A 94,158-nucleotide genomic window follows, 5' to 3' on the forward strand; every position below is an offset into this window, starting at 1 on the left:
GTCACTGCTGGCGAGCACCGATGATCGAGCGGATGGCCCGCGCCGAGGCGATGGCCGCTGAACAAATGCGTAAGTATCAGGCAAAATTGGCCGAGACGAAGAAGGCAGGTTCACGATGATCGCGTCGGTACGCGGCGAGGTACTCGATATTGCGCTCGATCACGCGGTCATCGAAGCGTCAGGTGTCGGCTATCGGGTCAATGCCACCCCGGTGACTCTCGGTGCGCTGCACCGGGGAAGCGAAGCGCGACTGTTCACGACGATGATCGTTCGCGAAGACTCGATGACGCTGTACGGTTTTTCCGATACCGAGTCGAAGGACCTGTTCAGCCTCCTGCAGACGGTTTCCGGAGTCGGACCGCGCCTGGCGATGGCAACTCTCGCAGTTCTCGAACCGGACGCGCTGCGGCGGGCGCTCTCGGAAGGCAACCTGACGGCGTTGACGAGGGTGCCCGGTATCGGAAAACGCGGCGCCGAGCGCATGGTTGTCGAACTGCGTGACAAGGTCGACGCCGTCGCGACGACGGCCGGCGCGGCGTCCGGCGTCGTCGTCGGCAGCTCGATCCGTGATCAGATCGTCGAGGCTCTCGAAGGTCTGGGCTTCCCGATCAAGCAGGCTGAGCAGGCCACGGATTCGGTTCTGGCGGAATCGCCCGAGGCCACCACGTCGGTCGCACTGCGTTCCGCTCTGTCGCTGCTCGGTAAGACTCGATGAACTTCGACCCGATCGACGATTTCGACGACGAGTCGCAGGTCTCTGCCGAATTGGTGGCGGGAGACGGTGATGTCGAAGCGAGTCTGCGCCCCAAGAGTCTCGACGACTTCATCGGTCAACCTCGTGTTCGCGAACAACTGCAGCTCGTGCTCACCGGAGCAAAACTTCGTGGCAGCACGCCTGATCACATCCTGATGTCCGGTCCCCCCGGGCTCGGCAAGACGTCGATGGCGATGATCATCGCGGGGGAGTTGGGCTCTTCTCTGCGGTTGACGTCCGGACCGGCGCTCGAACGCGCCGGAGACCTGGCTGCGATGCTGAGCAACCTCGTCGAGGGCGACGTGTTGTTCATCGACGAGATTCACCGAATCGCTCGTCCGGCCGAGGAGATGTTGTACCTGGCCATGGAAGACTTCCGTGTCGACGTCGTCGTCGGTAAGGGGCCGGGCGCCACGTCGATTCCTCTGGAGGTTGCACCGTTCACGCTGGTCGGTGCGACTACGCGGTCGGGTGCGCTGACCGGTCCGTTGCGCGACCGCTTCGGGTTCACCGCTCACATGGATTTCTACGAACCCGAAGAGCTGCAACAGATTCTGATGCGTTCGGCCGGAATTCTGGGCGTCGATCTCGAAGTCGATGCCGGTGCCGAAATCGCACGACGCTCGCGGGGGACACCGCGTATCGCGAACCGATTGCTGCGCCGGGTTCGCGACTTCGCCGAGGTGCGCGCCGACGGAATCGTCACCATGGACGTCGCTCAGGCGGCCTTGGCCGTCTACGACGTGGACCAGTTGGGCTTGGACCGTCTCGACCGTTCGGTACTGAGTGCTTTGGTGCGTTCGTTCGGCGGCGGGCCCGTCGGCGTGTCGACGCTTGCGGTGGCCGTCGGCGAGGAACCGTCGACGGTGGAAGAAGTGTGCGAGCCGTTCCTGGTCCGGGCCGGAATGATCGCCCGGACGCCGCGAGGACGTGTGGCTACCGCCGCTGCTTGGACTCAACTCGGAATGACACCGCCGCCGGATGCCGCAGCGGGCGGTATCGAGGTTCGTGTCAACGAACCGCAGGCCACGTTGTTCGATCCGAACGGCGAGTGAATTTCGACTGGAAAGGCCTACTTGAACGGCCGATCTGTCAGGAATCCTCAGCAACTAATGGCACACTGGTGTATTGCGTAGGTCCATCCGGGACCATCGCGGCGTAAAACGTGCAACACAACCGAGGTTGATCAACACATGTCGAGTTTGCTTTTCCCCCTCTTGATCCTCGCACTGCTGGTGCCCATGTTCCTGGGCATGCGCAAGCAGAAGAAGGCCTTGGCCGCGACTTCCGAGATGCAGGACTCGCTGCAGGTCGGCGATCGGGTGCAGACCACGGCCGGGCTCTACGCCACGATCGCTTCCCTGGACGACGACACCGTGGACCTCGAGATCGCGGACGGTGTCATCACCACCTGGTCGCGTTTGGTCATCCGTGAGCGCGTCGTCGAGACGACCGAGACCGACGAGTACGACGACGACTCGATTTCCGAGATCGAAGAGTCTGCTGCCGACACCGAAATCCGGCTCACCAAGGAGTCCTGACTTCGTCGAACTGGTACGTGTTCTAGAGTTGTGAACTCGGACACACGTCCAGATCGGTTTGTCCGCTCTTACACCAGCAGCTCAGTTCACCCCGTTGATCAATCGTTGCAGTTCGAACGCCGCAGCTCGGGTGGTCGTCGACCACCCGAGCCGTGCACTTACTGAAGCTCTGCACCTACCGAGGAGACTTAAAGATCGTGGCACCTTCCACCGGAACGGTGCATCCGGTCCGCTACCTGGCCCTTTTCGGGGTCCTGGTAGTGGCACTGTATGCCCTGGTGTTCTTCACTGGAGACAAGTCGGCCACGCCGAAACTCGGCATCGACCTGCAGGGTGGAACGCGCGTCACGTTGACCGCTCGTACCCCGGACGGCAGCGCTCCCAGTCAGGACAGTCTCAAGCAGGCTCAGGAAATCATCGAGACCCGCGTCAACGGTCTCGGCGTTTCCGGTTCCGAGGTCGTTGTCGACGGTGACAACCTCGTCATCACCGTTCCCGGCGACGACAGTGCGCAGGCTCGCTCGCTCGGCCAGACCGCTCGTCTGTACATCCGCCCGGTGACGGGTTCGATCGACGTCGCCACCCGTGACGCGAATCGGACAGCTACGCCTGAGGCGCCGGCGGCCGAAACTCCGGCCACTGATGCACCGGCCCCCGAAGCACCCGCTGACGGGACGCAGACGCCGCAGAACCGTCCGTTCCTGGCTCAGGACCCGACTACTCCCGAGGCAACGCCCGCGCCGCAGACAACGACTCCGGCCCCCACCGGGGACGCTCCGAGCGACGGCACCGACGAAGGCGACGCAGCAGCAGCGGAAATCGCCGCAGCGCGCGCCCTCCGGCAGAGCAGCGATCCGACAGTGCAGCAGCAAGCAGTGGCGAACCTCGACTGCTCCGTCGCGGATCCGCTCCGTGGAAACGACGACCCGACCCTGCCGCTGGTCGCCTGCTCGCAAGACGGACTGAACATCTATCTCCTCGGTCCTTCGATCATCGACGGACAGGAGATTGCCGACGCGTCTTCGGTCTTCAACTCGCAGCAGTCGCGCCATGAGATCAGCCTCTCGTTCAAGACGACCGGCAGCAACACCTGGGCCGAGTTCACCTCAGCCAACATCGGCAAGCAGGCAGCGTTCACGCTCGACTCGAAGGTCGTCAGCGCTCCCACGATTCAAGGTGCAACGCCTGCGGGTAGCGCCACCTCGATCACGGGCAGTTTCACTGCCGAGAGTGCCAAAGAACTTGCCAACACACTGAAGTACGGTTCGCTTCCGCTCTCGTTCGCAGCCTCTGAGGCCGAGACGGTCTCGGCCACGCTCGGCCTGGCCTCACTGCAGGCGGCATTGATCGCCGGCGCGGTCGGTCTCGTTCTCGTTCTGCTGTACTGCCTCGTCTACTACCGCATGCTAGGCGTCCTGACGGCGTTGTCGCTGATTCTCTCCGGAGTCATGGTCTACGCGATCATGGTTCTGCTCGGCAGATACATCGGCTTCACGCTCGACTTGGCCGGCATGGCTGGTCTGATCATCGGTATCGGTATGACCGCCGACTCGTTCGTCGTGTTCTTCGAACGCATCAAGGACGAAATGCGTGAGGGCCGTAGCTTCCGCTCGGCGGTGCCACGCGGTTGGGCAAGAGCACGCCGAACAATTCTTTCCGGCAACGCGGTGAGCTTCATCGCCGCCGCAGTTCTGTACGTGCTTGCGGTCGGACAGGTGCGCGGCTTCGCCTTCACCTTGGGTCTGACGACCATTCTCGACGTGATTGTCGTGTTCCTCGTGACGTGGCCACTGGTCAGCATGGCGTCCCGTTCGGCGTTCTGGTCCAAGCCCAGCGTCAACGGTCTCGGCGCAGTGCAAGAGGTTGCCCGCGAACGTAAGGTTGCCGCCGCTGCGTCGGCTAAGGAGACACGAGCATGAGCGAGTCCAACAACTCCCCGGTGGGGTCCACCAACAGTTCCGCCGCCGAGTCCGCCGATGCGGCGGCCCGGTCGGAGATCACCGACTCAGGCGTCGATCAGGGCGCGATGCCCAAGCACAGCTGGCTCTCGCGGTTGTACACCGGAACGGGTGCGTTCGAGGTCGTCGGCAAGCGTCGCTTCTACTACGGACTGACCGGCGCTCTGGTCGCCATTGCGCTGCTGAGCATCATTCTGCGCGGCTTCACCTTCGGTATCGATTTCGAAGGCGGATCACGCATTCAGTTCCCGGCCGAGGGCGGAGTCGAGACGTCGGCGGTGGAAACCGTCTACTCCGACACACTCGGGTTCGAACCGGTCAGCGTGCAGACAGTCGGCTCGGGTGCCAGCGCAACCGTGCAGATCCGGTCGGAGACGTTGAACGCGACGCAGATCAACGATCTTCAGTCGGCTCTCTTCGACGAGTTCCAGCCCAAGGACAAGAACGGGAACCCGTCGGCGCAAGCCATCAGTTTTGCGGACGTGAGTGAAACCTGGGGTGGCCAGATCACCAAGAAGGCGCTGATCGCGCTGATTGTGTTCCTGGTGATCGTGAGTATCTACATCGCCATCCGCTTCGAGCGAGACATGGCGGTAGCTGCGATCGTTGCGTTGTTCTTCGACATCATCGTCACTGCCGGCGTCTACTCGCTCGTCGGTTTCGAGGTGACGCCCGCGACGGTGATCGGTTTGCTCACCATTCTCGGTTTCTCGCTGTACGACACCGTGGTGGTGTTCGACAAGGTCGAAGAGAACACCCGCGGTGTTCTGCATCTGACGCGCCGGACGTACGGCGAGCAGGCCAACCTCGCGGTGAATCAGACCTTGATGCGATCGATCAACACGACCGTCATCAGCGTGCTCCCGGTGATCGCTCTGATGGTTGTCGCGGTCTGGATGCTCGGCGTCGGCACACTCAAGGACCTTGCGCTCGTTCAGCTCGTCGGCATCATCGTGGGTGCGTACTCCTCGATTTTCTTCGCGACGCCGCTCCTGGTGTCGATGAAGGAACGCTGGGGACCCGTTGCCGCGCACACTCGTAAGGTGCTCTCGCGCCGGGCTACGCTGGCCGAGAAGGGTACGCAGACGGTAGCCGTCGGCGCACCAGTTGCACGCCGTGCGCCGGTTGCTCCGCAGCCGGGTGCGCGGCCGACCGGAAAGCGAAACAAGAAGGGGCACTGAACATGCTCCCAAGAACACGCACACTGGTTCGATCGATGACGTTCGTTGCGGCCACCGTTGTGGCTGCGGGTTCGTTGGCGGCCTGCTCGGAAAGCGCCGAGCAGGTTCCGTCCATCGGATATGCCATCGACAACTCCATCTCCACGTACAACGCCAACACGACAGCTGGATCGGTGTCCGGGGCGATGGCCGCGTTCGGCCGGGTGCTTCCCGGCTTCACGTTCACCGGCCCGGCCGGAGCACCCGTCTCCGACACCGACATCGGAACGGCGTCGGAGTTGCCCGGTGACGTGCTCACGGTCTCGTACAAGCTCAATCCGGCGTCCGTGTACTCCGACGGGATTCCGATGTCCTGTGACGATCTCGTCCTCACCTGGGCGGCGTCGAGTGGCAAGTTCACCGAAGACGTCGATGGTGCCGTGAAGCCCATGTTCGACACGGCGAACAATCTCGGATACGCGGACATCGACCGGATCGACTGCCAGAGCGGGGCGAAGGACGCGACGGTGTTCTTCAAACCCGGGCGATCGTTCACCGATTGGCGGTCGTTGTTCGGTGCGACTGCGCTGATGCCTTCACACATCGTGACGCAGCGCGCCGGAGTGGGCGACGTGGTGAGCGCGGTGAATGCCGGTGACACCGAAGCGTTGTCGAAGATCGCGGACTTCTGGAACACCGGGTGGAACCTGACTCCAGGTCAGGTGGACACCTCCGTACTGCCCTCCGCTGGTCCGTATCGAATCGACTCGTACAGTGCCGACGACGGCCTGGTGCTGGTCGCGAACGAGCGGTGGTGGGGCAACAAGCCGGCGACCGATCGCATCGTCGTCTGGCCACGTGGTGTGAATCTGACCGAGGATCTCGACAAGAACTCGATCGAGGTAGTCGACGTCGCTTCCGGCTCGGCTGGCGAACTCGGTACTCCGTCCGGGTTCGACGTCCAACAGATTCCGTCGCGGTCGATCGAGCAGTTCGTTCTCGCGACCTCTGGTTCGCTGGGCGACGAAGCCGCCCGTCGAGCGTTCGCGCATTGTGTTCCGCGGACGACCCTGTTCGAGAAGTTCGGGCAGACGGAGAATGCGCCGCAGGCGGGTCTGGGTTCCGGCGTGGTCGATTCGCGACTGATGGCGCCGGATTCACTCGTTTACAGCGACGCCGCTGCGGTCGACGGTGATCGGTACGCCAATGCCGACATCGAGGCTGCGAAGACGTCGTTGTCGGAAGCCGACCTCGACCAGTTGACCGTCCGGGTCGGGTACCTCGCACCGGACCCGGTGCGGGCGCAGATCGTCTCCGAAGCGAAAGCCGCGTGTGCTCCGGCGGGAATCACGGTCGAGGACGCAAGTAGCGACAGCTTCGATCCTGCGAGTCTGCAGACTGGGGGAGTCGACGCCGTGCTTTCCGGCATGGCAGGCAAAGTCGGCGCAGGCGGAACAGCGAGCATGATCGACGCGCGTGGAGCGCTGCGATCGGGCAACGGCGCAAACCTCGGTACGTACGGAAATGCCAGGATCGATCAGATCATCGATCAGTTGAACGTGGATGCGAGCACGAGTGCGCAATTGGGACTCTCGGTGGAGGCGGAGAACATCCTGTGGACCCAGGTGCCTACGATTCCACTGTTCAATCAACTACGAACTGTCGCTGTAGCTCCAGGCATGTCGGCAGTGTTGGTCAATCCGACTCGGGCCGCTACCGGCTGGAACATGGACAGATGGGTACTACGCAGATGAGCGTCTCGAATGGTGTTGCCTTGCACACGACTGAAGAATTGATCGCAATCCACCGGGCTGCCGGGGACGCCGTTGTTCGGCTGACCCGCTGGGCGGACAACTTTCCCGGTCCCGGTGTTCGGTTCGCCGATCTGACTCCGGTGTTCGCCGACGCCGAGGGGTTCGGGGCCGTGCTCGATGCCCTTGTCGCCTGTGCTCCGGACGCCGACACGATCGCCGCCGTCGATGCTCGTGGATTCCTGCTCGGTGCCGGTGCGGCCGCGAAGATGGGTGCGGGAGTCGTTGCCGTGCGGAAGGTCGGCAAACTGCCGCCGCCGGTGCTCTCTCGTTCGTACAGCCTCGAGTACGGATCCTCGACTCTCGAGATTCCCGCAAACGGCTTCGATCTCACGGGGCGGAATGTTCTGGTGATCGACGACGTTCTGGCTACCGGAGGGACACTCGAGGCGGCTGTACAGTTGGTCGAGTTGGGTGGAGCGAACGTCGTCGGCGTCGCAGTGGTGCTCGAGATCGAGGAACTGCGCGGTCGAGATCGCTTCTTGAAGTACCCACTGACATCACTGGTGAAGGTCTGAGTATTAAAGTTGTCTCCTGGGGGTCGAGTTAGACCTCCAGGGCAATTACCCGATGCAGGGCGGTTGCCTCAACCAACTCGGTGGTAGGAGGTGGCGACATGACGTCGAATCTTGATCGATCACAGAACTCGGGTGCAGTGTCGCAGGAGACGGGTGCAGTTCCGGCTCCGGAGACGACACCATCGAAGTCCGCGGTGCCCGACGATTCGGGATCTGCGCAAACTACCGGCAATCGGGGTGGGCAGAATCTGGCCGTGCCCGCTTCCGCCTCCCGTAGGGTGCGCGCTCGGCTTGCTCGGCGCATCACCGGTCAGCGCAACGCCACCATCCGCCCGGTGCTCGAGCCGTTGGTCAGCCTCCACCGTGAGCTGTATCCGAAGGCCGACCTCGCGCTGCTCCAGCGTGCGTACGACGTCGCCGAGGACAGACATTCGAGCCAGCGGCGCAAGTCCGGCGATCCGTACATCACGCATCCGTTGGCCGTCGCAAGCATTGTGGCCGAGTTGGGTATGGACACCACCACCCTCGTCGCAGCCCTTCTGCACGACACCGTCGAGGACACCGGGTACTCACTCGAAGAGTTGACCAAGGACTTCGGTGACGAGGTTGCTCACCTCGTCGACGGCGTCACCAAACTCGACAAGGTCGTTCTGGGCACCGCGGCCGAGGGCGAAACCATCCGCAAGATGATCATCGCGATGGCGCGGGACCCGCGCGTGCTCGTGATCAAGGTTGCGGATCGTCTGCACAACATGCGCACGATGCGATTCCTGCCGCCCGAAAAGCAAGCACGTAAGGCGCGAGAGACTCTCGAAGTCATTGCGCCACTTGCACATCGACTTGGAATGGCGACCGTCAAGTGGGAACTCGAGGACCTCTCGTTCGCTATCCTGCACCCGAAGAAGTACGACGAGATCGTTCGACTGGTCGCCGATCGCGCGCCCTCTCGAGACACTTATCTGGCCAAGGTTCGCGCCGAGATCAACTCGACTCTGTCCGCCTCGCGGATCAATGCCATCGTAGAAGGCCGGCCCAAGCATTACTGGTCGATCTACCAGAAGATGATCGTCAAGGGCCGCGATTTCGACGACATCCACGATCTGGTCGGCGTGCGCATTCTGTGCGAAGAGGTGCGTGACTGTTACGCCGCGGTCGGCGTTGTCCACTCACTGTGGCAGCCGATGGCCGGACGCTTCAAGGACTACATCGCACAGCCGCGCTACGGCGTCTACCAGTCACTGCACACCACCGTCGTGGGACCGGAAGGTAAGCCCCTGGAGGTCCAGATCCGGACCCAGGACATGCACCGGACCGCCGAGTTCGGTATCGCCGCGCACTGGCGGTACAAGGAGACCAAGGGCAAGCACGCGGGCGACATCGCCGAGGTCGACGACATGGCGTGGATGCGTCAGCTACTCGACTGGCAACGTGAAGCGGCCGATCCGGGGGAGTTCCTCGAATCGTTGCGTTACGACCTCGCGGTCAAGGAGATCTTCGTCTTCACGCCGAAGGGCGACGTCATCACGTTGCCTGCCGGATCGACCCCCGTCGATTTCGCGTATGCGGTGCACACCGAGGTCGGGCACCGATGCATCGGTGCCAGGGTCAACGGCCGACTGGTCGCGCTGGAACGAACTCTCGAAAACGGCGAAGTGGTGGAGGTCTTCACGTCGAAGGCTGCCACCGCCGGGCCGAGCCGTGATTGGCAGACGTTTGTCGTCTCGCCGCGTGCCAAGGCGAAGATCCGTCAGTGGTTCGCGAAGGAACGCCGCGAGGAGGCGCTCGAGTCCGGCAAGGATCAGATCGCGAAGGAAGTCCGCCGTGTGGGACTTCCGTTGCAGCGGTTGATGAATGCCGAATCGATGAGCACGATCGCGCACGAACTTCGCTATCCCGACGTCTCGGCGTTGTACACGGCCGTAGGCGAGAGTCAGGTGTCGGCGCACCACGTCGTGCAGCGACTGGTTGCTCATCTGGGCGGCGTCGGCGCCGTCGAGGAGGAACTGGCCGAGCGTTCGACGCCGTCGACCATGCCGGTGCGCACCCGCAGTACGGGTGACTCCGGAATTCTGGTTCCCGGAGCACCCGGCACGGTGGCAAAACTTGCGAAGTGTTGCACGCCGGTTCCGGGCGATTCGATTCTGGGCTTCGTCACGCGTGGTGGGGCGGTCAGCGTGCACCGTACCGACTGCACCAACGCCAACTCGCTCCACGATCAGTCCGAGCGAATCATCGACGTCGAATGGGCACCGTCAGCGACGTCGGTGTTCCTGGTCGCGATCCAGATCGAGGCGCTCGATCGTCATCGGTTGCTTTCCGACGTCACCAAGGCGTTGGCCGACGAGAAGGTGAACATCCTGTCGGCCTCGGTCACCACGTCCGGCGACCGCGTGGCGATCAGCAAGTTCACCTTCGAGATGGGCGACCCGAAGCACTTGGGTCATGTTCTCAACGTGGTTCGTAACGTGGAAGGCGTCTACGACGTCTACCGCGTGACCTCTGCCTCGTAAACTGCTGTGCGCCTTTATTAACCGCGGGCGGTTAATAAAGGCGCACAGGGGGTCAGGCGACTATTGCAGTCTCGATGGTGATCGGGGTGTTGGGTGCACCGCCGCCGGTTGCTCCCATGCCACCGTCGTCGCCGTCGGCCGCGATCTTCTCGATCGTCGCCAGGCCGGCGTCGTCGATCTTTCCGAAGACCGTGTAGTTGGGCGGCAAGACCGAATCCTCGTAGACGAGGAAGAACTGACTGCCGTTGCTGCCCGGTTTACCCGAGTTGGCCATTGCCAGCGTGCCGCGGGGGTAGACGGCAGGCAAGGAGAGTGCCGGATCGTTAGCCGGGTAGGCAGTGGTCGGGTACTCGTTGTCGAAGCCATAGCCTGGTCCGCCCGTGCCCTTGCCCGAGGGATCGCCGCACTGCAGGATCTGTAGACCGGGTGTGGTGACGAGTCGATGGCACGGGGTGTCGTCGAAGTACTTCTGCTCGGTCAAGCTCACGATGCTGTTGACCGTGCAGGGGGCTTCCGCCCGGTTCAGTTCCATCCCGATCGGGCCGGCCGTAGTCGTGAGCGCGACGTTGACGGTTCCCTCGGTGGACACACCCGTGGAGTTCGGCGGATTGACGGTTTTTGCTGCACCCGCCGCGCTCGGGTACGAGCAGTCGACGGTCGCCGAGGCCGGAGTCGGGACAGGCGGGAGTGCGTCGAACTGTGACATGTCGAGCGGCGGCATGGCAGCCGTTGTCGTCTTCGCCTTGGAGGTGCTGGACGGCGAGTCCGAGCTACCGGAATCACTGGAACAACCAGCCAGAAGCAGCGCCGCGGTGCTTGCGGCGGCAATGACTACAGGAAAGCGCATCACAGGATTACGTCGCATCAGTCGAGCCTTACTGTCTTGATGTCGGTGGTCAGATTCGGCTTGCCGTCACCCTCTGGCGTCGATCCGCCGGCCGCGACCTTGTCCAAAGTGGCGAGCCCGGTTTCGTCGATCGTGCCGAAAACCGTGTACTGCGGGGGGAGTTGTGAGTCGCCGTAGACGAGGAAGAACTGGCTGCCGTTGCTACCGGGTGCCCCGGTGTTGGCCATCGCAACCGTGCCGCGCGCGTAGGTGACGGGCTCCTGCGCTGCCGGGTCGGTGGTGGAATACGCCGTGGTGGGGAATTCGTTGTCGAAGCCGTAGCCCGGTCCGCCGGTGCCGGTGCCCGACGGGTCACCGCACTGCAGCACCTGGAGCGAGGGGCTCGTCGTCATGCGGTGGCAGGTGGTGTCGTTGAAGTAGTCCTGCTGCGCCAAGCTCACGAAGCTGTTGACCGTGCACGGAGACTTCGTTCCGTCGAGTGTGAGCCCGATGTTTCCCTGCGAGGTCTCGACGCTGATGCTCGGCGTCGCGTCCGGCGCGGTGGTGGGAATCCCGTCGGTACGAGGAGGGTTGTTGGCCTTGGACGCGGTAGCGCCGTCGGCTGGATACGAGCAGGAGACCGTGTCGGCCAGTGGCGTCGACAGACCGGCCGGCATTGCACCCGCGGTCTGTGGCGTGAGGCTCGAGTCGTCGGCAGCAGTGTTGGTGGTGTTCGCGTCGTCGTCACTGCGATTGCTCAGCCAGATGAGTCCACCGACGACGCCGACTACGACGACCACGCCGAGCGCAGTTCCGGCTATCGTCATCTGCTTGCGCTTGCGGGCACGTTCTGCGCGACGTTCGAGCTGACGCTCGAGCTTGCGTTTCGCCGCCTCGCGGCGTTGCTCGTTACTCGGCACTGCTGTAGTCCTCCGTATCGCGGGTGGATCGTGGTCGGCCGGCCGAGCAACACCCTGGGGGGTCGGCTTCGGCAAGCGGCTCTACTCGTCGTCAGAGTCTCCCATTGCAACCTGAGAACTTACTGGCGGGGCAGCAGCTTAGGCTGTAACCGACAGCGTGTTGTTCGTTTCCACCCTTCGAAGAGGAGTTGCCCCCGTGCTCGTCACTGGTTTTCCGGCCGGGATGTTCCAAACCAACTGCTACATACTCGCTCAGGACGACGCGTGCGAGTGCGTAGTCGTAGATCCGGGTCAGGATGCAGCTGAGCCGCTCTTCGAATATCTGGACTCCAAGGACATGTCGGTCACGGCGGTCCTCCTGACGCACGGTCATCTCGATCACGTGTGGTCGGCCCGCGAGGTCTGTGAGCGGTATTCCGTACCCGCGTACATCCATCCCGAGGATCGCTACATGCTCAGCGATCCGGCACGGGGGATCGGCCCGACGATGAAGGAATTCATTCAAGGCATGACGTTCGTGGAGCCGGACGAGGTGATCGAACTGGCCGACGGAGACAAGATCACCGAGGCCGGAATGACGTTCGTCGTGGACCACACACCCGGGCACACGCAGGGATCGGTGGTGTTCCGCACCCAGGCGAATACCGAGAGCGGGCCCGTGGATTTGGCGTTCACCGGTGACACCCTGTTCCAGGGTTCCATCGGGCGCAGCGACCTGCCCGGCGGAAATCACGAGCAGTTGCTCGCTTCGATCGCCCGCAAGCTATTGGTACTCGGTGACGAGACAGTGGTCCTGCCCGGGCACGGCGGCAACAGTTCGATCGGCGCCGAGCGAAGCTCGAATCCGTTTCTCGTTGGACTCAGCGCACAAGAATAAGGAAAAGTACCTCTCGTGAGTAAAGCCAGCACCTTCTCTGCACCCAAGGGCATTCCGGACTACGTTCCGCCGCAGTCAGCCGAATTCGTCGCCGTTCGTGACGGTTTGACGCGCGCCGCGAGGTTGGCCGGATACGGCCACATCGAATTGCCGATCTTCGAGGACACCGGCCTGTTCGCTCGCGGTGTCGGTGAGTCGACCGACGTCGTCAGCAAAGAGATGTACACATTCGCCGACCGCGGTGACCGTTCGGTGACGTTGCGTCCCGAGGGAACCGCCGGAGTCATGCGTGCGGTCATCGAGCACAGCCTCGATCGTGGACAGTTGCCGGTCAAGGTCAGCTACGCGGGCCCGTTCTTCCGCTACGAGCGCCCGCAGGCCGGTCGCTACCGCCAGTTGCAGCAGGTCGGCGTCGAAGCCATCGGGATCGACGACCCCGCGCTCGACGCTGAGGTCATCGCGATCGCCGACGCCGGATTCCGGTCGTTGGGGCTCGACGGCTTCCGCCTCGAAATCACCTCTCTCGGTGACGACACCTGCCGGCCGCAGTATCGCGAACTGCTGCAGGAGTTTCTCTTTGCACTCCCACTCGACGAGGACACGCGTCGACGCGCCGAGATCAACCCGCTCCGCGTGCTCGACGACAAGCGCCCAGATGTACGCGAGATGACGGCCGGCGCACCGCTCATGCTCGATCACCTGTCCGAGAGCTGCAAGGCGCACTTCGACGAGGTGCTAGCGCACCTGGACGCATTGGGCGTTCCGTACGTCGTCAACCCGCGCATGGTCCGCGGCCTCGACTACTACACCAAGACAACCTTCGAATTCGTGCACGACGGACTGGGTGCGCAGTCCGGAATCGGTGGTGGTGGTCGTTACGACGGTCTGATGGAACAGCTGGGTGGACAGCCGCTCTCGGGCATCGGGTTCGGAATCGGCGTCGACCGCACGGTTCTCGCGCTCGAGGCCGAGGGCAAGTCCGTTGCGCCACCGGCGCGTGTCGACGTCTTCTGTGTACCGATGGGTGCCGAGGCGAAGGCTGCACTGGTGAAGATCGCACATCAGTTGCGTGCCAATGGGATTCGCGTCGACCTGGCGTACGGAAACCGTGGCGTGAAGGGCTCGATGAAGGCAGCTGATCGTTCGGGTGCCGCGATCGCTTTGGTTCTCGGCGAGCGTGAACTCGAAGAGGGCGTTGTCGTTGTCAAACAGTTGGCAACAGGTGAGCAGGAGACAGTGGCGCTCGACCAGGTTGTCGACAAGCTCGGGGAACTCGTTGAGCACTGAGGCCGAACCGGTTTCGCTCGATCTGGTTCCCGTGGCGTTGATCGCGCCGCGGCTGAAGAAATTCGCCGTTGTTGTCGTGGTGTTCGGCGTGGTCGTCGGGTTGATCGTCAGTGTGTTCTCGACGGCGACCGTTGGAGTGATCGTCGGCGCCGTCATCGCGGTGCCGACGTCACTGGCGATCCTGATGACGCTGCGCCGGCACATCACGTTGTACGGCAACAGAGTTCGTGCGCAAGCTGGTTTTCGAACCAACGTCGTCGACGTGGCCGAGGTACTCACGGCGGCATTGACGGTGAGATCCGGCCGGATCAGCGAAGTCAGCTTGACGCTCGGCGACGGACGGTCCACCGTGCGGATCCCGCTCGCGCTGTATACCGCGGGGGGTGGGCGCGAGTTGGAGATCCTTGCACTCCGCAAGCTCGCGGACGCGCTGGCGGCCAGCGAGTTGGTACCGGCTGCCGCGTTGTCCTCGGTGCTGATCGAACAGTTGCGTGCCGAAGCCCGCGGCGCCGGACTCGCCGAGCGTCCGCTCTACCGCGCCGTCGAACTCGTGACGGCGGAGGGACGAGTGCCGAGAACCACACTGACAGACCACGAAGTGGCCGGTTTACTCGACTAGCGTGGAAACCGTTCTTACAGCGTTGTAGAACGGACAGTCGTGAAAACGGCAGGTGAGGAGTCGGCAATGAGTATTGCGCCCGTAACCGTCACGGTAACCGGAGCGTCGGGTCAGATCGCATACGGAATGCTTTTCCGCATAGCTGCGGGGGAGATGCTCGGCGCTGACGTCCCGATCAAACTTCGACTGCTCGAGATTCCTGCCGCCGTGTCCGCTGCCGAAGGCGTTGCGATGGAACTCGAAGACGGCGCATTTCCGTTGCTGAGCTCCATCGACATCACCGACGATCCCGATGTCGCCTTCTCCGGCGCGAACGTCGGGATGCTGGTCGGCGCACGTCCGCGGAGCAAGGGGATGGAGCGTGCCGACTTGCTGAGTGCGAACGGCGCGATTTTCACAGCGCACGGGAAGGCGATCAACAACAACGCAGCCTCGGACGTCAAGGTGCTGGTCGTGGGAAATCCGGCCAACACCAACGCGCTGATCGCGATGAACAATGCACCGGATGTACCCGATACTCGGTTCAGTGCGCTGACACGTCTCGACCACAACCGAGCGATCGCGCAGGTCGTGAAGAAGACCGGGGTTCGTGCGTCGTCGGTGCGCAAGGTGTCCGTCTGGGGAAACCATTCGGCGACGCAGTACCCGGACCTGTCCCACGCGACTGTCGCAGGTGAGCCTGCACTCGCGGTGATCGACGACCGCGACTGGGTGGAGAACGATTTCATCCCGACTGTGCAGGTGCGAGGCACCGCCATCATCGCTGCGCGGGGATCGTCCTCTGCGGCGAGTGCGGCCAGCGCGTCGATCGACCACGTCCGCGACTGGGTGATCGGTACCGCCGAGGACGACTGGGTATCCATGGCCGTCTGTTCGGACGGTTCCTACGGAGTGCCCGAAGGATTGATCTCTTCCTTCCCGGTGACCTGTGCCGATGGCGAGTTCGCTATCGTTCCCGACCTCGCGATCGACGACTTCTCACGCGAACGGATCGACCTGTCCGTCAGCGAACTGGAGCAGGAGCGTGCGGCGGTGCGGGAGTTGGGCTTCGTCTGAGGTTTGTCTTGATCAGAGATCTCGGAACAGGTACTGATCGGGATCGTCAGCCCCGAGCACGGGCGGCGACACCATCGGCAGATCGTCGACCATCGAATTCTCGTCGCCGACAGTGACGAGATACCTCGGGGTAGTGCGTGACGACTCGTCGTCCCGAGATCCGCGGGGTCCACCGCCCGGCGACATGCCGCTACTGCCGACTGCCGACGATGGTGCACCCAGGCCGGGCGGTGTTACCGGAACCGGTTGAACTGCAGCAACTCCCGCTGCACCCCTCACCATTCCGCCGGTAGTGCCACCGCTTCCGCTCACCCATGCTCCGCCTGAACTTGCCGTCGCACTGGGTGACGGCGACGCGCCGGCTGCGAGTGACGTCGACGGATTGCCTGCGCCCCACAGCTTGTCGACGCCGGTCGGAAGCCCGGCGCCGGCCCGTGCAGCCGAAGTTCGAACAGCCTCTGTGCCTGGCTGAGTGGAGTCCGGGTGGGTGGAGTACGGCGCATCACCGGCATCGGTTGAGGCAGAAAGAGGTTGGGCGATCTGACGGGCGGCGTTGTTGATTGCCTCCGCAGTGACCAGGTTGGAGAGTGCCTCACTGGTCGGTGGGGTCGGCACGGGGATCGGTCCGGCAAGGGCGTTCATGGCTGCGGTGTGCCCGAGCATCTCCCCACGCGTCCGAGTCACCGCCGCGACGGCTGCCTGCATGTGTTCAGCTGCCGAGGCAAGCAACATCGCCTGTCCTGGTGGTGTCCACGCGATGGGCGCGGCAGCTGCAACCGTGGTGGCGAAGGACTGCGCGATTGCCGCGAGATTCGCGTTGCCTCGCTGCACCGATTCCGCGGCGGCGGCAGCAGTTTTCGATATCGCGGTTCCGCGTTCGCTCAATTCTGCGCCGCTGTTCTGGGCGGATCGCGACAGTTCGGTCGCGGCGTCACTGCCGGTGCTGTTCCAGGTCTGGCCTACCTCGGCGACCGCGCTTCGGGAAAGTCCCATGGCGTGGTCGATGAGAGTGGACGCCTGATCGAAGATGCCGACGGGATCGATGCCCGCAAAAGTGCCTGTGCCGAGACTCTTCCCGAGTTCGATCAAGGGCGCGAACAGATCTTCGATTCCGAGGAGTGCCGGTACCGGTATGCCGGCGAGCATCGATTCGACCACATTGTTCGGCAGTACCGGGGCAGGAGCGCCACCGTGAGGGAATTCGATGACGGTCGTCGAGTCGTCTTCGGTGCTCACGCGGTCGCGCCCGTCGATCCGGCCGCAGCGGTCAGATCTGTTGCGATTGCATGATCTGTGGTGTCGTAGGCCTGCGCGGCTGCACCGGCCGTCGCGGCGTTGCCGGCGTAGAACGTGGCGAGTGCTGCAACATCTTTGGTGTGTGTGGCCTGAGCGCGCGCGAATGCTTCGAGAAATTCGATCCCGACGGGGCCCACGGCCGGTGCGACTGCTGCGATGTTTGCACCCAGATCGACGGCGGCGGCCTGCGCGATGCGTCCTGCCGCTTCGGTCGACGTCGAGCCGTACTTTCGGATGCCGTCTGTGGCGACAGTCAATTCGCTCATCATTACCCCCCAGTTGGTAAGCGTCGTGAGAACTGTATCGGACCACAGTCCGCCCTTGCAGGGAGAGAACGCGAGTTCGCCAGCGGTTCCGGACAACCTGGACGAAGTGGCAGAGATTACATTCGGCTCCGGTGTTGGTATTGCGAGTGCGATCGATTTGGCACACTCGAACCATGCGAACCGCTTCGGACGTCATCCTCCGACTCACGTCCGATCCAGCTCGCTGTGGACTGGTGATGGATTTCGACGGCGTGCTTGCACCCATCGTCGACGATCCGTCGGCGAGTGCGCTACTGCCCGGCGCGGAAGACGTGCTTGCGACCCTGGCCGAGCATCTCGGTGTTGTCGGCTTGCTCTCGGGACGGCCTGTGTCGTTCTTGCGAGAGCGACTCAGCTTGAATTCCGTTGTGCTCATGGGTTCCTACGGCGTCGAGACCTGGACGGACGACGGCATCCACGTGCTTCCGGCCGTCGCGGCGTTCAGTGATGCTGTCGCCGAAGCAGAAGCCGAATTGCGACGCTTGTTCGACTCTCCGGCAGTTCCTGGCATCCATGTCGAGAGCAAAGGCCTTGCGGTGGCCGTGCATTGGCGTCGGGCCGCGGATCGTGCGGTCGCGCAGCGTCTGGTGGAAGCAGCGACGACAGAAATCGCGAGCCGGACCGGGTTGCGGCGTGAGCCCGGCAAGTTGGTCGAGGAATTGCGCCCACCAGTTGAGGAGGACAAGGGGACAGGCCTCCTTCGCGCGATCGCGGCCGCAGGGGTCGACGTCGTCGCGTACGCGGGCGACGACCGGGGTGACCTACCGGCCTTTGCCGCTGTCCTTGCCTCGGGTGGAGAAGCGTTGGTGGTCAAGGGCGACGACATCGCACCGGAAGTGGCTGCTGTCGACGGCGTCCAGTTCGACGGCCCGCAGGCATTCCTCGATTGGATGAAAGAGCTTGCCGCGCAACTGGAACGCTGACGCGTAAGGTCAGTCTGCCAGGAACTCGACCAGGTCTTATTTCGAGGTGCCGCGTCCGCGGGGCAGAGTGACGCGAACCCGCGGGTGCCCTGTTCCTTGGCGTGATCGACAAGCGCTGCGGGTTCTGTCAACGCGAAACTGGCCGCACCGGAAGGGCTCCGGTGCGGCCAGTTTTGGTCTTGGTCGGTTTGCGACTCGTCAGGCGTCGCGCTTGTTGACGACGGCGATGCTGATTCCGAATATCACCAGCACAAACGCTGCGAAGTAGAACAAGCTTCCCCAAGGGCCCCAATGGAAATTGGTGCTCGAACCCGAAGAGAGGAAGTGGTCGGCGTTGGCGAACGGGAGGAACGGTGTGACGTTTCTGCCGAAGGATCCGAACATGCCGAACAGGCTCTCGATGAGCAGTGGCCACAGCAGCAGTAGTGCAATGGCGCCGGCGGACTGACGAAGGAGTGCTCCGACGGCGATGGCAAGGGCAACGCAGAGGAACGCGAAGATCGGTACGCCGTAAACGGCGCGCCAGGCGTCGGCGTTGTCCAGTGCCAGATTGGTGGAGCCTTCAGAGCCTGCCGCAGCTTTGGTGATGAATACCGCGCCGAGCATGAGAACGAAGGACAGCACCGCGCCGAAAGCCCCGATCAGGCCGGCTTTGGCGATCAGAACCGAAGCCCGACTCGGGATGGCCTGGAAGGTGGTACGGATGATGCCGAAGCGGTACTCGCTGGTGATCGCGAGCGCTGCCATGATCATCAGGACCATGACGCCGAATCCGGATACTCCTAGCCCCGCGTCGTTGAACGTGGGGAGGAATTTCTCGAAATCAGGAGTTCCTGATGCGGCTTCGTCGTTGTACGCCTGAATGCTCGAACTCGACGAACGCCCGATCATCCAGGCGACGCCCAACCCTAGGACGATGATTGTGATCGTGCACCACAGCGGCGACTTGGTCGTGGTGATCTTGATACGTTCAGCACTGAGAACAGCCATTACAGTGCACCTCCCATAGCGTGCTGTGTGTTTGCGTGGTGGGCTCCGGCGCCCGGATCGATACCGGATGCGTGGTACTGGACATCGTCCCCGGTCAACTTCATGAACGCATCCTCGAGCGATCCCTGCACAGAAGCCAACTCGTGCAACACGATTCCCTGCGAACCAGCCAAACCACCGATCACATCGGTGGTCGAATCCACGACCACCAACACCGGCTCCGATCCTGAATGTTCCTCGCGGACAGTCAGTCCCTGGGCAGTCAATGCGGCATGGAGAGCGTCCAATTGTGGGCTGCGCACGCGCACCGTCGACTCCGACGAACGATCCACGAACTCCGCGACCGTCGAATCCGAAATCAACCGACCCCGACCGATCACCACCAACTGCTCCGCCGTGAGCGCCATCTCCGACAGGAGGTGACTCGACACGAGCACCGTGCGGCCCTCGGCCGCCAACCGCTGCATGAACTTACGAATCCAGACGATGCCCTCCGGATCGAGCCAAACACCACCCCCTCCGCCCCCCCAAACACCCCCCCCGCCAATCCGAGACGCTGCGACATTCCCAACGAGAACCCGCCGGCCTTCTTGCCCGCCACCTCGGACAACCCGACCAACCCGAGCACCTCGTCGACCCGGGACTTCGGGATCCCGTTCGAAGCAGCCATCCACTGCAGATGCGCACGCGCACTGCGATTGGGGTGCACCCACTTCGCATCCAACAACGCACCCACCGTCCGCAACGGCGTCTTGAGCTCCCGGTACGGCTTGCCCTCGATCAACGCCGCACCCCACGGCGGCTGATCCAAACCCAGGATCATCCGCATCGTAGTCGACTTACCAGCACCGTTCGGGCCCAGAAAGCCCGTCACGATGCCCGGCTTGACCGTGAACGACAAATCGTCCACCGCTTTCGTCGGTCCGTAAACCTTGGTCAATCCCCTCAGTTCAATCATGAGGAGAACTGTGCCCTACCGGCACTGACCAGCACATCGGTCCCGAGGATGACATGAACCCTGAGATGTGAATACGGCAGTTCAGGGAAAACCCTGTGCTCGACCGGAAGTCGGAACTGGCGCGGCATGCGGGTAGGGCGCATCGAAGTCGCCGTCGAACAATCGCCAGTAGAAGTCGTTCATCCTCGCAGCGACGGGCGCGTGCCGTGTCACGATCGCGGCCACCTCTGGTGTCACATCACCTGGAATATGACCTGTGGCGCATCGTCGTACGTACTGGTTGCGGGCGACTGGTCCGCCGCTCGTCGGCCTCGGTACCCCGCAGACCTCGGTCACCAGCCAGTTGACCAGAAGCATGGCGGCGTAGTCGGCGTCATGAGTGGCGTGGCGCCGGACGAAGTCGTGCTCGGCAGTCGACAGGTCGAAGTGTGGGGATGTGGCCAGTCCGAAGTCGGTGAGATAGATCCGCTCCATGTCGGTGCGCATGTTGCCGAAATGTCCGTCCATGTGCAGCAACTGTCGATCGCGCAAGAATGCCACGATCTCCGAAAACTGTCGCTCGACTTCGGCAGCTTTGGCGGACGGGTTGTCTTCCAGCCAATTCGAGATCGGGTGTTCGATGTACTCGCAGAACAGTACGAGGCTGCACGGCGCAGCGGCAAGCGCTTCGAGACGGGTCCGCACTTCACGGCTGGCGCCGGCGGTGTGAACGGAATCGATGTCGGCGTGTTCGGCCGCAACGGGCGAACGTCCGGGAAGTATCCGCCAGTGGTAAAGCATTGGGAACGACTGTGTTTCGCCGGCCAGAACGGCATCGGTGACCACGATGTTCGCGGCCAGTTCTCGCCAGGCGTTGAAGCTTGGGCCACCAATGCCGTACTGGCAGAACGTCGGCAGATCGAAATGGTTGGAAGTAGAGCCCACCTCGGCGATTTCCCGCACGCTCAGTGGGATGCGTTTGGTGAATACCGGAACGCCGTTGAGCCTGTTGTCATAGACCCTGATCACTCCTGCGGCGCCACCTACGCCGGCACTCGAGATTTGAACGGTGTCGACCAGTCGGGCCAGTTCGACATCGTTCTGGGAAGACAGGAACGCCGACAGCATTCGGTGGCGGTCAATCCTGACGTCTGTCATTCCACGACTGTGCCACAGGCTCGTCCGGCTTCGATTTCGCGGAGCCGCCTGTCGAAGTCACCGATTCTGGCGGTGTCCTCGTAGTAGTCCTCTTGCTCGATGATCTTTCCCACTTGGTCCGAACGAGAAGCACTGTTCGATTTCGATAGATGACGGCGCCGTCGGGGCCGAGGGCTCGGTCGTCGAAACGGGCGAGCAGGGTCATGCGCCAGAGTGGACCACCGAAATACGCTTCGGTGACCGCGCCTTGAAGCCCCGCATCGACAAATTCTTGGAGAAACGTCTCGATTCGGTCCCCATCGTTTCATCTTCGAAGCTTGTCGTGGCATCGAATGCCCTGTCAACGAAATGCCCGGGTCTGCTGATATCTGACAGAGAATTGGATATTGACAGTGACTGTCACAATAGGTGAGACTCGCATTATCGAGAACGGCCGGATCTCGGCCGAGGCGGGAGGACGTTGCTGATGTCACTACGGGAGAGACAGCGGTTGCAGGTGCGAGCAGACATTCAACGTGCGGCATTCGATCTGTTCGCGCGTGACGGTTTCGAGGACGTGACCACCGAGCAGATTGCGGCGGCAGCGGGGGTGTCGGCGAGTACGTACTTTCGGCACGTTCGTAACAAGGAGGATCTGCTGTTGGATCCGGTCAGGCAGGGCGGTGCCGGAATCGTGACGTTGCTCGAGGATCGCCCACCGACCGAGTCGGCTGATCTTGCGATATCACGGGCAATCCTCGAGCGTTCCAATGCTTTCGAGTCCGCGGAGATCGATCAGTGGCGATCGGCGTTCCGTACCGCGCCGCACCTGATGGATCGTGTCGCTCTGATCGCGCCCGAGCATCGTGATCGGTTGGTCGAGTTGGTGGCGCAACGTATGCAACTCGATCCGGAAAACGACAGCCGCCCAGGACTTCTCGTTCATTTGATGTTGGCGGCGGCGGAGTTCGGTTATCGGCAATGGATACGTAACCCTCACAAGCGCGGGGCATCACTTCCCGTGTGCGTCGAGGGGGCGCTCGACGCTGTTCGAGGATCCCGGTGGCACACGCAGGACGAAGATGACACGAAAGGTCGTGACCAGTGATGAACGAGAACCCTCAGGGCGCCGTGCCGCCCGTAGTAGATGTGCCCGTAGTGGATGTCGTTGTTGTCGGATCGGGGGCTGCCGGCATGTCTGCAGCCATCACCGCAGCCCGCAACGGACTCTCGACGATACTCGTGGAGAAGTCCGAATACTGGGGCGGTTCGTCGTCCCGGTCCGGGGGCGGCGTGTGGATTCCGGGAAACTCGATACTTCGCCGCGAGGCACCGACAGATGATATCGACTCTGCGCGAACATATCTGAAGAGCATTGTCGGAGAGGATGCAGACAGCGACCGAATCGACACGTATCTCGATCGAGGTCCGGAAGCCCTCGATTTCCTGATTCGTCACTCTGCACTCGAGCTCGAATGGGTGAAGGGTTACTCCGACTACTTTCCCGAGGCACCTGGCGGACGTGCAAGCGGCCGCTCGTGCGAGCCGCGCCCGTTCGACGCGCGAGCTCTGGGCGACGATCTTGCGACACTTCATCCGCCGTACATGAAGGTTCCGCTCAACATGGTTGTCCAACAATCTGATTACCGTTGGCTGAGCACGGGGATCCGGCATTGGCGGGGTCCGGTGCGGATGCTTCGGGTAGGAATGAGATCCCTGGCCGCAAGAGCTCGGAAGAAGAAGCTGATCGGGCTCGGGCCGGCGCTCATGGCCGAACTGATGCTCGGAGTTCGGGACGCCGGAGTGACGGTGGAGCTCGGGACGAGGCTTGTGGATTTGGTGACCGACAGTGATCGTGTCGTGGGTGTGCGACTCGAGTCCGGGGGAGTGCAGACCACCATGCACGCTCGATGCGGTGTCATCCTCGCGTGTGGCGGGTTCGACAACAACGACGACATGCGAGGCGAGTACCAGCGACGGCCGAGTAGCGCGCAGTGGACTCTCGGGGCACCGACCAATACCGGGGATGGCATCCGTGCAGCTCTACGCGTCGACGCCGCAATTTCGTACATGGACGACGCGTGGTGGGCCCCGTCGATTCCACTGCCCAAAGGCCCGTGGTTCGCCTTGGCGGAACGCTCGTTGCCTCGCAGCCTCATGGTCAACGCCAGCGGTCAGCGCTTCATGAACGAGTCACTTCCCTATGTCGAAGCGGCACACGCCATGTTCGGCGGAAAGTACGGCCGAGGTGAAGGACCCGCTGAGAACATCCCGGCTTGGCTGATCTTCGATCAGACGTACCGTGACCGTTACCTGTTCGCGGGGGTTCCGGCGCGCAGGCCCATACCTCGGTCATGGATCGAATCGGGTGCGATCGTGCGAGCTGGATCGATTGCCGAACTCGCTGCCGAGATCGGAGTGCCGGGCGATGCGCTGTCCGCGACCATCACACGATTCAACAGTCACGCGCGCGACGGAGTCGATCGCGACTTCGGCCGTGGGACAAGCAGATACGACCACTACTACGGCGACTGCACCAACAAGCCCAACCCCAGCCTCGGAGAACTCACGAAGGGTCCGTTCTATGCCGCGAAGATGGTGCCTGGAGACCTGGGGACCAAAGGCGGCATCAACACGGACGCTCGCGCGCGAGCGTTGCGCGCCGACGGTTCGGTCATCGACGGGCTCTATGCAGCAGGTAACACCAGCTCACCGGTGATGGGTCATACCTATGCCGGTCCAGGTGCAACTATCGGTCCCGCAATGGTTTTCGGATATCTGGCGGCGCTCGATGCGGTCGGACGATCCCACGACGGTAGTGAGCTCGAGACCGAAGGCAGGAATAATGGTTTGGCAGATCGCCGTGGGTAGGGTTCTCTTGACAGCGTGACCCACCTCAACATCGCCGACGTCGACTACTTTCTCCCTGATGGTCGGCAACTGCTCAGCGGTGTCAGCTTTCGGGTCGGCAACGGTGCAAAAACTGCACTGATAGGCCCCAACGGGACTGGTAAGACGACGTTGCTCCGCATTATCGCCGGAGACGTCGTCGCCGACGAGGGCGCTGTCACTCGATCCGGAACACTGGGCGTGATGCGGCAATTCGTCGGCCAGGTTCGCGACGAGTCCACCGTGCGCGATCTTCTGTTGTCCGTCTCGCCGGCACGGATCCGGGACGCAGCACTGGCGCTCGATACGGCAGAAAACGCGATGATCGAGCGCGACGAGGAATCAACTCAAATGAAGTATTCGCATGCGCTGGCCGATTGGGCCGACGTGGGCGGCTACGAGACCGAAGACTTCTGGGACAAGGTCACTACCGCGGCTCTCGGTGTTCCCTATGACCGTGCGAAGTGGCGCGCGGCCAACTCCCTCAGTGGTGGCGAGCAGAAACGGTTGGTTCTCGAAGCACTGTTCGCTGGGCCCGACGACGCACTCCTGCTGGACGAGCCGGACAACTACCTCGATGTTCCGGGCAAGCGATGGCTGGAAAAGACGATCTCGGAATCGTCGAAAGTGGTTTTGTTCGTCAGCCACGACCGCGAACTGATCGCCAACGCGGCCACCCACATCGTGACGCTCGAGCCCGGAATCAGCGGCGCAACGTCGTGGACCCACGGTGCTGGGCTGGCCAGCTACCACCAAGCCCGCGAGGATCGCAACGCTCGATTCGAAGAACTGCGCCGACGCTGGGACGAGGAGCACGCGAAACTGCGTGCCCTGGTTCTGCGATTGCGTGAAAAGGCCAAGTTCAACGACGGCGTCGCTGCGCGTTATCACGCCTCGCAAACCAGGTTGGCGAAGTTCGAGGAGGCAGGGCCACCCGAAGCGATTCCACTTCAGCAGAAGGTGACGGTTCGGCTGGCGGGCGGGCGAACCGCCAAGCGCGCGTTGGTATGTCAAGATCTCGAGCTGACCGGATTGATGAAGCCTTTCGACACCGAGATCTGGTACGGAGATCGGGTTGCCGTGCTGGGCTCCAATGGATCCGGAAAGTCGCATTTCCTTCGGCTCTTGGCGGGTGGGGGGACCGATCCGGGGAGCGAGCATCTGCCTGTCGAGGCGCTCGACATCGCGCCGGTCGAGCACGGGGGTACTGCGACGCTGGGTGCTCGGGTACGTCCCGGATTGTTTGCGCAGACACACTCCAGACCCGATCTGACCGGAAACACGCTGCTCGAGATCCTGCACATGGGCGACGAACACCGCAGCGGAATGGGACGCGAAGCGGCGAGCCGCGCGCTGGACCGTTACGGATTGTCCCAGGCTGCGGAACAGAAGTACGACGACCTGTCCGGCGGTCAGCAGGCACGATTGCAGATCCTGCTCCTCGAGCTCTCCGGCGCCACGATGTTGTTGCTCGACGAACCGACCGACAACCTCGACCTTCATTCGGCTGACGCGCTCGAGCAAGGCATTGCTCAGTTTGCCGGCACGGTCATCTCGGTCACGCACGATCGCTGGTTCGCGCGCGGGTTCGACAGGTTCCTCGTCTTCGGATCGGATGGGAACGTGTACGAGAGCGAGTCGCCGGTGTGGGACGAGGCCAGGGTCGAACGAGCGCGCTGAGATCGAGCAGCCACTCCCTACCTGGGGAGAGGCGGCAGCTCGTTGATCATCGCGCGAAGGAGGCCCGGATCGCTGCGATCCGATCGAGGCGGGGGACAGCGCGAAATATCGAGCTGTGTCGGAAAGCGCCACACAACGCGACCTGGATCTACCCTGTTCACCGCCGAGTACCAGTGGGTGAGGGGCTCGGCGAGCGCCGCGTGAAGCTCGAAATGCCGTCGGCGGCGGCTGGGGTCGCCTTCGCGCTGAAGTAGAAGCTGCTCCGGTGACGGTATCGAGATGACGGTCAGATCCGCGAAACCCAGTTCGAGGTGCTCGAAAGCTGTCTCGACTGCCGCGAGCTCGTACTCGAATCGCTCCCGAGGTGCTGCGCCCACCGCAGCGAGACACCAGCTGTAGTGCAGTTTCAGCGGGTCGCTGTCGCAGAGCGCGATACCGGTTCTCGCTTCGAGATCTTCCGCTTGCGACCATCGCTTCGAATTGACCGTTGTCCAGTAACTTGCCTGAAGGTCGAGATCCGTACCGTCCGGCTCGAACCCGGTGGGCTGATACTCGGCGACGAATCTCTCCGCCGCGGATTCGCCACCGAGTTGGGTTCGGCACCAGGTGGTCTTGCCGGCGGCGCTGGGTCCTTCTACTGCGATGATCACCAGTCCATTCTCCATAATGATTGGGGCGGTTGGTTTTTCCCGTTGCCAGGAATCTCTTAACATCCCCAGGATCCTCGTTGGCGGTCCGACACGGCCTGTTTCGGTGTGGTGGGTCACAAAATCACCGTGACGGTTGCCACATAACGGACGGATAACGATCGGTATGGTTGAAGCTCGAATCAATTAGTTGACCTGTGGTTATTGCTCGAGTTTCGACTGAGTCTGGTACAGCAGTGCCGGAAAACTGCCCCGTGACCAATCCGTGACCATCACCTACGGTCGTTGACAGCCCGAAACTACCGGGCAAACACCGACCCGCAACTGCGTGCTTCTGCCCCGCGGGTCCGGTACTCCCGAAACCTTCGCGGGGCAGGAGTGAAACAGACGAGTCGATCGACGAGACGTGAAAGCGTCCGGGCCGACCTCGTCCGCGGTAGCGGAGAGGATTTACCCAATGACCAGCATCACCTTCAAGCGCGCCCTCGGCGCAGTTGCAACCGCAGGCGCAGTCGTCGCGATCCCGCTCGCCATGAGCACCGGCACCGCTTCGGCAGCCGGCCACGACTGGTCCGGAGTCGCAAACTGCGAGTCCTCCGGTAACTGGGCCGCCAACACCGGAAACGGCTTCTACGGTGGTCTGCAGTTCACGCAGAGCACCTGGAACGCATTCGGTGGATCGGGCAACGCTGCCAACGCCAGCCAGGCCGAGCAGATCCGTGTCGCCGAGAACGTTCTCGCAGGCCAGGGCGTCGGCGCATGGCCCGTCTGCGGTCAGTACCTGACCACCGGCACCACCGCAGGCAACTACGAGGCCGCAGCCGCCCCCGTCACCGCTGAGGCTTCCGTCGAGTCGGCTCCGGCAGCAAGCACCGGAAGCGGCAACTACGTGGTCAAGGCAGGCGACACCCTGTCGAAGATCGCTGCTGCACACGGCATCTCGCTCGAGAACCTCGCCAGCCAGGTTCCGAACATCAACCTGATCTTCCCGGGACAGTCCCTCTCGGTCTAGTCTCGTGGCCGTTTAGGTCCTCAATGCGTCGAAATTGTCCGGAGCTGATGCAGCCCCGGACAGTTTCGGCGTTTCTGCGTTCGCAATGATCGTTGCCGCTTCCGTATGGATGGGGTCAAGATCCTGGCGCCACCCAAGAATGTGCAGCGCCGACCCGGCGATGACAGCGGCGTCGGGAATCGGGGTGCCTTCGAGCGCGTCGGCTCGCGCGCTGATCACACTTTCTACCAGGCGAAACGGAAGCTCGGCCAGGTGCGTTGATGATGGATCGTCAATCGCGTCGAGCACATCCTGGGCGAGTGCCCGGTATTGCTCGCGAAGCCGATCGCGATCGGCTCGGAACGACATGAACCTGTCACTTCTCAGTTCCGGTAAGAGATAAAGGACGCCGAGGTTCCACCGTCCGGTGATCAGTTGTGCCGCGTCGATGTACGAAAGTGCGTACAGCTTGACCTCGGGTGCGGTGTCGAGTGGCCTGAGATTCTCCGCGAAGTCGAGCGCCGGCGTCACGGTGTCGGCGAGAAGTGCAACCAGAATGTCGTCCTTGGTGGCGAAATGGTTGTACAGCGACGCCTGACGCATTCCGACTGCTTCGGCGATGTGGCGTGTGGACGTCGCGGCGAAGCCTCGGGTGGTGAACAGTTCAGCGGCTGCATCCAAGATCTCCGCCCGGGCAGTGCCACCCGGGCGTCGGCGAGCGGTCAGGCGGGGTCGTCCGGGGCCGGCGTTGGTCACGCCTTCCATAGTGGCAGGCTGCGGCCTTACGTGCGGGATGGCCGCCGCTGTGAGCATTCGGTCACGTGCTCGAAACGTACTCAACGAGCCTGTTACAGAATCAGGCGAATCGTATACGCGGGCGTCACCTGCGGCGAGTGGATTTCGCGAAAACTATCAATCGACAGTTATTCGCCTCTGAATCGCTTCGCCGAAGGAGTACGCCGTTGAGTGCAACCACCCCGGCTGCGCAGCCCACCACCGCATCCGCACTCGCCTCTTCGCCTCACGACGACGGTGACCTCGCGGAGTTCGGCTACGAGCAGCAGCTGCATCGATCGCTGGGAAAGTTCGCGTCTTTCGCCGCGGGCTTCTCCTTCGTCTCCATCCTCACCACGATCTTCCAATTGTTCGGCCTCGGTTTCGGTTTCGCGGGTCCGGCATTCTTCTGGACGTGGCCGGTCGTCTTCATCGGTCAGTTCATGGTCGCTCTCAACTTCGCGGAACTTGCTGCCAGATATCCGATTTCGGGTGCCATCTACCAGTGGTCGCGGCGGATGGGTGGTGAGATCGTCGGCTGGTTCGCCGGTTGGTTCATGATTCTCGCTCAGATCGTCACTGCATCGGCCGCCGCGATCGCCTTGCAGGTCGTGCTCCCCAATGTGTGGAGCGGGTTCCAGATCATCGGCGAGGACAGCGCACTCACCTCATCGAGTGGTGCCGCCAACGCCGTGCTGCTCGGATCGGTACTTCTGGTTCTGACCACCTTCATCAACTGCATCGGCGTCAATTGGATGTCGCGTATCAACAACATCGGCGTGACCTGCGAAATCGTCGGTGTCATCGCGGTGATCGGGATGTTCTTCACCCACGCTCAGCGCGGACCGGACGTCGTCTTCGACACCGGCAGTGCCGGCGGTCAGCCCGGATACGCCTGGGCGTGGATCATGTCCGGACTGATGGCTGCTTACGTCATGGTCGGCTTCGGTTCGGCAGGCGAACTGGCCGAGGAGACCCGCAACCCCCGACGCGTCGCACCTCGTACGATCCGGCTTGCACTGTCCGCTTCCGCGCTCGGCGGCGGCTTGATGATCCTCGGCGCGTTGATGGCAGCGCCCTCACTCACCGACGGACGCCTGGCCACGGAAGGTTTGCCGTACGTACTGACATCGATTCTCAGTTCGCCGTGGGGCACGGTCTTGTTGATCGACGTCTCGATCGCAGTGTTCGTGTGCACCTTGGCCATTCAGACTGCTGCTTCACGGCTGATGTTCTCGATGGCCCGCGACGGGCGGCTTCCTGCCTCGCAGGTACTGGCAAAGGTCAACCCCCGCACCGGAACACCTATCGCGCCGTCCGTCCTCATCGGTCTGGTCTGCATTGCCGTCCTGGCCGTCAACGTGGGCAACTCGGCAATTTTTGCAACCCTGTCCAGCGTATGCATCATCTTGATCTACTTGGCCTACCTCATGGTGACCGTGCCGCTGCTGGTTCAGCGTCTCAAGGGATGGCCTCGCACGGCAGTCGGCCCCAAGTTCGACGCCGAAGGCAAAAAGCTTTTCTCCCTGGGCATCTGGGGAGTTCCGGTCAACATCGCCGCGGTTGTGTACGGCGCGCTGATGGTGATCAACCTGTCCTGGCCACGAGCCGAGATCTTCAACCCCACCGGGGAGTACCCCATTCTGCAGTGGGCCGCGCCCATCACGGTAGCGCTGGTCGTGGGGCTGGGAGTCGCTTGCTTCCCACGTGGCCGCGCCACCCCGAATCCCGTCACGATCGGAGCCTGACCATGAGTACTCAGACCACCGCCGGAGCGCGCGAGCATGCCCGGTCCCAAGCTGGAACGATCACCGATTCCATGCCCGTATTGCCGGCAACGCGTTGGCCGAACCCACCCGAAGACGTCGCGCCCGAACGTCTGACCTGGGCTGAGACCGTGCCGGGTGGGCGGTACACGACCAAGGTTCTCGCACGTGGAACCCGATTGCGACTTCGCGACATCGCTGGCAGCGCCTGCGCAAACATCTTGCTCTATCGCGCCGACGCCCCCTGGGAGCGTCTCAACGTCGCCGATACCGTCAAGGTGCCATGGCAGGCCTATCTCGGCGTCGGGCACCCGTTGCTCTCCGATCAGGGGCGAGTACTTGCGACCGTGGTCGCAGACACGTCGGGTCACCACGACGCGTTCTGCGGAACGACGTCACGCGCCACCAACGAGGCGAAGTACGGGCAGGGTTCGCTGCACAGTGCCTCACCCGCCGGTCGTGAACTGTTCACCGTCGCTGCCGCGAAGAACGGACTCGGGCCGCAGGACATAGCGCCGCCGTTGTCCTTCTTCCATGGTGTCCGCGTCGAGGCGGACGGCGCTCTCACCAGTACGGGGTCCGCCGGCTCAGGCGCAACGGTCGACCTTCTGATTCACCTGCCCGTCATCGTGATGATCGCCAACACCGCGCACCCACTCGATCCGGCGCCGCAGTTTCCCACCACGTCCCTCGAAGTGCTCGCGTGGAAGGCCGCCGACGAACTCGGCAGCCTTGACGATCTCGGGCCGGAATACCAACGCGCAGTGCTCAATACCGAAGATGCCTGGACGGCTTCGAACCTGGAGGAGATCGCATGACCACCACCTTGGATGTCCCCGCCCTCGTTCCCGGAACGGTGATCCTCGACGAGATTGCTGACGCATTCGGGCCGTGGTCCGCAGTTGTCCGTGCCGGTGACGTTCTGACCATCGTCGATCTACACGGAAATCAAGCCGTCGACACCCTCGTCTACGCTGGTGACGATCACAGCGTTCGGTACTCGGCAGCAGCGACGGTCACAGCCCAGAAGAACCTGTTTCTGTCCACAGGCTCCGTGCTCCGCAGTGACGACGGAACTCCACTCATGACCCTGGTCGCAGACGAGGTCGGAAACCACGACACCGTCGGCGGCGCGTGCTCACAGGAATCGAACACCCTGCGATACGGCCACCACACCAAGCATCAGCACGCGTGCGTCGAGAACTTCCTCGTCGAGGGCGCAAAATGGGGGCTCGGTAAGCGGGACCTGGTGTCCAACATCAACTTCTTCATGAACGTCCCGGTCGACCCCGACGGCACACTCGGAATCGTCGACGGACTGTCGGCACCAGGCAAGCGGCTCGCGTTGCGTGCCGAACGTGACGTGCTCGTCCTCGTGTCCAACTGCCCGCAGATCAACAACCCGTGCAACGGCTTCGATCCCACGGCCGTCCGCATGATCGTCACACGGCCGGGAGCAGACGAATGAACGCAAAACTGACCATCGTGCGTCCCGGAATGCTGACGACGGTTCAGGACTATCCAGGACGCGTCGGATACTGGCAGATCGGAGTCCCACCATCGGGCCCGATGGACGACCTGTCGTTTCGGTTGGGAAACACCGCACTCGGAAACCCCGAAGGCGCCCCCGGCATCGAATGCGCGATGGCCGGACCTGCCATGACGTTCGACGAAGACACCACGGTCTGCATCACAGGTGCCCCGGTGTCGGTGACCGTCGACGGCGTCGTACACGGTCAGTGGCGACCAGTTTTCGTCCCCGCTGGATCGGTGCTCGACGTCGGAACGGTCAGCGGCCCGGGCCTGCGCATCTACGTACTCGTACAGGGCGGAATCGAGACCGACGACTATCTCGGCAGTGCGTCGACCTTCACCCTGGGCAGGTTCGGGGGACACGAAGGTAGGACTCTGCGGGCAGGAGACGTTCTCAAACTCGGACAGGCGACCGGGGTCGCGGGAGCTGTTCCCGCCGAGCATGTTCCGGCGATACACACGTGCTGGGAACTTGCGGTGACCGAGGGCCCGCACGGGGCGCCGGAGTTCTTCACCCGCTCCGACATCGACACGCTGTACGCGACCGAGTACGAGGTCCACTTCAACTCCGACCGCACCGGTGTCCGGTTGATAGGTCCGAAACCAGACTGGGCCAGAACCACCGGCGGCGAAGCCGGACTTCACCCTTCGAACATCCACGACAACGCGTATTCGATCGGTGCACTCGACTTCACCGGCGACACGCCCATCCTCCTCGGACCCGACGGACCGAGCCTCGGCGGCTTCGTCTGCCCGATCACAGTGGTGTCCGCTGATCGCTGGAAGCTCGGACAGTTGGCTCCCGGGAACAAGATTCGCTTCGTGCCGGTCCGCGCCGAACGGGCAGCCTCCCGGCGTGACCTCGGAGTATCGCGTCGAGCGTCCAATTCGGTTGTTCATTCCTCCGGTGGTGACGGCGACGACGGCGTCATAGCCCGCCGTGACGGCGACACCGCGGTCACGTACCGGCGCTCAGGCGATGACAACGTGTTGGTCGAATACGGCGACATGAATCTCGACCTGGCGTTACGTGCGCGTGCTCATGCACTGCATCAGCGACTCGACGCCGAGAAGCCGGCCGGACTACTCGATCTCACCCCGGGAATCCGCAGCCTGCAGGTCCGCGTCGACCCGGACGTGCTGCCCGTCGGCAAGCTGATGGGAATGCTCGCCGAGGCGGAGGACACCTTGCCGGCGGCCAACGAACTCGTTGTGCCCAGTCGCACTGTGCGGATGCCACTGTCGTGGGACGACCCGGCTACGCGCGAAGCGATCCAGCGGTACATGCACGGGGTTCGCGCCGACGCGCCGTGGTGCCCGTGGAACATCGAGTTCATCCGCCGGATGAACGGTCTCGAATCCGTGAACGACGTGTTCGACACCGTCTTCGGCGCCGAATACATGGTGCTCGGACTCGGTGACGTCTACCTCGGAGCGCCGGTCGCGACGCCGCTCGATCCGCGTCATCGTCTGGTCACGACCAAGTACAACCCCGCCCGCACCTGGACCCCCGAAAACGCCGTCGGGATCGGTGGGGCGTACCTCTGCATCTACGGCATGGAAGGCCCGGGCGGGTACCAGTTCGTCGGACGTACGACGCAGGTGTGGAATCACCGCCACCCCGCGAAGTCCGGGCCGTTCGAGGAGGGCACTCCGTGGTTGCTGCGATTCTTCGACCGGATCTCCTGGTACCCCGTCGAGCCGGAAGAGTTGATGGATCTGCGCGCGGACACCGCCGCCGGCCGCGGCGGGGGCGTCGAGATCGAGGACGGCAGCTTCTCGCTGGCCGAGCATCAGGAGTTCCTCGCGTCGAACTCGCGCTCGATCGAGGAGTTCCGTGCGATGCAGTCCGTCGCGTTCGGGGCCGAGCGTCAGCGCTGGTCCGCCGCAGGGGAGTTCGCGCTGCCCGGTTGATGGTCGAGTGAGCACCCTTTTCCTCGAGTGAGCACCGCTTCCAGAGTGTCGGAAGCGGTGCTCACTCAGCAGTAACGGTGTTCAGTCCGCCTGGAACGGGCAGCAGATGTTTGCGTCAGCGAGTCAGCGCGCGATTGAACAGATCGATGAACGGGCGAGGCGACGGGGTTCCGGTGGGCCGGAAAGGCGCAGAATCCCTCGACGCGGATACCCACTCGGTTCTGCTCACCCGCGACAAGTCGAGCTGATACCGGGTGTCCGCGGCGAGTCGGTGCAGGAAGAGGGTTCCGGTTCGCCCGTTTCCTTCCCGAAACGGGTGGGCATGATTGAGCGTCGAGTACACCGATGCGAGCGCGAACGACGCAGCGCCGTGATCGAGCGCTACCCAATCGACGGCGGCGATGATCTCTTCCACCTCGGACAGGTAGTTCCGAATCGCCGAGACCGGAGCAAACGTTGCCGCACCTTTCCTGATGTCGACGGTTCTGATGTGGCCGGCCCACTGGTACAGATCTTGGAAAACGTGCTGGTGAAGCAGGAGAAGTTCGGCTGTGTCTCGCGTGTGCTGTACGAGGTCGCTGCCGAGATGCGCCTCACCCAGGCGAAGCGCGGTCGCCGCGAACTCGAGTGATTGCAGTGCGGCGGGATCTCGTACGTCGAAATTGTTCTCGAGAACCGATGTACCGCGATAGACGTACGGCGCTGATCGTCGCCAGCGGATCCGCGGGGGAATCGCAGACGAGAGGCCGACGGCTCGCGCCAATTCCTGCTCGAAATACTCACGCCGAGAAAGCATCCCGATCATCACGGCCTCGAGTTCCGCGATCTGTTCATCGCTCGGATCCCAGCCTTCGAGGCGCTCCGCCGCCAGAACCTGTTCGAGCGCAGTGCGATTCACGGGTCGATGTCGGGTAGCGCCGACGCGGACGCGGCATATTCGAGTCGTCGTTGCACACCTGCGACCTCGCGCACTGCATTGCTCAGCAAGCTCCGCGAGAGCGGAGTGAGTTCGGAGATCACCACTTCGTCGGTCGGTGGCCGACCTGCCGCGAACTGATCGGTCTGGTGGCGGACACGAATCTGCTGCAACACCTCGAAAGATTCGATCAGTACCTGGGCGTCGTCGTCGAGTAGGAAACCGCTTCCCGCTGCAGCCTTGAGGCGTTCGAGTGTCGAACTCGTGCGGGCGCCCACGGAAATCCCCGCCCAACGAGCGATGTTCACGATCGGTTGGACGGCGCTGGCTTTGAGGTCGACGGTTCCGGTCCGACGCGTCATCACGTCCTTGAACGAATGGAGCTTTGCCTTGCCTCCGACGGCTTCGCGAAGGAGCAGTCGCATGACGGCCGGGTGCAGTCGCAGTTGATCCAACGCCGCAGGGCGAGGATCCAACGCCGGATCGCCCGCGACGACGCGGGCATCCGCCAGCATCGACAACATGACCAGGGCCTGGTCCTGGTACGGATTGGATACCCATTTCCGCAGCGCAGTGCGCCATTGTGGGAGCGTCCGAGCAAACCTGGCCTGGGTCGCGACGGCGTTCTTGGTGTCGCGAGGGAACCCGCAGAGATCGAGGATGTCGTGGATGGTCTTCGCGGCGTCGGCTCCCTCGTGATGAGATTCGCCGCCCCACACCAGCGCACTGTCGATATCCGAAGAGGGGAGCGCTTCACGCCTGGCGACGCTGCCGAGCGACAGCCACGCGAAATCCGGTCGCTCGTCTCCGCCCACCACCAATTCGATGGCTCGCCTGACCGTCACGTCGATCAGCACGGCCAGCGTCGCGCCGATGTCGAGCGGAGAGACCCGTGACGCCACCAATTCCGTCACCAGAACAGGGACCGCGCGGGCTGTTTCGACGAGGTGGGCGTCATCCTGTGCTGTGGCGAGCGCTGCGCGCAGTTCGAAACCCTGATTGGTGGCCGAAGTCAGGAGGTCGCTGAGTTCGAGCACACCCATCAGTGCGCCTGCCTCGGTCACGACCGGGAGATGGCGCAATCCGTACTCGAGCATGTCGGTCACGGCGTCGGCGCCCAATCGATCCGGATCGACTGTCACTGCTGACGGCGTCATCACCGTTGATACCGGCTGATTGCTGTCGATACCACCAACTACCACACGAGCACGTAGGTCACCTTCGGTGAAGATTCCGAAACCGGTTGTCTCCGTCGGGATCACAACAGCGCGGCGGCCCGCGTCGGTCATCAACTTCGCGGCCTCGCGGATGGTTGCTCGGCCATCGCAGACAATTGCGGGCCCGCGCAACAGGTCTCGCACCCGGCGCATGGCGGGACTCTGCATGCCTTGCCCCGTCGAGTGCCCCGTCATGGGGTCATTGTCGCAGGTGTGTCCGGTTCAGGCAGCGGAGGGTGAGATGTCAGAGACCACCGAGTCGCGAGAGTACGTCGAGAGCGGAATCTGTAGTACGCCAGAGTGCGTCGATCTCCTGTTCTGCGCCCGGACGTGTCTGCGGATTCTGGAGGGCGAATCCGTTGGCCAGCGTGATGGTGTTGTATCCGCTGTCGGCGGCGCGGAGCAGCAGTTCCGAGGGCTGCGAGTTTCCGGCCAATCGGTCGAGTCCTTCGCCGACGAAGTAGAACCGCCAGAGCGGCCCCAGATCGGCGTCGTACTCGGCCTTGGTGAGGGTCACGATCGAACCACCCTTGACGGCAATGGAATCGACGATCTTGTAAAAATCGGGGACATCCTCCGCAGTGGTTCCGGACGTGGCGACGGCGTGAGCGAGGTCGACGGTGAGATGCGCGTTGTAGCCGGCCATGGCGACCCGTGCTGGACTGGCGTCGCACTGACGTGTCAGGGCGAAGTAGTTGCTCCACGCCGGATCGGTGGGAGTACCGGTGAACTCCGCATGGACGTTCACCAGGTACCTGCGCAGCAATTCGAAGCTGACGGAATGGGCCCACTCGTCATCGGCGAAGGCCGCAGGGTCTCGCTGCAGCGGCATCACCGCCTCGTGTTCGACAGCGTCGAGGCCGATGGAGAACAAGCCTCGCCAATCGTGGTGTGAGACGAGGATCGACGTGATCTCACGATGACGTTCGACAGCGGTCTCGAGCCGAGGCAGTCCGGCACCGTTCAGGGTCGTGACGTCGCTGAGTTCGGCAATCCGGCCCACCTCGGCATTGCTCAACTGGCTGCCGCAAGCCGTCGAAAGACTCTCGCCCGGTTCTGCGAGTGCAGAACCGGGCGAGAGGAAAGCGGCGGTGATGCCGAGCGCGAGCGTCAACGGATACAGCCGCATCGGTTTCATCGGCTCAGACTAGGCGCCCATTTCACAAATGTCCGGATTGGCGATCAGCTGAGAACCGCGTCGGCCTCGATCTCGATGAGCAGAGCGGGGTCGATCAGCGAGCTGACCTCGAGGATCGTCGTGGCGGGACGAATCTCGCCGAACACTTCACCGTGCGCGAGAGCGGCCTGCTCCCACTGCGTCATGTCGCGCAGGTACATGCGAGTGCGGATGACGTCGTCGAGCGAGGCGCCGGCCTCGGCAAGTGCTGCCTTGATAGTTTCGAGCGCTGCGCGGGTCTGATCTGTGAGGGTCTCACCAGGAGCGGTGGTGCCGGAGACTGCGATCTGGTTACCGATGCGCACGGCACGGGAGTAACCGATCTTGGGTTCCCATTCGGAACCGGACGAAATATTGATTCTGTTCGACATGCACCGAATTCTGCCAACAACTTCCCGGCCGTGGTGAGGCACGGTCAGGTATTCGCTCCATCTTGACATACCTTAGAACAAGTGTTCGACTTGGGGCCATGAGGTGGTCGGGTCAGGCATTGGATGCAGATGACGGAGCGCTACCCGGACTCGAACGAGCCGGGTTGGTTCGCTCCGTGCAGACTCCCGAGTTCGAGGGAATCACGTTTCACGAGGTGCTCTGCAAGAGCGCGCTCAACAAGATGCCCGAAGAGTCGACGTTGCCGTTCAGCTTCACCGTCAACGCTTTTCGTGGTTGCTCGCACGCATGCCGATATTGTTTCGCGAGACCGAGTCACGAGTATCTCGACCTCGACGCCGGCGCGGATTTCGATTCCCAAGTGGTCGTGAAGACGAACATTGCCGCGGTGCTCCGCAAAGAGTTGGCGCGAAAGTCCTGGAAACGGGAGGCGGTGGCACTGGGTACCAACACCGATCCCTATCAGCGAGCCGAGGGCCGATACCGCTTGATGCCCGGCATTATTCGCGCGTTGACCGAATCCGGAACTCCCTTCTCGATCCTGACGAAGGGAACTCTGCTCCGACGGGACCTGCCGCTGTTGAAAATGGCGGCAGCGCAGGTCGACGTCGGAATCGGTGTGTCGTTGGCGATCAACGACGCTGCACTTCAGAAGCAGATCGAGCCTGGTACCCCGTCGCCGCGGGCGCGTCTCGAGATGATCCGCGCCATCACCGACGCGGGATTCTCGTGCAATGTCATGGTGGCGCCGGTCATTCCGTTCCTCACCGACTCCACCAGTCATCTCGACGGGCTGTTCGAGGCACTGTCCGAAGCCGGTGCGACGAGTGTGACGGTCTTCCCGATGCACCTGCGGGGGAGTACTCGGGGTTGGTTCATGAATTGGCTTGCTCAGGAACATCCGGCGCTCATCCGTCGCTACCGCGAGCTGTACGGGCGGGGCGCGTATGTCACTCCCGAATACAAGCGTTGGCTCGCAAGCCGTGTCGAGCCACTGGTCGAGCGCCATGGGTTGGGTGGTCGTTCGGAGCATCGAGACGTCAGCGCAGCTGGCAGTGAGCCGCGTGAGGCGCCCCGGGAACTGGTGGGTGCGGGAGCAGCTCTCACTTTGTTCTGACGGCCGCGGGCGCGTAAATCGGAGGCGCCCCGGACGTTTGCCGGGCTACATTCGCCTGGTGCTACTCACACTGACGTCCACCCCGACCCCGCAGACTCCTGATGCGACCGCGTTGAGCTACCTGCTGCACAAACATCCCGACCGCGTGCAAAGCTTCGACTTGGCGATCGGCACCGCCACGGTTCTGTACCCGGAGGCCTCGGCCGAAAAGACCACGGTGGCAGTGATTGTGGACGTCGACCCCATCGAACTTGTGCAGAGTAGGTATCGACGCGGCAAGAGTGGCGACAACTTTTCGCTGGGTGAGTATGTCAACGATCGGCCGTATGCGGCGTCGTCCATACTCTCGGTTGCTCTGTCGAAGCTGTTTCGCACCGCGTTGACGGGAACGTGCAAGTCGCACCCGGAACTCGTCGGAACCGAACTCGCGTTGACCGTCTCGATTCCGGTGGTTCCGTGCGGCGGCGATGCGGAATTGCCTCGTCGGTTGTTCGAGCCGCTGGGCTGGGATGTGACCGCGATACCGGTGCAGCTTGATCCGCACCTGCCGACGTGGGGAAACTCCGACTTCGTGTCGTTGACGCTCACCGGGGAACACACGGTGCAGAGTGCCCTTCGGCACCTCTACGTGCTGTTGCCGGTCCTCGACGACGTGAAGCACTACTGGGTGGGATCCGACGAGGCAGACAAGTTGATCCGCGTCGCTGGAGAGTGGTTGGCGTCGCATCCGGATTCCGCGCTGATCATGTCCCGCTACCTGGCGCGTCGCCGCGACCTGGTCGAATCGGTGGTCGATCGACTGATTCCCGAACAAGCCGAGGCGCAGATCGAAGTACCGCGACCGGATCCGCCGCTGGCACGGCTTCGCGTCGACGCAGTTTTGGCGACGCTTCAGCGACTGCACGTCAGAACGATTGTCGACATCGGTTGCGGCGAAGGCAAACTGATCGAGGTGCTGATGCCGCACGCTCAATTCGACAAACTTGTCGGCGTCGATGTGAGCGCGCGCGAACTGACACGGGCGCAACGCAGATTGAAGTTCTCCGAAATGTCCGACGCCCAACGTGAACGTGTGTCTTTGATGCAGTCGTCCGCGACGTACCGCGACGCACGCTTGAAAGGCTTCGACGCAGCCGTGCTGATGGAGGTGGTCGAGCACGTCGACACGGCGCGCCTGCCGGCGCTGGTCAGATCGGTCTTCGTGGACGCAGCACCGCAGTATGTGCTGCTGACTACTCCGAATGCCGACTACAACGTGCTGTATCCGGCGTTGGCCGCGGGAGAGTTCAGGCACCCCGATCACAGGTTCGAGTTCTCCCGAACCCAATTCCGCGACTGGGCATCCGAAACGGCCCGAGTCCACGGCTATTGCGTGGAGTTCGAATTTGTCGGAGCAATTGATCCGGTCCTTGGCGGGCCGACACAGATGGCAATCTTCACGAAGGAGGCACGAACGTCATGACGGTGTACGAGATTCCAGATCTCGCCCTGGTAGTACTCATCGGCGTCAGTGGCTCGGGAAAGTCGACCTTTGCGGCGCGTCACTTCAGTGAGTTCGAAACTCTCTCGAGTGACACATTCAGAGGGTGGGTCAGTGATGATCCGAACTCACAGGAGTCGACGTCCGATGCTTTCGAAGTGCTGGAGTTCGTCGCGGCCAAGCGTTTGCGACGCGGACGCCTCACGGTGGTCGACGCGACCAACGTCCAGCCCGCCGCGCGCAAGCGACTCGTTGCGTTGGCTCGCGAGCACGACATACTGCCGGTGGCAGTCGTGCTCGATATTCCGGAATCGGTCTGTTCTGCGCGCAACGACGCACGCTCTGATCGGACGTTCGGACGCGACGTCATTCGCCGCCAGCACCAACAGCTGACTCGCTCGCTTCGCGGGTTGGGCAAGGAAGGTTTCCGTTCGGTTCACATACTCAGAGGTGAGGACGCGGTTTCCGAAGCCACATTCTTGCGCCACCCGCTCCGCAGCGATCTGCGTGTCGAGCGTGGTCCGTTCGACGTCATCGGTGACATCCACGGATGTCGAAGCGAGCTCGAGACGCTCCTCGTGAAACTCGGCTACACCATCGACTTCGGGACGGATGGCAGAGCTGTCGATGCGGTGCCGCCGGTCGGGCGAACTGCCGTCTTCCTCGGTGACTACGTGGATCGAGGTCCGGATTCGGTCGGTGTGCTGCGTCTGGTCATGGGGATGGTCGCGGCGGGACACGCGATAGCGGTTCCGGGTAACCACGAGAACAAACTCGTCAAGGCGCTGCGCGGCAAGAAGGTCACGCCGAGTCACGGACTCGCCGAGACCCTCGAGCAGATGGCCACCGAGTCGGCGGAGTTCCGCGAAAGCGTCGTCGACTTCTGTGACGGCCTCGTCGCGCACCTCGTCCTGGACGACGGCAAACTCGTTGTCGCGCACGCCGGTCTCAAGGAGGACTACCACAACAGGGCATCCGGTCGAGTCCGGAGCTTTGCGCTCTACGGTGAAACTACCGGTGAGACGGACGAATTCGGCTTACCCGTTCGATACCCGTGGGCGCAGGACTACCGAGGATCAGCGATGGTCCTCTACGGTCACACGCCGGTGCACGAGGTGGAATGGATCAACAACACCGCGTGCCTCGACACCGGGTGCGTCTTCGGTGGATCCCTCACCGCCCTTCGATACCCGGAACGAGAGATCGTGTCGGTTCCGGCGGAGCAGGTTTGGTACGAGCCGGTGGTACCGCTGGCACCGCCGACTCGTGATCCGGATGTGCTCGATCTCGCCGACGTCCTCGAAACGACCGGCGTCGACACCGAACTGCGCGGTCGAGTGTCCGTTCGCACCGACAACGCTGCCGGCGCCTTGGAAGTGATGAGCCGATTCGCGGTCGCGCCGCAATGGCTGCGGTACCTACCGCCGACCATGGCGCCCTGCGCGAGCGCCCAATCCGATGACTATCTGGAACACCCGTCGACCGCGTTCGACGCATACCGGGCCGGCGGAATCGGAACAGTGATCTGCGAAGAGAAGCACATGGGTTCGCGGGCAGTGGTGCTCGTGTGCCGTGATCGATCGGTTGCTCAGTCCCGCTTCGACGCACCGGATGCGCTCACCGGGATGGTGCACACCCGCACCGGCCGCCAGTTCTTCGACGACGACCTGACTCAGCAGTTGATCGACGACATCGCCGCCGCAGTCACCTCCGCTGGGTTGTGGGAAGAGCTGGGCACCGACTGGCTGCTCCTCGACTGCGAACTGTTGCCGTGGAACGTCAAAGCGGAAGGTCTGCTGCGCTCGCAGTACGCGTCGGTCGCGGCGGCCGGGCGATCAGACCTCACAGCTCGCGAGGCCGTGCTGGCGCGGGCCGGGTCGCGGGGCCTGGACGTGGCGGAGATGTTCGAACAGACAACTGTTCGGGCCGCCAGTATCGAGCGCTTCGGCGAGGCGTACCGACGGTACGTGTGGCCGACGAACGGACTGGACGGCGTCACCATCGCGCCGTTCCAGATTCTGGCGGCCGAGGGCCTGTCGTACGGGGAACGGGATCACGAATGGCACCTCGGTATTTCGGACCGCCTGGCCGCGGCCGACCCGAGTCGATTTACCACTACACGTCGCCTGGTGGTCGATCTCGGTTCCGAGGACTCGGTGTTCGAAGCGACGAAGTGGTGGGAGTCGCTCACCGGCGACGGTGGTGAGGGGATGGTCGTCAAACCGCTGGCGAATCAGATTCACGGACCGCGGGGGTACAACGCGAAGGTTCAGCCGGGGATCAAGGTCCGCGGCCGGGAGTACCTGCGATTGATCTACGGTGCCGACTACCTCGAACCGTCGACGCTTGCGAGATTGCGTAACCGCAACCTCGGACACAAGCAGTCGATGGCGCTGCGCGAGTACGCGCTCGGCATGGAGGCGGTATCCAGGCTCGTCGACCGTGAACCTTTGTGGCGAGCGCACCAGGCCGTGTTCGCGGTGCTGGCTCTCGAATCGGAGCCGGTCGACCCGCGGTTGTGACGGCCGGTGCGCGGGCTCGGATTGATACCGTCGGGTATGGGTGTGATTGCTCGCTTGGACGGTTTCAATCGACGCCATCCGTGGAGTCACAACGATCACTACGGCCGGTGGGTTCTACGTAATCTGCGCGGGGTCAGGTCCGGTCGCGCTCTCGACGTGGGGAGCGGGACCGGCAATCTGATCGACCTCTTGCGTCGGCGGTTCGACGTGGTGGTCGGTGTGGAACCCGACCTGACAACCTCGGCCGCCGTGCGCGCAAGGTTTGTCGACGACGAGAACGTGATCATCGACGCGCAGCGGATCGAGGACTTTGCATCCGAGGCGAAGTACGACGCGATCACAGTCGTCGCAGCGTTGCATCATCTTCCACTCGAAGAATCGATGAAGCAGCTGAGTAGCCTGCTCGAACCGGGCGGGCGGCTCGTCGTGGTCGGGTGTTATCGATCGACCACAGCCACCGACGCACTCCTGTCGGTGTTGGCGACCGTGTGCAATCCCGTCGTCGGCGTCGTCAAGCATCGACGGGTTGCCTCCGAGCCACTGAAGGCGATGACAGCTCCCACCGCGGAACCGGGTGAGTCGATGGCTGACGTCCGACGCGCGGCCGCGTTGTATTTGCCAGGTAGCCGGATCAGGAGACGACTGTTCTGGCGATACACCCTGATCTACGACGAGAGTCCGGCCGGCGCGTCGGTGGGGGAGTGAGTAGACCGTTCCGGTTCCTGGGGAAACGCGCGTCGGCCGAACCCGACTATCGCCAACGAAGCGATCATCAGAGCGACCCCGATGCCCGCCAGATGTGAGAGCCCGCCACTGTCGACGACGGCCGCACCGAGCAGAGCGCCCGTTGCAATCGCGATCTGGAACACGACGACGTAGATGGCCGAGGCACGGTCGGTCCCGATCGGAACGGCGCGCAGAACCGAGGACTGGAGGCAGATCGGAACGGTGGTGAACGCCGCACCCCACAAGATCGTGGCGACAACTGCGAACGCTCCCATCGACGGCGCCAAGAGCCAGAACATGGCCAGCGCGCCTGCCACTGTCGCGATCGAGATGAGCGTGAAGAGACGCGGTCGGCGGTCGTAGTACTTGCCGGCGACCCACACTCCGACGGCGCCGGCGGCGCCGTAGACCAGAAGCATCGCGGTACGGATGCCACCGGACGAGCCGAGGCTTTCCTCCACCAGAAGTGTGAAGAACGTGTACGAAGCGAATTGCCCAAGGGCGGCAAACAGCGTTGCCGCGCAGATGACGGCGAGTGCCCGTTTCATCGCCGGTGTCGGCTTCGGTTTGTCTCGCTTACTCCGATGGTGTTGATCGACCGGCATTTCGGGCAACGCACGATGCAGTGAGAAAGCAATGACCACTGCCACCACACCGATTGCCGCCGATGCGGTCCGCCAACCCCAGGACTGGCCGATCGCCGAAGACAGTGGCCCTCCGAGAACAAAAGCGAGAGACGTTCCGGCATACACCATCGCGATGGCCTTGCCCTGTTGTCCGCGCGGAACGAGGGTGGCTGCGACCGGTGCAACGACAGCCCAGAACACTCCGTGCGTCGCAGCGCAGAGCAATCGTCCGATCACCAGCATCGGATAGTTGACGGCCAATGCTGCGACCAGTTGCGACACCGCGAGGGTGGCCACCGTCAGAACGACGACGCGTCGTCGCGGCCAGGTTTTGACCGCTCCGATCAGCGGAAGCGTCAAGACCGCGACACCGTATGCGTAGAAGGTCAGCAGTAGGCCGACACGCCCTTCGGTGACGTCGAGGTCCGTTGAGACTTCGCTGAGCAGTCCGACGGGGAGCATTTCGGCCGTCACGTAGGCGAAGGCTGCTCCGGCCAGTGTCATCAGCCGTAGCGTGGTTGCCTTCGGCAGTCGAGCACTCATGTTGTGTAACGATACATGTATCGATACACGCCTGCGCAATGGATATTTTTCACTCGCTATGCTGATGCTCATGGCCATACGTGCGCAGCGTTCGAGTCGTCCGACGATGGCCGACGTCGCCAAGGCCGCAGGCGTGTCGGTGATGTCGGTGTCGTACTCCTTCGCGCAGCCCGAGCGCGTGTCTGAATCAACGCGGGCCAAGGTGTTCGCCGCCGCCGAAGAGCTCGAGTACGCGGGCCCGAACCGGGCGGCGCAGTCCTTGCGGAGCGGGAAATTCAACAACATCGCGGTCGTCTTCAGCGAGAAGCTGACGTACGCCTTCGAAGACGCAGTAGCTCGGCGATTCCTCTCGGGAGTCGCCGAAGCGTGCCTGGATGCGAACGCCGGGCTGATGATGCTGCCGAACTCGGGGAAACCGGGAGACGTCGACAGAGTTCGCGAGGCGGCAGTAGACGGTTTTGTCGTCTGGACCACCGTCTTCGACGATCCCATCCTCGACGCGATTGTCGGCACCGGAAAACCCGCATGCATCCAGGGTGGTCCGTTGCACGAGGGTGTGGATCTCGTCGGGATGGACGATGTTGCCGGCGCCGTCGCGATCGCGGCAGTCGGGTTGTCGGGGGCGCAGCGGCCCGCGGTGATCAGCCTTCCGTGGGATCGTGAGCGTCGGTCCGAGATTCGGATGGACGTGGATCCAGGTGAAGCGTTCTTTCCGGTGTCCCGCCATCGGCTCGAGGGCTACGAGCGCGCCGTCCGCGACGCGGGCCTCGATTGGCCCTCGGTGCGGGTAGGGGTCGTCACTGTCAACGAGCGGAGCGAGGGTGCGCGGATGGCTCGGTCCCTGCTCGACGTTCCCGAGAGCCGAAGGCCCGATGTCATCTTGGCGATGAGTGACGAACTGGCTCTGGGGGTTCTGGACGCGATCCGTGAACTCGGCCTCGCGCTGCCCGACGATGTCGCAGTCGTCGGATGGGACGACACAACAGCCGCATCGGACGCCGGCCTGACGACGGTTCGCCAGTCCCTGTTCGATCAAGGGCGCAATGCAGCTCGCGTGGTTCTCGGGCTGGACGATGCGGTGGAGCCGGTCGAATGGTCGGTGCGTCGGCGAACCTCGACACGATGATCACGCCGGTAGTCATCGACGGTCTGCGTCTTCGGTGGTTTGTCCCTCCCGAATTGGGGGAGACCGTCCGGTGGGGACTCTCCTGGAATGTCGACAGCCCGAGCAGGTGGGCGGTAGTCGAGCCGGCGTGGGTCTTGACGGCGGAAGTGCGCACGAGTTCGAAACCATTGATGTGGAGACTGCCTCGCGACGGGTCAGGCATTCGGGAGCCGGTCCAGCCGGCGATCGCTCGCGTCGCTGCACTGCAATTCATGTTCGACGCCGAACCACCGTTGCCTTCTCGGATCGAAGCCGCGGGCGCTTTGCACCTACTTGCCGGAACTCCTCGTGACGACCCAAACGCGCGTCAGGCGTGGATAGACTTCGGCGCAGATGCCGCCACGACCGGGATAGTTCGGCGCCTGCGGCTCATGTCGATGGAGTCCGACATGCTGCCCGACCCGAAGTTTCCGCACGGCCCGAACTGGGGTTGGGCTACGAGGCAATTCGTGCCTGGCTCCGAGCGGTTCTACGAGTTGGCCCGTGCACCTCGTGCGTTGCGCTCGTATCAGCTGACCGATCGTGAATACGGGCCGCGGCGCGAGGACTTCCTCCTGGTCGACCTCGAGACGGCTGCTTGATCGTTGGGACCTGACACCGTTTTCATTCAGTGGACACAGACTCCAGCTGATCGGAGTCAGTGTCTGCTCGACGAAACCGGTGCCAGGTGCTGCGACTAGCGCGCTCCACTGGCCACGTTCAGTGAGTATTTGCCGGGCGGCGCCCCGACATGCTTGACGAAGTGCCGCGACAGGTGGGATTGATCGTGGAATCCGACGTCGACGGCCACGTCCGCCAATTCGCGCCCGGCGAGGATTGCGCGTCGCGCCAGATCGATTCGACGTCCCGTCACGTACTTGTGAGGCGGAAGCCCGAAATGCTTCGCGAAGTTCTTGATCAGATACGTGGGCTTCCGCTGCAGGATGTTCGACGCTTCCCGCATCGTGATTCCCGTTGTGAGTCGCGCATCGAGCAGGTCCCGAAGTTGATCGGCAACGCGTTCGTCAACGGTCGGCGTGTGAAGGGATCGACCTGTGGCCGGTGTGAGGATCTCGTTCAATCTTTCAGCGAGGAACCCCAGGCGACTTTCGGCCTCGAGTGATTCGCCGTCCGGGCCGAGTGCAGAGTGCAGTTGATCGATGCGATGGCGCAGCAGAGGGTCTCGAATCTCGGGGCTGTCCACCGCCGGGCCTATGAGGACCTCGCCGAGAACTGACGTGTCGAGGTAGAGGATTCGTTGACGAAATCCGGCCTCGGTGACCGGAACTCCGTCGTGTGCGATGCCTGGCGGCAACAGAGTCACGATCTCTGGTGCTGCGCCATGAGCGCGATGATCGAGGTCGTATGCAATCGTGCCGCGGTCGACGAGCATCAGGGACCACTGATCGTGCGTGTGTTTGGGATAGGCGTGTCCGACGAAATCGGCATGGAAGACCTCGGTGATTCCCGCGAGGCCCGGTGCCCACGCGGTGATCTGTGCGCCGCGGGGATCCATGTCAGAAACGTACAAGACGCAGCTGCCTCGGGTGACGAAGAGTGGCGGGGTCGTCATCGCAGTGGTGGCGCGCCCGAGGGAGGAACAACATGAACAGTTCGGCAACAGCGGTATCGCTCCGCGAGAAGTTCGGTCAGTTCACCGAGCACTGGTCGCCCAAGAAGATTGCGGGCCTCAATGACTACGAGATCAAGATCGTCAAGATCAAAGGTGAATTCGTCTGGCACTCCCACACCGACACCGACGAAATGTTTCTGGTGACAAAGGGGCAGATCCGAATCCAACTGCGCGACGGAGATGTTTCGCTGGGGCCCGGTGAATTGTTCGTTGTACCTCGCGGAGTCGAGCATTGTCCCATCGCCGAAGAGGAAGCGGAGGTGATGTTGATCGAACCCGTGGGCGTGGTGAATACCGGGAACGTCGGAGGATCACGAACCGCGGTGCTCGAGGACTGGACGTAGCTTGCGGCTCTTCCAATCCAGGGGATTGGTTCGGAGCGGCAGTGCCATGCCCGATCTCCAGAGCGTCGCCGCGCGAGAGTGCGGACGGAGCTGGACCTCGCGCCGCATCGACTGCGTGAACTCGTCGGTGAACCCTGTTCGCGGGTACTCCGCGATTGTTGCATCAACAGTTGCTCGCGGAATTTCGGGCGCACGCCGACCGGCAACGTCGAAATGCGCTGCGGCATGCAGTAGATAGGCGTCAGCGCCCGCGCCGCGGTCGACGGTCAGATCCATGTGCAGACGGATCGCTTCGCCGATTCGCTGTAGGGACCCCTCCGAAGTTCCCACTCGGGTCGCGAGTTCTTCTGCGTCTGCGGCACTGATGTAGGTGAAACACCCGTGCTCGGCCGATCCTTCTGCGCCCAGTCCGACATCGTGAAGGGCGCACGCAGTGAAGAGATCTTCGGGGTCGTACTCGATCGCATCGATCTGCGCGAAGGCGTCGGCCCAGATCCAGCAGCGCAGGCTGTGGTTCAAGACCGCGGGGGAGAGGGTTCCTCTGGCGTGATCGAGCGCTTCGCTGCACAGCTTGGTGTCGGGGAGTGGGCGTTTGCGCAGCTCGGGTGTGCGAGTGGGGTAGCGGCCGAGCCGCAGTCGGAGCATCGACGGAGCACTCATGGCCTGCGCAGCAGCCGCGCGGGCCATGAGTTGTATCTGCTCGAGAGTGGTGAGCTCACCAGGGCGCATCGAATTCCTGTTCTGGGTGGGGGACAGCTGGATACGAATCTAGTTGGCAGGGAAACTTCTTCACAGATGTCTAATATCTGTCAATGACGGAAACACCGAATTATCCGAATATTGGTTGATAGCAAGTCCCATCCAACGGCAACCCCGAATCTGTAGCCTCACCTCTGCACATCGCAAGAACCATCAAGCAACGACGGTGGGGCTCGGGCTCAGATGACGCCGAACCCGACGATCCCCGGGACTTCCGACGGGACGATGCGATGGAGCATGACCTTGTTGTTCTCGTTGCCGCCGACGGTCGTCAGAGTGCCGCCGTCGTTGACCAGAACGACGTTGACGTGTTGGCCGAAGGGGCTCGAGTCGCCGTACAGGATCGTGTCGCCGACCTTGGGTTGGTAGTCCCGACCGTAGGGGACAAACGCGTCGACGGACTCGTAATACTCCTGCAGCGTGTACACCCCGGGGATGCGCCACGACCCTGAGTTGGGGTTCGAGAACGGCGTGCCGATCTGGTTCATCGACCAGCTCACGAAATCGGCACACCACGATTCTTCGACACCCTCGGCGTATTTGGTGCCGGGACTCCCTGACTCCCACTCCTGCTCGAGGACGCCCAGTAGCGCACTCTGCTGAGCGCTGAGAATGCTGTGGTCGACGGCCGGGAACGAATCGAGATTCTCGCCGGCAAGAGCGTCGTCGCCGCGCGCGAACCACCACAGTGCGCCGGCGACAACTACGACCACCACAACGCCGAATACGCCCAGAACAGCGAGAGTGCGTCTGGGCGTATTCGGTGCGTGCGACATCACGCCACGATAGTCAATTACTCGAGCGGGGGCGCCGAGCGATCGATCGTCGTCGCGAGGGGCTTCTCCTTGACGAAGAGCAACAGGACAACCGCCGCGATGACCAAGGGGACGAGGTACAGGAAGATCGGCGCCAGCGCGTCGTTGTATGCACCGACGATGATCTCGCGAACCTGGCTCGGCAACTTCCAGAGGATTCCCGGGGTCAAGGAGTTCTCGTCACCACCGACCGCGCCGCCATTCGCCGGGAGTCGCTCGGCCAGGAGATTGGTCAGACGCGAGGCGAACAGGCTGCCCACGATCGCGCTGCCCAACGACGCACCGATCTGGCGGAAGAAGTTGTTCGACGCGGTGGCCGTTCCCACTTCGGCCGCGGGGAAGGTGTTCTGCACGATCAAGATCAAGATCTGCATGACGAGGCCGAGTCCGATACCCATGAGTGCGATGTAGCAACCGAAGACCAGCAGTGAGGTCGACGGCGTCAGACGTGAGAGCAGGACCAGAGCAACAGCGACGATGGATGTTCCGACGATGGGGAAGATCTTGTAGCGGCCGGTCTTGCTGACCAGCTGGCCGGACCCGATGGAGGCGACGAGCAGGCCCGCCATCATGGGAATCATCATCAATCCAGCTTCGGTGGCGTTCTTGCCGGTCACCATTTGGATGTAGGTCGGCAGGTAGGCGAGCGCACCGAACATGGCGATTCCGATGATCAGGCCGGCGACGGTGGTCAACACGAAGTTGCGCTGAGCGAACAGGTGCATCGGAATCACCGGTTCGTCGGCACGCTTTTCGACGAAGACAAAAGCCACTGCCGTCACGACGCAGCCGACGATCAACCCGATGATGACGGCCGATCCCCAGGCGTAGGTGTTTCCGCCCCAGGTCGTGAACAGGATCAGACACGTCGCTGCCGTCGCGACGAGAACCATGCCCAGATAGTCGATGCGAGGCTTGCCGAGGTTCGGCTTCCGCAGGTGCAGAAATGCCATCGCGCTCGCGATGGCGAGTAGGCCTAGGGGGATGTTGATCCAGAAGGCCCAACGCCAACCGATGCCCTCGGTGAACCAGCCGCCGAGTAGGGGACCGGCAACCGAAGCCAGTGCGAACACCCCGCCCATCGCACCCATGTACCGGCCGCGTTGCCTGGCGGGGACGACGTCGGCGATGATCGCCTGGGACAGCAGGATCAATCCGCCGCCGCCGAGTCCCTGCACGGCTCGACCAGCGATGAGTGTGGTCATGTCGTGGGACAGACCGCCGATCACCGAACCGACGATGAAAATGCTGATGGCGCCGATGAAGAGGCCCTTGCGGCCGATCAGGTCACCGAGTTTTCCGTACACCGGCATCATGACGGTCGAGGCGAGGATGTATGCCGTCGTCACCCAGACCATGTGGTTGACGCCGTTCAATTCGCCCACGATGGTGGGCAACGCGGTACTGAAGATCATCTGGTCGAGCGAAGCCAGAAGCATCGTGATCATCAGCCCGACAAAAACGAGGATGATCGACCGTTTGTCCGGCGAGGCCTCGGTGTCGGTATGCGTGCCGTCGGGCTCGACGGTCGCAGCTTCTCGAGTGGACATGTAGTTCCTTAGTTGAGTGACGGCGGGTGCGAGAGTGTGGATCAGCTCTCGGACCTCAGTATTCGAGCCATCAGGAGTAGTGCCGGATCGAGCAAATCTGTTCTGGGGCTTGCCCGTTCACTGTTCTGCCATTTTCGGAAGACGTAACGCATCGCGGCGCCTGCGGTGATGACCGTTGCTGTGGCTTCGTCGGCAGCGGCTGTGTCCGAGTGCAGGCGGCGATACTCGGTTCTGTTCGACAACTCCCGCGTGAGGATCCGGGTGAGCGTGTCTTCAAGATCGTGGAAGGTGGCCAGATGTTGTTGCAACAGCGTGGGATGACGCTCGAACAATTCGCGTCGATGCGCGAGCAGATCGGGTCGCTCGTCGACGATTTGCATCGCCGCCTCGAATACCGCGAGGGCGCCGCGCAGCGGATCGTCCGGGTGCTCGCCGATGAGCGTGAGCATGGTCGTCTCACTTGGCACGACGAGCATGAGCCCACCGATCGCTGCGTCCTTGGTGGGGAAGTAGTTGAAGAACGTGCGGGTCGACAGATTGCAGGCTTCGCAGATTTTCTCGACGGTCACTTCGTCATAGCCCAGGTCGAGAACGAGTTCGACGGCGGTGTGCTCGATCAGCTGCCTCGTCGCAATTCGTTTTCGTTCGCGCAATCCGAGAGTTTCGGTTCCCATTTCATCCATAATTGCACAGAGTGCAAAGTTTCATCGAATGCAATATTTCGCCCAAGAATGCCTCATGAAATGCAAAAATGGGGATCGGGTGCCTGGTGGATAGGATGAACCGCGTGGAAGACACCTTGCCCCCTTGCCCTGAATGCGCCGGCGAATACACCTACGAGATGGGCGCGTTGATGGTCTGCCCGTCCTGCGCGCACGAGTGGGCGCCGACCGATAGTGCCGGCGAGGACCTGGGTGTGGTGAAAGATGCCGTAGGCAACATTCTTGCGGACGGCGACACGGTGACGGTCGTCAAGACGCTCAAGGTGAAGGGCAGTCCGACCGGCATCAAGTCAGGTACGAAAGTTCGCAACATCCGCCTTGTTCAGGGTGTTGGTGACCACGACATCGACTGCAAGGTCGACGGCATCGGACCGATGCAATTGAAGTCGAGCGTCGTCAAGAAGGTGTGACCGGACAGCGATAGTTGTCGGCTCGAAATCCTGTTCAGTTTCGACGGTTCGATAGCCACAATCGAGGTGATTCTCGACCGCTCGAACGAATGGACCGAACTGTGCCGAACTCGATCTGCCTGGCGCCCGCACTCGATAACACCGCACTCGATACAGACGAGCAGTGGAAACGCATCGTCGATGCGCTGACGCGCAGGGGTTTCCTCGGCGCCGGGCTCGGTGCCGCGGCCGCGACCTTGCTTGCAGCGTGCAGCAGCGACGAAAACGGCTCGGCGCCAAGTGGTCTCGTCACAGTGCAGGATGAGACGGGCAGTGTCGAGATTCCGTCGGACCCGCAGCGAATGGTCATCGCCCATGTCAGCGCCATGGCGACGGTGCTCGACCTCGGTGTGCCGCCGGAGAAGATCGTCGGCGGCTTCTTCGGTCTCGAGGGTGTGAGCGGTGACGCGGTGTTGCGTACGATGCCGGAGGCTGCGAACATCCCGAACCTCGGCACGGCGGGGACGTGGAACAAGGAAGCGATCATCGGCGCGTCGCCGGATCTGATCGTCATGCTCCTGACCGCCGGAAATGCTTATGCGGCAAAGTCCTACGACGAACTCTCCGCGACCGGTGTTCCAGTATTCGCCGGCTTCAACGGGTACCTCACGTGGGCCGAGATGAAGAAGTTGGTCACCTCGACGGGCGTCGCGGTCCGACGCGAAGACGCTGCTGCGGAATTGAACGCGAGAACGGAAGAGCGCCTCCTCACAATCAAGGATCGACTCTCCGCCCTCGGTTCGTTGCCGTCGGTGACCCTCCTCCGCACCGGCGAGAACGGTGTCGTCTACAACCAGGTCGACGCTCTTCTCGACGCCCTCGGTTTCCCCGGCGAACGAGCTACATCGGAGGAGTTCACGCGCACACTCACAGCGGAGCAACTCGATCAGGTGACCAGCGACGTGATCATCGTGGGCGCATTCCAGGACCAGCAGGACGTCCGCGCGCAGTTGGCGATGAACCCGCTCTGGGAGCGTCTTCCCGCTGTCCGCTCGGGGAACGTCCATTACGTCGACGACAGCCTGTGGGGCTCGGGCTATTCTCCCCGCGCGACCGAGCTGCGACTCGACGACATCGAGCGGATCTTCAGCTGACGCCGTCGTGTCACCTCGACTTATCGGTGCATTACCTCGAGAATCATGACCATGGACAAAATCAGGTTCTTCGAGCTGGTCACCGAATGGTTCGAGGTACTCGGTGTTGTCGCCATGGTTCTCGGGTTCGTGTTCGCATTCGTGATCGCGGGGCGCGCATGGAGTCGAACGCGGGACGGTAGTTCGGCGTTTCGTACTCTGCGCGAGACCATGGGCGCGGTCATCCTTCTCGGCCTCGAGATCCTTGTCGCCGCTGATCTGGTGAAGACGGTGACGTCGTCGCCGTCGCTGACAGACGCCGCAGTTCTGGGCATGATCGTTCTTATTAGGACCGTGCTGAGCCTGTCGATTCAGATTGAGATCGACGGGGTACTTCCGTGGCGCAAGGCGTTGGTGTCAAGTCCGGAACTCCTGGTACGCGCAGCGCGCGGATCAGGAGGCCGCACGACGCCCGACGCGTCGAGTTCGTAGCGATAGCCGTTGCGAGTGAAAGGTCGGGCAGATGACAGCAGTGCGTACCGAGCATCTCACGGTCGACGAAAGGCGGGCGCGCGGCCGTCAGGCGCGTAGAGATACGCCATTGGCCGCGCTCGCGGATCTGGCAGAGAGTGACCGTGATCCGATATCACTGCTCGAATTGCAGGCGAAGTCGCGGGTACAGGACCTGGTGCCCATCCGATACGGGCGGATGTCGGCATCGCGGTTCTCGTTCTTCCGCGGCGCTGCTCTGGTGATGGCCGACGATTTGTCACACAGTCCGGATTCGGGTCTTGCCAGCCAACTCTGCGGCGACGCGCACCTGAGCAACTTCGGTATCTATGCGACGCCCGAGCGAAAGCTCGCGTTCGACATCAACGACTTCGACGAAACGTACCCGGGACCGTTCGAATGGGACGTGAAACGACTGGCCGCAAGTTTGGTGATCGCCGCAAAGGACAACGGATTTTCGGGCAAGGAGCGGAAGAAGATCGTTCGCGGATGCGCGGCCGAGTATCGGGAAACCATGATCACCCAGGCAGGATTGGGAAATCTTGCAGTCTGGTACTCGCACATCGCACCCGAGGACGGGCTCGAGGCTCTCCAGATCGACCTGAAGAAGCGCATGCTTGCTCGCACACAAGCGACGCTGGACAAGGCTCGTCGCCGCGACAGTGTGCAGGCGGCAGGCAAGTTCACCGAAATCGTCGACGGCCGGCGGCAATTCATCAGTGATCCGCCGCTGATCGTGCCCGCAAACGAGTTGTTCGCAGGGACCGATCTCACGCAGATCGAGGAGTTGCTACGTCAGCGCGTTCGGTCGTATCGGAGCACGCTGCAGTGGGACCGTCGGGTGTTGCTCGAAAGCTTCGAGATGACGCACATTGCGCGGAAGGTTGTCGGTGTCGGGAGCGTCGGAACACGCGCATGGATGATCCTCATGAAAGGAGTCGACGACGACGATCCGTTGATCCTGCAGGTCAAGGAAGCGCAACCCTCGGTATTGTCCGGCTACGTCGATGGTCCGACCTTCAAGAACGAAGGGGAACGCGTCGTCAACGGGCAACGCTTGATGCAAGCGACAAGCGACATCTTTCTCGGCTGGGAACGAGGGCCGGGGCTCGACGAGGGTGAGCACGATTTCTACATTCGTCAACTGCGTGACGGTAAAGGGTCGGCAGTCATCGAAGAGATGGTGCCGCAGGGGCTGGAACTCTACGGGCGCCTGTGCGCCAGGGTCCTTGCCTACGCACACGCTCGCTCGTCCGATCGGATAGCGATCGCCGAATATCTCGGTGACGGAACCGAATTCGATTTCGCGATCGGGGAGTTCGCGGCTGCCTACGCCAAGCGCAATGCACGCGATCATGCCGCTCTGCTGACCGCGATCGACGACGGTCGCGTGTCAGCAGAGCGGGGAGTGTGACGACTCAGGCGAACACGCCGTCGAGCCAGCCCTGCCACGCTGCCGTTGCTGATCCACCGTCAGCACCCTCTGCGAAGAGGTGATGGGCCGCGTCGACGGTGCCGCCGAAAGCATTTCGGCCGTAGAACCGCAGCAATGCGTCCTGGGTGCGCAAGCCGATGAACCAGTCGTTGATGTAGTCGACAATCGCGTCGACGGTTCCGATTCCGGGGACTTCCACCGACGCGGAGTCACCGACAGCGGCGCCCGAGGTGATTCCGAGGGCGCTGCGAAGCGTTCCCATCGCTTGCGGCGCGGAAGAGGATTCCGGGCCTTCAGCCGAGACATAGGTGGTGGGCCTGCCGGCGAAGTACCGCACGTACTGGCCGAGACTGTGCAGGTAGAAGTCCGTGTGCTTGCTCGCGCCGTCGTACTGGTTGTCCCAGTCCTCGGCAAACACTCCGGCGTGGACGTAGCGGACAACGGCGGTGCTCTCGTCGCGGGCCTCGACGACGTATTCGAGGTTGTTGAACCAGCCGTCGGGGCCTTGCATGTGGATGGCGAGTTCGCGGGGTGGCTCCCACGTGGCGATGATCGGGCTGTCCGGGCGGCTGCCGTCGGCGGGGATCTCGAGAGGGGAGGGGAACATCCAGCCGGCCGTTTCGGCCGAGATGGCGGCCCAGATCTGCTCGGGGGTTCCTGGGACGACCACCTCGCGGCGGATTTCGAATTTCTCGGACATTGCTACTTCTCCGTTTCGGGCGCGTCGATCGCTTGGGTTGTGATGGTTTGGGGTGTGGTGAGGCTGGGATGCAGGGCGACAACGAGGCGGTGTTTGCGTCCGCCTTCGGAATTGCCGTTGTGATACTTGGCGACGAGTGAGTTGATCGACTCGCCGAGTTCGCCGGCGAAGGCGGCACGGTCGGCCGCCGTGGCAAAGGTGATGTCGCTGTCGATGGCAAAGGACGCCAACGGTTTTCCGGCCGCAGTTGCGCCGGCGATCAGTTCGCCGACCTCTCGGACGATCCGCGCTGCGAGGCTGACGAGCCAGCGCGCCGAGAGTTGATCCGGGAACCGGCCCGGGTCCGGCGCGAGCGCCGACATTGCAGCGGGGGAGATGACGTACGACGCGGCACTGGCCTGCATGATTCGCTCGGTCATGTTGCCTCGCTTGCGTTCCTCGACGAGCTCGACAAGTCCGTGGACTTCGAGAGTGCGCAGGTGGTAGTTCACCTTCTGGCGTGTCAGCCCGATCCGGGGCGCCAGCGAGGATGCCGATCCCGGCACCGCCAATTCGGCCAGAATCCGTTGCCGAATCGGATCGAGCGACGCCTCGGCAGCTCCGGGGCGATCGATGACTGCTACGTCCAACATGAGAAAACCATCCCACCGACAACTAAATCTGTCAAGACAGAAAAAATTGTCGGTGGGATGGTTTCGGAGATTCGCTATCGCTTGAGGTCGGGCGGGTTGTTCAGATCCCGCGCCGAGTACGTGTCACACGACGAAATCTGGCCGGTCTGGTATCCGGTCATGAACCACGCCTGACGCTGTGCGGAGGAGCCGTGTGTCCAACCTTCAGGGTTGACCCGACCGGTCGTGGACTTTTGGATACGGTCGTCGCCCACCGACGAGGCGGCGGACAACGCGTCGCGAATGTCGTCTTTTGACAAGGGCTTCAGGAACGGTTGACCGGTCGCCTGATCGGGAATCGTGTCCGCAAAATGTGCCCAGACGCCTGCGTAGCAATCGGCCTGGAGTTCGGTGCGAACCGCACCCGACTGCTCACCCTGCGGGTCGGCCTGCGCGCGGCCGATGTCGCCGAGCTGATTCTGGATGTGATGTCCGAACTCGTGCGCGACCACGTACTCCTGTGCGAGCGGTCCGGCGCTGGAACCGAAACGGTCGACGAGTAGTTGGAAGAAACTCGTGTCGAAGTACGCAGTCTGGTCGGCCGGGCAGTAGAACGGACCGACGTCACTAGACGCCTGGCCGCAACCGGTGTTGACCGAACCGCTGAACAGAATGACTTCGGGTCGCACGTACGCCGTGCCGGTCTGCTTGACCAACTGCTGTTCCCAAACGTCGTCGAGGCTTCCGACGGTCAGTGTGACGCGGCAGTTCACATCGGCGTTTGCCTGAGCGCCGGTGCACTCGTCGACCGACGACAGTCCGGTCGCTGAACTCGAAGTCTCGGTAGACGTACCCAGGAGTGAGCCGGGGTCACCGCCGAACAACAGCGCCAGGATCAGAACGATAATGCCGCCCGCGCCACCGCCGATCGCGATTTTGCCGCCGCGGCCACCGCCACCCCCGCCGCCTTGAACCTGAACGCGTCCCGCTTCGCCGCGGGCCCCCTCGTTGAAGGTCATCTATGTCCGCTTTCTGCTGTCGTGAACAAGTGCTTGCCGTCACTTCTGGAGATAGCTTCGCATGCGATGCGGGTCCGCGTTTCCGCTCTGTGCAGTTCGCTCCGTAGGATCGCAGGCAAAGTAGTCGGTCGTCGGTTATTGGAAGTAGTTCGAAAGGAATCCCGTGCTGCGCACACATCTCGCCGGTTCATTGCGACCCGAGCAGGCAGAGCAGACCGTAACGCTCACCGGTTGGGTAGCCAGGCGTCGTGATCACGGCGGAGTGATCTTCATTGATCTCCGTGATGCATCCGGAGTTGCGCAGGTAGTTTTCCGGGCAGGTGACGTGGCCGAGCAGGCGCACCGTCTGCGCGCGGAATACTGCGTTCGCGTGACCGGAACGGTCGAGGTTCGCCCCGAGGGCAACCAGAACTTCGAGATCCCCACCGGAGCAATCGAGGTCAACGCCACTGAACTCGAGGTTCTCAACGAAAGCGCACCGCTGCCGTTCCAGCTCGACGATCAGGTCGGCGAAGAAGCGCGCCTCAAGTACCGCTACCTCGACCTGCGTCGTGAAGGCCCCGGCTCCGCAATTCGCTTGCGCTCCAAGGTAAGTGCTGCAGCGCGCGGCGTTCTCGCGCATCACGAGTTCGTCGAGGTCGAGACTCCGACGCTCACGCGCTCGACGCCCGAGGGTGCCCGTGACTTCCTGGTGCCGTCGCGCCTTCAGCCCGGTAGCTTCTACGCACTGCCGCAGAGCCCGCAGCTGTTCAAGCAGCTCCTCATGGTCGGCGGCATCGAGCGCTACTACCAGATCGCACGTTGCTACCGCGACGAGGATTTCCGCGCCGATCGCCAGCCCGAGTTCACTCAGCTCGACATCGAGATGGCTTTCGTCAACCAGGACGACATCATCCTGCTCGCCGAGGAAATCCTGACGGCGCTCTGGAAGCTCGTCGGCCACGAGATCAAGACGCCGATCGACCGCATGACCTACACCGAGGCAATGCGTCGTTACGGCAGCGACAAGCCGGACCTGCGTTTCGACATCGAACTCGTCGAGTGCATGGACTTCTTCAAGGACACGACGTTCCGCGTGTTCCAAGCGGAGTACGTCGGCGCCGTAGTGATGCCCGGTGGTGCAAGCCAGCCGCGCAAGCAACTCGACGCCTGGCAGGAATGGGCCAAGCAGCGTGGGGCCAAGGGTCTGGCGTACGTGTTGGTCGGTGAAGACGGCACTCTCGGTGGACCTGTTGCCAAGAACCTGACCGACGCCGAGCGTGAGGGCCTGGCGGCTCACGTCGGAGCTCAGCCGGGAGACTGCGTCTTCTTCGCAGCTGGTGCAACGAAGCCGATGCGCGCCCTCCTCGGCGCTGCCCGTGGTGAGATCGCCCGCAAGAAGGACCTCATCGATCCTGACGCGTGGGCGTTCGTGTGGATCGTCGACGCTCCGATGTTCGAGCCGACCGCCGACGCCACTGCATCCGGTGACGTCGCTCTCGGCCACTCCGCGTGGACCGCCGTGCACCACGCGTTCACGTCGCCGAAGCCGGAGTTCTTCGACACGTTCGACACCGATCCGGATTCCGCTCTCGCCTACGCCTACGACATCGTCTGCAACGGCAACGAGATCGGCGGCGGCAGTATTCGTATCCACCGCAAGGACATTCAGGAACGAGTGTTCAAGGTGATGGGTATCTCCGAGGAAGAGGCGCAGGAGCAGTTCGGCTTCCTCCTCGACGCCTTCGCCTTCGGTGCGCCGCCGCACGGCGGAATCGCATTCGGCTGGGACCGCATCACCGCGCTCCTCGCCGGCATGGATTCCATCCGTGAGGTCATCGCGTTCCCGAAATCCGGCGGCGGCGTCGACCCGCTGACGGATGCTCCGGCACCGATCTCGGCTCAGCAGCGCAAGGAATCGGGTATCGACGCGAAGCCCGAGAAGAAGTCAGAGGACAAGAAGTCCGAAGGCGACACCGGCGAAGCCAAGTAGAGCCGACACCGGATCGCCATGCTGCATTTGCGGGTGATCTGCCCGACCGAGCGCACCGAGCAAGTTCTCGGTGCGCTCGCGTCGCAGCGGGGCGCGACACACATCGTCGTGATGCGCGATGTCGCGGTTCATCCTGCCGGCGACATGGTGGAGGCCGACGTCGCCCGTGAGGCGGCAAACGACGTCGTCGATGCCCTGAACGAACTCGGCGTCGCCGAGGACGGCGGAATGACGCTCGTACCGGTCGAGACGGTGTTGTCGGCGTCGGCGCGCAAAGCCGAGCGTGACGTGCCTGGTGATCCCGCGGATTCCGTCGTGTGGGAGGAATTGCTGTCCCGCACTCGCGAAGAGTCGACTCTCAACGGATTGTTCGTCGCGTTCCTGACCATTGCGTGTCTGCTGGCCGCGATCGGCGTCGTCACCGACTCTCAGATCACGATCGTCGGCGCCATGGTCGTCGGTCCGGAGTTCGGTCCGCTGGCTGCTTTGGCAGTCGCACTCGTACGGCGAGATCGACGGTTGCGTCGACGTTCGATTCTCGCGCTTGCCGTCGGATTCCCCATCGCGATGGGCGTGACGCTTGCCGCAACGTTCGTGGTGAAGTTCTTCGGATGGATGGACGTCGTCAGTCTCGAGTCACTCCACGAGGTCGATTTCGTATACAAGGTCGGGCCCATTTCGTTTGTCGTCGCGCTTCTTGCCGGTGCGGCTGGGATGCTGGCACTCGTCTCGTCGAAGTCCGCTGCCTTGGATGCTCTCCTGAGAGTCAAGCTGCTTTTCGATGGTGTCGGGTGTTCGGGGTGATGGTCTGCGGTCCAGGGTTGAGGAGGTAGTAGACCTCGCGAGCCAGGTAGCGTTTCAGGCACCGAATGGTTTCCAGTTTCGAGTGGCCTTCGCTGGTTTTCTTCTCTACGTAGGCCTGGGTTTTCGGGTCGAGTCGAATGCGGCCGATGACGGCCAGATGCAAGGCTCGGTTGGCTTGGCGGTCACCGCCGCGATTGAGGCGGTGGCGTTGGGTCATGCCAGAAGATGCGGGTAGCGGCGCGACACCGCATAGCATCGCGAACGCGGCTTCGGATTTCATTCGATCGGAATTGTCGCCGGCGGTGACAAGCATTTGTCCGGCGACTTCGATACCGATTCCGACGCGCTCGAGTAGTTGAGGTGCGAGGGCTTTCACGATCGGGTTGATCAGTTCGTCGAGATCGGCGATCTCGTCGGTCAATTCGAGATAGCGGCGAGCCAGGGATTTCAGCGAAACCCGGTAGGCGGTCACAGGATCGGTAGCGTTCGAGACATCCGGCCGCCACGCGGCGAGGAGGCGTATCAGCTGCATCCGCGTCAGATCGCGGACCTGCTCGCGCAGCTCGTCGGGAGCGGAGATGATCGTCATCCGCAATAGTTGCAGCGCACTGCGCCGCTCTCGTACCGAATGGGCTCGGGTCACCCTCAACACACGAAGTGACTCGACGGCACCGTCTTTCGATTTCGGGGTGGTGGTGCGCCGGTTGGTTTTGGCTGCACGCGCTGCGTTAATGGCATCGAGGTCGTCGTTTTTGCCCTTACGGCGGCGGTCCGAGCGATCGGGGCGGTCCACCTCGAGTACCGTCACGCCGGCTTTCGCGAGGTGGCGGGTCAGCCCAGCTCCGTAGGAGCCAGTGCCCTCAATACCGATCCGGATCAGATTGCCGTACTCGCCGATCCAGGTCAGCATGGTTCGATACCCGTTTCGGGTGGTCGGAAAACTGCGAGTTCCGAGGACGTTGTCGTCGGTATCGATCACCGCGGCGACGTGCAGTTCTTTGTGGGTATCGACTCCGGCGAACACTTCCCGGTCTTGATCGAGATCGGCTTTGTCAGGCATCCTTGTCATGTCGCTTTCCTCTCCGTTGACCGATGAGCAAGGCGGCGCCGCGCATCGACCGAACCGGCGGACAAGACAGTGATGAGCACCTGGTGGTGCAGGCTCTCCTCAGGTCACCCCGACGGTGAGGCGTAGCGCCTCACCGGGGGTTCCCAGGAACCGACAAATCCAAGGAAAGACATACGATCGTCGATCGGAGTGCGGGTCAGGAACACTGGGAACTCCCGGCACCAGCATTCTCTCGTCTCCATGCGTTAACGGTCAGGAAATCCGAAAACACCGGCACAAACAGTCTCACTGTCGGGGTGTTCATCTCTGTCACCACGGTTCCTGCCGCCGGTTTCGCGGTGGTTGCGGCAGCAAACGGAGAATGGCGGATCGCCGGGTTGTCGTCTCTGCAACTGGCTGTCAACCTGCTTGGGATCGTCACTGCCTGCGTGCTTGTTCTCTGGCTCAGAACCCGGGCCGACGAGGAATTCGAAGCAGCGTTGAAAGGCATTTCTCGATTTGTCGACGAGGACAAAACTCCATGACGTCGCCGGTTCGGAGTTCTGCTCACCGACAGCAAAATTCTCGAGAGAACTGTGTGCCGGTGTGGCGATTGGGGACTTTTGTCATCGCCGCAGGTAGTCGGCAATTTCTGTTGCTGTGAGGCCTTGAATTCTCCGCTGCGAGCGGACGAGCTGGGCATGATCGGAGTCACTAACGGGTAAGTTGGTCGGTGATGACCGCATTACTGGCAGACCCCGTTTCCGAAGTCGTCGCAGCTGCTGAGCAGTTGCTGACACGCCGCACAGGGGCACCCGTAACCCTGGTGGATCCCGTAGATCTCGGGGGGAGTGGCCGCACCGTCGTGCTGCGCGTTCGTGTCGCCGAGAACCCGTTCTCCCTGCCCCGAACTTTGGTGATCAAGCAGGTCCGCGACAACTTCCAGGGAGCTACCAAAACAGCGATTGCGCTCCCGGCCGCGTCCGAAGGTGACTTCGACGTCGAGACCGCATTCCTTCGTGAAGCGGTGTCGTATCAGTTCGCCAACGCGCTTGCCAAGGACGCACGCCCCGGCGCCGAACTGTTGGCGTCCGACCTCGATGCTCGCCTCCTGATCCTGAGTGATCTCGGCGACGCCACCGCAATCAGCGTCCGACTCGAAGACTCCGACCCGGACACCGTCACTTACACGTTGATGGCCATGGCTCAGGCAATGGGACGCATGCACGCCGCGACCGTCGGCCGGGAGGACGACTTCACCGCACTGCTGCGTCGAGCCGAGGTTGCCCATTGCTCCGATGAAGTTGCGGATCAGGTGGGACGCGCAGTGACCGGTGTTCCCGCGATGTTGGTGGAAAGTCTCGGGATCGATGTGAGTTCGGACATTCTCGAGCAGGTTCAGCACGCGCAGACACTGTTCAGTGGCGGTCGGTTCCGTGCCTTCAGTCCGTCGGACTTGTGCCCCGACAACATCATCGTCAACGACGACGGCGTGCAGTTCCTCGACTACGAGTGGGGTGGCTACCGCGACGCCCTCCTCGACATCACCTACGCGTTGGTGTCTTTTCCCGGCTGCCTGTGCAACATCGACCTGACCGAAGAGCGGGCGTCGGCGATGGTCGATGCCTGGCGGGCCGAGGTAGTGGGGATGTGGCCCGCCCTGGCCGACGAGGCCGAATTGGGGCGCAGGATCGTCGAGGCCCAACTCATCTGGGTCTGGCTCAGTACCTATCTGTACCTGCCCGAGGATCATTCGCGTATCGCCGCCGTCCGCGAACATTATCTCTCGATTCCACGCGCCGACGCACTGGTCGGACGCTGGGCCAGGCTCGCACGCTCGGCTCAGCTCGCCGGCAACGACGACGTCGAGGCACACGCCCGCGACGTCGTGGCGGCGCTGCGGACCGAGTTCAGCTGACCGATCACACACAGAAGGGCGCCCGTGCACGAAGCACGAGCGCCCTTTCTCGGTCGAGTCCGCTCAGTTGTCGGAGACCAGATCGTTCTCGGACAGGTCCGTCGCCGCGAGCGCTGACGCCAGATCGGGATGCCGGAACGTCGACGTCACCTGGTCGGCCACGACTCGGAAAGCAGAGGCCAGGGTCGCGGACTTGTCCGGTTCGGCCGCCCACGTTGCGGTCTGTTCGACGACGACCACGCCGTGGTGGACGTACATCTTTCCGGGGACGAGCGTGATGCCGGCGTTGGTGGCCCACTCGCGCAGGGCAGCGAGTCCCTGGCTCGCGCCCTTGGGGCCGCCTACCTCGATGTCGTCACTCGACAACTGCAGCAGAGTGTCGACGTCTTGGGAGTTGAGTGCATCGTGCCACGCGAGGACGGTGGCGATCTCGGAGGTGCTCATGGCGACAACGCTATCCAATGCGGATTCACGACTGGGTGAGGGCTGGCGGAACAGCGGATTGTGTCGGGCGTCGGTGGTCTCTAGTAGCGTCGATTCGTGAGCGATTGGCAAGCGGAAGACAGTGTGGGGGCGAAAGACGGCGTGGTGGCGGAAGACGGCCTGTTCGAGGCAACTCCGGAGGAATCCGCGATCGTCGACGAACCAGATGTCGTGTCTGTAGCCGAGCGCGCCCTGTCCTCGGTGCCGCCCGGTGCTCCTCTGGCTGTCCGCATGCGTCCGCTCACTCTTGGTGAAGTTGTCGGCCAACAGCACTTACTCGGGCCCGGCGCGCCACTCCGCAGAATGGTCGAGGGGTCCGGCGCCGCATCGGTACTTCTGTACGGACCTCCCGGCACCGGCAAGACCACGCTCGCATCGTTGATCTCGGGTGCTACCGGCCGCCGGTTCGAGGCTCTGTCGGCTCTGTCCGCCGGAGTCAAAGAAGTCCGCGGTGTCATCGAACTCGCGCGCCGCCGCCTGCTGAACGGCGAACAAACCGTCTTGTTCATCGACGAAGTTCATCGCTTCTCCAAGACCCAGCAGGACGCCTTGCTCGCCGCGGTCGAGAACCGCATCGTGCTCTTGGTCGGCGCGACCACCGAGAACCCGTCGTTCTCGGTCGTCTCCGCTCTGTTGTCGCGCTCGTTGGTCCTGCAACTGCAATCGCTCACCGCTGCGGATGTCCAGGAACTGCTCGAGCGCGCTGTCGCCGACGAACGCGGGTTCGGCGGAGCGATCACGATCGACGACGACGCGATGGAACACCTCGTTCGTCTGGCGGCCGGCGACGGACACGGCCGGTGACGCTTCGGGCCCGGTGGTGCTCGACCTCGCGACCGTCGAGGCCAGTGTCGACAAGGCCGCGGTTCGGTACGACCGTGCCGGAGATCAGCACTACGACGTCATCAGTGCATTCATCAAGAGCATTCGTGGATCAGACGTCGACGCCGCCCTGCACTACCTCGCACGGATGCTGACCGCGGGCGAAGACCCTCGCTTCATCGCACGGCGTCTGGTGGTTCACGCCAGCGAAGACATCGGCATGGCTGATCCGATGGCGCTGCAGACTGCCACCGCCGCGGCGCAGGCAGTGCAGCTGATCGGTATGCCGGAGGCTCGTCTGGCGCTGGCACAGGCCACCATTCATCTGGCGACGGCTCCCAAATCGGGTGCGGTCATCGCCGCACTCGGCGCGGCCATGGCCGACGTGGCCGCCGGAAAATCCGGACTGGTACCGCCGCACCTGCGTGACGGGCACTACAAGGGCGCCGAGCAATTGGGCAACGCAGTCGGATACAAGTACCCGCACGACACACGTGATGGTGTTCTGCGGCAACAGTATCCACCGGACGATCTGGTGGGTGTCGACTATTACCAGCCCACCGCGCACGGCAACGAGCGGGAGATCGCCGATCGGGTGAGCAAACTTCGCCGAATAGTTCGTGGCTGACGCCTGCCAGGTTCCACCGGCCGACGCGTTAGTCTGGACACCCATAGCTCGACGCTCTTGAAGGTAAGGACCGGTTAGTGCAAACCCACGAGATCCGCAGGCGATTCCTCGACCACTTCGTCAAGGCCGGCCACACCGAGGTGCCCAGCGCCTCGCTGATTCTCGACGACCCGAACCTTCTGTTCGTCAACGCGGGCATGGTTCCGTTCGTGCCGTTCTTCCTCGGGCAGCAGACGCCGTCCTACTCACGGGCGACGTCCGTGCAGAAGTGCGTCCGCACCCTGGACATCGAAGAGGTCGGCATCACCACCCGCCACAACACCTTCTTCCAGATGGCGGGCAACTTCTCCTTCGGTGACTACTTCAAGAAGGAAGCCATCTCCCACGCCTGGCAGTTGCTGACAGGTTCGGTCGAGGACGGCGGATACGGCATCGATCCCACGCGCCTGTGGGCCACCGTCTACCTCGACGACGACGAAGCGTTCTCGATCTGGCGCGACGAGGTAGGAGTGCCCGAAGAGCGCATCCAGCGCCGCGGCATGAAGGACAACTACTGGTCCATGGGCATTCCCGGGCCGTGCGGCCCCTGCTCGGAGATCTTCTACGACCGCGGCGCCGAATACGGCGTCGAGGGTGGCCCCGAAGCCGACGAGGATCGCTACATCGAGATCTGGAACCTCGTGTTCATGCAGAACGAGCGCGGCGAGGGCACCAACAAGGGCGACTACCCGATCCTCGGACCGTTGCCGAAGAAGAACATCGACACCGGCATGGGCGTCGAGCGCGTTGCGTTCCTCCTGCAGGGCGTCGAAAACGTCTACGAGACAGATCTTCTCCGCCCCGTCATCGACAAGGCCGCCGAACTGACCGGCAGTGTCTACGGGACCGACCACACTTCAGACGTCCGTTTCCGCGTCATCGCCGACCACGCACGCACCGCAGCGATGTTGATCGCCGACGGTGTGAACCCCGGCAACTACGGCCGCGGCTACGTCCTGCGCCGGTTGCTGCGTCGCATCGTGCGTTCGGCCAAACTGCTCGGCAGCGAGCAGCCCACCATGCGCGAGTTCATGATCGTCGTCCGCGACACGATGGCGCCGTCGTACCCGGTTCTGGAAACCGACTTCACGCGCATCGAGAACGTTGCCGTCGGCGAGGAGACCGCGTTCCTCAAGACGCTGGCTTCGGGTTCTGCTCTGTTCGAGAATGCTGCCGAGACGGTCAAGTCGTCCGGAAAGTCGGTCATCGCCGGCGATCAGGCGTTTGCACTGCACGACACCTACGGCTTCCCGATCGACCTCACGCTCGAGATGGCGTCCGAGGCCGGTCTCACCGTGGACGAGGACGGCTTCCGCACGCTCATGGCCGAGCAGCGCAAGCGCGCCAAGGACGACGCTCAGGCTCGTAAGCACGCCCACGCCGACCTCACGGTCTACAAGGAACTGCTCGACCGAGGCGCCACCGAGTTCACCGGTTTCGACGAACTCGTCTCCGAGGCTCACGTCCTCGCACTGATCGTCGACGGCGTCCGTGTCCCGGTAGCGAAGGCCGGTCAGGACGTCGAGGTCATCCTCGACCGAAGCCCGCTCTACGCAGAGTCCGGTGGACAGATCGCCGACATCGGTTCGCTCACCGCGCCGGGCCTCGAAGCCAAGGTCAACGACGTACAGAAGATCGCCAAGAAGGTCTGGACGCACAAGGTGACGGTGCAGAAGGGTGAGATCACCGAGGGCGACGTCGTACTCGCGCACGTCGACGCCGAGTGGCGCAAGGGTGCAACCCAGGGGCACTCCGGCACCCACATGGTGCACGCTGCACTGCGTCAGGTGCTCGGCCCCAACGCGGTGCAGGCAGGCTCGCTCAACAAGCCGGGTTACCTCCGCTTCGACTTCTCGTGGCAGGGCGCGCTGTCCGACTCCCAGAAGCAGGACATCGAGGCACTTACCAACGAAGCCGTGGCGTCGAACTACGCGGTCAACACATTTGTCACGGATCTCGACAAGGCCAAGGCGATGGGTGCGATGGCACTCTTCGGTGAGAACTACGGCGACGAGGTTCGTGTCGTCGAAATCGGCGGCCCGTTCTCGATGGAACTGTGCGGTGGCACTCACGTCGGAAGCTCCGCACAGATCGGTCAGGTCACGCTGCTCGGTGAGCAGTCGGTCGGCTCCGGAATCCGACGCGTCGAGGCGTACGTCGGTTTGGACTCCTACCGCTACCTCGCCAAGGAACGCGCGCTCCTGGCCGGACTCTCCTCCTCGCTGAAGGTTCCTTCGGAAGAGGTGCCCGCCCGCGTCGAGGCGCTCGTCGAGCGACTCAAGGTGGCCGAGAAGGAACTCGAGCAGACCAAGGCCAAGGCTGTGCTGGCGTCGGCAGGCGAGTACGTCGCCAAGGCCAAGCGCATCGGCAGTGTCCTCGTCATCGCCGAGCCTGCTCCCGCCGGAGTCGGCGGAAACGACCTGCGCAGCCTCGTCACGGACATCAAGGGTCGCCTCGGCTCCGAACCTGCCGTCGTAGCTCTGCTCGGTGACGTCGACGGCAAGGTTCCGTTCGTGGTCGCCTCGAGCAAGGCAGCTCAAGGTCTCGGTGTGAAGGCCGGCGAGCTGGTCGCGTCGTTCGGTCCCAAGATCGGTGGCCGCGGCGGCGGAAAACCCGACATGGCCCAGGGTTCGGGTTCGGACTCCGCAGGAATCCCGGCGGCGCTCGATGCGATCCGGGACAGAGTCGGAGAGCTGGCGGGCGGCAGCTGACGGTGGTGGCTACGCAGCAGGGTCCCGATCGCCCCGGCATCGACGACCCTGGTCGCGGGCGGCGCATCGCCATCGACGTGGGCAGTGTTCGCATCGGCGTCGCGTCCAGCGACCCCGACGGCATCCTCGCGACACCGGTGGAAACGGTTCCACGCTCGAAGGAGCGTGGGCCCGACGCGCCGGATATCCGGCGCATTATCGCCATCGTGTCCGAATACGAGGCCGTTGAGGTTATCGTCGGACTGCCACAGACGCTGCGCGGTGAGCAAGGTAAAGCCGCCGGTATCGCGACTGCATTCGCCAAACGACTGCAGCGGGCCGTCGAACCGATCCCGGTGAGACTGTCCGACGAACGACTGACGACCGTCACGGCTGCGCGCAATCTCCGCGAAAGTGGAGTCAAGGCACGCGGCCAGCGACCGATGATCGATCAGGCTGCGGCGGTGGAAATCCTGCAAGGCTGGCTGGACGAGCGGAGTAGAGCTGTGAAACCAGGGGAGTCGTCGAAGGACGCTGCACTGGAGGGCGATCTGTGAACGCGCGGTGGGATGAGGGCGGCGGAAGCCGGCCCACCAGTTCGTTCGACTTCGACAACGACGAGACCATGGTCATGCGTGCACTGCCGCAGAACATCGATCCGCCGCACATGTCGCGAGCCGAGGCACGCAAGCAACGCGAAGCGCGCAACAAGCGCGCCAAGCGTGGCAAGAAGGTCGGCGTTCTCGCCCTGCTGGTGTTGGTGATCGCAGTCCTCGGTGTCGGTGCATACGGCGCTCTCTGGTACATGGATCGCAACAAGACCGCGGAGGATTTTGCCGGCCCCGGCGGCGCACCCGTGGTCATCCAGATCAACAGTGGAGAAACCGCATCGGAGATCGGTGCGACGCTCGAGGCGAAGAACGTCGTCGCGAGTTCCGCTGCTTTCTACAACGCGGCGATCGCCAATCCGTCTGAGATCCAGAAGGTGCAACCCGGCTTCTACCAGGTGCCGGTGCAGAGTAGCGCCGCGAGCGCACTCGACACCTTGGTTGCCCCGGACTCCCGAGTCGGCAGTGTTGTCATCGCCGAAGGGCGTCAGCTGCACGACAGTTCGGACGCGCAGACCGGCTCGCTCAAGAAGGGCATCTACAACCTCATTTCCGAGGCGAGTTGTGTCGGCCCGGTTTCCGCTCAGAAATGTGTCTCGACAGACGAATTGAACACTGCGGGAGCATCTTCCGATCTGGCTTCGCTCGGCGTGCCCGAATGGGCGATGTCGTCGGTCAAGAGCGTGCCGGACAAGGACCGTCAGCTCGAAGGCCTGATCGCCGCCAGCAGTTGGGATTTCGATCCCACTGCGACGCCCACCGAGATCCTGCGGTCGTTGGTCGAGGGTAGCGCCGCCAAGTACGAGGCCACGGGAATTCTGACAGCCGGCAGCGGGGTCGGAATGTCTCCGTACCAGTTGTTGGTGGCAGCGTCGCTGGTCGAGCGTGAGGCGTTGCCCGCAGACATGGCCAAGGTCGCGCGGGTGATCGTCAACCGACTCGCAGTCGATCAGCCTCTGCAGTTCGACTCCACGGTCAACTACTCACTCGACACCACCGAGGTCGCAACCACGGATGCCGACCGTGAGCGCGTCACGCCGTGGAACACGTACGCAATGCCGGGTCTGCCTGCAACGCCCATCGCTTCGCCGAGCATCGACGCGCTGAAGGCCGTGGAATCGCCGGCGGCCGGTGACTGGTTGTACTTCGTCACGATCAACAAGGAAGGCCAGACGCTCTTCACCAAGAGCTACGAGGAGCATTTGGCCAACATCGAACTGGCACAGCAAAGTGGGATTCTCGACAGTGGACGGTAGTACCGCGACTTCGCTCGCGACGCCACGTAAGGCGGCAGTTCTCGGAAGCCCGATCGCTCACTCGAAGTCCCCGTTGCTGCATCTTGCGGCGTACGCGGCTTTGGGGCTGAGCGATTGGACCTACGAGCGGATCGAATGCACCGGCGAGCAGTTGCCTGCCCTCGTCGACTCACTCGGCCCCGAATGGATCGGTCTCTCGGTGACGATGCCGGGCAAGATCGCAGCACTCGAATATGCCACCGAACGCACACCGCGAGCGGTGACCATCGGCTCGGCCAACACCCTGGTTCGCATCGACGGCGGTTGGCGTGCCGACTGCACGGACGTCGACGGAGTCAGCGGTGCGTTGATCGCCGGCGGTGTCGGCGATCTCAGCGGCACTTCGGCGGTAGTTGTCGGCGCGGGCGGCACCGCGCGGCCGGCATTGGTCGCGTTGGCCGACATGGGAGTTCGGACGGTCACCGTGGTCGCGCGTGATCCGGGGCGCGCATCCGGTGCCATCGAATGCGGCGGTGCTGTCGGGTTGGACATTGATCTGGTCGCCTTCGACGACGCACGGCTAGGCGGGATCTGCGCCGAATCCTCGGTCTTGGTCAGTACCGTTCCCGCGGAAGCGGCAGCGCCCTTTGCCCAGCAATTGGGGAAGGCGCGATTTGTCCTCGACGCGATCTACAACCCCTGGCCGACGCCACTTGCTTCGGTTGTCGAGGCGGCCGATGGCACGGTGATCGGTGGCCTCGAGATGTTGCTCAATCAGGCCTTCGGGCAGGTAGAGCAGTTCACGGGCAAGCCCGCTCCGCGAGAGGCGATGGCAGCCGCTATCGCTTAGGTCTGTTCACAGTGTCGAGGTAGTCCACAAGACGATTCGTAGTCTGCCGCTGGCGAACGGCAGACGCCAAGCTCGAAACCATGTGGACGTTGATGGTCTTGGCAGGCTCGGGGGTAGTCGCTGGCTTCGGTGCTCGGGCGATCGTCGACAATTGGTTGCGGCGACACGGTTATCGACCAGTCGTGACTTTCTGTTGTGTGCCGCAGTGCGCCGTCGCAACAGGCTGGGTTGTCGTCGGTGCGCTGAATACCTCGGTGGTGCAGTTATTTTCCGGTCTCGCCGTGGTGTGGTGGTGCGTCGCGATCTCGACTGTCGACCTGGCTGTGCGTCGGCTGCCCAACAGTTTCACGCTGCCGGGCTACGCCGTCGTGATGGTCTACGCGACGGTGTCGGGAACGGTGTGGGTGGCGGTGGTGGGGTCGGCACTGCTCGCCGGAATCCACCTCCTGGCGCACGTGATGTCGCCTGGTTCCATGGGCGTCGGCGATGTGAAGCTCTCGCTTCCTCTGGGCGCCGTGACCGGATTGGTGGGAGCGGACGCCTGGCTGTGGTCGTTGGTGTCTGCGTCGGTGCTCACCGCAACGCTGGGCACCGCGCTGGAACTGCGAAGACAAGGGCCGGTAGCCCATAATTCGCCCATTGCGCACGGACCCTCGATGTGCCTGGCAGCCTGCGGTTCGATTGTGTTTGCCTGGCTGACGTGACGAGTGCAACATCCGCGAGAAGTCTGGCGTTATTGACCGTTCAACGACGGACGGTGAACTGCAGGAAAGACGTAACCGTCGGTTTCATAAATGCGGGTATTGCCAGCGCGCGGTCCCAGTATGCGGCGAGTCGGACTTGCCGAATGTCCACATCCTGACGTTCACTGAGGTTTCGGAAATGGGACAAAACGAATCTCGTTTCGCACTCGATTATCGGGGGAACCTATGCGCACAAGGCTTTTCGTCGCTGCGGCAGCCTGTTTGGCGGCTGTGGCTGCAGGAGCGGGCGTCGCCGGCGCCGCGCCTGCACCTTCATCGGTGGCACTGGGCGGGGGCTCAGGAATCCTGCTGCCGGACGTGGATCACTCCGATCCTGACCGAGTTGCAGCATGCACGTTGACCGCGGTCGGCTACGACAACGCCGGTTCTCTCGTGGCACTCACCGCCGGACACTGCGGAGTTGTCGGGGACCGGGTGTTCGCCGAGTACCTGCCCGAGGCCGGACCCATCGGTCGGTTCTCTTACTCGAGTCCGGTCTCGGACATCGCCGTGATCGATCTCGACGACGCCAAGGTAGCTCCGCTGCGTACCGTCGGCGGCACGACGATCAACGGAATCGGCGCCCCGCCGGCCCCGGGCACGATCGTGTGCAAGGAAGGCCGTTCGACCGGCAACACGTGCGGTATCACCTGGGGTTACGACTCCGTCTACGGTGAGATCGTCGAGCACACGTGCTCGATTCCCGGTGATTCCGGTGGACCGCTCGTCGTCGGTGACCGCCTGGTGGGCTTGATCAGCAACGGCTACCCGCCGTACTGCTTCGAGCCGCTTCCGCCGCCGTTCCACGCTCCCGACAACTCGGCGGACATCAACATCGGTTTGGCTGACATCAACGCAAACGGTGGAGGATTCCGCCTGTTCTAGACCCACAGGTACCTCTGAGATGGCCCACACGCCTCGTGCGTGTGGGCCATCTGTGTTCACCGGGAGGACCACTGTGACAACTGAGGTCTGCGACGTGGAAAGATGGTCGGCGTGCTGCGTTGGATAACTGCCGGAGAATCCCATGGTCCCGCCCTCGTCGCGATGCTCGAGGGCATGGTCGCGGGGGTCGAAGTGACCTCTGAGGCCATCTCGTCCGAACTTGCCCGTCGTCGACTCGGTTACGGCCGTGGCGCACGGATGAAGTTCGAGGCCGACAAGGTCACCATCATCGGCGGTGTCCGCCACGGATTTACGCTCGGTGGCCCCGTGGCCATCGAGATCGGCAACACCGAGTGGCCCAAGTGGGAAACCATCATGTCCGCCGACCCGGTCGACCCGGACCTGCTCGCCGATCAGGCTCGCAATGCCCCGTTGACGCGCCCGCGTCCCGGACACGCCGATTACAGCGGCATGCTCAAGTACGGCTTCAACGACGCGCGTCCCGTCCTCGAGCGCGCCAGCGCTCGCGAGACCGCGGCCCGCGTAGCCGCTGGAACCGTCGCACGGTCCTTCCTGCGTCAGGTATTCGGTGCCGAGGTCGTTTCACACGTTATTTCCATCGGTGCTTCCGAGCCGTACGTCGGCCCCGTGCCGGCGGGCAAGGATCTCGACGCGATCGATGCGAGCCCGGTCCGCGCATTCGACAAGGCTGCAGAAGAGTCGATGATCGCCGAAATCGAATCGGCGAAGAAGGACGGCGACACCCTCGGTGGCGTCGTGGAGGTCGTCATCCACGGCCTGCCGGTCGGACTCGGCACCTTCGTCAGCGGCGCCGAGCGTCTCGATTCACGACTTGCTGCTGCTCTCATGGGAATTCAGGCCATCAAGGGCGTTGAGGTCGGTGACGGCTTCGAGACCGCGCGACGTCGTGGCAGCGAAGCTCACGACGAAATCCGCCCGGGCCCGGACGGCATCGTGCGCTCCACGAACCGCGCAGGCGGAATCGAAGGTGGCATGACCAATGGTGAGGCTCTTCGAGTTCGCGCCGCGATGAAGCCGATCTCGACGGTTCCGCGCGCTCTGGCGACGGTCGACATGGAGAGCGGCGAGGAAGCGGTTGCCATCCACCAGCGCAGCGACGTGTGCGCGGTTCCGGCCGCCGGCGTCGTCGCCGAGTCGATGGTCGCGCTCGTCGTGGCTCAGGCTGCACTCGAAAAGTTCGGTGGTGATTCCATTGCTGAAACCACTGCCAACTACCGTCGTTACGCCGAGGGCATCGCAGCCCGACCGCCTCGATAGGACTCACGTATCGATGAAGCCGAAGGCTGTACTCATCGGTCCGCCCGGTGCCGGCAAATCGACCATCGGTCGACGTCTCGCGCAGGCACTCGAACTCGAATTGGTCGATACCGACGCCGAGATCGAACGGACCACGGGTAGGACGATCCCGGAGATCTTCACCCATGACGGAGAGCCTCGGTTTCGTGAGATCGAGGAATCGGTGGTTCGCGAAGCGTTGCAGGCCACCGACGGAATCGTCTCGCTCGGCGGTGGTGCGATCCTCTCCGATCGCACGCGCGAACTGCTCCAGGGGCACACGGTCATCTACCTCGAGATCAGTGTCGCCGAAGGGCTTCGCCGCACTGGGGCGAACAATCATCGCCCGCTGCTGGCCGGCGGAGATCCCAAGGTCAAGTACCAGGAGTTGATGAGGCGTCGTCGTCCGCTGTACCGGCGTTCGGCCACGATTCGGATTCGGACCGACGGCCGAAGTCCGGCGCGTGTCGTCGGGCAACTGGTGTCGAAACTTCAAGACAAATGAACAACCGGAGCGGAGTAGTGGAGCAGTGACCGAACCCGTACGTGTAGAGGTGAAGACCGCAAGTCCTTACCCGGTCGTGATCGGCCGCGGCCTGCTCGGTGATCTCGTTGCCGAGTTCGACGGCGCGCGCACTGTCGCGATCTTCCATCAGCCGCCGCTGGCAGAGACCGCGGAGGCCGTACGGGCTGCGTTGGCGGAGAAGGGAATCGACGCCCACCGTATCGAGATCCCCGATGCCGAGGACGGCAAGGATCTTGCTGTGGCGGGCTTCTGCTGGGACGTGCTCGGCCGGATCGGCCTGACTCGCAGCGACGCGATCATGAGTTTGGGCGGGGGAGCGGCGACCGACCTCACCGGCTTCGTCGCGGCTACGTGGATGCGCGGTGTCAAGGTAGTTCACGTCCCCACCACCTTGCTCGCGATGGTCGACGCAGCAGTGGGCGGCAAGACCGGTATCAACACCGAAGCGGGCAAGAACCTCGTCGGTTCGTTCCACGAACCGGGAGCGGTGTTCATCGATCTCGCGACGCTCGAGACTGTGCCGCACAACGAGATCGTTGCCGGCATGGCCGAGGTCATCAAGACCGGATTCATCGCCGACCCGGTGATCCTGGATCTCATCGAAGCCGATCCCAAGGCAGCTCTCGATCCGTCGGGAACTGTTCTGCCCGAGTTGATTCGGCGCTCCGTAGAGGTCAAGGCCAAGGTCGTGGCCGCGGATCTGCGCGAGTCGGATCTGCGCGAAATCCTCAACTACGGCCACACCCTCGGCCACGCGATCGAACGTCGTGAGCGCTACAAGTGGCGCCACGGTGCCGCTGTCTCCGTCGGCCTGGTCTTCGCTGCCGAACTCGGACGGCTCGCGGGCCGACTCGACGACGCCACCGCGGATCGTCACAAGTCGATCCTCGATCTCGTCGGGCTGCCGACGTCGTACGACGGTGATGCGTTCGGCGATCTGATGAAGGGAATGCAGACCGACAAGAAGAACCGTGCCGGGCTGCTGCGTTTCGTGGTCCTCGACGGACTGGCCAAGCCGGGTCGCCTCGAGGGGCCGGATCCGAGTCTGCTGGTTGCGGCGTACTCCGCGATTGCCCGCGATGCGCGGCCGGCCGGCGGAACGGTCCTGCTGTGAGGATCAACGTCGTCAACGGACCCAATCTGGGGCGTCTGGGTAAGCGTCAGCCCGAGGTCTACGGCGCGACCACACACGACGATCTGATCGAATTGTGCGTCGCGGCAGGCAAGGAGCTCGGTGTCGAGGTGATCGTCCGTCAGAGCGATCACGAAGGCGATCTGCTCGGTTGGATCCACGACGCGGCGGACGCGGGGGAACCGGTGATCCTCAATGCCGGTGGCTTGACGCACACGTCGGTGGTCCTGCGAGATGCATGCGCCGAACTGACCGCAGGTCTCGTCGAGGTACACATCTCGAACGTTCATGCGCGAGAAGAGTTTCGGCACCACTCCTACCTGAGTCCGATTGCGACCGGAGTGATCGTCGGACTCGGCGTCGCCGCGTATCCGCTGGCGATCAGGTTCCTCGCCGAGCGAGGCTGAACGAGGCAAGTCGAAAAAACAGTCACACGAATGCGGCCCCGAGGAGAATATCCTCGGGGCCGCATTCGGTTGTGTGGACGGCGGGCGTTACTGCTCGCGCTTGCCCAGATCGATCGCCGGGAAGACCGCGGTATCGGCGTCGGATTCCTCGACGGACATGGCGGCTCCGCTGTATGCGTGCTGCTCGGTGGGGGAGTCGTAGCCCTCGCTGACGGGCACCGGTTCGTGGTGACGCTCGTGGGACGGGGTCTGCGGAGCTGTTCCGTTCTTGCGCTGTTCACGGCTGACGAAGAAGCGTCCGACAGTGATGGCGATCATGGCGGGGACGAAGATGAGAAGGATCGTGAACGCCGCACCGGAGGTCACCTCGAAGAACAAGCCCTGCTGGGTCAGTTCGAGGGAGGGGACGAGGCTGAGTGCCCAGCTGGCAGCGCCGGAGACGAACCCGCCGACCAATGCGGCCTTGAGCCACAGCATGGTCAGATCGGCGCCGTCCTCGGGTTCGGGGAAGTTCCGGCGGTCACGAATGCCGTCGATACCACCCCAGATCGCGGCGAAGACGATGACGATCAACAGGGACAGCCAGCGCAGGGTGGACCCCTGAAGTGGCCACTGTGCGATCGCTGCACCGAGCAACGCACGAAACACAACATGTATCAGGGCCATGCCGAGGCCACGTACCAACCACGCATTCATGGGTACAGCCTAACTAGAACCCATTACACCTTGTGGCCTAACCCACACTTATTGCTGTAACCGCGAGTTTCGAGTTGATCGGCAGGTCTGCGCGGGCGGTAGGTTCGAGGGATGCCGGTCGACTTCAGAACACGCCGTGAATCCCTCAGACGCCTCCTCTCGGAGCGCGAACTCGACGCGATTCTCGTCACAGATCTCCTCAACATCAGATACCTCACCGGTTTCACCGGTTCCAATGCGGCGCTCGTCGTCAGTGCATCCGATTCAGCGTCCGACGAGCGTGAGACGGTGATCTGCACCGACGGCCGCTACGTGACGCAGGTGTCAGAGCAGGTGCCGGACCTTCGGGCCGAAATCGCCCGTTCGAGTGCTGCGCACTTGATCGAGAAGTCCACGGCGCCCGTTCTCGCGTTCGAGTCACATGTGGCGACGTTCGCCGAACATCGGGCTTGGACCGAAGCAGCGCCGAAGATCCGGTTCGAACCGGTGAGTGGACTCGTCGAACAATTGCGCATGGTCAAGGACGAGTACGAGGTGGAGTTGTTGCGAGCCGCGTGCACCGCAGCCGATGTCGCGTTGGCGCAGTTGATCGCTCGCGGCGGTCTGCGACCTGGCCGAACGGAACGAGAGGTCGGCCGCGAGCTGGAAAATCTGATGCTCGACAACGGGGCGGACGGTATTTCCTTCGAGACGATCGTGGCGGCCGGCGCCAACTCGGCGATTCCGCATCACCGACCGACCGACGCGATCCTGGCGTCGGGTGACTTCGTGAAACTCGACTTCGGCGCCCAGGTCGGTGGGTACCACTCGGACATGACACGGACCTACGTGCTCGAGTCCGTTTCCGATTGGCAACGGGAGATTTACGAGCTCGTCGCGCGTTCGCAAGCTGCCGGTTGCGACGCGCTCGCGCCGGGTGTCGAATGTGCGGCAGTCGACGCCGTCGCCCGTGCGGTGATCGACGATGCAGGCTACGGCGAGTTGTTCCTGCACGGCCTCGGCCACGGTGTGGGGCTCGAAATCCACGAAGCACCGGGGATCGGCAAGCTCGGCACCGGTACACTTCTTTCCGGCGCGGCGGTGACCGTCGAGCCGGGCGTGTACTTCTCCGGGCGCGGAGGTGTACGGATCGAGGACACGCTCGTTGTTCGTGAGCAGGGGCCAGAGCTGCTCACACTGACCGCAAAAGACCTTACCGTCGTCTGAGACGGTTTCCCGACCCCTAGGAGACGCGAAGCAAGTGGCTTCCACCAGTGATTTCAAGAATGGTCTGGTTCTGCAGATCGAAGGCCAGCTGTGGACGATCATCGAGTTCCAGCACGTCAAGCCCGGCAAGGGCCCTGCCTTCGTGCGCACCAAGCTCAAGAACGTGCTCTCGGGCAAGGTAGTGGACAAGACGTTCAACGCCGGTGTGAAGGTCGAGACCGCAACGGTCGACCGTCGTGACATGACGTACCTGTACCACGACGGCAGCGACTACATCTTCATGGACGGCGACACCTACGACCAGGTGTCGATCAGCGAATCCACCGTCGGCGACCAGTCGCGTTTCCTGCTCGAGAACATGGCAGTCCAGGTCGCGACCCACGAAGACGTTCCCCTCTTCGTCGAGCTTCCGGTCACCGTCGAGCTCGTCGTCAAGCACACCGATCCGGGCCTGCAGGGCGACCGCTCCACCGGCGGCACCAAGCCTGCGACCCTCGAGACCGGTGCCGAGATCAACGTCCCGCTCTTCATCAACACCGGTGACAAGCTCAAGGTCGATTCTCGTGACGGCAACTACCTCGGGCGTGTGAATTCCTGAGTGTCCGGCACACATAAGAAACTCGGTGCACGCCACAAGGCGCGCAAGCGTGCCGTCGACTTCCTCTTCGAAGCCGAGGCACGTGACCTCGATCCGGTCGCACTGGCGTCGGAGCGTTCCGATCTGTCCGTCAAGGACGACGCGGTAGCACCCGTCGCGGCCTACACCGTCACGTTGGTGTCCGGCGTTGCGGAGAATCTGGACCGGATCGATCAGGTCATCTCCTCGCATCTGCAGGACTGGACGCTCGAGCGTCTGCCCGCCGTCGACCGTGCGATTCTGCGTATCGCCGTGTGGGAGCTCTTCCACGCGACGGACGTTCCGCCGGTTGTCGCCGTGGACGAGGCCGTCGAACTCGCGAAGCAGCTCTCGACGGACGACTCTCCGGGATTCGTCAACGGAATCCTCGGCCAGGTCGTTCTCGTTGCGCCGCAGGTTCGATCGGCTGCGGCCGCGACCTCCCAGCGCGCGCAGGAATCGGATTCGGGTACCGAGTAGCAAGTTTTGTTCCACCACCGCCGTGCGAGTGTCACCGAGCGCGTTGTGTGTCTGCACACAACCGGTCGGAGTCGCTGCTCGCACGGCGGGATCAGGTCTGTCGGCTGATAGGGTGGGGACCGTCAGACATCCTTTAACGATCCGTCCAGTGAGGCGGAGAAGGAGGTCGCTGCATGAGCGTGCCCGAAGGGTCTCGCCCATCCGATCTTGCAGGTCCAGGTAACTCGAAGGCGCCGGTCGGTGCCGAGGCAGGTAGCGAAACCCGCGAATTGTTGTCCGCCCAGGATGTGGGCCGGACCATCGCGCGGATCGCTCACGAGATCATCGAGAAGACCGCACTCGACGGACCCGAGGGAACTGCCCCTCGTGTGGTCCTGATCGGGATCCCGACGCGTGGAACCACCCTCGCCACGCGACTGCGCGCCAAGATCGAAGAATTCTCCGGTGTGCGTCTTCCCATCGGATCTCTCGACATCACCCTCTACCGCGACGATCTCCGGAACAAGCCGCACCGCCCGCTCGAGCGCACGTCCGTCCCCGAAGGTGGCGTCGACAATGCGCTGGTCGTTCTCGTGGACGACGTCCTCTTCTCCGGTCGCACCGTGCGCTCGGCACTTGACGCGTTGCGCGATCTGGGCCGCCCCCGCGCGGTCCAACTCGCAGTGCTCGTGGATCGTGGTCACCGCGAACTCCCGCTGCGCGCCGACTACGTCGGCAAGAACGTCCCGACCGCGAGGTCCGAGGACGTCAAGGTTCTCCTCCAGGAGCACGACGGCAGGGAAGCGGTAGTCATCTCCGGGGGTAAGAGCGCGTGAAGCACCTACTTTCCATCGCGGACCTCGATCGTGAGTCCGCGGTAGAACTTCTCGACGAGGCAGAACGGTTCGAGCAGGCACTTCTGGGACGAGAGGTACGCAAGCTCCCGACGCTGCGCGGACGCACGGTCATGACGGTGTTCTTCGAGAACTCGACGCGCACCCGGGTGTCTTTCGAGGTGGCAGGCAAATGGATGAGTGCCGACGTCATCAATGTCAGCGCATCCAGTTCCTCGGTGTCCAAAGGTGAATCCCTGCGCGATACCGCGATGACCCTGCGCGCGGCCGGTGCCGACGCACTCATCGTGCGCCACCCGGCTTCGGGCGCCGCCCACCAGATCGCAAAGTGGACCGGAGCGGCCGACGACGGTGGCCCGGCAGTCATCAACGCAGGTGACGGCACGCACGAGCACCCCACTCAGGCGCTTCTCGACGCTTTGACCCTTCGCCAGCGTCTCGGCGACATCGAGGGCAAGCGGATCGCCATCGTCGGCGACATCCTGCACAGCCGTGTCGCCCGCTCCAACGCACTGCTGCTCTCGATGCTCGGTGCCGAGGTTGTTCTTGTTGCGCCGCCGACACTGCTGCCGGTCGGTGCGCACACGTGGCCGGTCACGGTCTCGCATTCGCTCGACGCGGAACTGCCCGGACTCGACGCGGTGCTGATGCTGCGGGTTCAGGCCGAACGCATGAACGGTGGCTTCTTCCCGTCGCAGCGCGAGTACTCGATCAACTACGGCCTGTCCGAGAAGCGGCTGGCGATGCTGGCCGATCACGCGGTGGTCCTGCACCCCGGCCCGATGCTGCGCGGCATGGAGATTGCATCCGCCGTTGCCGATTCCTCCAAAACTGCTGTACTGCAACAGGTTACCAACGGCGTACACATGCGCATGGCTGTCTTGTTCCGACTGCTGGTCGGGTCGGAGGACGGTGCGCTGTGACCAGAAACGAGAACGGAGAATCACCCGTGAGTGTCCTGCTCCGCGGAGTCCTGATCTACGGAGAAGGTGAGCCCACCGACGTACTCGTCGGCGACGGCACGATCCTCGAGATCGGCGTGGACCTCGATCCGGCCACGGCATCCGAGGTGATCGATGCCGGCGGGCAGATCCTGCTTCCCGGCTTCGTGGACCTGCACACACATCTGCGTGAGCCCGGCCGCGAAGACACCGAGACCATCGAAACCGGAAGCTCGGCAGCGGCTCTGGGTGGATACACCGCGGTCTTCGCGATGGCCAACACGAGTCCCGTCGCCGATTCGGTGGTCATCACCGATCACGTCTGGCGACGCGGGCAGGAAGTCGGCCTCGTCGACGTCCACCCCGTCGGCGCAGTCACAGCAGGCCTGGAAGGCAAGCAACTCGCCGAGATGGCGACCATGGCCGCAGGCGTCGGCAAGGTCAAGATGTTCTCCGACGACGGCCACTGCGTCTACGACCCACTGATCATGCGTCGCGCGCTCGAATACTCCAGCTCACTGGGCGTCCTGATCGCCCAGCACGCGGAAGAGCCGCGCTTGACCGTCGGTGCGGTCGCCCACGAGGGCCCCACGGCCGCGCGTCTCGGCCTGGCCGGATGGCCGCGCGCAGCCGAAGAATCGATCGTGGCCCGCGACGCACTGCTCGCGCGTGACGCCGGCGCCCGCGTTCACATCTGCCACGCCTCCACCGCCGGAACCGTCGAACTCGTGAAGTGGGCTCGCAGCCAAGGGATTTCGATCACCGCCGAGGTCACCCCGCATCACCTGCTCCTCGACGATTCACGGCTCGAGACGTACGACGCGATCAACAAGGTCAACCCGCCCTTGCGTGAGGCCAGTGATGTTGCCGCGCTGCGCAAGGGTCTGGCCGAGGGAATCATCGACTGCGTCGCGACCGACCATGCTCCGCACGCCGAGCAGGACAAGTGCTGCGAGTTCGCAGCCGCTCGCCCTGGAATGCTCGGCCTCGAGACCGCACTCTCGATCATCGTGCAGACGATGGTCCAGCCCGGCCTGTTGGACTGGCGCGGTGTTGCCCGGGTCATGAGCGAGCGCCCCGCGGCAATCGTGGGCCTCGACGATCAGGGCCGTCCCATCGAGGTGGGGGAGCCCGCGAACCTGACATTGGTCGATCCGTCGGCCGAGTGGACGGTCCACGGTCCCGACCTGGCGAGTGTCGCGCATAACACTCCGTACGAGTCGATGACATTGCCCGCTCGGGTCACGACCACACTGTTACGTGGCCGCATCACCGCACACGACGGGAATGTGCGGCTGCGGAGTAGCGAGGAGTAGCGCGTCATGGACAGAGCACTGTGGATCATCGGTCTGGCGATCTTCTGGGTCGCGATGATCGGCCTGATGTACGTCGGCTGGCGTGGACGCGCTCGACGCCAGAAAGACAAGATCGGCGAACTGCCGACGGTACCGGCAACCCTGGGTGAACTGCTCGTCCTGCCGACCACCGGCCTGTACGTCGGCAGCACCATCGCACCCAGTTGGCAGGACCGTATCGCCGTCGGCGACCTCGGTTTCCGCGCCACCTGCGAGATCAGCCGCTACAGCGGCGGAATTCTGGTCGAGCGTGACGGCGCGTCGGCGATCTGGATTCCGGAGAAGTCGATCCGCGCGATCCGCACGGAGAACGGTCTTGCCGGCAAGGTCATGAGCAAGGACGGCGTCCTGGTGATTCGCTGGGAATTGCCGAGCGGAACCGAGATCGACACGGGCGTGCGCGGTGACGACAAGACGGTTTATCCGGACTGGGTCAAGCCGGTGACTGCTTCGAACAAGACCGCTTCGAACAAGACGAATGACAACGAAGACGCAAGCTCTGGCGACATCGAGCAGAACGGAAAGAACGCATGAGCGGCTTTGACAACAGCCCCGCAGTACTGGTCCTCGAAGACGGACGGGTGTTCCGCGGAACCACCTTCGGTGCGGTTGGACAGACCCTGGGCGAAGCGGTGTTCAGCACCGGAATGACCGGCTACCAGGAAACGCTCACCGATCCCAGCTACCACCGCCAGATCGTCGTCTCCACCGCACCGCAGATCGGCAACACCGGCTGGAACGACGAAGACGACGAGTCGGTCGGACCGACCGGCGAGCGTGCCGGCGCCAAGATCTGGGTTGCCGGGTACGTCGTTCGTGACCCCTCGCGCGTCACCTCGAGCTGGCGTGCAACCGGTTCGCTGCAGGCCAAGCTCGAAGAGCAGGGCATCGTCGGAATCGCCGGGATCGACACTCGTGCCCTGGTTCGCCACCTGCGTACTCGCGGTTCGATGAAGGCCGGAATTTTTTCCGGTGAAGCCATCGCCGCCGATGACGAACTGGTCCGACGGGTTCAGGATCAGCCGACCATGCTCGGCGCCGATCTTGCCGGTGAGGTCAGCACCACCAGCGGCTACGTCGTCGAGCCGAAGGGCGGGGAGGCGCTGTACACGGTTGCCGCCATCGACCTCGGTATCAAGACCAACACCCCGCGCATGTTCGCCGAGCGCGGTATTCGCGTCCACGTGTTGCCGTCCAACGCGAGTCTCGAACAGATCCTCGACCTGAAGGCCGACGGAGTGTTCCTCTCCAACGGTCCCGGTGACCCAGCCACCGCCGACGGCGCAGTCCACCTCACGAAAGAGGTCATCGGACAGGGCTTGCCGCTGTTCGGTATCTGCTTCGGCAACCAGATCCTGGGCCGCGCCCTGGGCCTGAGCACCTACAAGATGAAGTTCGGCCACCGCGGAATCAACATCCCGGTGATCGAGCATCAGACCGGTCGCATCGCGATCACCGCTCAGAACCACGGCTTCGCGCTTGAAGGCGAAGCCGGTCAGGAATTCGACACCCCGTTCGGCCGCGCGGTGGTCAGCCACACCTGCGCCAACGACGGAGCCGTCGAAGGTGTTCGCCTGCTGGACGATTCGGCCTTCTCGGTGCAGTACCACCCCGAGGCGGCAGCCGGCCCGCACGACGCCGCGTACCTCTTCGACCGCTTCACCAGCCTGCTCTCCGCACGGAAAGAAACCGGAGTCAAGAACTAATGCCACGCCGTACAGATCTCAAGCACATCCTGGTAATCGGCTCCGGTCCGATCGTCATCGGTCAGGCCTGCGAGTTCGACTACTCGGGCACCCAGGCCTGCCGCGTCCTCCAGGAGGAGGGCCTGCGCGTCAGCCTGGTCAACTCCAACCCGGCCACCATCATGACGGACCCCGAGTTCGCCGATGCCACGTACGTCGAGCCGATCACGGCCGAGTTCCTCGAGAAGGTCATCGCCAAGGAAGCCTTGCAGGGCAACAAGATCGACGCCGTCCTCGCGACGCTCGGCGGTCAGACTGCGCTCAACGCCGCAGTGGCGCTGCACGAGCAGGGCATCCTCGAGAAGTACGACGTCGAACTGATCGGCGCAGACTTCGACGCCATCCAGCGCGGCGAGGATCGCCAGAAGTTCAAGGACATCGTCGCCAAGGTCGGTGGCGAATCCGCGAAGTCCGCAGTTTGCTACACGATGGACGAAGTACACGCCACGGTCGCCGAACTCGGTTACCCGGTTGTCGTGCGTCCGTCCTTCACCATGGGCGGCCTCGGTTCCGGCATGGCGTACGACGTCGACGATCTCAACCGCATCGCCGGTGGCGGTCTGGCCGCGTCGCCGACGGCGAACGTCCTGATCGAGGAATCCATCCTCGGTTGGAAGGAATACGAACTCGAGCTCATGCGTGACAGTCGCGACAACGTCGTGATCGTCTGCTCCATCGAAAACGTCGACCCGGTCGGTGTCCACACCGGAGACTCGGTCACCGTCGCCCCGGCGATGACGCTGACCGACCGCGAGTACCAGGCGATGCGCGACCTTTCCATCGACATTCTGCGTGAGGTGGGCGTCGACACCGGCGGCTGCAACATCCAGTTCGCGATGGACCCGAAGGACGGCCGCCTGGTCGTCATCGAGATGAACCCGCGTGTCTCCCGCTCGTCGGCTCTGGCGTCGAAGGCGACCGGTTACCCGATCGCGAAGATGGCGGCCAAGCTTGCCATCGGCTACACGCTCGACGAGATCGTCAACGACATCACCAAGGAAACCCCGGCTTGCTTCGAGCCGACGCTCGACTACGTCGTCGTCAAGGCTCCGCGGTTCGCTTTCGAGAAGTTCCCCGGTGCCGACGGAACTCTGACCACCACGATGAAGTCGGTGGGCGAGGCCATGAGCATCGGCCGCAACTTCACCGAGGCTTTCGGCAAGGTCATGCGTTCGCTCGAGACCAAGCGTGCGGGTTACTGGACCGGCGCCGACATCGAGACGGAGAGCCTGGATGCACTGCTCGCCGATCTGAGCGTTCCGCAGGACGGCCGCATGTACGGCATCGAGAAGGCATTCGCGCTCGGCGCAACTGTCGAGCAGCTCTTCGACGCCACCAAGATCGATCCGTGGTTCCTCGACCAGTTCCAGCAGATTCACGAGCTCGGTGAAAAGCTGCGCGCTGCAGAGTCTTTCGACGAGGATTCCCTGCGTCAGGCCAAGTACCACGGCATCTCGGACCGCCAGATCGCGGCTCTGCGCCCCGAACTCGGTGGTGACACTCACGCAGGTGAGGACGCCGTTCGCGCTCTGCGTGATCAGCTGGGCGTGCGCCCCGTCTACAAGACCGTCGACACCTGCGCCGCAGAGTTCGAGGCCAAGACGCCGTACCACTACTCGACCTACGAGCTCGATCCCGAGGCCGAGTCCGAAGTTGCTCCGCAGACCGAGCGACCCAAGGTTCTGATCCTCGGATCCGGCCCCAACCGCATCGGTCAGGGTATCGAGTTCGACTACTCGTGTGTCCACGCGGCGCAGACGCTGTCCGAGGCCGGGTACGAGACCGTCATGGTCAACTGCAACCCCGAGACCGTCTCCACGGACTACGACACCGCTGATCGCCTGTACTTCGAGCCGCTGACGTTCGAGGACGTCTTCGAGGTCTACCGCGCGGAGGCGCAGTCGGGCACCGTTGCCGGCGTCATCGTCCAGCTCGGCGGCCAGACCCCGCTCGGACTGGCGAAGCGTCTCGAAGCTGCCGGCGTCCCCATCGTGGGAACCAGCCCCGCAGCCATCGACCTGGCGGAGGACCGCGGCGAATTCGGCCGCGTACTGACCGAAGCCGGTCTGCCTGCACCGAAGTTCGGTACCGCCACCACGTTCGACGGCGCCCGCGAGATCGCGGCAGGTATCGGCTACCCGGTGCTGGTGCGTCCGTCGTACGTGCTCGGTGGTCGCGGCATGGAGATCGTCTACGACGAGGCTTCCCTCGCCGACTACATCTCGCGCGCCACGGAGATCTCCGACGATCGTCCGGTCCTGGTCGACCGCTTCCTCGAAGACGCGGTCGAGATCGACGTCGACGCTCTGTGTGACGGCACCGAGGTGTACCTCGGCGGCGTCATGGAGCACATCGAGGAAGCCGGCATTCACTCCGGTGACTCGGCGTGTGCGCTCCCGCCCATCACTCTGGGCCGGGCGGATCTCGAGAACGTCCGCCGCTCCACCGAGGCTCTCGCGAAGGGCATCGGCGTCAAGGGCCTGCTCAACGTCCAGTACGCCCTCAAGGACGACATCCTTTACGTGCTGGAAGCAAATCCCCGCGCCAGCCGCACGGTTCCGTTCGTGTCCAAGGCGACGGCCGTCCAGCTGGCCAAGGCATGCGCCCGCGTCATGCTCGGCGAATCCATCGCGGAACTGCGTGCGAGCGGCATTCTGCCGGCGAAGGGCGACGGCGGAAACACCCCGGCCGGTGCACCGATCGCGGTCAAGGAAGCTGTGTTGCCGTTCAACCGCTTCCGCCGCGCCGACGGTACCGGCGTGGATACCTTGCTCAGCCCGGAAATGAAGTCCACCGGTGAAGTCATGGGAATCGACTTCGACTTCGGTACGGCTTTTGCCAAGTCGCAGACTGCCGCCTACGGTTCGTTGCCCACCACGGGCGCGGTGTTCGTCTCGGTCGCCAACAAGGACAAGCGTTCGCTGATCTTCCCGGTCAAGCGCCTGGCAGACCTCGGATTCACCATTCTTGCCACCGAAGGAACCGCAGATGTTTTGCGGCGCAACGGTATCGAGTGCAAGCAGGTGTACAAGCAGTCGGGTGAAGATGTTCCGGCCGGTGCCGAGACCATCGTCGACCAGATCCGCAGCGGCGAGGTCGCCATGGTCATCAACACGCCGTACGGCAACAACGGCCCGCGTGTCGACGGCTACGAGATCCGAAGCGCAGCGGTTGCGTCGAACATCCCGTGCATCACGACGGTGCAGGGCGCCTCGGCTGCCGTGCAGGGCATCGAAGCAGCCATTCGCGGCGACATCGGAGTTCACTCCCTGCAGGAATTGCACGCAGGTCTTCGTCAGCCGGCACAGCAGTCGTGAGTCACAGTTGGGGGCAGCGTCTCCGGTCCGCGATCGCGGACCGGGGGCGGCTGTGCGTCGGTATCGACCCGCATCCCGCGCTTCTCGACGCGTGGGGACTGCCGCGTACGGCCGAAGGTCTCGAGACTTTCGCCGAGATCTGCGTCGAGGCCTTCACCGGTGAGGTCGGACTGGTCAAACCTCAGGTCGCGTTCTTCGAGGCTTACGGCAGCGCCGGCTTCGCCGTGTTGGAGCGGACCATCTCGGTTCTTCGTGATGCGGGAACTCTGGTCGTCGCGGATGCCAAGCGCGGTGACATCGGTTCGACGATGGACGCGTACGCGCAAGCCTGGTTGGGTGATTCGCCGTTGGCCTCCGACTCGGTCACCGTTTCGCCGTACCTGGGATTCGGGGCGCTGACTCCGACACTCGAACTGGCACGGCAGAACGCCCGCGGGATCTTCGTCCTGGCACGAACCTCCAATCCGGAAGGCGGCGTACTTCAACAGTCGTCGACTGACGGTGTGAGCGTGGCTCAGTCGATCGTCGACGCTGCGGTCGATGCGAACGGCGACGGCCGTGACACCGTCGGACTGGTGGTCGGTGCAACTCGGGACCACGGTCTGGACCTGTCGCAGTTCAACGGCCCGATTCTCGCTCCGGGACTCGGCGCTCAGGGTGCGACGGCAGCGGATCTCGCAGACATCTTCGCGGGATCGACCGAGCTCCTGCTGCCGAACACTTCCCGTGGGGTGCTCAAGCATGGTCCTTCGGTATCGGCACTTCGGGAGGCAGCAATGCGTGACCGAGACGAGATCGAAGCCGCATTGGCGAACTGATCCGTGAGTGACCTCGAGGCTCGTTCGAGCGGTGGAACCCGGTGGTACCGTCCGTCGGTGAATCGTTGGTGGCAGATCGGACTTCTCGTCGCGGCGTGCGCGCTGCTGGCCACCGGGTTCCAATCCGTCACCGGCGTACACGGCGACGATCTCGCCGTGTACCGGACGGCGGGTCAGGCCGTCCTCGACGGCTCGAACCTGTACGACGAGTCGTTCAACGCGAGACTGCCGTTCACGTATCCGCCCTTCGCTGCGCTCGTCGCCGTTCCAGTCGCCCTGGGTTCCTGGGGTGCGGTCCAGTGGGGATGGAGTTTCGTCAGCCTCCTGATGCTGGCCGCGATCATCGTGCTCAGCTATCGCGAAGTCCCGTTCACACGTAAGCGGCCAGTCGTCGTCTACGTGGGTTTCCTGGTCCTGTGGACGGCGGCATCGCCGATCTCCGATCACCTCGGGTACGGCCAGGTCGGGTTGTTTCTGACTCTCCTGTGCTTGATCGACGTGCTGGCTCGACCACGGTGGATTCCCGAGGGTGTGCTGGTGGGGATCGCCGGCGCGGTCAAACTGGTGCCACTCGTCTACATCGGTTACTACGTGATCACCGGGCGCTGGAAAGCAGTTGCGGGCGGCCTCGCCGGCTTCCTCGGCGCCACGGCTCTGGGCTTTGCGGTTCTCCCGCGCCAGACGATCGACTACTTCGGCGACATCGCCTCACTCTCGGGGCGCGTCGCCGTCGGTGACCCGTCCGTGTTCGGTAACCAGTCCGTGCGTGGAATGGCCTTGCGGCTACTTCCCGAGGGCCTGGTGGGTCCGGCCTGGCTCGTCGCCTGTGCGGTGTTGGGTGTCCTCGGAATTGTCGCGACGCGGCGCGCTCAGCGCCTGCGGGGCGATCTCGCCGGTTTCACGGTGGTGGCTCTGCTGGCGGCAATCGTGACTCCCATTGCCTGGACGCACCACTTCGTGTGGTTGGTGCCGGCGGTCGGTGTACTCCTCGTTCCGATCAAGTCGGGCGTGGGGGAGGGCACTCGATCGGTCCCTGTGTGGTCCTGGATCGCGATCGGTCTCACCGCTGTCGTAGTGCTGTTTCGGCTTCCTCGAGTCGGCGCGGACACGGATATCCCGGTAGTCGGCTTCGTGCTGGAGAATTCATTGCTCTGGGCGAGCCTCGCGGTAGTGCTCGCTCTGGCCGCCCCCGACGTGAGTCGCATCGAACCCGAGACGGTCGACGCCGGCGATCCGAAATCGTCGCTGCAGACCTGAAAACGGGCCGCGACACGCGCATAGGCGCCGAAAATGCTCGAAAATTTTGGATGTGTCGGCGACCACGTTCATTCCCGCAGGTAACGATTTCGCACACTCGCACGGGGGTGTCGCACGCTATGGGTCGAAATACATTGTGTTACAGTCTATTTCGGTACTGTACGCACGTTCGTGTGGCGTCGAATTCGTCTCGATCCAGCCGAAAACGGTGACGATCCGTGACATCGATTCGACGCGCATAACCCACCGCGATCTGCATCGGACCGCGGGGGGTGGGTTAGCAATTCGCGCCAGGCGTGAGTACGGTCGCTATCGCTGCTGGTTATCAGCGGAATAGACAAAATTTGCACACGACGAGACGGAGGAACCGTGGCCCTTCCCCAGTTGACTGATGAGCAGCGCGCTGCTGCTTTGGAGAAGGCAGCTGCTGCCCGCAAGGCCAGGGCTGAGCTCAAGGAGCGCCTGAAGCGTGGCGGCACCGACCTCAAGCAGGTCCTCAAGGACGCCGAAGACAACGAAATCTTGGGCAAGATGAAGGTTTCGGCACTGCTCGAGGCGCTGCCCAAGGTGGGCAAGGTCAAGGCTCAGGAGATCATGACCGAGCTGGAGATTGCACCGACCCGTCGCCTTCGTGGCCTCGGTGATCGGCAGCGCAAGGCTCTGCTCACCAAGTTCGACTTCGAGGCCTGAGCCGACAAGTGATGATTGCTGACGCGGCAGTGTCTGATGATTGCTGACGCAACAGTGTCAGAGAGCAAGACCGCAGTGCGGAGGGGTCGGCTGGTTGTACTGGCCGGCCCTTCGGCTGTCGGTAAGTCCAGCGTCGTTCGCGAGCTGAGAACTCGGTTGCCTGAACTCGTTTTCAGTGTTTCGGCGACCACTCGCGATCCCCGTCCAGGTGAAGTGGACGGCAAGGACTACCGATTCACCTCCCGTGAAGAATTTCAACGGATGATCGACTCCGGTGAACTTCTCGAATGGGCGGAAATCCACGGCGGCCTGCAGCGCTCCGGCACCCCCGCAGCTCCGGTCGAAGAAGCGCTCGAAGCTGGAAAGCCCGTTCTCGTCGAGGTCGATCTCGCCGGAGCACGAGCTGTCCGCAAGGCGATGCCCGAGGCTCTGTTGGTGTTCATGGCTCCACCGAGCTGGGACGTTCTGGTGCAACGGCTGACCGGACGTGGAACCGAAACGGAAGACGTCGTGGCGCGCCGACTCGAGACGGCCCGAGTGGAATTGGCCGCACAGGACGAGTTCGACACGGTCATCGTGAACGAGGATGTAAGCCGTGCTTGCGATGAGTTGGTATCCTTGTTGGTTGGGAACTGATTCCGCACCCTTCGGGAACCGATTTCCACCCCGTTTCTCAGATATCCGGATCGATAAAACTAGTTCTTCAATGAAGATCTAATTCAGGAGACACAAGAGTGAGCAGCACTTCAGCCGCGTCCGCAGCAGGTCAGGGCGCTCTGCCTGCCTACGACACCCCGCTCGGCATCACCAACCCGCCGATCGACGAGTTGCTCGAACGCACCTCTTCCAAGTACGCCCTGGTCATCTACTCAGCCAAGCGCGCGCGCCAGATCAACGACTACTACAACCAGCTCGGTGACGGCATCCTCGAATACGTCGGACCTCTGGTCGAGCCCGGTCTGCAGGAAAAGCCGCTGTCCATCGCGTTGCGTGAAATCCACGCTGATCTCCTCGAGCACACCGAAGGCGAGTGAGCACCACATCTGCCGCACCCGAACCTCGTTCGGGTGTCGGGGGAGTGTCCGACGCGCCCACATCGATACGTAAGCGCATTGTCGTCGGTGTCGGTGGGGGTATCGCCGCGTACAAGGCGTGCTCGATCATCCGCAGCTTCACCGAGAGCGGTCATCACGTCCGCGTGATTCCGACCGAATCCGCTCTGGAGTTCGTCGGGCGCGCGACGTTCGAAGCACTCTCCGGCAACCCGGTTCACACCGGCGTCTTCAACGACGTCCCGCAGGTTCCGCATGTCCGTCTCGGACAGGAAGCCGATCTGGTCGTCATCGCGCCGGCAACCGCTGATCTGATGGCGCGAGCGGTCATGGGTCGCGCAGACGACCTGTTGACGGCCACTTTGTTGACCGCGCGCTGTCCGGTCGTCTTCGCCCCAGCAATGCACACCGAGATGTGGGAGCACCCCGCAACGGTCTCGAACGTGGCGACACTGCGTTCGCGCGGCGTCCACGTGATCGAACCTGCCTCCGGGCGTTTGACCGGGAAAGACACCGGAGCCGGTCGACTTCCCGAACCCGACGAGATCGTCGGGTTGGCATCGTTGCTCCTCGAGCGCTCGGACGCGTTGCCGCGCGACCTGGAGGGTCGCCGCATTCTGGTCACCGCCGGCGGTACTCGCGAGCCGCTCGATCCCGTGCGCTTTCTCGGTAATCGCAGCTCGGGCAAGCAGGGCTACGCGCTCGCCCGTCTTGCCGCGCAACGCGGCGCGCACGTGACACTGATCGCCGGGTACACGGCTGATCTCGCCGACCCCGCCGCTGTCGACGTCGTGCACATCAAGACGGCCGAAGATCTCCGGTTGGCAGTGGAAAAGCACGCACCGGGACACGACGGAGTCGTCATGGCTGCGGCTGTCGCGGACTTCCGCCCCACCACCGTCGAAGGCAGCAAGATCAAGAAGGGCGCAAACGAACCCGACTCGATCAGCCTCACCAGAAATGCCGACATCCTCGCCGGTCTCGTCGAAGCGCGTCGTGACGGCGACTTGGATGCTCGAACGGTGATCGTCGGATTCGCCGCTGAGACCGGTGACGCCCATGGTGACGTTCTCACCTATGCCCGCTCCAAGCTTGCCCGCAAAGGTTGCGATCTCCTCGTGGTCAATGCGGTCGGCGAGGGCAAGGCGTTCGAGGTCGATCACAACGACGGTTGGCTGCTCGGTTCCGACGGCTCGGAGTCCGCTCTCGAACACGGATCCAAGGCTTTGATGGCCAGTCGAGTACTCGACGCCCTGGTCAAGCTCTTTCCCGAGTAGCGACACGCGCCCGGTGGTGAGAGTTACCCCACGATAATCGGGTGAGTACAAGGGTGTTGCGCAGGCGGTCCAACCGTTATCGTCGGCTCAGCCCCCAGCTAACAAAGCATGACAAAACGGTCACCGAACGGTGATTCGGATACTTCAATAAGCTGTAGTCAAGAACTCAGTCGTCGAGAGGGAGATCTGTGAGCAAGTCCGGCAGTCGGCTATTCACCAGCGAGTCCGTCACCGAGGGGCACCCGGACAAGATCTGTGACGCGATCAGCGACTCGATCCTCGACGCGCTGCTCACCCAGGACCCGCGCGCCCGCGTGGCCGTCGAGACACTGGTCACCACCGGCCAGGTTCACGTAGCCGGTGAGGTCACGACCACTGCGTACGCGGACATTCCGAAGATCGTGCGCGACACGGTCCTCGAAATCGGCTACGACAGCTCCGCAAAGGGCTTCGACGGAAATTCGTGCGGCGTCAACGTCGCGATCGGCGCCCAGTCGCCCGAGATCGCGCAGGGTGTCGATCACTCGCACGAGGCTCGCGTCGACGGAATCAGCGACGACGAGATCGACCGTCAGGGTGCGGGCGACCAGGGCCTGATGTTCGGCTACGCCACCACCGACACGCCGGAACTGATGCCGCTGCCCATCGCGCTGGCTCATCGTCTCTCTCGCCGGTTGACCGAGGTCCGTAAGTCCGGCGTGCTGCCGTACCTGCGCCCGGACGGCAAGACCCAGGTCACCATCGAGTACGACGGTGACAAGGCTGTCCGTCTCGACACCGTGGTCATCTCCACCCAGCATGCCGCTGACATCGACCTCGACAACCTGTTGACGCCCGATCTTCGCGAGAAGGTGCTTCACTCGGTGCTGACCGACGTCAACCTCACCGATCTCGACACCTCCGATGTTCGTCTGTTGGTGAACCCGACGGGCAAGTTCGTCCTCGGTGGCCCGATGGGTGACGCCGGTTTGACCGGCCGCAAGATCATCGTCGACACCTACGGCGGAATGGCTCGCCACGGTGGCGGCGCGTTCTCCGGCAAGGACCCGTCAAAGGTCGACCGCAGCGCTGCCTACGCCATGCGCTGGGTGGCCAAGAACGCTGTTGCCGCAGGTCTGGCCGACCGCATCGAGGTTCAGGTCGCCTACGCCATCGGCAAGGCAGCTCCGGTCGGACTCTTCGTTGAAACCTTCGGCACCGAGAAGACCGATCCGGCACGGATCCAGAAGGCGATCACCGAGATCTTCGACCTGCGTCCGGGAGCGATCATCCGCGACCTCGACCTGCTGCGCCCGATCTACGCGCAGACGGCGGCATACGGTCACTTCGGTCGCACCGACATCGACCTCCCGTGGGAGAGCACCGATCGCGCCGACAAGCTGCGTAGCGCAGCTGGTCTCTGATCACTGACGTACAGACGGGGCGCGGGTGGGCGCGGAAAGAGTAGCGGCAGAAGTCGATCCGGTCGCCCGGGTGCTGCCGATGCTCCCGCTCGCTCACCTCGACCGTGAATTCGACTACCTCGTTCCTCGTGAACTCGAAGCGGATGCGCAGCCCGGAGTCCGGGTGCGCATCCGCTTCGCTGGTCGTCTGGTGGACGGTTTCATCGTCTCGCGCGAGGCGACCAGTGACCATCAGGGGAAGTTCGGCTGGCTCGAACGCGTCATCTCGTCCGAGCGGGTCTTGACGGCCGAAATCGCGCAAGTCGTCGATCGTGTGGCGGAGCGTTATGCCGGAACCCGCGCCGATGTTCTCCGTTTGGCGGTACCGCCGCGCCACGCGAAGGTCGAGGCGGAACCGTGGGAGCCCGCCGAGTCACCGTCCGCTCCTGAAGCGATCGAAAATGGTTGGCATCTCTACAGATTCGGTGACGCCTTCCTGTCCGCCATTCGCGAGTCGAAAAGCCCGCGTGCGGTCTGGCAGGCGTTGCCTGGTGAAAACTGGCCACTGCGCCTGGCCGAACTGGCCGGGGCCGTAGCGGCAAGTGGTAAATCCGCGATCCTGGTTGTGCCCGATCAACGCGACCTGGACCGCGTCGTCGCCGCTTGTACCGAACTCTCCGGAGCGGATGCGGTGGTAGGTCTGTCCGCGGGCCTGGGGCCGGCCATGCGATATCGGAGGTGGCTCGCTGCACTGCGCGGGACCGCCCGGATCGTCGTCGGCACACGGAGTGCTGTTTTTGCGCCGACGCCCGAGACCGGTCTTGTCGTCGTCTGGGACGACGGCGACGACAACTTGTCCGAGCCGCGGTCGCCGTATCCACATGCCCGCGAAGTTGCCGTCCTGCGTGGCTACGTCGCCGGGTGCGCCGTCGTGATCGGTGGGTTCTCCCGTACGGCAGAAGCGCAGGTACTCGTCGACTCGGGATGGGCGCACGATCTGGTCGCTACGCGGGACGTCGTTCGTGCCCACGCACCCAAGATCACCGCGCTTGCCGACAGCGATCAAGCCTTGGCCCGCGATCCGGGAGCCAGAGCGGCTCGTTTGCCCGCTATTGCATTCGCGGCCGCCCGGCGCGCTCTGGGTGAGGGCAACGGAGTCCTGGTGCAGGTGCCTCGGCGGGGGTACGTACCGACCCTGGCCTGCGGAAAGTGCCGTGCCCCGGCACGGTGCCGTCGGTGCAACGGCCCACTGGCTCTTCCCGCTGCGGCAGGTCCCGACGGCGCCGGGA

86 protein-coding genes and 4 pseudogenes (1 of these 90 running past the window's edge) are annotated in these 94,158 nt (G+C 63.3%); 65 read left to right on the plus strand and 25 right to left on the minus strand.

Annotation, left to right across the window (positions count from 1 at the left end; all coding sequences use genetic code 11):
• The 9 genes from ruvC to YH3_RS28995 form a co-directional block, all read left to right on the plus strand.
• Positions 1-119: the 3' portion of a crossover junction endodeoxyribonuclease RuvC gene (ruvC, locus tag YH3_RS28955; RefSeq protein ID WP_003943325.1), read on the plus strand. Its footprint begins 451 nt before the window's first position; 119 of the gene's 570 nt are visible here — the last part of the coding sequence; the start codon falls outside the window, past its left edge; it ends in the stop codon at positions 117-119.
• The gene (gene ruvA, locus YH3_RS28960; protein WP_007732953.1) at positions 116-715 is read left to right on the plus strand and encodes a Holliday junction branch migration protein RuvA; all 600 of its coding nucleotides are present in this window, start codon (positions 116-118) and stop codon (positions 713-715) included. Before ruvC ends, ruvA begins: the two co-directional genes overlap by 4 nt.
• The gene (gene ruvB, locus YH3_RS28965) at positions 712-1,809 is read left to right on the plus strand and encodes a Holliday junction branch migration DNA helicase RuvB (protein ID WP_003943304.1); all 1,098 of its coding nucleotides are present in this window, start codon (positions 712-714) and stop codon (positions 1,807-1,809) included. Before ruvA ends, ruvB begins: the two co-directional genes overlap by 4 nt.
• 138 nt (positions 1,810-1,947) lie before the next feature.
• Positions 1,948-2,295: a preprotein translocase subunit YajC gene (gene yajC, locus YH3_RS28970; protein ID WP_003943339.1), complete on the plus strand. Its 348-nt coding sequence runs from the start codon at positions 1,948-1,950 to the stop codon at positions 2,293-2,295.
• A gap of 197 nt (positions 2,296-2,492) precedes the next feature.
• Entirely contained in the window at positions 2,493-4,214 is a 1,722-nt protein-coding gene (gene secD, locus YH3_RS28975; protein WP_007732956.1) for a protein translocase subunit SecD, read from the plus strand.
• Positions 4,211-5,434 (plus strand): protein translocase subunit SecF, encoded by a 1,224-nt coding sequence (gene secF, locus YH3_RS28980; RefSeq protein WP_007732958.1) that lies wholly within the window; start codon positions 4,211-4,213, stop codon positions 5,432-5,434. The genes secD and secF overlap by 4 nt, the downstream gene beginning before the upstream one ends.
• A 2-nt stretch (positions 5,435-5,436) precedes the next feature.
• The gene (locus YH3_RS28985; RefSeq protein WP_064444555.1) at positions 5,437-7,167 is read left to right on the plus strand and encodes an ABC transporter substrate-binding protein; all 1,731 of its coding nucleotides are present in this window, start codon (positions 5,437-5,439) and stop codon (positions 7,165-7,167) included.
• Positions 7,164-7,742 carry an adenine phosphoribosyltransferase gene (locus YH3_RS28990; RefSeq protein ID WP_007732962.1) on the plus strand — a complete coding sequence of 193 codons (579 nt, stop codon included), beginning with the start codon at positions 7,164-7,166 and terminating at the stop codon, positions 7,740-7,742. The genes YH3_RS28985 and YH3_RS28990 overlap by 4 nt, the downstream gene beginning before the upstream one ends.
• Positions 7,743-7,840: 98 nt before the next feature.
• Positions 7,841-10,252 (plus strand): bifunctional (p)ppGpp synthetase/guanosine-3',5'-bis(diphosphate) 3'-pyrophosphohydrolase, encoded by a 2,412-nt coding sequence (locus tag YH3_RS28995; protein WP_064444556.1) that lies wholly within the window; start codon positions 7,841-7,843, stop codon positions 10,250-10,252.
• A gap of 52 nt (positions 10,253-10,304) precedes the next feature.
• Here YH3_RS28995 and YH3_RS29000 read toward each other — a convergent pair whose 3' ends face one another.
• Positions 10,305-11,117: a peptidylprolyl isomerase gene (locus tag YH3_RS29000; protein WP_371595550.1), complete on the minus strand. Its 813-nt coding sequence runs from the start codon at positions 11,115-11,117 to the stop codon at positions 10,305-10,307.
• On the minus strand, positions 11,117-11,998 hold the full coding sequence (locus tag YH3_RS29005; RefSeq protein ID WP_003943303.1) for a peptidylprolyl isomerase: 882 nt from the start codon (positions 11,996-11,998) through the stop codon (positions 11,117-11,119). The genes YH3_RS29000 and YH3_RS29005 overlap by 1 nt, the downstream gene beginning before the upstream one ends.
• A gap of 196 nt (positions 11,999-12,194) precedes the next feature.
• Between YH3_RS29005 and YH3_RS29010 the strand changes: the two genes are divergently transcribed.
• The 4 genes from YH3_RS29010 (at position 12,195) to YH3_RS29025 (ending at position 15,837) form a co-directional block, all read left to right on the plus strand.
• Complete coding sequence (locus YH3_RS29010) at positions 12,195-12,875, plus strand: MBL fold metallo-hydrolase (protein WP_007732970.1); 681 nt, start codon at positions 12,195-12,197, stop codon at positions 12,873-12,875.
• A 15-nt stretch (positions 12,876-12,890) separates the two neighbouring features.
• Entirely contained in the window at positions 12,891-14,162 is a 1,272-nt protein-coding gene (hisS, locus tag YH3_RS29015) for a histidine--tRNA ligase (protein WP_007732972.1), read from the plus strand.
• Positions 14,152-14,781 (plus strand): hypothetical protein, encoded by a 630-nt coding sequence (locus tag YH3_RS29020; RefSeq protein ID WP_007732974.1) that lies wholly within the window; start codon positions 14,152-14,154, stop codon positions 14,779-14,781. The genes hisS and YH3_RS29020 overlap by 11 nt, the downstream gene beginning before the upstream one ends.
• A 66-nt stretch (positions 14,782-14,847) precedes the next feature.
• Positions 14,848-15,837: a malate dehydrogenase gene (locus tag YH3_RS29025; RefSeq protein WP_042452093.1), complete on the plus strand. Its 990-nt coding sequence runs from the start codon at positions 14,848-14,850 to the stop codon at positions 15,835-15,837.
• Positions 15,838-15,849: 12 nt separating this feature from the next.
• On the opposite strand, the gene YH3_RS29030 is transcribed toward YH3_RS29025, so the two are convergent.
• A complete protein-coding gene (locus YH3_RS29030) occupies positions 15,850-17,073 on the minus strand; it encodes a hypothetical protein (protein ID WP_238592721.1) in 1,224 nt (407 codons plus the stop codon).
• Positions 17,070-17,399 (minus strand): type VII secretion target, encoded by a 330-nt coding sequence (locus YH3_RS29035; RefSeq protein ID WP_037130770.1) that lies wholly within the window; start codon positions 17,397-17,399, stop codon positions 17,070-17,072. The genes YH3_RS29030 and YH3_RS29035 overlap by 4 nt, the downstream gene beginning before the upstream one ends.
• Positions 17,400-17,572: 173 nt before the next feature.
• Between YH3_RS29035 and otsB the strand changes: the two genes are divergently transcribed.
• Complete coding sequence (otsB, locus tag YH3_RS29040) at positions 17,573-18,361, plus strand: trehalose-phosphatase (protein WP_228232714.1); 789 nt, start codon at positions 17,573-17,575, stop codon at positions 18,359-18,361.
• 198 nt (positions 18,362-18,559) lie between these two features.
• On the opposite strand, the gene YH3_RS29045 is transcribed toward otsB, so the two are convergent.
• From YH3_RS29045 to YH3_RS29055, 3 genes and pseudogenes are all read right to left on the minus strand, one after another.
• Positions 18,560-19,351 (minus strand): ABC transporter permease subunit, encoded by a 792-nt coding sequence (locus tag YH3_RS29045; protein ID WP_003943323.1) that lies wholly within the window; start codon positions 19,349-19,351, stop codon positions 18,560-18,562.
• Positions 19,351-20,309 (minus strand): annotated as a pseudogene (locus tag YH3_RS29050) (ATP-binding cassette domain-containing protein). Before YH3_RS29050 ends, YH3_RS29045 begins: the two are co-directional and overlap by 1 nt.
• Positions 20,310-20,390: 81 nt before the next feature.
• Positions 20,391-21,446, minus strand: a complete 1,056-nt coding sequence (locus tag YH3_RS29055; RefSeq protein ID WP_064444558.1) for a hypothetical protein — start codon at positions 21,444-21,446, stop codon at positions 20,391-20,393.
• A gap of 466 nt (positions 21,447-21,912) precedes the next feature.
• Between YH3_RS29055 and YH3_RS29065 the strand changes: the two genes are divergently transcribed.
• Genes YH3_RS29065 through YH3_RS29075 form a run of 3 tightly spaced genes read left to right on the plus strand, consistent with a single transcriptional unit; the run spans position 21,913 to position 25,994 of the window.
• On the plus strand, positions 21,913-22,533 hold the full coding sequence (locus YH3_RS29065) for a TetR/AcrR family transcriptional regulator (protein WP_039972893.1): 621 nt from the start codon (positions 21,913-21,915) through the stop codon (positions 22,531-22,533).
• Positions 22,533-24,296 carry a 3-oxosteroid 1-dehydrogenase gene (gene kstD, locus YH3_RS29070; protein WP_064444559.1) on the plus strand — a complete coding sequence of 588 codons (1,764 nt, stop codon included), beginning with the start codon at positions 22,533-22,535 and terminating at the stop codon, positions 24,294-24,296. The genes YH3_RS29065 and kstD overlap by 1 nt, the downstream gene beginning before the upstream one ends.
• Positions 24,297-24,311: 15 nt before the next feature.
• Positions 24,312-25,994, plus strand: coding sequence for an ATP-binding cassette domain-containing protein (locus YH3_RS29075; protein WP_007728106.1), 1,683 nt, complete (start codon positions 24,312-24,314; stop codon positions 25,992-25,994).
• 17 nt (positions 25,995-26,011) lie between these two features.
• Here YH3_RS29075 and YH3_RS29080 read toward each other — a convergent pair whose 3' ends face one another.
• Complete coding sequence (locus tag YH3_RS29080; RefSeq protein ID WP_064444560.1) at positions 26,012-26,659, minus strand: hypothetical protein; 648 nt, start codon at positions 26,657-26,659, stop codon at positions 26,012-26,014.
• Positions 26,660-27,098: 439 nt separating this feature from the next.
• Here YH3_RS29080 and YH3_RS29085 point away from each other — a divergent pair, with 439 nt between their 5' ends.
• Positions 27,099-27,653: a transglycosylase family protein gene (locus tag YH3_RS29085; RefSeq protein ID WP_003944949.1), complete on the plus strand. Its 555-nt coding sequence runs from the start codon at positions 27,099-27,101 to the stop codon at positions 27,651-27,653.
• A gap of 12 nt (positions 27,654-27,665) precedes the next feature.
• Here YH3_RS29085 and YH3_RS29090 read toward each other — a convergent pair whose 3' ends face one another.
• On the minus strand, positions 27,666-28,397 hold the full coding sequence (locus tag YH3_RS29090) for a TetR/AcrR family transcriptional regulator (protein ID WP_054188193.1): 732 nt from the start codon (positions 28,395-28,397) through the stop codon (positions 27,666-27,668).
• 197 nt (positions 28,398-28,594) lie between these two features.
• Here YH3_RS29090 and YH3_RS29095 point away from each other — a divergent pair, with 197 nt between their 5' ends.
• Genes YH3_RS29095 through YH3_RS29110 form a run of 4 tightly spaced genes read left to right on the plus strand, consistent with a single transcriptional unit; the run spans position 28,595 to position 33,619 of the window.
• A complete protein-coding gene (locus tag YH3_RS29095) occupies positions 28,595-30,154 on the plus strand; it encodes an amino acid permease (RefSeq protein WP_042951823.1) in 1,560 nt (519 codons plus the stop codon).
• A 2-nt stretch (positions 30,155-30,156) separates the two neighbouring features.
• The gene (locus YH3_RS29100) at positions 30,157-30,990 is read left to right on the plus strand and encodes an urea amidolyase associated protein UAAP1 (protein WP_047270362.1); all 834 of its coding nucleotides are present in this window, start codon (positions 30,157-30,159) and stop codon (positions 30,988-30,990) included.
• The gene (locus YH3_RS29105) at positions 30,987-31,640 is read left to right on the plus strand and encodes an urea amidolyase associated protein UAAP2 (RefSeq protein WP_007728099.1); all 654 of its coding nucleotides are present in this window, start codon (positions 30,987-30,989) and stop codon (positions 31,638-31,640) included. Before YH3_RS29100 ends, YH3_RS29105 begins: the two co-directional genes overlap by 4 nt.
• Complete coding sequence (locus tag YH3_RS29110) at positions 31,637-33,619, plus strand: 5-oxoprolinase/urea amidolyase family protein (RefSeq protein ID WP_064444561.1); 1,983 nt, start codon at positions 31,637-31,639, stop codon at positions 33,617-33,619. The genes YH3_RS29105 and YH3_RS29110 overlap by 4 nt, the downstream gene beginning before the upstream one ends.
• Before the next feature lie 115 nt (positions 33,620-33,734).
• On the opposite strand, the gene YH3_RS29115 is transcribed toward YH3_RS29110, so the two are convergent.
• Genes YH3_RS29115 through YH3_RS29130 form a run of 4 tightly spaced genes read right to left on the minus strand, consistent with a single transcriptional unit; the run spans position 33,735 to position 37,300 of the window.
• A complete protein-coding gene (locus YH3_RS29115; RefSeq protein WP_064444562.1) occupies positions 33,735-34,517 on the minus strand; it encodes a Fic family protein in 783 nt (260 codons plus the stop codon).
• Positions 34,514-35,947: a putative nucleotidyltransferase substrate binding domain-containing protein gene (locus YH3_RS29120; protein ID WP_238592722.1), complete on the minus strand. Its 1,434-nt coding sequence runs from the start codon at positions 35,945-35,947 to the stop codon at positions 34,514-34,516. The genes YH3_RS29115 and YH3_RS29120 overlap by 4 nt, the downstream gene beginning before the upstream one ends.
• A 49-nt stretch (positions 35,948-35,996) precedes the next feature.
• On the minus strand, positions 35,997-36,881 hold the full coding sequence (locus tag YH3_RS29125) for a DUF5995 family protein (protein ID WP_081305406.1): 885 nt from the start codon (positions 36,879-36,881) through the stop codon (positions 35,997-35,999).
• Between the two features lie 53 nt (positions 36,882-36,934).
• Entirely contained in the window at positions 36,935-37,300 is a 366-nt protein-coding gene (locus YH3_RS29130; protein ID WP_019748335.1) for a RidA family protein, read from the minus strand.
• 98 nt (positions 37,301-37,398) lie between these two features.
• Here YH3_RS29130 and YH3_RS29135 point away from each other — a divergent pair, with 98 nt between their 5' ends.
• The 4 genes from YH3_RS29135 to YH3_RS29150 are packed head-to-tail and all read left to right on the plus strand — an operon-like array spanning position 37,399 to position 43,143.
• Entirely contained in the window at positions 37,399-38,436 is a 1,038-nt protein-coding gene (locus YH3_RS29135) for an Rv2578c family radical SAM protein (RefSeq protein ID WP_003944842.1), read from the plus strand.
• A 58-nt stretch (positions 38,437-38,494) separates the two neighbouring features.
• The gene (locus tag YH3_RS29140; protein ID WP_371595561.1) at positions 38,495-39,898 is read left to right on the plus strand and encodes a 3' terminal RNA ribose 2'-O-methyltransferase Hen1; all 1,404 of its coding nucleotides are present in this window, start codon (positions 38,495-38,497) and stop codon (positions 39,896-39,898) included.
• Complete coding sequence (locus tag YH3_RS29145) at positions 39,895-42,438, plus strand: polynucleotide kinase-phosphatase (protein ID WP_064444565.1); 2,544 nt, start codon at positions 39,895-39,897, stop codon at positions 42,436-42,438. Before YH3_RS29140 ends, YH3_RS29145 begins: the two co-directional genes overlap by 4 nt.
• Positions 42,439-42,474: 36 nt before the next feature.
• Positions 42,475-43,143, plus strand: a complete 669-nt coding sequence (locus YH3_RS29150; protein ID WP_064444674.1) for a bifunctional 2-polyprenyl-6-hydroxyphenol methylase/3-demethylubiquinol 3-O-methyltransferase UbiG — start codon at positions 42,475-42,477, stop codon at positions 43,141-43,143.
• On the opposite strand, the gene YH3_RS29155 is transcribed toward YH3_RS29150, so the two are convergent.
• On the minus strand, positions 43,104-44,333 hold the full coding sequence (locus YH3_RS29155) for an MFS transporter (RefSeq protein ID WP_064444566.1): 1,230 nt from the start codon (positions 44,331-44,333) through the stop codon (positions 43,104-43,106). The two genes, YH3_RS29150 and YH3_RS29155, sit on opposite strands and share 40 nt — an antisense overlap.
• A gap of 70 nt (positions 44,334-44,403) precedes the next feature.
• Here YH3_RS29155 and YH3_RS29160 point away from each other — a divergent pair, with 70 nt between their 5' ends.
• A complete protein-coding gene (locus YH3_RS29160) occupies positions 44,404-45,459 on the plus strand; it encodes a LacI family DNA-binding transcriptional regulator (RefSeq protein WP_238592723.1) in 1,056 nt (351 codons plus the stop codon).
• Complete coding sequence (locus YH3_RS29165; RefSeq protein WP_238592724.1) at positions 45,456-46,079, plus strand: hypothetical protein; 624 nt, start codon at positions 45,456-45,458, stop codon at positions 46,077-46,079. Before YH3_RS29160 ends, YH3_RS29165 begins: the two co-directional genes overlap by 4 nt.
• Positions 46,080-46,174: 95 nt before the next feature.
• On the opposite strand, the gene YH3_RS29170 is transcribed toward YH3_RS29165, so the two are convergent.
• Positions 46,175-46,993 carry an AraC family transcriptional regulator gene (locus tag YH3_RS29170; protein WP_064444568.1) on the minus strand — a complete coding sequence of 273 codons (819 nt, stop codon included), beginning with the start codon at positions 46,991-46,993 and terminating at the stop codon, positions 46,175-46,177.
• An 89-nt stretch (positions 46,994-47,082) separates the two neighbouring features.
• Here YH3_RS29170 and YH3_RS29175 point away from each other — a divergent pair, with 89 nt between their 5' ends.
• Complete coding sequence (locus tag YH3_RS29175; RefSeq protein ID WP_054781205.1) at positions 47,083-47,454, plus strand: cupin domain-containing protein; 372 nt, start codon at positions 47,083-47,085, stop codon at positions 47,452-47,454.
• On the opposite strand, the gene YH3_RS29180 is transcribed toward YH3_RS29175, so the two are convergent.
• The 4 genes from YH3_RS29180 to YH3_RS29195 all read right to left on the minus strand — a co-directional run bounded on the left by YH3_RS29180 (position 47,422) and on the right by YH3_RS29195 (position 51,252).
• Complete coding sequence (locus YH3_RS29180) at positions 47,422-48,183, minus strand: HD domain-containing protein (RefSeq protein WP_064444569.1); 762 nt, start codon at positions 48,181-48,183, stop codon at positions 47,422-47,424. The genes YH3_RS29175 and YH3_RS29180 overlap by 33 nt on opposite strands.
• 209 nt (positions 48,184-48,392) lie before the next feature.
• On the minus strand, positions 48,393-48,992 hold the full coding sequence (locus tag YH3_RS29185) for a CHAP domain-containing protein (protein ID WP_064444570.1): 600 nt from the start codon (positions 48,990-48,992) through the stop codon (positions 48,393-48,395).
• Between the two features lie 14 nt (positions 48,993-49,006).
• Positions 49,007-50,578: an MDR family MFS transporter gene (locus tag YH3_RS29190; protein WP_003944867.1), complete on the minus strand. Its 1,572-nt coding sequence runs from the start codon at positions 50,576-50,578 to the stop codon at positions 49,007-49,009.
• Between the two features lie 41 nt (positions 50,579-50,619).
• Positions 50,620-51,252, minus strand: coding sequence for a TetR/AcrR family transcriptional regulator (locus tag YH3_RS29195; protein WP_003944787.1), 633 nt, complete (start codon positions 51,250-51,252; stop codon positions 50,620-50,622).
• Between the two features lie 104 nt (positions 51,253-51,356).
• Here YH3_RS29195 and YH3_RS29200 point away from each other — a divergent pair, with 104 nt between their 5' ends.
• From YH3_RS29200 to YH3_RS29215, 4 genes are all read left to right on the plus strand, one after another.
• Positions 51,357-51,710 (plus strand): zinc ribbon domain-containing protein YjdM, encoded by a 354-nt coding sequence (locus tag YH3_RS29200; RefSeq protein WP_164490578.1) that lies wholly within the window; start codon positions 51,357-51,359, stop codon positions 51,708-51,710.
• A 101-nt stretch (positions 51,711-51,811) separates the two neighbouring features.
• Positions 51,812-52,843 carry an ABC transporter substrate-binding protein gene (locus YH3_RS29205; protein ID WP_238592725.1) on the plus strand — a complete coding sequence of 344 codons (1,032 nt, stop codon included), beginning with the start codon at positions 51,812-51,814 and terminating at the stop codon, positions 52,841-52,843.
• A gap of 51 nt (positions 52,844-52,894) precedes the next feature.
• Entirely contained in the window at positions 52,895-53,314 is a 420-nt protein-coding gene (locus YH3_RS29210) for a DUF1622 domain-containing protein (RefSeq protein ID WP_007728052.1), read from the plus strand.
• 31 nt (positions 53,315-53,345) lie between these two features.
• The gene (locus YH3_RS29215; RefSeq protein WP_064444572.1) at positions 53,346-54,746 is read left to right on the plus strand and encodes a DUF2252 domain-containing protein; all 1,401 of its coding nucleotides are present in this window, start codon (positions 53,346-53,348) and stop codon (positions 54,744-54,746) included.
• A 4-nt stretch (positions 54,747-54,750) separates the two neighbouring features.
• On the opposite strand, the gene YH3_RS29220 is transcribed toward YH3_RS29215, so the two are convergent.
• From YH3_RS29220 to YH3_RS29230, 3 genes are all read right to left on the minus strand, one after another.
• Entirely contained in the window at positions 54,751-55,467 is a 717-nt protein-coding gene (locus YH3_RS29220; RefSeq protein ID WP_064444573.1) for a hypothetical protein, read from the minus strand.
• Positions 55,468-55,469: 2 nt separating this feature from the next.
• Entirely contained in the window at positions 55,470-56,099 is a 630-nt protein-coding gene (locus YH3_RS29225) for a helix-turn-helix domain-containing protein (protein ID WP_064444574.1), read from the minus strand.
• A 74-nt stretch (positions 56,100-56,173) separates the two neighbouring features.
• On the minus strand, positions 56,174-57,097 hold the full coding sequence (locus YH3_RS29230; protein ID WP_064444575.1) for a neutral zinc metallopeptidase: 924 nt from the start codon (positions 57,095-57,097) through the stop codon (positions 56,174-56,176).
• A 163-nt stretch (positions 57,098-57,260) separates the two neighbouring features.
• On the opposite strand from YH3_RS29230, the gene aspS reads away from it, so the two are divergent.
• Both aspS and YH3_RS29240 read left to right on the plus strand, forming a co-directional pair.
• Positions 57,261-59,069 carry an aspartate--tRNA ligase gene (aspS, locus tag YH3_RS29235; RefSeq protein WP_003944808.1) on the plus strand — a complete coding sequence of 603 codons (1,809 nt, stop codon included), beginning with the start codon at positions 57,261-57,263 and terminating at the stop codon, positions 59,067-59,069.
• 18 nt (positions 59,070-59,087) lie between these two features.
• Positions 59,088-59,819: pseudogene (locus tag YH3_RS29240) on the plus strand (DUF389 domain-containing protein); the annotation flags it as partial.
• Positions 59,820-59,835: 16 nt separating this feature from the next.
• Here the strand turns inward: YH3_RS29240 and YH3_RS29245 are convergent.
• A complete protein-coding gene (locus tag YH3_RS29245; protein ID WP_082920510.1) occupies positions 59,836-60,942 on the minus strand; it encodes an IS110 family transposase in 1,107 nt (368 codons plus the stop codon).
• Positions 60,943-61,118: 176 nt separating this feature from the next.
• Between YH3_RS29245 and YH3_RS29250 the strand changes: the two genes are divergently transcribed.
• Positions 61,119-61,466, plus strand: coding sequence for a DUF389 domain-containing protein (locus YH3_RS29250; RefSeq protein WP_082920697.1), 348 nt, complete (start codon positions 61,119-61,121; stop codon positions 61,464-61,466).
• A gap of 191 nt (positions 61,467-61,657) precedes the next feature.
• Positions 61,658-62,839, plus strand: a complete 1,182-nt coding sequence (locus tag YH3_RS29255) for a hypothetical protein (protein ID WP_064444577.1) — start codon at positions 61,658-61,660, stop codon at positions 62,837-62,839.
• 63 nt (positions 62,840-62,902) lie between these two features.
• Here the strand turns inward: YH3_RS29255 and YH3_RS29260 are convergent, their stop codons facing one another.
• Positions 62,903-63,283, minus strand: a complete 381-nt coding sequence (locus YH3_RS29260) for a nuclear transport factor 2 family protein (protein ID WP_064444578.1) — start codon at positions 63,281-63,283, stop codon at positions 62,903-62,905.
• A 123-nt stretch (positions 63,284-63,406) separates the two neighbouring features.
• Here YH3_RS29260 and YH3_RS29265 point away from each other — a divergent pair.
• From YH3_RS29265 to aroQ, 11 genes and pseudogenes are all read left to right on the plus strand, one after another.
• Positions 63,407-64,772 (plus strand): annotated as a pseudogene (locus tag YH3_RS29265) (replication-associated recombination protein A).
• Between the two features lie 77 nt (positions 64,773-64,849).
• Positions 64,850-67,522 (plus strand): alanine--tRNA ligase, encoded by a 2,673-nt coding sequence (gene alaS, locus YH3_RS29270; protein ID WP_019748361.1) that lies wholly within the window; start codon positions 64,850-64,852, stop codon positions 67,520-67,522.
• A 2-nt stretch (positions 67,523-67,524) separates the two neighbouring features.
• Positions 67,525-68,058 (plus strand): Holliday junction resolvase RuvX, encoded by a 534-nt coding sequence (gene ruvX / locus YH3_RS29275; RefSeq protein WP_003944838.1) that lies wholly within the window; start codon positions 67,525-67,527, stop codon positions 68,056-68,058.
• The gene (gene mltG, locus YH3_RS29280) at positions 68,055-69,365 is read left to right on the plus strand and encodes an endolytic transglycosylase MltG (protein WP_042445689.1); all 1,311 of its coding nucleotides are present in this window, start codon (positions 68,055-68,057) and stop codon (positions 69,363-69,365) included. The genes ruvX and mltG overlap by 4 nt, the downstream gene beginning before the upstream one ends.
• Entirely contained in the window at positions 69,355-70,194 is an 840-nt protein-coding gene (locus tag YH3_RS29285; RefSeq protein WP_003944839.1) for a shikimate dehydrogenase, read from the plus strand. Before mltG ends, YH3_RS29285 begins: the two co-directional genes overlap by 11 nt.
• A gap of 80 nt (positions 70,195-70,274) precedes the next feature.
• The gene (locus YH3_RS29290) at positions 70,275-70,898 is read left to right on the plus strand and encodes an A24 family peptidase (RefSeq protein WP_064444579.1); all 624 of its coding nucleotides are present in this window, start codon (positions 70,275-70,277) and stop codon (positions 70,896-70,898) included.
• Between the two features lie 225 nt (positions 70,899-71,123).
• Complete coding sequence (locus YH3_RS29295) at positions 71,124-71,822, plus strand: S1 family peptidase (RefSeq protein ID WP_007728030.1); 699 nt, start codon at positions 71,124-71,126, stop codon at positions 71,820-71,822.
• Between the two features lie 111 nt (positions 71,823-71,933).
• Positions 71,934-73,121: a chorismate synthase gene (aroC, locus tag YH3_RS29300; RefSeq protein WP_063316721.1), complete on the plus strand. Its 1,188-nt coding sequence runs from the start codon at positions 71,934-71,936 to the stop codon at positions 73,119-73,121.
• 13 nt (positions 73,122-73,134) lie between these two features.
• Positions 73,135-73,644 (plus strand): shikimate kinase, encoded by a 510-nt coding sequence (locus YH3_RS29305; protein ID WP_030536425.1) that lies wholly within the window; start codon positions 73,135-73,137, stop codon positions 73,642-73,644.
• Between the two features lie 25 nt (positions 73,645-73,669).
• Positions 73,670-74,779, plus strand: coding sequence for a 3-dehydroquinate synthase (gene aroB, locus YH3_RS29310; protein WP_003944873.1), 1,110 nt, complete (start codon positions 73,670-73,672; stop codon positions 74,777-74,779).
• Positions 74,776-75,204, plus strand: coding sequence for a type II 3-dehydroquinate dehydratase (aroQ, locus tag YH3_RS29315; RefSeq protein ID WP_003944916.1), 429 nt, complete (start codon positions 74,776-74,778; stop codon positions 75,202-75,204). Before aroB ends, aroQ begins: the two co-directional genes overlap by 4 nt.
• 87 nt (positions 75,205-75,291) lie before the next feature.
• On the opposite strand, the gene YH3_RS29320 is transcribed toward aroQ, so the two are convergent.
• Positions 75,292-75,900 (minus strand): B-4DMT family transporter, encoded by a 609-nt coding sequence (locus YH3_RS29320; RefSeq protein ID WP_042919837.1) that lies wholly within the window; start codon positions 75,898-75,900, stop codon positions 75,292-75,294.
• A gap of 111 nt (positions 75,901-76,011) precedes the next feature.
• On the opposite strand from YH3_RS29320, the gene YH3_RS29325 reads away from it, so the two are divergent.
• The 17 genes and pseudogenes from YH3_RS29325 to YH3_RS36920 form a co-directional block, all read left to right on the plus strand.
• Positions 76,012-77,106, plus strand: a complete 1,095-nt coding sequence (locus YH3_RS29325) for a Xaa-Pro peptidase family protein (protein ID WP_003944812.1) — start codon at positions 76,012-76,014, stop codon at positions 77,104-77,106.
• 34 nt (positions 77,107-77,140) lie between these two features.
• Positions 77,141-77,704 (plus strand): elongation factor P, encoded by a 564-nt coding sequence (efp, locus tag YH3_RS29330; RefSeq protein ID WP_003944958.1) that lies wholly within the window; start codon positions 77,141-77,143, stop codon positions 77,702-77,704.
• Positions 77,705-78,202, plus strand: coding sequence for a transcription antitermination factor NusB (gene nusB, locus YH3_RS29335; protein WP_007728014.1), 498 nt, complete (start codon positions 77,705-77,707; stop codon positions 78,200-78,202). It abuts the gene before it with no gap.
• 173 nt (positions 78,203-78,375) lie between these two features.
• On the plus strand, positions 78,376-79,017 hold the full coding sequence (gene pyrR, locus YH3_RS29340; protein WP_003944977.1) for a bifunctional pyr operon transcriptional regulator/uracil phosphoribosyltransferase PyrR: 642 nt from the start codon (positions 78,376-78,378) through the stop codon (positions 79,015-79,017).
• Positions 79,014-79,958, plus strand: a complete 945-nt coding sequence (locus tag YH3_RS29345) for an aspartate carbamoyltransferase catalytic subunit (protein ID WP_003944883.1) — start codon at positions 79,014-79,016, stop codon at positions 79,956-79,958. Before pyrR ends, YH3_RS29345 begins: the two co-directional genes overlap by 4 nt.
• Before the next feature lie 26 nt (positions 79,959-79,984).
• Positions 79,985-81,292: a dihydroorotase gene (locus YH3_RS29350; RefSeq protein WP_003944990.1), complete on the plus strand. Its 1,308-nt coding sequence runs from the start codon at positions 79,985-79,987 to the stop codon at positions 81,290-81,292.
• Between the two features lie 6 nt (positions 81,293-81,298).
• Positions 81,299-81,865, plus strand: a complete 567-nt coding sequence (locus YH3_RS29355; protein ID WP_003944773.1) for a transporter — start codon at positions 81,299-81,301, stop codon at positions 81,863-81,865.
• Positions 81,862-83,037, plus strand: coding sequence for a glutamine-hydrolyzing carbamoyl-phosphate synthase small subunit (gene carA / locus YH3_RS29360; protein ID WP_007728009.1), 1,176 nt, complete (start codon positions 81,862-81,864; stop codon positions 83,035-83,037). The genes YH3_RS29355 and carA overlap by 4 nt, the downstream gene beginning before the upstream one ends.
• The gene (carB, locus tag YH3_RS29365) at positions 83,037-86,393 is read left to right on the plus strand and encodes a carbamoyl-phosphate synthase large subunit (RefSeq protein ID WP_064444580.1); all 3,357 of its coding nucleotides are present in this window, start codon (positions 83,037-83,039) and stop codon (positions 86,391-86,393) included. Before carA ends, carB begins: the two co-directional genes overlap by 1 nt.
• Positions 86,390-87,211, plus strand: a complete 822-nt coding sequence (gene pyrF, locus YH3_RS29370) for an orotidine-5'-phosphate decarboxylase (RefSeq protein ID WP_007728008.1) — start codon at positions 86,390-86,392, stop codon at positions 87,209-87,211. Before carB ends, pyrF begins: the two co-directional genes overlap by 4 nt.
• 57 nt (positions 87,212-87,268) lie before the next feature.
• Complete coding sequence (locus YH3_RS29375; RefSeq protein ID WP_238592726.1) at positions 87,269-88,468, plus strand: glycosyltransferase 87 family protein; 1,200 nt, start codon at positions 87,269-87,271, stop codon at positions 88,466-88,468.
• 369 nt (positions 88,469-88,837) lie between these two features.
• Entirely contained in the window at positions 88,838-89,158 is a 321-nt protein-coding gene (gene mihF / locus YH3_RS29380; RefSeq protein WP_003944825.1) for an integration host factor, actinobacterial type, read from the plus strand.
• A gap of 36 nt (positions 89,159-89,194) precedes the next feature.
• Complete coding sequence (gene gmk / locus YH3_RS29385) at positions 89,195-89,794, plus strand: guanylate kinase (protein ID WP_003944801.1); 600 nt, start codon at positions 89,195-89,197, stop codon at positions 89,792-89,794.
• A 98-nt stretch (positions 89,795-89,892) separates the two neighbouring features.
• Positions 89,893-90,192 carry a DNA-directed RNA polymerase subunit omega gene (gene rpoZ, locus YH3_RS29390; RefSeq protein ID WP_003944996.1) on the plus strand — a complete coding sequence of 100 codons (300 nt, stop codon included), beginning with the start codon at positions 89,893-89,895 and terminating at the stop codon, positions 90,190-90,192.
• Positions 90,189-91,487 carry a bifunctional phosphopantothenoylcysteine decarboxylase/phosphopantothenate--cysteine ligase CoaBC gene (gene coaBC / locus YH3_RS29395; protein WP_003944888.1) on the plus strand — a complete coding sequence of 433 codons (1,299 nt, stop codon included), beginning with the start codon at positions 90,189-90,191 and terminating at the stop codon, positions 91,485-91,487. Before rpoZ ends, coaBC begins: the two co-directional genes overlap by 4 nt.
• 188 nt (positions 91,488-91,675) lie before the next feature.
• Positions 91,676-92,890 carry a methionine adenosyltransferase gene (gene metK, locus YH3_RS29400; protein ID WP_003944827.1) on the plus strand — a complete coding sequence of 405 codons (1,215 nt, stop codon included), beginning with the start codon at positions 91,676-91,678 and terminating at the stop codon, positions 92,888-92,890.
• A gap of 25 nt (positions 92,891-92,915) precedes the next feature.
• Positions 92,916-94,158: pseudogene (locus YH3_RS36920) on the plus strand (primosome assembly protein PriA); the annotation flags it as partial.

The organism is Rhodococcus sp. YH3-3 (assembly GCF_001653035.1).
Taxonomy (GTDB): Bacteria; Actinomycetota; Actinomycetes; order Mycobacteriales; family Mycobacteriaceae; genus Rhodococcus_F; species Rhodococcus_F qingshengii.

Bases quoted from the DNA above. Each gene is read 5' to 3' on its own strand.
- ruvA (WP_007732953.1), top strand. From the start codon at position 116: ATGATCGCGTCGGTACGCGGCGAGGTACTCGATATTGCGCTCGATCAC.
- ruvB (WP_003943304.1), top strand. From the start codon at position 712: ATGAACTTCGACCCGATCGACGATTTCGACGACGAGTCGCAGGTCTCT.
- yajC (WP_003943339.1), top strand. From the start codon at position 1,948: ATGTCGAGTTTGCTTTTCCCCCTCTTGATCCTCGCACTGCTGGTGCCC.
- secF (WP_007732958.1), top strand. From the start codon at position 4,211: ATGAGCGAGTCCAACAACTCCCCGGTGGGGTCCACCAACAGTTCCGCC.
- YH3_RS28985 (WP_064444555.1), top strand. From the start codon at position 5,437: ATGCTCCCAAGAACACGCACACTGGTTCGATCGATGACGTTCGTTGCG.
- YH3_RS28990 (WP_007732962.1), top strand. From the start codon at position 7,164: ATGAGCGTCTCGAATGGTGTTGCCTTGCACACGACTGAAGAATTGATC.
- YH3_RS28995 (WP_064444556.1), top strand. From the start codon at position 7,841: ATGACGTCGAATCTTGATCGATCACAGAACTCGGGTGCAGTGTCGCAG.
- YH3_RS29000 (WP_371595550.1), bottom strand. From the start codon at position 11,117: ATGCGACGTAATCCTGTGATGCGCTTTCCTGTAGTCATTGCCGCCGCA.
- YH3_RS29025 (WP_042452093.1), top strand. From the start codon at position 14,848: ATGAGTATTGCGCCCGTAACCGTCACGGTAACCGGAGCGTCGGGTCAG.
- YH3_RS29035 (WP_037130770.1), bottom strand. From the start codon at position 17,399: ATGAGCGAATTGACTGTCGCCACAGACGGCATCCGAAAGTACGGCTCG.
- otsB (WP_228232714.1), top strand. From the start codon at position 17,573: ATGCGAACCGCTTCGGACGTCATCCTCCGACTCACGTCCGATCCAGCT.
- YH3_RS29045 (WP_003943323.1), bottom strand. From the start codon at position 19,351: ATGGCTGTTCTCAGTGCTGAACGTATCAAGATCACCACGACCAAGTCG.
- YH3_RS29055 (WP_064444558.1), bottom strand. From the start codon at position 21,446: ATGACAGACGTCAGGATTGACCGCCACCGAATGCTGTCGGCGTTCCTG.
- YH3_RS29065 (WP_039972893.1), top strand. From the start codon at position 21,913: ATGTCACTACGGGAGAGACAGCGGTTGCAGGTGCGAGCAGACATTCAA.
- kstD (WP_064444559.1), top strand. From the start codon at position 22,533: ATGAACGAGAACCCTCAGGGCGCCGTGCCGCCCGTAGTAGATGTGCCC.
- YH3_RS29080 (WP_064444560.1), bottom strand. From the start codon at position 26,659: ATGGAGAATGGACTGGTGATCATCGCAGTAGAAGGACCCAGCGCCGCC.
- YH3_RS29085 (WP_003944949.1), top strand. From the start codon at position 27,099: ATGACCAGCATCACCTTCAAGCGCGCCCTCGGCGCAGTTGCAACCGCA.
- YH3_RS29090 (WP_054188193.1), bottom strand. From the start codon at position 28,397: ATGGAAGGCGTGACCAACGCCGGCCCCGGACGACCCCGCCTGACCGCT.
- YH3_RS29100 (WP_047270362.1), top strand. From the start codon at position 30,157: ATGAGTACTCAGACCACCGCCGGAGCGCGCGAGCATGCCCGGTCCCAA.
- YH3_RS29105 (WP_007728099.1), top strand. From the start codon at position 30,987: ATGACCACCACCTTGGATGTCCCCGCCCTCGTTCCCGGAACGGTGATC.
- YH3_RS29110 (WP_064444561.1), top strand. From the start codon at position 31,637: ATGAACGCAAAACTGACCATCGTGCGTCCCGGAATGCTGACGACGGTT.
- YH3_RS29120 (WP_238592722.1), bottom strand. From the start codon at position 35,947: ATGACGGGGCACTCGACGGGGCAAGGCATGCAGAGTCCCGCCATGCGC.
- YH3_RS29125 (WP_081305406.1), bottom strand. From the start codon at position 36,881: ATGCGGCTGTATCCGTTGACGCTCGCGCTCGGCATCACCGCCGCTTTC.
- YH3_RS29130 (WP_019748335.1), bottom strand. From the start codon at position 37,300: ATGTCGAACAGAATCAATATTTCGTCCGGTTCCGAATGGGAACCCAAG.
- YH3_RS29135 (WP_003944842.1), top strand. From the start codon at position 37,399: ATGAGGTGGTCGGGTCAGGCATTGGATGCAGATGACGGAGCGCTACCC.
- YH3_RS29145 (WP_064444565.1), top strand. From the start codon at position 39,895: ATGACGGTGTACGAGATTCCAGATCTCGCCCTGGTAGTACTCATCGGC.
- YH3_RS29150 (WP_064444674.1), top strand. From the start codon at position 42,475: ATGGGTGTGATTGCTCGCTTGGACGGTTTCAATCGACGCCATCCGTGG.
- YH3_RS29155 (WP_064444566.1), bottom strand. From the start codon at position 44,333: ATGAGTGCTCGACTGCCGAAGGCAACCACGCTACGGCTGATGACACTG.
- YH3_RS29160 (WP_238592723.1), top strand. From the start codon at position 44,404: ATGGCCATACGTGCGCAGCGTTCGAGTCGTCCGACGATGGCCGACGTC.
- YH3_RS29165 (WP_238592724.1), top strand. From the start codon at position 45,456: ATGATCACGCCGGTAGTCATCGACGGTCTGCGTCTTCGGTGGTTTGTC.
- YH3_RS29170 (WP_064444568.1), bottom strand. From the start codon at position 46,993: ATGGATCCCCGCGGCGCACAGATCACCGCGTGGGCACCGGGCCTCGCG.
- YH3_RS29175 (WP_054781205.1), top strand. From the start codon at position 47,083: ATGAACAGTTCGGCAACAGCGGTATCGCTCCGCGAGAAGTTCGGTCAG.
- YH3_RS29180 (WP_064444569.1), bottom strand. From the start codon at position 48,183: ATGCGCCCTGGTGAGCTCACCACTCTCGAGCAGATACAACTCATGGCC.
- YH3_RS29190 (WP_003944867.1), bottom strand. From the start codon at position 50,578: ATGTCCACTCGAGAAGCTGCGACCGTCGAGCCCGACGGCACGCATACC.
- YH3_RS29195 (WP_003944787.1), bottom strand. From the start codon at position 51,252: ATGGGAACCGAAACTCTCGGATTGCGCGAACGAAAACGAATTGCGACG.
- YH3_RS29200 (WP_164490578.1), top strand. From the start codon at position 51,357: ATGAACCGCGTGGAAGACACCTTGCCCCCTTGCCCTGAATGCGCCGGC.
- YH3_RS29210 (WP_007728052.1), top strand. From the start codon at position 52,895: ATGGACAAAATCAGGTTCTTCGAGCTGGTCACCGAATGGTTCGAGGTA.
- YH3_RS29215 (WP_064444572.1), top strand. From the start codon at position 53,346: ATGACAGCAGTGCGTACCGAGCATCTCACGGTCGACGAAAGGCGGGCG.
- YH3_RS29220 (WP_064444573.1), bottom strand. From the start codon at position 55,467: ATGTCCGAGAAATTCGAAATCCGCCGCGAGGTGGTCGTCCCAGGAACC.
- YH3_RS29225 (WP_064444574.1), bottom strand. From the start codon at position 56,099: ATGTTGGACGTAGCAGTCATCGATCGCCCCGGAGCTGCCGAGGCGTCG.
- YH3_RS29230 (WP_064444575.1), bottom strand. From the start codon at position 57,097: ATGACCTTCAACGAGGGGGCCCGCGGCGAAGCGGGACGCGTTCAGGTT.
- YH3_RS29245 (WP_082920510.1), bottom strand. From the start codon at position 60,942: ATGACAAGGATGCCTGACAAAGCCGATCTCGATCAAGACCGGGAAGTG.
- YH3_RS29255 (WP_064444577.1), top strand. From the start codon at position 61,658: ATGACCGCATTACTGGCAGACCCCGTTTCCGAAGTCGTCGCAGCTGCT.
- YH3_RS29260 (WP_064444578.1), bottom strand. From the start codon at position 63,283: ATGAGCACCTCCGAGATCGCCACCGTCCTCGCGTGGCACGATGCACTC.
- YH3_RS29290 (WP_064444579.1), top strand. From the start codon at position 70,275: ATGTGGACGTTGATGGTCTTGGCAGGCTCGGGGGTAGTCGCTGGCTTC.
- YH3_RS29295 (WP_007728030.1), top strand. From the start codon at position 71,124: ATGCGCACAAGGCTTTTCGTCGCTGCGGCAGCCTGTTTGGCGGCTGTG.
- YH3_RS29305 (WP_030536425.1), top strand. From the start codon at position 73,135: ATGAAGCCGAAGGCTGTACTCATCGGTCCGCCCGGTGCCGGCAAATCG.
- YH3_RS29320 (WP_042919837.1), bottom strand. From the start codon at position 75,900: ATGAATGCGTGGTTGGTACGTGGCCTCGGCATGGCCCTGATACATGTT.
- YH3_RS29325 (WP_003944812.1), top strand. From the start codon at position 76,012: ATGCCGGTCGACTTCAGAACACGCCGTGAATCCCTCAGACGCCTCCTC.
- pyrR (WP_003944977.1), top strand. From the start codon at position 78,376: ATGAGCGTGCCCGAAGGGTCTCGCCCATCCGATCTTGCAGGTCCAGGT.
- YH3_RS29355 (WP_003944773.1), top strand. From the start codon at position 81,299: ATGGACAGAGCACTGTGGATCATCGGTCTGGCGATCTTCTGGGTCGCG.
- carA (WP_007728009.1), top strand. From the start codon at position 81,862: ATGAGCGGCTTTGACAACAGCCCCGCAGTACTGGTCCTCGAAGACGGA.
- carB (WP_064444580.1), top strand. From the start codon at position 83,037: ATGCCACGCCGTACAGATCTCAAGCACATCCTGGTAATCGGCTCCGGT.
- gmk (WP_003944801.1), top strand. From the start codon at position 89,195: ATGATTGCTGACGCAACAGTGTCAGAGAGCAAGACCGCAGTGCGGAGG.